At 65.4% G+C, this 112,166-nt stretch carries 109 protein-coding genes and 3 pseudogenes (2 of these 112 only partly in view); 50 read left to right on the top strand and 62 right to left on the bottom strand.

Features of this window, described 5'->3' with window-relative positions:
- Positions 1-846: pseudogene (locus ACSQ9A_RS38190) on the top strand (ABC transporter ATP-binding protein) (its annotated part extends 795 nt beyond the left edge of the window); the annotation flags it as partial.
- A 119-nt stretch (positions 847-965) separates the two neighbouring features.
- Here ACSQ9A_RS38190 and ACSQ9A_RS38185 read toward each other — a convergent pair.
- The 6 genes from ACSQ9A_RS38185 to ACSQ9A_RS38160 form a co-directional block, all read right to left on the bottom strand.
- Entirely contained in the window at positions 966-1,913 is a 948-nt protein-coding gene (locus ACSQ9A_RS38185; RefSeq protein WP_436307951.1) for a LysR family transcriptional regulator, read from the bottom strand.
- A gap of 154 nt (positions 1,914-2,067) precedes the next feature.
- Positions 2,068-2,910 carry an oxidoreductase gene (locus ACSQ9A_RS38180; protein ID WP_436307950.1) on the bottom strand — a complete coding sequence of 281 codons (843 nt, stop codon included), beginning with the start codon at positions 2,908-2,910 and terminating at the stop codon, positions 2,068-2,070.
- A 140-nt stretch (positions 2,911-3,050) separates the two neighbouring features.
- Positions 3,051-4,484, bottom strand: a complete 1,434-nt coding sequence (locus tag ACSQ9A_RS38175; RefSeq protein WP_436307949.1) for an aldehyde dehydrogenase family protein — start codon at positions 4,482-4,484, stop codon at positions 3,051-3,053.
- Positions 4,485-4,495: 11 nt separating this feature from the next.
- Complete coding sequence (locus tag ACSQ9A_RS38170; RefSeq protein WP_436307948.1) at positions 4,496-5,800, bottom strand: MFS transporter; 1,305 nt, start codon at positions 5,798-5,800, stop codon at positions 4,496-4,498.
- Positions 5,801-5,821: 21 nt separating this feature from the next.
- Positions 5,822-6,673 (bottom strand): oxidoreductase, encoded by an 852-nt coding sequence (locus tag ACSQ9A_RS38165; protein WP_436308243.1) that lies wholly within the window; start codon positions 6,671-6,673, stop codon positions 5,822-5,824.
- A 285-nt stretch (positions 6,674-6,958) separates the two neighbouring features.
- Complete coding sequence (locus tag ACSQ9A_RS38160) at positions 6,959-7,888, bottom strand: helix-turn-helix domain-containing protein (RefSeq protein ID WP_436307947.1); 930 nt, start codon at positions 7,886-7,888, stop codon at positions 6,959-6,961.
- A 242-nt stretch (positions 7,889-8,130) separates the two neighbouring features.
- Here ACSQ9A_RS38160 and ACSQ9A_RS38155 point away from each other — a divergent pair, with 242 nt between their 5' ends.
- A complete protein-coding gene (locus ACSQ9A_RS38155; RefSeq protein WP_436307946.1) occupies positions 8,131-9,309 on the top strand; it encodes an alkene reductase in 1,179 nt (392 codons plus the stop codon).
- Positions 9,310-9,320: 11 nt separating this feature from the next.
- Here ACSQ9A_RS38155 and ACSQ9A_RS38150 read toward each other — a convergent pair whose 3' ends face one another.
- The 4 genes from ACSQ9A_RS38150 to ACSQ9A_RS38135 form a co-directional block, all read right to left on the bottom strand.
- Positions 9,321-12,161 carry an ATP-binding protein gene (locus tag ACSQ9A_RS38150; RefSeq protein WP_436307945.1) on the bottom strand — a complete coding sequence of 947 codons (2,841 nt, stop codon included), beginning with the start codon at positions 12,159-12,161 and terminating at the stop codon, positions 9,321-9,323.
- Between the two features lie 165 nt (positions 12,162-12,326).
- Positions 12,327-12,677, bottom strand: coding sequence for a helicase SNF2 (locus ACSQ9A_RS38145; protein WP_436307944.1), 351 nt, complete (start codon positions 12,675-12,677; stop codon positions 12,327-12,329).
- Between the two features lie 187 nt (positions 12,678-12,864).
- Positions 12,865-13,176 carry a putative quinol monooxygenase gene (locus ACSQ9A_RS38140; RefSeq protein ID WP_436307943.1) on the bottom strand — a complete coding sequence of 104 codons (312 nt, stop codon included), beginning with the start codon at positions 13,174-13,176 and terminating at the stop codon, positions 12,865-12,867.
- Positions 13,177-13,234: 58 nt separating this feature from the next.
- Positions 13,235-14,224 carry a zinc-dependent alcohol dehydrogenase family protein gene (locus ACSQ9A_RS38135; RefSeq protein WP_436308242.1) on the bottom strand — a complete coding sequence of 330 codons (990 nt, stop codon included), beginning with the start codon at positions 14,222-14,224 and terminating at the stop codon, positions 13,235-13,237.
- A gap of 440 nt (positions 14,225-14,664) precedes the next feature.
- Here ACSQ9A_RS38135 and ACSQ9A_RS38130 point away from each other — a divergent pair, with 440 nt between their 5' ends.
- The 5 genes from ACSQ9A_RS38130 to ACSQ9A_RS38110 are packed head-to-tail and all read left to right on the top strand — an operon-like array spanning position 14,665 to position 19,301.
- Entirely contained in the window at positions 14,665-15,459 is a 795-nt protein-coding gene (locus ACSQ9A_RS38130; protein WP_436307942.1) for an ABC transporter ATP-binding protein, read from the top strand.
- Entirely contained in the window at positions 15,452-16,162 is a 711-nt protein-coding gene (locus ACSQ9A_RS38125) for an ABC transporter ATP-binding protein (protein WP_436307941.1), read from the top strand. Before ACSQ9A_RS38130 ends, ACSQ9A_RS38125 begins: the two co-directional genes overlap by 8 nt.
- A 50-nt stretch (positions 16,163-16,212) precedes the next feature.
- Positions 16,213-17,436 carry an ABC transporter substrate-binding protein gene (locus ACSQ9A_RS38120; protein ID WP_436307940.1) on the top strand — a complete coding sequence of 408 codons (1,224 nt, stop codon included), beginning with the start codon at positions 16,213-16,215 and terminating at the stop codon, positions 17,434-17,436.
- A gap of 24 nt (positions 17,437-17,460) precedes the next feature.
- Positions 17,461-18,348, top strand: coding sequence for a branched-chain amino acid ABC transporter permease (locus tag ACSQ9A_RS38115; RefSeq protein WP_436307939.1), 888 nt, complete (start codon positions 17,461-17,463; stop codon positions 18,346-18,348).
- Positions 18,345-19,301: a branched-chain amino acid ABC transporter permease gene (locus tag ACSQ9A_RS38110; RefSeq protein ID WP_436307938.1), complete on the top strand. Its 957-nt coding sequence runs from the start codon at positions 18,345-18,347 to the stop codon at positions 19,299-19,301. The genes ACSQ9A_RS38115 and ACSQ9A_RS38110 overlap by 4 nt, the downstream gene beginning before the upstream one ends.
- A 228-nt stretch (positions 19,302-19,529) precedes the next feature.
- Here the strand turns inward: ACSQ9A_RS38110 and ACSQ9A_RS38105 are convergent, their stop codons facing one another.
- The 3 genes from ACSQ9A_RS38105 to gcvA form a co-directional block, all read right to left on the bottom strand.
- Positions 19,530-20,969, bottom strand: a complete 1,440-nt coding sequence (locus ACSQ9A_RS38105) for an aldehyde dehydrogenase family protein (RefSeq protein WP_436307937.1) — start codon at positions 20,967-20,969, stop codon at positions 19,530-19,532.
- A 26-nt stretch (positions 20,970-20,995) separates the two neighbouring features.
- The gene (locus ACSQ9A_RS38100) at positions 20,996-21,892 is read right to left on the bottom strand and encodes an NAD(P)-dependent oxidoreductase (RefSeq protein WP_436307936.1); all 897 of its coding nucleotides are present in this window, start codon (positions 21,890-21,892) and stop codon (positions 20,996-20,998) included.
- Between the two features lie 155 nt (positions 21,893-22,047).
- Positions 22,048-23,055: a transcriptional regulator GcvA gene (gene gcvA / locus ACSQ9A_RS38095; RefSeq protein WP_436307935.1), complete on the bottom strand. Its 1,008-nt coding sequence runs from the start codon at positions 23,053-23,055 to the stop codon at positions 22,048-22,050.
- Between gcvA and ACSQ9A_RS38090 the strand changes: the two genes are divergently transcribed.
- Complete coding sequence (locus ACSQ9A_RS38090; protein ID WP_436307934.1) at positions 22,990-23,679, top strand: NAD(P)H-dependent oxidoreductase; 690 nt, start codon at positions 22,990-22,992, stop codon at positions 23,677-23,679. The two genes, gcvA and ACSQ9A_RS38090, sit on opposite strands and share 66 nt — an antisense overlap.
- Positions 23,680-23,702: 23 nt before the next feature.
- Here the strand turns inward: ACSQ9A_RS38090 and ACSQ9A_RS38085 are convergent, their stop codons facing one another.
- From ACSQ9A_RS38085 to ACSQ9A_RS38075, 3 genes are all read right to left on the bottom strand, one after another.
- Positions 23,703-24,575 (bottom strand): Bug family tripartite tricarboxylate transporter substrate binding protein, encoded by an 873-nt coding sequence (locus tag ACSQ9A_RS38085; RefSeq protein ID WP_436307933.1) that lies wholly within the window; start codon positions 24,573-24,575, stop codon positions 23,703-23,705.
- Positions 24,576-24,703: 128 nt separating this feature from the next.
- Positions 24,704-25,267, bottom strand: coding sequence for a hypothetical protein (locus ACSQ9A_RS38080; protein ID WP_436307932.1), 564 nt, complete (start codon positions 25,265-25,267; stop codon positions 24,704-24,706).
- A 127-nt stretch (positions 25,268-25,394) separates the two neighbouring features.
- Positions 25,395-26,318, bottom strand: a complete 924-nt coding sequence (locus tag ACSQ9A_RS38075) for a LysR family transcriptional regulator (protein WP_436307931.1) — start codon at positions 26,316-26,318, stop codon at positions 25,395-25,397.
- Between the two features lie 159 nt (positions 26,319-26,477).
- On the opposite strand from ACSQ9A_RS38075, the gene ACSQ9A_RS38070 reads away from it, so the two are divergent.
- From ACSQ9A_RS38070 to ACSQ9A_RS38040, 7 genes are read left to right on the top strand one after another with little or no spacing between them, the layout of a single operon-like run.
- Positions 26,478-26,828, top strand: a complete 351-nt coding sequence (locus ACSQ9A_RS38070; protein WP_436307930.1) for a Zn-ribbon domain-containing OB-fold protein — start codon at positions 26,478-26,480, stop codon at positions 26,826-26,828.
- Between the two features lie 29 nt (positions 26,829-26,857).
- Positions 26,858-28,012 (top strand): thiolase family protein, encoded by a 1,155-nt coding sequence (locus tag ACSQ9A_RS38065; protein ID WP_436307929.1) that lies wholly within the window; start codon positions 26,858-26,860, stop codon positions 28,010-28,012.
- Position 28,013: 1 nt separating this feature from the next.
- Positions 28,014-28,775 (top strand): SDR family NAD(P)-dependent oxidoreductase, encoded by a 762-nt coding sequence (locus ACSQ9A_RS38060; protein ID WP_436307928.1) that lies wholly within the window; start codon positions 28,014-28,016, stop codon positions 28,773-28,775.
- Positions 28,776-28,805: 30 nt separating this feature from the next.
- Positions 28,806-29,597, top strand: a complete 792-nt coding sequence (locus tag ACSQ9A_RS38055) for an enoyl-CoA hydratase/isomerase family protein (protein WP_436308241.1) — start codon at positions 28,806-28,808, stop codon at positions 29,595-29,597.
- Between the two features lie 31 nt (positions 29,598-29,628).
- Positions 29,629-30,624, top strand: coding sequence for a tripartite tricarboxylate transporter substrate binding protein (locus tag ACSQ9A_RS38050; protein WP_436307927.1), 996 nt, complete (start codon positions 29,629-29,631; stop codon positions 30,622-30,624).
- A complete protein-coding gene (locus tag ACSQ9A_RS38045) occupies positions 30,621-31,046 on the top strand; it encodes a PaaI family thioesterase (RefSeq protein WP_436307926.1) in 426 nt (141 codons plus the stop codon). Before ACSQ9A_RS38050 ends, ACSQ9A_RS38045 begins: the two co-directional genes overlap by 4 nt.
- Positions 31,047-31,048: 2 nt before the next feature.
- Complete coding sequence (locus ACSQ9A_RS38040; RefSeq protein ID WP_436307925.1) at positions 31,049-32,275, top strand: CaiB/BaiF CoA transferase family protein; 1,227 nt, start codon at positions 31,049-31,051, stop codon at positions 32,273-32,275.
- 51 nt (positions 32,276-32,326) lie between these two features.
- Here ACSQ9A_RS38040 and ACSQ9A_RS38035 read toward each other — a convergent pair whose 3' ends face one another.
- The 3 genes from ACSQ9A_RS38035 to ACSQ9A_RS38025 form a co-directional block, all read right to left on the bottom strand.
- A complete protein-coding gene (locus ACSQ9A_RS38035) occupies positions 32,327-32,707 on the bottom strand; it encodes a hypothetical protein (protein ID WP_436307924.1) in 381 nt (126 codons plus the stop codon).
- Positions 32,704-32,907, bottom strand: coding sequence for a hypothetical protein (locus tag ACSQ9A_RS38030; protein ID WP_436307923.1), 204 nt, complete (start codon positions 32,905-32,907; stop codon positions 32,704-32,706). The genes ACSQ9A_RS38035 and ACSQ9A_RS38030 overlap by 4 nt, the downstream gene beginning before the upstream one ends.
- 187 nt (positions 32,908-33,094) lie before the next feature.
- Positions 33,095-33,604, bottom strand: coding sequence for a hypothetical protein (locus tag ACSQ9A_RS38025; RefSeq protein WP_436307922.1), 510 nt, complete (start codon positions 33,602-33,604; stop codon positions 33,095-33,097).
- On the opposite strand from ACSQ9A_RS38025, the gene ACSQ9A_RS38020 reads away from it, so the two are divergent.
- The 20 genes and pseudogenes from ACSQ9A_RS38020 to ACSQ9A_RS37925 all read left to right on the top strand — a co-directional run bounded on the left by ACSQ9A_RS38020 (position 33,603) and on the right by ACSQ9A_RS37925 (position 53,827).
- On the top strand, positions 33,603-33,833 hold the full coding sequence (locus tag ACSQ9A_RS38020; RefSeq protein WP_436307921.1) for a hypothetical protein: 231 nt from the start codon (positions 33,603-33,605) through the stop codon (positions 33,831-33,833). The genes ACSQ9A_RS38025 and ACSQ9A_RS38020 overlap by 2 nt on opposite strands.
- A 158-nt stretch (positions 33,834-33,991) precedes the next feature.
- Positions 33,992-34,360, top strand: a complete 369-nt coding sequence (locus ACSQ9A_RS38015) for a hypothetical protein (RefSeq protein ID WP_436307920.1) — start codon at positions 33,992-33,994, stop codon at positions 34,358-34,360.
- A complete protein-coding gene (locus ACSQ9A_RS38010) occupies positions 34,264-35,010 on the top strand; it encodes an ABC transporter permease (protein ID WP_436308240.1) in 747 nt (248 codons plus the stop codon). Before ACSQ9A_RS38015 ends, ACSQ9A_RS38010 begins: the two co-directional genes overlap by 97 nt.
- A gap of 49 nt (positions 35,011-35,059) precedes the next feature.
- Positions 35,060-36,058, top strand: coding sequence for a sugar ABC transporter substrate-binding protein (locus tag ACSQ9A_RS38005; RefSeq protein ID WP_436307919.1), 999 nt, complete (start codon positions 35,060-35,062; stop codon positions 36,056-36,058).
- Positions 36,059-36,085: 27 nt separating this feature from the next.
- Positions 36,086-38,203 (top strand): ABC transporter permease, encoded by a 2,118-nt coding sequence (locus ACSQ9A_RS38000; RefSeq protein ID WP_436307918.1) that lies wholly within the window; start codon positions 36,086-36,088, stop codon positions 38,201-38,203.
- On the top strand, positions 38,200-39,309 hold the full coding sequence (locus ACSQ9A_RS37995) for a strictosidine synthase (RefSeq protein WP_436307917.1): 1,110 nt from the start codon (positions 38,200-38,202) through the stop codon (positions 39,307-39,309). The genes ACSQ9A_RS38000 and ACSQ9A_RS37995 overlap by 4 nt, the downstream gene beginning before the upstream one ends.
- Positions 39,306-40,802: a sugar ABC transporter ATP-binding protein gene (locus ACSQ9A_RS37990; protein WP_436307916.1), complete on the top strand. Its 1,497-nt coding sequence runs from the start codon at positions 39,306-39,308 to the stop codon at positions 40,800-40,802. The genes ACSQ9A_RS37995 and ACSQ9A_RS37990 overlap by 4 nt, the downstream gene beginning before the upstream one ends.
- A 175-nt stretch (positions 40,803-40,977) precedes the next feature.
- Positions 40,978-42,459, top strand: coding sequence for an aldehyde dehydrogenase (locus ACSQ9A_RS37985; protein ID WP_436307915.1), 1,482 nt, complete (start codon positions 40,978-40,980; stop codon positions 42,457-42,459).
- A gap of 21 nt (positions 42,460-42,480) precedes the next feature.
- Positions 42,481-43,275, top strand: a complete 795-nt coding sequence (locus ACSQ9A_RS37980) for an SDR family NAD(P)-dependent oxidoreductase (protein ID WP_436307914.1) — start codon at positions 42,481-42,483, stop codon at positions 43,273-43,275.
- Positions 43,272-43,589: a DUF1330 domain-containing protein gene (locus tag ACSQ9A_RS37975; RefSeq protein ID WP_436307913.1), complete on the top strand. Its 318-nt coding sequence runs from the start codon at positions 43,272-43,274 to the stop codon at positions 43,587-43,589. Before ACSQ9A_RS37980 ends, ACSQ9A_RS37975 begins: the two co-directional genes overlap by 4 nt.
- Positions 43,590-43,591: 2 nt before the next feature.
- On the top strand, positions 43,592-45,259 hold the full coding sequence (locus ACSQ9A_RS37970) for a GMC family oxidoreductase (protein ID WP_436307912.1): 1,668 nt from the start codon (positions 43,592-43,594) through the stop codon (positions 45,257-45,259).
- Positions 45,256-46,248: a quinone oxidoreductase family protein gene (locus ACSQ9A_RS37965; protein ID WP_436307911.1), complete on the top strand. Its 993-nt coding sequence runs from the start codon at positions 45,256-45,258 to the stop codon at positions 46,246-46,248. The genes ACSQ9A_RS37970 and ACSQ9A_RS37965 overlap by 4 nt, the downstream gene beginning before the upstream one ends.
- Positions 46,245-47,570, top strand: coding sequence for an MFS transporter (locus ACSQ9A_RS37960; protein ID WP_436307910.1), 1,326 nt, complete (start codon positions 46,245-46,247; stop codon positions 47,568-47,570). The genes ACSQ9A_RS37965 and ACSQ9A_RS37960 overlap by 4 nt, the downstream gene beginning before the upstream one ends.
- Before the next feature lie 8 nt (positions 47,571-47,578).
- Positions 47,579-48,502: a LysR substrate-binding domain-containing protein gene (locus ACSQ9A_RS37955; RefSeq protein ID WP_436307909.1), complete on the top strand. Its 924-nt coding sequence runs from the start codon at positions 47,579-47,581 to the stop codon at positions 48,500-48,502.
- A 6-nt stretch (positions 48,503-48,508) separates the two neighbouring features.
- Positions 48,509-49,132 carry a CoA transferase gene (locus ACSQ9A_RS37950; protein ID WP_436308239.1) on the top strand — a complete coding sequence of 208 codons (624 nt, stop codon included), beginning with the start codon at positions 48,509-48,511 and terminating at the stop codon, positions 49,130-49,132.
- Positions 49,133-49,186: 54 nt separating this feature from the next.
- Positions 49,187-49,393: pseudogene (locus ACSQ9A_RS37945) on the top strand (branched-chain amino acid ABC transporter permease); the annotation flags it as partial.
- 1 nt (position 49,394) lies between these two features.
- The gene (locus ACSQ9A_RS37940) at positions 49,395-51,383 is read left to right on the top strand and encodes a branched-chain amino acid ABC transporter ATP-binding protein/permease (protein ID WP_436307908.1); all 1,989 of its coding nucleotides are present in this window, start codon (positions 49,395-49,397) and stop codon (positions 51,381-51,383) included.
- Positions 51,377-52,105 (top strand): ABC transporter ATP-binding protein, encoded by a 729-nt coding sequence (locus ACSQ9A_RS37935; protein ID WP_436307907.1) that lies wholly within the window; start codon positions 51,377-51,379, stop codon positions 52,103-52,105. Before ACSQ9A_RS37940 ends, ACSQ9A_RS37935 begins: the two co-directional genes overlap by 7 nt.
- 7 nt (positions 52,106-52,112) lie before the next feature.
- Complete coding sequence (locus ACSQ9A_RS37930; protein WP_436307906.1) at positions 52,113-52,865, top strand: SDR family oxidoreductase; 753 nt, start codon at positions 52,113-52,115, stop codon at positions 52,863-52,865.
- An 8-nt stretch (positions 52,866-52,873) separates the two neighbouring features.
- Entirely contained in the window at positions 52,874-53,827 is a 954-nt protein-coding gene (locus tag ACSQ9A_RS37925) for an SMP-30/gluconolactonase/LRE family protein (protein ID WP_436307905.1), read from the top strand.
- 19 nt (positions 53,828-53,846) lie between these two features.
- On the opposite strand, the gene ACSQ9A_RS37920 is transcribed toward ACSQ9A_RS37925, so the two are convergent.
- The 12 genes from ACSQ9A_RS37920 to ACSQ9A_RS37865 form a co-directional block, all read right to left on the bottom strand.
- Positions 53,847-54,410 carry an L-threonylcarbamoyladenylate synthase gene (locus ACSQ9A_RS37920; protein WP_436307904.1) on the bottom strand — a complete coding sequence of 188 codons (564 nt, stop codon included), beginning with the start codon at positions 54,408-54,410 and terminating at the stop codon, positions 53,847-53,849.
- Entirely contained in the window at positions 54,389-55,102 is a 714-nt protein-coding gene (locus tag ACSQ9A_RS37915) for a 4-carboxy-4-hydroxy-2-oxoadipate aldolase/oxaloacetate decarboxylase (RefSeq protein WP_436307903.1), read from the bottom strand. The genes ACSQ9A_RS37920 and ACSQ9A_RS37915 overlap by 22 nt, the downstream gene beginning before the upstream one ends.
- A 10-nt stretch (positions 55,103-55,112) precedes the next feature.
- A complete protein-coding gene (locus ACSQ9A_RS37910; RefSeq protein WP_436307902.1) occupies positions 55,113-55,925 on the bottom strand; it encodes an SDR family NAD(P)-dependent oxidoreductase in 813 nt (270 codons plus the stop codon).
- Positions 55,926-55,992: 67 nt separating this feature from the next.
- Positions 55,993-56,970, bottom strand: a complete 978-nt coding sequence (locus ACSQ9A_RS37905) for a tripartite tricarboxylate transporter substrate binding protein (RefSeq protein WP_436307901.1) — start codon at positions 56,968-56,970, stop codon at positions 55,993-55,995.
- 72 nt (positions 56,971-57,042) lie between these two features.
- Positions 57,043-57,984 carry a LysR family transcriptional regulator gene (locus tag ACSQ9A_RS37900; RefSeq protein ID WP_436307900.1) on the bottom strand — a complete coding sequence of 314 codons (942 nt, stop codon included), beginning with the start codon at positions 57,982-57,984 and terminating at the stop codon, positions 57,043-57,045.
- Between the two features lie 45 nt (positions 57,985-58,029).
- Positions 58,030-59,031: a Bug family tripartite tricarboxylate transporter substrate binding protein gene (locus ACSQ9A_RS37895; protein WP_436307899.1), complete on the bottom strand. Its 1,002-nt coding sequence runs from the start codon at positions 59,029-59,031 to the stop codon at positions 58,030-58,032.
- A 26-nt stretch (positions 59,032-59,057) separates the two neighbouring features.
- Positions 59,058-60,083, bottom strand: a complete 1,026-nt coding sequence (locus ACSQ9A_RS37890; protein ID WP_436307898.1) for an HpcH/HpaI aldolase/citrate lyase family protein — start codon at positions 60,081-60,083, stop codon at positions 59,058-59,060.
- Positions 60,084-60,114: 31 nt separating this feature from the next.
- Positions 60,115-60,915 (bottom strand): enoyl-CoA hydratase/isomerase family protein, encoded by an 801-nt coding sequence (locus tag ACSQ9A_RS37885; protein WP_436307897.1) that lies wholly within the window; start codon positions 60,913-60,915, stop codon positions 60,115-60,117.
- A gap of 20 nt (positions 60,916-60,935) precedes the next feature.
- On the bottom strand, positions 60,936-61,700 hold the full coding sequence (locus ACSQ9A_RS37880; protein ID WP_436307896.1) for an SDR family NAD(P)-dependent oxidoreductase: 765 nt from the start codon (positions 61,698-61,700) through the stop codon (positions 60,936-60,938).
- Positions 61,697-62,872, bottom strand: a complete 1,176-nt coding sequence (locus ACSQ9A_RS37875) for a CaiB/BaiF CoA transferase family protein (protein WP_436307895.1) — start codon at positions 62,870-62,872, stop codon at positions 61,697-61,699. Before ACSQ9A_RS37875 ends, ACSQ9A_RS37880 begins: the two co-directional genes overlap by 4 nt.
- A 167-nt stretch (positions 62,873-63,039) precedes the next feature.
- Positions 63,040-63,963 carry a LysR substrate-binding domain-containing protein gene (locus ACSQ9A_RS37870; RefSeq protein ID WP_436307894.1) on the bottom strand — a complete coding sequence of 308 codons (924 nt, stop codon included), beginning with the start codon at positions 63,961-63,963 and terminating at the stop codon, positions 63,040-63,042.
- Positions 63,964-63,990: 27 nt separating this feature from the next.
- Positions 63,991-64,929, bottom strand: a complete 939-nt coding sequence (locus ACSQ9A_RS37865; RefSeq protein WP_436307893.1) for a LysR family transcriptional regulator — start codon at positions 64,927-64,929, stop codon at positions 63,991-63,993.
- A 149-nt stretch (positions 64,930-65,078) separates the two neighbouring features.
- On the opposite strand from ACSQ9A_RS37865, the gene ACSQ9A_RS37860 reads away from it, so the two are divergent.
- The 6 genes from ACSQ9A_RS37860 to ACSQ9A_RS37835 all read left to right on the top strand — a co-directional run bounded on the left by ACSQ9A_RS37860 (position 65,079) and on the right by ACSQ9A_RS37835 (position 70,631).
- Complete coding sequence (locus ACSQ9A_RS37860; protein ID WP_436307892.1) at positions 65,079-65,540, top strand: VOC family protein; 462 nt, start codon at positions 65,079-65,081, stop codon at positions 65,538-65,540.
- Between the two features lie 36 nt (positions 65,541-65,576).
- Positions 65,577-66,248 (top strand): SDR family NAD(P)-dependent oxidoreductase, encoded by a 672-nt coding sequence (locus ACSQ9A_RS37855; protein WP_436307891.1) that lies wholly within the window; start codon positions 65,577-65,579, stop codon positions 66,246-66,248.
- Positions 66,249-66,263: 15 nt separating this feature from the next.
- Complete coding sequence (locus tag ACSQ9A_RS37850) at positions 66,264-67,094, top strand: oxidoreductase (protein ID WP_436307890.1); 831 nt, start codon at positions 66,264-66,266, stop codon at positions 67,092-67,094.
- Between the two features lie 153 nt (positions 67,095-67,247).
- Positions 67,248-68,699 (top strand): aldehyde dehydrogenase, encoded by a 1,452-nt coding sequence (locus ACSQ9A_RS37845; RefSeq protein ID WP_436307889.1) that lies wholly within the window; start codon positions 67,248-67,250, stop codon positions 68,697-68,699.
- 1 nt (position 68,700) lies between these two features.
- The gene (locus tag ACSQ9A_RS37840) at positions 68,701-69,594 is read left to right on the top strand and encodes an NAD(P)-dependent oxidoreductase (protein ID WP_436307888.1); all 894 of its coding nucleotides are present in this window, start codon (positions 68,701-68,703) and stop codon (positions 69,592-69,594) included.
- A 74-nt stretch (positions 69,595-69,668) separates the two neighbouring features.
- Positions 69,669-70,631 (top strand): Bug family tripartite tricarboxylate transporter substrate binding protein, encoded by a 963-nt coding sequence (locus ACSQ9A_RS37835; RefSeq protein ID WP_436307887.1) that lies wholly within the window; start codon positions 69,669-69,671, stop codon positions 70,629-70,631.
- Positions 70,632-70,676: 45 nt separating this feature from the next.
- On the opposite strand, the pseudogene ACSQ9A_RS37830 reads toward ACSQ9A_RS37835, so the two are convergent.
- Positions 70,677-71,078, bottom strand: a pseudogene (locus tag ACSQ9A_RS37830) (molybdopterin cofactor-binding domain-containing protein); the annotation flags it as partial.
- 11 nt (positions 71,079-71,089) lie between these two features.
- Between ACSQ9A_RS37830 and ACSQ9A_RS37825 the strand changes: the two are divergent.
- Positions 71,090-71,527: a LysR substrate-binding domain-containing protein gene (locus ACSQ9A_RS37825; RefSeq protein ID WP_436308238.1), complete on the top strand. Its 438-nt coding sequence runs from the start codon at positions 71,090-71,092 to the stop codon at positions 71,525-71,527.
- Positions 71,528-71,579: 52 nt separating this feature from the next.
- On the opposite strand, the gene ACSQ9A_RS37820 is transcribed toward ACSQ9A_RS37825, so the two are convergent.
- The 10 genes from ACSQ9A_RS37820 to ACSQ9A_RS37775 all read right to left on the bottom strand — a co-directional run bounded on the left by ACSQ9A_RS37820 (position 71,580) and on the right by ACSQ9A_RS37775 (position 82,010).
- Positions 71,580-71,975, bottom strand: coding sequence for a c-type cytochrome (locus ACSQ9A_RS37820; RefSeq protein WP_436307886.1), 396 nt, complete (start codon positions 71,973-71,975; stop codon positions 71,580-71,582).
- Positions 71,976-72,006: 31 nt separating this feature from the next.
- Positions 72,007-74,205 carry a molybdopterin cofactor-binding domain-containing protein gene (locus tag ACSQ9A_RS37815; protein ID WP_436307885.1) on the bottom strand — a complete coding sequence of 733 codons (2,199 nt, stop codon included), beginning with the start codon at positions 74,203-74,205 and terminating at the stop codon, positions 72,007-72,009.
- 1 nt (position 74,206) lies between these two features.
- Positions 74,207-74,680: a (2Fe-2S)-binding protein gene (locus ACSQ9A_RS37810; RefSeq protein ID WP_436307884.1), complete on the bottom strand. Its 474-nt coding sequence runs from the start codon at positions 74,678-74,680 to the stop codon at positions 74,207-74,209.
- A 255-nt stretch (positions 74,681-74,935) separates the two neighbouring features.
- Positions 74,936-77,152: a molybdopterin cofactor-binding domain-containing protein gene (locus ACSQ9A_RS37805; RefSeq protein WP_436307883.1), complete on the bottom strand. Its 2,217-nt coding sequence runs from the start codon at positions 77,150-77,152 to the stop codon at positions 74,936-74,938.
- A 14-nt stretch (positions 77,153-77,166) separates the two neighbouring features.
- Positions 77,167-77,628 (bottom strand): (2Fe-2S)-binding protein, encoded by a 462-nt coding sequence (locus ACSQ9A_RS37800; RefSeq protein WP_436307882.1) that lies wholly within the window; start codon positions 77,626-77,628, stop codon positions 77,167-77,169.
- Between the two features lie 216 nt (positions 77,629-77,844).
- Positions 77,845-79,062 carry an MFS transporter gene (locus tag ACSQ9A_RS37795; RefSeq protein WP_436307881.1) on the bottom strand — a complete coding sequence of 406 codons (1,218 nt, stop codon included), beginning with the start codon at positions 79,060-79,062 and terminating at the stop codon, positions 77,845-77,847.
- A 181-nt stretch (positions 79,063-79,243) separates the two neighbouring features.
- On the bottom strand, positions 79,244-80,203 hold the full coding sequence (locus ACSQ9A_RS37790; protein ID WP_436307880.1) for an oxidoreductase: 960 nt from the start codon (positions 80,201-80,203) through the stop codon (positions 79,244-79,246).
- Complete coding sequence (locus tag ACSQ9A_RS37785) at positions 80,122-80,955, bottom strand: oxidoreductase (RefSeq protein ID WP_436307879.1); 834 nt, start codon at positions 80,953-80,955, stop codon at positions 80,122-80,124. The genes ACSQ9A_RS37790 and ACSQ9A_RS37785 overlap by 82 nt, the downstream gene beginning before the upstream one ends.
- A gap of 2 nt (positions 80,956-80,957) precedes the next feature.
- A complete protein-coding gene (locus tag ACSQ9A_RS37780) occupies positions 80,958-81,263 on the bottom strand; it encodes a putative quinol monooxygenase (protein WP_436307878.1) in 306 nt (101 codons plus the stop codon).
- Positions 81,264-81,287: 24 nt separating this feature from the next.
- On the bottom strand, positions 81,288-82,010 hold the full coding sequence (locus ACSQ9A_RS37775; protein WP_436308237.1) for an SDR family NAD(P)-dependent oxidoreductase: 723 nt from the start codon (positions 82,008-82,010) through the stop codon (positions 81,288-81,290).
- On the opposite strand from ACSQ9A_RS37775, the gene ACSQ9A_RS37770 reads away from it, so the two are divergent.
- Positions 82,009-82,455, top strand: a complete 447-nt coding sequence (locus ACSQ9A_RS37770; RefSeq protein WP_436307877.1) for a hypothetical protein — start codon at positions 82,009-82,011, stop codon at positions 82,453-82,455. The genes ACSQ9A_RS37775 and ACSQ9A_RS37770 overlap by 2 nt on opposite strands.
- 84 nt (positions 82,456-82,539) lie before the next feature.
- On the opposite strand, the gene ACSQ9A_RS37765 is transcribed toward ACSQ9A_RS37770, so the two are convergent.
- The 4 genes from ACSQ9A_RS37765 to ACSQ9A_RS37750 all read right to left on the bottom strand — a co-directional run bounded on the left by ACSQ9A_RS37765 (position 82,540) and on the right by ACSQ9A_RS37750 (position 84,064).
- On the bottom strand, positions 82,540-82,767 hold the full coding sequence (locus ACSQ9A_RS37765) for a hypothetical protein (RefSeq protein WP_436307876.1): 228 nt from the start codon (positions 82,765-82,767) through the stop codon (positions 82,540-82,542).
- Between the two features lie 62 nt (positions 82,768-82,829).
- Positions 82,830-83,180 carry a hypothetical protein gene (locus tag ACSQ9A_RS37760; RefSeq protein ID WP_436307875.1) on the bottom strand — a complete coding sequence of 117 codons (351 nt, stop codon included), beginning with the start codon at positions 83,178-83,180 and terminating at the stop codon, positions 82,830-82,832.
- A gap of 280 nt (positions 83,181-83,460) precedes the next feature.
- Positions 83,461-83,643 carry a hypothetical protein gene (locus ACSQ9A_RS37755; RefSeq protein WP_436307873.1) on the bottom strand — a complete coding sequence of 61 codons (183 nt, stop codon included), beginning with the start codon at positions 83,641-83,643 and terminating at the stop codon, positions 83,461-83,463.
- A gap of 151 nt (positions 83,644-83,794) precedes the next feature.
- Entirely contained in the window at positions 83,795-84,064 is a 270-nt protein-coding gene (locus ACSQ9A_RS37750) for a hypothetical protein (RefSeq protein WP_436307872.1), read from the bottom strand.
- 76 nt (positions 84,065-84,140) lie between these two features.
- Here ACSQ9A_RS37750 and ACSQ9A_RS37745 point away from each other — a divergent pair, with 76 nt between their 5' ends.
- A complete protein-coding gene (locus ACSQ9A_RS37745; RefSeq protein ID WP_436307871.1) occupies positions 84,141-84,467 on the top strand; it encodes a hypothetical protein in 327 nt (108 codons plus the stop codon).
- Positions 84,468-84,807: 340 nt separating this feature from the next.
- Here the strand turns inward: ACSQ9A_RS37745 and ACSQ9A_RS37740 are convergent, their stop codons facing one another.
- The 3 genes from ACSQ9A_RS37740 to ACSQ9A_RS37730 form a co-directional block, all read right to left on the bottom strand.
- Positions 84,808-85,767 carry a nucleotidyl transferase AbiEii/AbiGii toxin family protein gene (locus tag ACSQ9A_RS37740; protein WP_436307870.1) on the bottom strand — a complete coding sequence of 320 codons (960 nt, stop codon included), beginning with the start codon at positions 85,765-85,767 and terminating at the stop codon, positions 84,808-84,810.
- Complete coding sequence (locus ACSQ9A_RS37735) at positions 85,764-86,501, bottom strand: type IV toxin-antitoxin system AbiEi family antitoxin domain-containing protein (protein ID WP_436307869.1); 738 nt, start codon at positions 86,499-86,501, stop codon at positions 85,764-85,766. Before ACSQ9A_RS37735 ends, ACSQ9A_RS37740 begins: the two co-directional genes overlap by 4 nt.
- Before the next feature lie 189 nt (positions 86,502-86,690).
- Positions 86,691-87,818: a site-specific integrase gene (locus ACSQ9A_RS37730; protein ID WP_436307868.1), complete on the bottom strand. Its 1,128-nt coding sequence runs from the start codon at positions 87,816-87,818 to the stop codon at positions 86,691-86,693.
- Positions 87,819-87,973: 155 nt separating this feature from the next.
- Between ACSQ9A_RS37730 and ACSQ9A_RS37725 the strand changes: the two genes are divergently transcribed.
- Positions 87,974-89,062, top strand: a complete 1,089-nt coding sequence (locus ACSQ9A_RS37725; RefSeq protein WP_436307867.1) for a DNA-binding protein — start codon at positions 87,974-87,976, stop codon at positions 89,060-89,062.
- An 82-nt stretch (positions 89,063-89,144) separates the two neighbouring features.
- Here ACSQ9A_RS37725 and brxL read toward each other — a convergent pair whose 3' ends face one another.
- The 8 genes from brxL to ACSQ9A_RS37685 all read right to left on the bottom strand — a co-directional run bounded on the left by brxL (position 89,145) and on the right by ACSQ9A_RS37685 (position 103,391).
- Positions 89,145-91,214, bottom strand: coding sequence for a protease Lon-related BREX system protein BrxL (gene brxL, locus ACSQ9A_RS37720; RefSeq protein ID WP_436307866.1), 2,070 nt, complete (start codon positions 91,212-91,214; stop codon positions 89,145-89,147).
- Between the two features lie 8 nt (positions 91,215-91,222).
- Positions 91,223-93,841 carry a BREX-1 system phosphatase PglZ type A gene (gene pglZ / locus ACSQ9A_RS37715; RefSeq protein WP_436307865.1) on the bottom strand — a complete coding sequence of 873 codons (2,619 nt, stop codon included), beginning with the start codon at positions 93,839-93,841 and terminating at the stop codon, positions 91,223-91,225.
- Positions 93,834-97,385: a BREX-1 system adenine-specific DNA-methyltransferase PglX gene (gene pglX, locus ACSQ9A_RS37710; RefSeq protein WP_436307864.1), complete on the bottom strand. Its 3,552-nt coding sequence runs from the start codon at positions 97,383-97,385 to the stop codon at positions 93,834-93,836. The genes pglZ and pglX overlap by 8 nt, the downstream gene beginning before the upstream one ends.
- Positions 97,386-97,404: 19 nt before the next feature.
- Complete coding sequence (gene brxC / locus ACSQ9A_RS37705) at positions 97,405-101,028, bottom strand: BREX system P-loop protein BrxC (protein WP_436307863.1); 3,624 nt, start codon at positions 101,026-101,028, stop codon at positions 97,405-97,407.
- A gap of 13 nt (positions 101,029-101,041) precedes the next feature.
- Entirely contained in the window at positions 101,042-101,620 is a 579-nt protein-coding gene (locus tag ACSQ9A_RS37700) for a DUF1788 domain-containing protein (RefSeq protein ID WP_436307862.1), read from the bottom strand.
- Positions 101,617-102,207: a DUF1819 family protein gene (locus tag ACSQ9A_RS37695; RefSeq protein ID WP_436307861.1), complete on the bottom strand. Its 591-nt coding sequence runs from the start codon at positions 102,205-102,207 to the stop codon at positions 101,617-101,619. Before ACSQ9A_RS37695 ends, ACSQ9A_RS37700 begins: the two co-directional genes overlap by 4 nt.
- A 192-nt stretch (positions 102,208-102,399) precedes the next feature.
- Positions 102,400-102,666, bottom strand: a complete 267-nt coding sequence (locus ACSQ9A_RS37690) for a hypothetical protein (RefSeq protein ID WP_436307860.1) — start codon at positions 102,664-102,666, stop codon at positions 102,400-102,402.
- Positions 102,663-103,391: a hypothetical protein gene (locus tag ACSQ9A_RS37685; RefSeq protein ID WP_436307859.1), complete on the bottom strand. Its 729-nt coding sequence runs from the start codon at positions 103,389-103,391 to the stop codon at positions 102,663-102,665. Before ACSQ9A_RS37685 ends, ACSQ9A_RS37690 begins: the two co-directional genes overlap by 4 nt.
- A 289-nt stretch (positions 103,392-103,680) precedes the next feature.
- Between ACSQ9A_RS37685 and ACSQ9A_RS37680 the strand changes: the two genes are divergently transcribed.
- The 5 genes from ACSQ9A_RS37680 (at position 103,681) to ACSQ9A_RS37660 (ending at position 108,290) form a co-directional block, all read left to right on the top strand.
- Complete coding sequence (locus ACSQ9A_RS37680) at positions 103,681-104,031, top strand: hypothetical protein (protein WP_436307858.1); 351 nt, start codon at positions 103,681-103,683, stop codon at positions 104,029-104,031.
- A 76-nt stretch (positions 104,032-104,107) separates the two neighbouring features.
- Positions 104,108-104,470, top strand: a complete 363-nt coding sequence (locus ACSQ9A_RS37675) for a hypothetical protein (RefSeq protein ID WP_436307857.1) — start codon at positions 104,108-104,110, stop codon at positions 104,468-104,470.
- Between the two features lie 171 nt (positions 104,471-104,641).
- Positions 104,642-106,366: an ATP-dependent nuclease gene (locus ACSQ9A_RS37670; protein ID WP_436307856.1), complete on the top strand. Its 1,725-nt coding sequence runs from the start codon at positions 104,642-104,644 to the stop codon at positions 106,364-106,366.
- The gene (locus ACSQ9A_RS37665; protein ID WP_436307855.1) at positions 106,359-107,753 is read left to right on the top strand and encodes a UvrD-helicase domain-containing protein; all 1,395 of its coding nucleotides are present in this window, start codon (positions 106,359-106,361) and stop codon (positions 107,751-107,753) included. Before ACSQ9A_RS37670 ends, ACSQ9A_RS37665 begins: the two co-directional genes overlap by 8 nt.
- 258 nt (positions 107,754-108,011) lie before the next feature.
- The gene (locus ACSQ9A_RS37660; protein ID WP_436307854.1) at positions 108,012-108,290 is read left to right on the top strand and encodes a hypothetical protein; all 279 of its coding nucleotides are present in this window, start codon (positions 108,012-108,014) and stop codon (positions 108,288-108,290) included.
- A 21-nt stretch (positions 108,291-108,311) separates the two neighbouring features.
- Here ACSQ9A_RS37660 and ACSQ9A_RS37655 read toward each other — a convergent pair whose 3' ends face one another.
- From ACSQ9A_RS37655 to ACSQ9A_RS37635, 5 genes are all read right to left on the bottom strand, one after another.
- Positions 108,312-109,190, bottom strand: a complete 879-nt coding sequence (locus ACSQ9A_RS37655) for a restriction endonuclease (RefSeq protein WP_436307853.1) — start codon at positions 109,188-109,190, stop codon at positions 108,312-108,314.
- Positions 109,191-109,302: 112 nt separating this feature from the next.
- Positions 109,303-109,665, bottom strand: a complete 363-nt coding sequence (locus ACSQ9A_RS37650; RefSeq protein ID WP_436307852.1) for a hypothetical protein — start codon at positions 109,663-109,665, stop codon at positions 109,303-109,305.
- Positions 109,666-110,272: 607 nt separating this feature from the next.
- Positions 110,273-111,016: a DUF1780 domain-containing protein gene (locus ACSQ9A_RS37645; RefSeq protein ID WP_436307851.1), complete on the bottom strand. Its 744-nt coding sequence runs from the start codon at positions 111,014-111,016 to the stop codon at positions 110,273-110,275.
- A gap of 260 nt (positions 111,017-111,276) precedes the next feature.
- Complete coding sequence (locus tag ACSQ9A_RS37640) at positions 111,277-112,041, bottom strand: PIN domain-containing protein (protein WP_436307850.1); 765 nt, start codon at positions 112,039-112,041, stop codon at positions 111,277-111,279.
- Positions 112,038-112,166, bottom strand: the 3' end of a protein-coding gene (locus ACSQ9A_RS37635; protein ID WP_436307849.1) for a hypothetical protein. It continues 261 nt past the right edge of the window; 129 of the gene's 390 nt are visible here — the last part of the coding sequence; its start codon lies off the right edge, out of view; the stop codon is at positions 112,038-112,040. The genes ACSQ9A_RS37640 and ACSQ9A_RS37635 overlap by 4 nt, the downstream gene beginning before the upstream one ends.

The following is a 112,166-nucleotide window of genomic DNA, read 5'->3' as shown; positions in this document are numbered from 1 at the left end:
CTGGCCCAGAACGCCTTGCTTTGGCTGCTGCTCGTCGGCGTCACGGGCGCTGCCATCCGGGCGTGGTCGCACGGGCAGGCGCATGCCGGCGATGTCGCGTTCGCGATCACGGCCTTCTTGCAGATGGCCGCCTACCTTCGCAACGTCGGCGACGACGTGCGGAGCATGCAGAAGGGTCTGGACCAGGTTGCCGCCGTCGCAGAAATCATCCATGCACCGCCTGCGCCGACGGACGCCCGGACTTTGCTCGCCAAGGCTCCGGTGCCGATGTCGGTCGATCACATAACGTCCGGCGAGATCGCGTTCGAAGACGTGAGCTTCAGCTACGGCCGCGGCAGGGGAGCGCTATACACCTCGCTCGACCTGCGCGTGCGTGCGGGCGAGACCATCCTCATCGTTGGGCCGAGCGGATCGGGCAAGTCGAGCCTGGTCAAGCTGCTGCAGCGCCAATACACGCCGCAGCAGGGCCGCATCCTCGTGGGCGGCATCGACGTGGCAAGCCTGCCGCAGGACCAGTTGCGGCGGTCGATCGCCGCGGCATCCCAGGACACGGGACTGCTCCACCGCTCCATCCATGACAACATCGCCTATGCCCGGCCCGATGCATCGCGGGACGAGGTCATTGATGCCGCGCAGATGGCTGGTGCTCACGACTTCATCGTGGCGCTGCCGGACGGCTACGAGACGCTCGTCGGCGAGCCGGCGAAGTGCCTGTCCGGCGGGCAGGTCCAGCGCATCGCGCTGGCGCGTGCCCTGCTGTCGCGGGCGCCTATCCTGGTCCTGGACGAGGCGACCTCGGCGCTCGACGACGCGACCGAGCGCGGCATCCTCGCCCGCCTGGCCGGCCGCGCGGGTACGCAGACGCGCATCGTCATTTCTCACCGGCCCTCCCCGCTCCTGGGCGCAGATCGCGTGTTCGAGTTGGCGGGCGGGAGGCTGCGGCAGATCAAGCCGCCCCCGCCAATTCAGGCCGTGCCGGGCAGACGCAGATCGGGAGGCAGCGAGCTCGATGCGAACAGGTCCGCCTCGGTCCTCAGGAAGTCGATCAGCGCGCGCAGTTTCGCCGGCACCCGCCGGCGGTCGGGATAGTAGAGCGTGAGGCCCGGCAGCGGTGGGCTCCAGTCCGTGAGCAGGCGCACGAGGCGCCCCTGCTCGATCAGGCCGTCGATGTAGCCGTTGATCATGTAGGCGATGCCCAGGCCGTCGAGCGCTGCCTGTACCAGGGCGGACGAGTCATTGATCGTGAGGCGGCCGCTGATGGCCATGTTGAAGGTCTCGCCGCCACGCGCAAGGTGCCAGCGCTCCACTTGTCCGGAACTGACGTGCCGGAAGCCGATGCAGTTGTGGGCCAGCAGGTCGCGCGGATGCTCGGGCACGCCGTGCTGCCGCAGGTAGTCGGGCGCAGCAATGACATTGGCCTCGATGGGCGGACCGATCTTCATCGCGATCATGTCCTTTTCGACAAGGTCGCCAAAGCGGACGCCAGCATCGAATCCCTGGCCCACGATGTCGACGAGCTGGTTTTCGATGCGCACTTCGAGCCTCACGTCGGGAAAGCGATCGAGAAAGCGGCGCAGCACTGGCTGGAGTCCGATGGTGTAGCCGGCGCGCGGCACGTTCAGGCGCAGCAGCCCGCTCGGGTGCTCGGCTTCACGTCCAAGTTCTTCTGAAGCGGTGGTCAGTTCCACGACGGCGGGTCGTACCCGCTCCAGGTAACTCTCCCCGATTTCGGTCAGGCTCACGCTGCGCGTGGTGCGGTTGAAAAGCGTGATGCCCAGGCGCTTCTCCAACGCCCGGATCGACTGGCTGACCGCCGAGGGCGTCACGCCCAGCCGGACGCCGGCAGCCGAGAAGCCGCGCTCCTCTGCGACGGCGATGAATGCGATCAATCCTTCGAGTTGGTCCTGTCTCAAGTTCGTCCTTCATTGGCGGCGGCGCGTAACGGAGGAGGGCGCCGAACGGGCCCGATGATCGGGCGGTTGGCGCGCCAGGGCAAGCAAAAGCCCGCGGGTCGCAGGCCCCGGCCCGGGCCCGGACGCCACAGGAGGTGCCGGGCCGGACCGTGAATCAGGCGAAGTCGGTCGACAGCGTCACTTCTTGCCACGTGTCGATGTCGCGCGTCATGTGGGCGATCTTCTCGCGAACCTTGCCGATCGCGTCGCGGCCCAGCAGCAGATGCGCGGGCGGGTTGGCCGAGGCCACCAGCTGCAGGATCGCCTGTCCCGCCCTGGCCGGGTCGCCCGCCTGGTTGCCGCTGCGCTTTGCGCGCGCCTCGCGCTCGGGGTTGAAGATCGCGTCGTACTCTGGGATCGCGCGTCCGGCGCGAACCATCGATCGGCCCGCCCAATCGGTGCGGAAGGCGCCGGGCTCGACCGCGGTCACATGCACGCCGAAGGGGGCCAGTTCCTTGCCGAGCGCCTCGGAGATGCCTTCCAGTGCGAACTTGCTGCCGTGGTAGATGCCCAGGCCGGGGTAGGTCACGATGCCACCCACCGAGGTGATGTTGACGATGTGCCCGGCGCGGCGGCCGCGCATGTGCGGCGCCACGGCCTTCAGCACTGCGACCGCACCAAACACGTTGACTTCGAACTGCCGCCGCAGATCGTCGAAGCTCGACTCTTCGATCAGGCCCTCGTGGCCGTAGCCGGCATTATTGATTGCCACCGAGATGGGGCCGATCTCGCGTTCGATCGCATCCACCGTCGGCGCAACCTCGTCGAGGCGGGTCACGTCGAGGAGCCGGCCGAAGGCGCGACCCGGGGCAAGCGCTTCGAAAGCGGCGAGCGCCTTCTCGTCGCGCAGCGTGCCGACGACGCGGTGGCCGGCGTCCAGCGCCGCCTGCGCGATGGCGCGTCCGAGACCGGTGGAGACGCCGGTGATGAAGAAGATCTGGTCGGATGATGAAGCCATGGTGCGGGCCCTTTTTGCGTGTGGTTGGTGCCTTGAAGGTATTCGGATGGAGCGGCGAGAGCAACGCCTCGGCGGCCGAAAGGGTTTGTAGAGTCCCTTACAGGTGGCGCGTCGACCCTGAGGCGCTGCCGCTCATCGGCTCACAGCTTCACGATGACCGACTTGGTCTGCGAGTAATGGGCCAGCGCGTCGCGGCCTTGCTCGCGGCCATAGCCGCTGTTCTTGAAGCCACCGCAGGGCGTCTGCACGAAGCCGCCGTTGTACTCATTCACGACGATGCGGCCGGCGTCCAATTGCGCGGCGACCCGGTGCACGCGGCCGATGTCGCGCGACCAGATGCCCGCGCCGAGGCCATACTCGCTGTCGTTGGCGATGCGGATCGCTTCCGCCTCGTCGTCGAAGGGAATGACGCACAGCACCGGGCCGAATATTTCTTCTTGCGCGATCAGCGTGTCGTTGGTCACGCCGGCGTAGACCGTGGGCTCGATGAACCAGCCCTTCTGCAACCGTGGATCGGTTGGCAGGTGACCGCCGATCGCCGGGGTCAGGCCGCTTTGCCTGGCGATGTCGAAGTAGGTCTGGATCTTCTCGTACTGCGCCTTCGTGGTGATGGGACCGGCGACGGCGTCGTGCTCCGGCCCGATCTTCAGCGCCTTGACCGAGGCGACGAGCTTCTCGACGAAGGCGTCGTGCACGCTGCGTTGCACGAGGCAGCGTGTTCCGGCGCAGCACCACTGGCCGCTGTTCCAGGTAAAGGCCCGCACCGAGCCCGGCGCGGCCGCATCGAGGTCGGCATCGGCGAACACGATGTTGGCCGACTTGCCGCCGAGCTCCAGCGTGAGCGGCAGCACGCGCTCGGCCGCGATCTGGCCGATTTCGCGCCCCGCGCGCAGGCTGCCCGTGAAGGAGATCTTCATCACCGCTGGGTTCTTGACCATCGCCGGCCCGATGACCGAGCCCTGGCCCACGATAACGTTGAACACCCCTTGCGGCAGCCCTGCCTCGACCGCCAGGCGCGCCAGTTCGACGAGCGACCCCGAGGTGTGCTCCGATGGCTTGGCGACCAGCGTGTTGCCGGCCGCCAGCGCCGGCGCGATGGCGCGTGCGGCCTGATGCAGCGGCGCGTTCCAAGGCAGGATCACACCGATCACACCGAAGGGGTCGCGCCGGGTGTACGCGTGGTAGCCCGGGCCTACGTTGACGATCTCGCCTTCGTCGATCGAGGCGATGCCGCCGTAGTACTCGAAGAACTGCGCCAGCAGGTCGATCAGCACCGGCATCTCCTGGCCCGGCTTGCCGGTTTCGAGCGATTCGATCTCACCGAGCGCGCCGCCGTTGGCGCGCACCGCCCGGGCCACGTCGACCAGGATGCGGCCGCGCTCCGATGGGCGCAGGTTGCGCCACGCGGGCAGGGCGTTCGAGGCCGCCGACACCGCGAGGTCGAGGTCTTCGGGCGCGCTGCGCGCGACTTCCTGCATCTTGGTGGCCGTGCGCGGATCGTACTTGTCGCTGTACCGGCCGCCGCTGGGTGGGACGAACCGGCCGTCGATGAAGCTGTGGAGTCTGGGAAGCATGATGGATCCTTTCAGGGTGTCGGCGTGGACGAGGGGGAAGCCGAGGAACTGGGTGCGGATGCGGGATCGAGCGCGCGAGCGCGCCGGAACAGGGTAAGCGTCGAAATCAGCGGCGCGATGGCGATCACCACGAAGGCCAGGCTGTAGTTGCCGGTGGCGGACGCGAGGCTGCCGAAGAACGGCGGGCCGATCACGACGCCTGCGAACAGGCACGACAGGATCGCGCCGGTTGCGCGGCTGGCCATTCCGGGCGGGGCCTGGCGCGCGACTTCCGCGAGGAAAAAGCCGTTCCAGCCCAACGCGCAGGCACTTACCAGCACCACCACACACAGCAGCGCGCCTTGGGACCAGTCGCGCGGCAGTGCGGCCATGGCGAGGCAGCCGACGGTCATCACGGCGCCGAGCACCAGCAGCAGGCGTGGACCGCGCAGCAAGTGATCCGCTACGTAGCCCCAGACCAGGCGGCCGACGATGCCCGCGCCCTGGGCCATCGACATCATGAAACCCGCCATCACCAGCGAGTAGCCGAAGCCCTGGTGCATGTAAGTCACCAGATAGGTGCTGAGCGACAGCTGGAACATCGAGAAGAAGAACGCCGCGATCGCGAGCGTGCGCAGCGGCGTCGACGTCTTCAGCAGCAGCGCCATCTCGGAGAACACGCACAAGCCCATTGGATGTGACGGTTGGCGGTCATCGTCATTGGGGCTGCGCCACCATTGCGCGAGCATCGCGCAGACGACGCAGAAGATGGCGCCGACCACGAGTGCCATGGACCAGCCCGAGGGCTCCGCGACCCGCGGGCCGACGAAGCCCGCCAGCGCGCCGCCCAACGGAACGCCTGTCTGCTTGATGGAGAACACGAGGCCGCGATGGCCGCTGGGGGCGGCGAGTGCGAGCATGTGGCTGCTTGCCGGCGTGACTGGCCCGTAGCCTAGTCCGATCAGCAATGCGCCGATGCACCCGAGCCACCAGATGCCACTGGCGACCAGCAGCAGGCCGCCCGCGCACAGCACCAGGCTGGCCTGGCTCACGCGCACGGGTCCATAACGCAGCACGGCGTCGCCCCCGAGCACCGACCCCGGCACGGCCGCCAGGTAGACCAATGCCACGTAGTAGCCGAGCACGGCGCCGGGCAGCTGAAGGTCACCCACGATGCGCGGGCCTAGCACTGGCACCATCAACGCCGCCATCGAAACGAGCGCCTGAACCGCGGTCGTGAGCAGCAGCACGGACGGCGCAGAGGAACGCCGCCCGGGCGTAGCCGATCCCGTTGCGGCCGCCGGCACGACGACCGATGAGCTGGATGAGAAAGTCATGATGGGCGACCTCCGAAAGACCTACTGCCTCACGTCGTCGTGGTCGGTCGAGGTGGCAAGCTCTTCGTACTTCGCGAGCTCTTCTTCGACGAACGCGTTCTTGCCGCGCAGCTTGGCGATCGTGTCGGTACCCAGCGGCAGGCGCTGTGGCGGCGTCGGGTTGTCGGCCAGAACCAGAATCGCCTTCGACAGCTTCTTCGGATCACCGGGCTGCTTGTGATTGGCGCCGGCCATCAGCACGCGCATCTCGCCCACGGTTGCCGCGTATTCCTTGATCTCCTTCTCGGTCTTGACGAGCGAACTGGCGTCGAGGAAATCGGTGCGGAAGAATCCGGGTTCGACCACCGTGCTGTGAATACCGAGCGGCGCCAGTTCGATCGACAGCGATTCGCTGAGCGCTTCCACCGCGAACTTTGTCGCGCAGTACACACCCCAGCCGGCATAGGATGCATACCCGCCGATGGACGAGATGTTCATCAGATGGCCACTGCGCTGGCGCCGCATGTGGGGCAGTACCGAGCGTGTGACGCTCAGCAGGCCGAACACGTTGGTGGCGAACAGGCGTTCGACTTCGACACCGCTCGATTCCTCGACCGCACCTAGCAGGCCGTAGCCGGCGTTGTTCACGAGGATGTCGATGCGGCCGAACCGGCCGATGGCGGCCGCCGTCGCGGCAGCGACCTGCTCCTCGTTGTTCACGTCGAGCGCGACCGGCAGGAGGTTGTCGTGAATGCCGATGGCGGCCTCGATCGTTTCCGGGCGTCGCGCGGTGGCGACCACGCGATCGCCGCGCGCCAGCGCATCTCGGGCGATCTCCATGCCGAAGCCGCGCGATGCGCCTGTGATAAACCAGACCTTGGATGAGTTGGACATATCAGTTCCTTGTCGAGTGTTGAGGGAGATCGCAGTCTCCGTCCGTGGCCCAAGACGCGCCTTGCGCGTTTGGTGATCGGTCGGCGTTTCTTGCTCTTTCATCGAGGGCCCGGCGGAGCAGGCCGAATCCATGCCCTCGCATAAGCGAGCACGCGCGCGCGTCGTGGCCGCTGCGGCCACGCGCAGGCGCAGTGAGTCCGTGATTCGAGCGTGGCTGCCAACAGCTTCGTGTCGGCGGCCGGTCGCCCACCGGCATTGCGGTGGGTGCCGGCGACGAGATCGCCTTCAGGCCTGCGCCGCGCGGCGGTACAGCTGCGGCGTGGTGCCGCGCCGCGCGCGGAACACGCGGGCGAGCTGCGTTGGATCGTCGTAGCCCACGGCGGCAGAGATGTCGCTGATCGAATCGGTGGTAGTGCGCAGCAGCTCGCACGCGCGTTTGACTCGCGCTTCGATCAGCCATTGATGTGGCGGCACGCCGGTCGATGCCTTGAAGGCATGGCAGAAGTGGTGGTACGACAAGCCGACCATCCTGGCCAGGTTCGCAAGCGACACCTCGGACGACAGATCGGCATTCATGGCATCGAACACGCGGCGCAGGTGACTCGGGGATAGCCCGCCCGCTGCGGCGCGACGGCTGCGATCGTCCAGCGTCGAATGCTTGCGTACGAGCTGCAGCATCAGCAGGCTCGCGCGGCAGTCCATCTCCAGCCGGGTCGGCTTGTCTTCCTCGTCGAGCGCGCGCCGCAGGTACAGGTCAAGCATCGGGATCACCTCGGCATCGAGTCGCATTACGTGGTTCTCCGCCAGCAGCTCCGACCGGTCTCCACGTTCGCCAGCCCATTCAGTGGCAACGCGCCGCATGAACTCCTCGCTGGCGCAGAAATGCGCGAACTGGATCCGGCCGTCGGCCAGCATGCGCAGGTCGTGCTGCGCGGGCTGGATCGAGAACCCGTGCGGAGACAGTTCCTCGACGGGCTGCCGGTTTGACAGCACGCGCTGTACCAGTGCACCGGAAAGCCGCCAGGCCACCACGTGATAGGGCCGGTTGTCGGGCTCCTGCGAACTGTCGAAGCCATCGGGACCTTCCCAGAGGGCCACCGGCATCACCCAGCCGCTTTCGGCGCCGGCCGTGCGAGCAGCGAAAGTCCCCTTGCGGGGGATCAGCTGCTCGACTCTTTCGGAGGAGTCGATCAGGGAGTATGACGAAGACGACATGGCGCGCTCGAGCCGCTTTGGCGGTGTTGGGGTTGACATGGGGATGGCGCACGACGGCGCCACCGCTGGCGAGAGCCGCCACTATCTGCCCAAAGATGCGCGATGACGAGTTAATGCGCGCTAGAACGCGTTATGCCCGCGCGCAGCCGTGGCGCGCCCGCCGCCCGCGCAGAATTTACGCGTCTTAACTTGCCGTGACGGACGCCGTGCTTCAACCTAAGGCGATCAGGTAAGGGCGTTTGTTGGCCAATCTCTACACAGTCAAGAACCCGGCTCAACCCGGTTCTCTCATCAAGGTGCCGTCCTCCGCGTCGTTAACGCCTCGTTTGAACACGCCGCTGCAAATCGGGCCGTGGGCGCTGTCACATCGCGTCGTCATGGCGCCTTTCAGTCGCTTGCTGGCATCTGCGCCTGAAGGTGTGCCGTCCCCGGCGTTGCAGCGGCACTACGCCATGCGGGCGTCCAAGGGCGGGTTGATCGTGTCGGAGTCGATCGCCGTGGCGCCCGCTGCCGTGGCGCAGCACGGCACTGCCGGCATCTTTGCCACGGATCAGGTCAACGCCTGGAAGTCGGTCACCGACGAAGTCCATCGGCAAGGCGGCTACATGGTGGCGCAGCTGTGGCACGGGGGACGGCTTGCGTCTCCGCGCCTCACCGGCTTGCCCGCCATCGGCGCATCGGCAATCGCGCTGCCGGCTACCATTCATGCGCCCGGCGCGCAGCGTCGATCTGCCGAACCGCCGCTCGTGCTCGACGACGATGGTATCGAGGAGGTGATCGATCAGTACCGGCGCGCGGCCGAGAATGCCGCCGATGCGGGCTTTGACGGCGTCGAGATGTGCTGCGCCAACGGTTGCCTGGCGGACCAGTTCCTCCACAGCGGCAGCAACGTGCGGACCGACCGCTACGGCGGCCCCACCGAGAACCGCGTGCGCTTCTTGATCGACGCGGTGCAGTCCTTGGCGTCTGTCTGGGGTTCGTCGCGCGTGGGCGTCCGCCTGTCGCCGCTCGGCGCGATCAATGGCACTTTCGATGCAGCGCCTGAACTGTTGTTTCCGCACCTGCTGCGGCGTCTGCACGAAGAGAGCCTGGCCTATGTGCATGTGGCGGAGCCGCGCGCGCTCGGCGGCTTCGACCACGGAGCAGCGGCGCACGAGGCGCTGGTCGTCGACTGGCTTCGCCCGAGCTATCCGGGCGTTATCGTTGCATCGGGTGGCTTCGATGGCGCGAGCGCCAGCGCGGTGATCGAGCGCGGCGCCGCCGACGCGGTGGGATTCGGCCGGTCCTTCGCCGCGAACCCCGATCTTCCCGAGCGGCTGCTCACAGGCGGTCCTCTCAAGGTCGCCGATCCTACGCGCTACTTCATCGCGGACGAGGCCGATGACAGCGATGACGCCGACGATGTCGATGAAGAGGCTTGACACTGCGCCGCTCAAGGCGGCAGATCGGCAAGCGCGCGCGCACGGGCGTGCAGCATCGTCGCGGCCTTGAAGTCGGGTGTGGACAAGCCTTCGGTCACGCGCGACAGCAGCGCATCGAGCAGTTCGGATACCGCCCGCGCATGCCCATGCTCAAGCCAGTGCGCGCCCAGCGTTGTAGCGCAGCGGATCTCCCAGGCCAGCGCGCCGTTGCTGCGCGCCATGTCGAGCGCGTTGGTCAGCAGCGCCTCGGCGACCGAGGGGTCGCTCGATCGCAGTCGGTCGCCGCGTACGCGCAGGATCTCCGCCGCGCACCAGCCGGCGAGTCCGGCATCGCCGCGTGCGATTGCCTGGGTGCTGACGTAAGCCGGGTGCAGCGGCACCATCAGGTCGACCAACTGAGGCGCGGTTTGGGCGTGATGCGAGGGGAGCGGCGGCGGTTGTCCCGAGCCGCCTCGCTCGCTCCAATTGATGAACGCTTCATACGCCAGGCCGAAGTGGAGCCAGCCCGCCAGCGAATGTTCCCGCGCCTGCCGCAACAGTATCTGGTTGCGTGCGCGTGCGAGGTTCAGGTCGCCTCCGTGCATCGCCATCGCGCATCCGCAAAAACCGGCTGCGAAGGCCAGCGCCACGCTTTCGCCCTCGCGTGCAGCGATCTCCATGGCCTCGTCATACACCGCATTGGCGGATTCGGGCCGCCCCTGGACCCACAGAATGCGCGCGTGAATGATCCCGAGCGACACGCGGCGGTCGATCTGCGAGCCCGACAGGAACGGTGGCCGAGCTACGCTCTCGACGGCGATGCCGCGCTCGACGCACGCCAGTGCCTCCTGCTGGTCGCCGAGGAAGTGCAATGCGGGCGCCTTCATCCGGTCGTACATGAGGGTGATCGATGGATCGTCGTCACGCGCGGTGACTTCCTCGAACTTCCGGGCGAAGTGCAGCATGCGTGTGGGCTCGCCGCTGTTGTACGCACCCATCCAGTTGGAGCTATAGGCCAGCGCGAGCATCTTGCGGTCGTTCATCTCGCGTGCGATTGCGAGCGCCTTGGTGAAGCCCTCGGCGCTTTCCGGGTGCAATCCGCGCGTGTGGAACAGCACGTGCCCGTAGGCGATGCGGAGTTCGAACTCGAGGCGCGGATCGATGGACTCCACGCCTTCGATGGCCCGCAACGCGCGCGCCGCATGCTGGCGGTGTTCTTCGGCGAACGAGAGCTGGAACAGCAGCGGTGCCGATCCGGCCGTCAGCGCCACGCCCAGAGCCACGTCGCCACGATCGGAGAACGCCCACTGCAAGGCTGCGCGCACGTCGTCGAGCCTGAAGCCGTAGGCCCGCAGCCATTCGCCGGCGCTCAGCGATTTCCATGCCTCGCTGGCTTTCGCCAGCAACTCGACGAAATGTTCGGCATGGCGCCTGCGCAGGGCATCCGCGTCGGGCGCGCTCGCGAGCGTCTCGCGGGCGTAAGCCCGCGTGGCGTCCAGCAGCCGGAAATGGACCTCGTCGCCGCCGACGTCGGCCGTGACGAGCGATTTCGCGACCAGGTCCGACAGGCCGTCGAGCACATCGGTCGGGCTCAGCCCGTCGTCACCCGCCACCGTGGCCGCAGACTCCATCGTGAAGATGCCTGCGAACACTGAAAGACGGTTGATGATGGTTCGATCGCGTGGCGAGAGCAGGCCGAAGCTCCACTCCGTCGTCGCGCGCAGGGTCTGGTGCCGGGCCAGCGCGGTGCGCCGGCCCTTGCTCAGCAAGGCGAAGCAATCGTCCAGCGCGCTCGCGATGCCGCGCAAGCCCAGCGGATCGATGCGCGCCGCCGCCAGTTCGATGGCCAGCGGAATACCGTCGAGCCGTCGGCAAATGTCGGCTGCGACGATCGCGTCGGCGTCGGTGAGCGCAAAGCTGTCGAGCGTTGCCGAGGCGCGCTCCACGAACAGTTCAACGGCCGAGAACGAGATCGCCTGCCTAGCCGTCAGCGCCGCCGAGCGCGGCGGGATGTCCAGGGGCTGGAGGCGCTGTACCCATTCGCCCTCGGCACGAAGCGGCTCGCGGCTGGTCGCCAGAATGTGGATGCCATGCGATCCGCGAAGGATGTCCTCTGCCAGCGACGCGACGGCCTCGATCAGGTGTTCGCAGTTGTCGAAGATCAACAGCAGCGACTTGTCGTGCAGGTAGGACAGCAGGCCCTTCGTCGAGCGGTCGACCGGCGCTGCAAGCCCCAGCGATGCGGCCAGTGCGCTGGGGACGAGGCTCGGCGAGGCCAGCGAAGCGAGGTCCACGAAATGCACGCCGCTCCAGCCCGCGTCCGAGCGCAGCGCCGCGGCGGCTGCCGTCAGCGCGACTGTGGTCTTGCCGATGCCGCCCGCGCCAACCAGCGTGACCAGCCGGCGCTGCCGGATCTGGTCGCCCAGGTTGCGAAGCATGCTCGCTTGGCCGATCACACGGTTGAGCGGCGACGGCAGCCGCTCGGCTGCAATGTGCGCTGGCGGCGGGGCCGGCGGCTTGGACGCTCCTTCGATGCGCACGGGCTCGATGAAGCTGTAGCCCCGGTTCGGCACGTTGACGATGTAACGCTGGCTGTCGCGGCCGTCGCCCAGCGCCTTGCGCAGCCCGGCGACGTGCACGCGCAAGTTGCCCTGCACGACCACTGTCTTCGGCCATACGCGCTGGAAGATCTCGTCGTTGTGGACGAATTGGCCCGCCTTTTCGATGAGCAGGATAAGGATGTCGAGCGAGCGACTGCCGAGCCGCACGGGTGTTTTGTCGTCGAGCAGGATCCGTTCGACGGGGAAGAGGCTGAATGCACCGAACCGGAAAATCGCGCCAGCGCTGAGCGCGGACAGCTCGGAGTCGTTCATTGATGACGAATGGGTGTGTGGGAAGGGCTTCGTTGCGCAGCGACACGCCGACATGCAAGCCAGCGCCATATTGCCACACAAGACATCAATTCCGGTGGGATTACGGCGCACCCGTGCTTGAGTAAATCTCAAGTGAGAGGCGAGCCGTGGCTCGCCTCGGCGCGGTCAAAGCGCGCGTTCGCGATCCTTGGCTCGCGCGAGAAGCGGCGGTGCCATAACGCCCGCCGACGCAGCCTCGCCGAAGGGGTTGCCAGCGCGCGCGGCGGCATAGGCCTGCGTACGCACCGACGTGCGGTCTACCACGCTGGCCACGGCTTCGGCCGGGCCAGACTCGGCGCCTTCGGCATAGGGGTTCGGCATACGCGCGGCGACGGCGGCGTCGGCTCGGACCTCGCTGCGCACGGCGGTGGAGTCGAACTTGAGTACGCCCTCGTACTCCTCGGCGCGGACACCGATGGCGGAGAGCACCGCCAGGGTGGCGATCGCTGCGATGCGGATGTTCTTCGAGACTTGCATGATGTTTCCTTTCGAGAGTGGCTGAGTTGAGGGTGGATCGGCGTCGCCAGCCGTTCGACGGATCCGGGCGCTGGTGGAATGCGGCGCCTGAATCCAGTGTCGGCCCGAGCGCGATGCGGCGCGCGGCCATGTTGGTGATGGGTCGGCCTGTTTTGCGAAGTCTCGAGACGACCCGTCGCGCACACGGTCAGGCCGGATTGCTGACCATGGTCAGGCGGTGGATCTGCAGGGGCTCCGCCGTCATGTCGTCGACGTCGGCGAGCAGCTTCACGAGCGGCGGGGTCGCGAAATGCAGGTCGAGCGCCTCCGGCGACACCCAGTTCTCGTACAGGATCCACACCGCCGGGTCGGTGTTGGAACGATGCAGGTCGTAATTGATGCATCCGGCTTCGGCGCGTGTGGGCGCGACGAGTTCGCCGAGGCGTCGGCCGAGTTCGTCCTCGATGCCCGGACGGGCGCGCAGGATGGCAACGATGGTGAGTTGTTGGTTGGCGTTCATGGTGAATGTCCTGGTCGAGTGATGGAGGTAGGGAGAAGCGAGAACAAGGGATGGCGGGTCAGGTCGTGACCACGACCTTGCCGAACTGCTGGTTCGACTCGAGATACCGGTGCGCCTCGACGAAGTCGCCGAACTTGAAGGTCCGCGCGACGATCGGCTTGAGCGATCCGTCGGTCAGCCCGGCAGAGATCGACTCGATGGCTTGTGCGAAGCGTCGTGGGTCGCCCGCGATCTCGAACAGGTCGTAGCCGCGGATCGTGAGGTGCTTGCTGAGCACCGGCAGGATCGGCAGCGGCGTGATGCCCTCCGCAAGGGCGCCGTAGATGAACAGCAGGCCTTGTGGCGCGGTGGCTTCAGCCAGGCGCGTGAAGTTGTCGCCTCCCACCGGGTCGAACACGACGCGCGCGCCCTTGTCTTCCGTGAGCGCCATGATGCGCTCGCGCAGGTCTTCCTGATCGGTCACCACGACATGCGACGCGCCCGCCGCTCGCAAGGGCGCCACCTTTGCCAGGCCGCGTGTGAGTGCGATGGAGGTGGCACCTGCGCGGCGTGCGAGCTGGATGGCTGCCAGTCCCACGCTGCTCGACGCGGCCGGGATCACGACTACATCGCCCGGGCCGATGCGCGCAATGTCGATCAACGCGCCGTAGGCGGTGATGTACTGCATCCACGCGGCTGCGGCATCTTCCCACGACAGGTTCGATGGGTGGCGCACCACCTTGCTGGCCGATGCGACGACGAGCTCGCCGTGGAGCGCGTATTCGGTCAATGGCAGCACCGGCAGGACACTCACCGCGTCGCCGACCGCCAGCCCCGTCACTCCGGGACCGACGGACTCGATCTGGCCGGAGGCCTCGTAGCCGATCGTCGCCGGATAGCGAGGCTCGACCACGTAGGCGCCGGACCGGTACATCGACTCGGCGCGATTGAGTCCGAGCGCGCGTGTCCGGATGCGCACTTCGCCGGCCTTGGGTTCGGGAATGTCGACGTCCTCGATCCGCAGCACCTCGGGCCCGCCGGTTCGATGGAAGCGGATGGTTCTTGCGATGGTCACGGTGAAGTCCTTTCTTCGAGGGTGATGGAGTAGCGCTTGTGCGGTCTTGAGCGGGTGAGCAAATGCTAGGGACCGATCACTCGCGGAACAATTCGTCGTGTCGCAGAAGACCTTTGAAGCGGCGCTGTCGAATCGATGAGAGCGCGCGGCGATCTTCCGCGGACGTGCGAATGCCGGCATGGCGAAAGTTGCGGTGCACAGGCGTCGCTTGCGATGAGCGCGAGGCGCGGAACACAGATTTCGGTTGACGAAAAATCAACCGAGTGAGGCCATTTTTTCGATTGTCCGGGCCCGGCCTCACTGATTAGCATCGCGTCCCGACAACGTACATGAATGCGTTGCAGCACCCACCGTGCGACACCCATAAGGACATTTCGAATGTGCCGACGAGACAACCAACCTGCGGGCCCGGCGAACAGCCACCGCCATGCACGATGAGCGACCGCTACATCCTCGAAGCCTCCGGCCTCTGCAAGTCCTTCCTGGGCTTCGTCGCGGTCGACGGCGTGGACCTGAAGGTGCGCCGCGGCTCCATCCATGCGTTGATCGGGCCGAACGGCGCGGGCAAGTCGACCTGCTTCAACCTGTTGACCAAGTTCATGCAGCCGAGCGCAGGGACGATCCGATTCAATGGCATCGACATCACGCGCACGGCGGCGGCGGCTGTCGCACGCATGGGAATGGTCCGGTCGTTCCAGATCTCTGCAACGTTCCCGGCGCTCTCGGTGCTGCAGAACGTTCGCGTTGCACTGCAGCGGCGGCTGGGCACGAGCTACTTCTTCTGGCGTTCGCGCCGAAGCCTGACGGACCTCGATGCCGAGGCGCTTCGCCTGCTCGCATCGGTGGGGCTCGAGCATTCGGCCGCACTGCCGGCCGGCGAGCTGCCCTACGGCCGCCGTCGCGCATTGGAGTTCGCGACAACGCTGGCGCTCGAGCCCGAGTTGTTGCTCCTCGACGAACCCACACAGGGGATGGGCCATGAAGACGTCGACCGGGTGACGGAGCTGATCCGGACCGCGGCTGTGGGCCGCACCGTGTTGCTGGTCGAGCACAACATGGGTGTGGTGTCGCGCATCGCGGACACCATCAGCGTGCTGCAGCGCGGCGCAGTGATCGCGGAAGGCGACTACGCCACCGTGTCTTCCGACCCGCGTGTCGTCGAAGCCTATCTCGGCACACCGGCAGAAAGCGGCGTCGACGCGCTGGCGGCAGAGGCCGGCCATGGTTGAGCGCCGCATCGCTCTGTCGGCGAAAAACCTCAATGCCTTCTATGGCGATTCTCACGTCCTGCACGGCATCGACTTCGAGATCCGCGAGGGGGAGGTGGTGACGCTGCTCGGCCGCAACGGCGCGGGGCGCAGCACCACGCTCAAGGCCATCCTTGGACTCACGGGACGCCGCACCGGATCGATCGTGTGTCGCGGCAGGGAACTGGTGGGCATGCCTTCGCACGAAGTGGCGCGCCTGGGCATCGGCTATTGCCCCGAAGAACGCGGCATCTTCTCCAGCCTCAGCTGCGAGGAGAACCTGATGCTGCTGCCCACCGTGGCCCCTGGCGGCATGTCGCTCGACGACATCTACAAGATGTTCCCCAATTTGCACGAGCGGCGCCGCAGCCCGGGTACGCGCTTGTCGGGCGGTGAGCAGCAGATGCTGGCGCTCGCCCGCATCCTGCGCACCGGCGCGACGCTGCTACTGCTCGATGAGATCTCGGAAGGGCTCGCCCCGGTGATCGTCCAGGCGCTCGGTCGCGCAATTTCTGCGTTGCGCACGCGGGGCTACACGATCGTGCTCGTCGAGCAGAACCTGCAGTTCGTCTCGTCGCTGGCCGATCGTCACCTGCTTGTCGAGCATGGTCGCATCGTGGCCGACATCGCGGCGGCGGACCTCGATCGTCACGCAGACACCTTCCGGCAGGTCCTGGGCGTCTAGAAGCGCCGGCCTTTCGACGTAGACCCTCGCTTTCAACCACAGGAGACATCATGAAGCGCAAGCTGCTCAATTCCCTCTCGATCGCCGGTGCCATCGCCGCCAGCACCCTGCTACCCGCGCAGGCCCAGCAGGTGTCCGGCGACGTCGTGAAAGTCGGCGTGCTCACGGACATGGGCTCTCTTTACTCCGACTTCTCCGGCAAGGGCTCGGTAGAAGCGGTGAAGATGGCGGTCGAGGACTTCGGCGGCAAGGTGCTGGGAAAGTCGATCGAGGTCGTGTCCGCCGATCACCAGAACAAGCCCGACATCGCCGCCGCAAAGGCGCGCGAGTGGTACGACACCGGCAACGTGGACGTGATCGTGGACGTGGTGTCGTCGGGGGCGGCACTGGCCGTATCGGAGGTGGGCCGCCAGAAGAACAAGTTGGTGATCGTCTCGGCGGCCTACACGTCGCGGCTGACCAACGAGCAGTGCGCGCCGTACACGATCCACTACCAGATCGACACCACCGCGCTCACCAACACGCCGAAGACACTGGTCAAGATGGGCGCCGACAGCTGGTACTTCGTGACGGCCGACTACGCGTTCGGACAGAACATGGAGCGCGACGCCACCGCCGCCATCACCGCCGGCGGCGGCAAGGTCTTGGGGTCCGTGAAGCACCCGCTCAACAGCAGCGACTTCTCGTCCTTCATGCTGCAGGCGCAGGCTTCGGGCGCCAAATACGTGGGCCTGGCCAATGCAGGCGGCGATACCGTGGCTTCGATCAAGGCGGCCAACGACTTCGGCCTCACGCGCAACGGCAAGCAGAGCGTGGTCGCGATGGCGCTGTTCCTGAGCGACGTTCACGCGATCGGTCTGCCGGTGGCGAAGGACATCTACACCACGGCGAGCTTTTACTGGGACCGCGACGACGCCAGCCGCGCCTGGTCGGAGCGGTTCTTCAAGCGCATGGGCAAGATGCCGTCCGAGGTGCAGGCCGCTGACTACTCCGCCACCATGAGCTACCTGAAGGCCGTGGCTGCCGCGCGCACCGATGAATCCAAGGCGGTACTAGACAAGCTGCGCGAGCTGCCGGTGAACGACTTCTTCGCCACCAACGGACGTGTCCGCGAAGATGGCCGCTTTATCAAGGACATCTACCTGGTGCAAGTCAAGAAGCCCGCGGAGTCCAAGCGCACCTGGGACTATTTCACCGTGAAGGCGACCATCCCCGGCCAGGAAGCCTTCCTGCCGCTGGCCAGGAGCGCCTGCGCGCTCGTCAAGAAGAGCTGACCGAGCGCCGCCGGAGACTTCAAGATGTCCGATGTGTTTGGGGTGCCCTTGCCGGCCGTGGCCAGCCAGCTGCTTCTGGGCGTGGTGAATGGTTCGTTCTACGCATTGTTGAGCCTGGGGCTGACTGTCATCTTCGGCATGCTCAACGTGGTGAACTTCTGCCATGGCGCGCTCTACATGGCCGGCGCGCTGGCCGCCTGGATGGGCATGAACTATTTCGGCATTGGCTACTGGCCGGCGTTGCTGCTGTCGCCGCTGATCGTGGCGGCGCTCGGTGTGGTGATCGAGCGCACCACGCTGAGTCGGCTGCGGGGTCTCGATCCTCTCTACGGCCTGCTGGTGACGTTCGGCATCGCGCTCATCGTCGAAGGACTCGCGGTCAACGCCTACGGGTCGACGGGCATGCCCTATCCGCCGCCGGATGCGCTCGCGGGAGGCACCGAGATCGGCTCGCTCTTTCTGCCCAAGTACCGGCTCTGGGTGCTCGGCTGTTCGGCGGTGCTGTGCCTCGCCACCTGGCTGCTGATCGAACGTACCCGCCTGGGTGCCCGGCTGCGCGCGGGCACCGAGAACCCGCGCCTGTTGCAGGCTTTCGGCGTCAACGTGCCAGTGATGATCACCGCGACCTACGCCGTCGGCGTGGGCCTGGCGGCGCTCTCGGGCGTGCTCACCGCGCCGCTGACCGCAGTGAGTCCGCTGATGGGCTCGAACCTGCTGATCGTCGTGTTCGCTGTCGTCGTCATCGGTGGCATGGGGTCAGTGCTCGGCTCGGTGGTGACCGGCGTTGGGCTGGGCGTGCTGGAGGCGGTCGCGAAGGTCTACTACGCCCCCTTCGCCAACACTGTCGTGTTCATGGTCATGGTGCTGGTGCTGCTGGTTCGTCCGGCAGGCCTGTTCGGGAGGTCCGCATGAAGCAGTCCACATTCGCGCTCTTCTGGGTCATGGGGGTGACGGCATTGGTCGTCGCGCCGTTCGTGGTCTACCCGGTCTTCCTGATGCAGCTGCTGTGCTTCGCGCTCTTCGCCTGCGCGTTCAACCTGCTGCTCGGCTATGCGGGCCTGCTGTCGTTCGGGCATGCGGCCTTCTTCGCCTCTTCGGCTTACGTCACTGCGCACACGGTCAAGGTGCTCGGCTTCTCGCCGTTGGCCGGATTGGCGGCCGGAATCGTCGTGGCGATGCTGCTAGGCGCGCTGATGGGCCTCGTCGCCATCCGCCGCCAGGGGATCTACTTCGCCATGATCACGCTGGCGCTGGCACAACTGGTGTACTTCTATTTCATGCAGTCTCCGTGGACCGGCGCCGAGGACGGCATCCAGGGCGTGCCGCGCGGCACGCTCTTCGGCGTGATCGACCTCGAGAGCAACCTGGCGATGTACTACGTGGTCGCTGCGGCGTCGCTGGGCGGCTTCGCGCTGATCCATCGCACGGTCAATTCGCACTACGGCGAGGTCCTGAAGGCCATTCGCGACAACGAGCCGCGCGCCGTTTCGTTGGGCTACGACGTCGATCGCTACAAGCTGCTCGCCTTCGTGATGTCGGCCGCGCTCGCCGGGCTCGCGGGCTCGCTCAAGGTGCTGGCGCTCCAGCTTGCGTCGATCAACGACGCGCACTGGCACGCCAGTGGCCAGGTGATCCTGATGGCGCTGATGGGCGGCCTCGGTACTTCACTCGGCCCTGTCGTCGGTGCCGCGCTCATGACGGGCATGCACCACTACCTGGCGGGCATCGGCTCCTGGCTGATGGTGATCACGGGCGTCATCTTCGTCTTCGTGGTGATGGTGTTCCGGCGCGGGATCGTGGGGACGCTCATGGCGCTGCCGATGTTCAGGTCCCGTTCGGTGGTTCCGCCTGCGCCGGGCGTCTGAGCGGCAACGCCTTGCCGGCAGCAGAGGCACACGCGGATGCCGTTGCGAGGCAGGCCTCGGCTCATGCCGGCTGCGTTCGCACCGGCGAGTGTCTCGCTGATCGGGAATCGGATTGCATATGCCATCAACGGAGCGCGCCCCTCTGGACGGTCGGTACCAGAGGGGCGCGCTTCGATGCGGAATCGCCTGCCGCATGGATTTCCGGCGCCGCAGCGCCGGCTTCGGAGACTACAAGCGGATGATCACCGACTTCTGTTGCGTGTAGTGGGCGAGGGCGTCCATGCCCTGTTCCCGGCCGTAGCCGCTGAGCTTGTAGCCACCGCAGGGGTTCTGGACGAAACCTCCGCCATATTCATTGACCACGATGCGGCCGGCTTCGAGCCGTCCGGCGACGCGGTGCACGCGGCCGATGTCGCGGCTCCAAATACCGGCGGCCAGGCCGAAGGGCGAATCGTTGGCGATGCGGACGGCATCGGCCTCATCCTTGAACGGAATGACGCAGAGCACCGGTCCGAAGATCTCTTCGGTGGCGAGCGGCATGTCGTTGGTGACGCCGGTGTAGACCGTCGGCTCGATGAACCAGCCCCGCTCGAGCCGTGGGTCGACGGGAAGCCGCCCCCCGATGGCCGCTTTCACGCCGAGCGCGGCGGCGACCTCGAAGTAGCTTGCGATCTTGTCGTACTGCGCCCGCGTGGTGATGGGGCCGGCGGCCGCATCGTCTTCCGGGCCGATCCGCAGCCGGCCGACGGCTTCGACCAGCCGCTCGACAAAGACGTCGTGAATGTTTTCCTGCACCAGCAGGCGCGTGCCGGCAGCGCACCATTGGCCGCTGTTCCAGGTGAACGCGCGCACGGAGCCGGGCACGGCTGCGTCGAGGTCCGCATCGTCGAAAACGATGTTGGCTGATTTTCCGCCCAGCTCCAATGTGAGGGGCATGACGCGCTCGGCGGCGAGCCGCCCGAGCTCCTGGCCTGCGCGCAGGCTTCCTGTCAGAGAGATCTTCCGCACGTGCTGGTTCGCGACCATTGCGGGTCCGATCACTGTGCCCTGTCCGACGACGACGTTGAGTACGCCAGGCGGCAGTCCCGCGGCCTCGACGGCCAGGCGCGCCATTTCGACCAGCGAGCCCGATGTGTGCTCCGACGGTTTGGCCAGGACGGTGTTCCCGGCGGCCAGGGCGGGTGCGATGGCGCGAGCGGCCTGATGCAGGGGAGCGTTCCAGGGAAGGATGACGCCGATGACGCCGAGCGCTTCGCGCACAACATAGGAGTGGTAGGCGGGGCCGACGTTGACCAACTCGCCGTCCATGGCATTGGCGATGCCGCCGTAGTACTCGAAGAACTGGGCCACCAAGTCGATCAGGGCCGGCATCTCCTGTCGAGGCTTGCCGGTCTCGAGCGCTTCAATTTCGCCGAGCGCGGATCCATGCGCGCGCACGACGCGCGCCAGCTCGACCAGGAGACGCCCTCGTTGCGTTGGGCGCAGGTTCTTCCACGCGGCGAGGGCGTCGGCCGACGAGTCGGCGGCCCGGTCGAGGTCGGACGCTTCGCTCTGGGCGACGTCACACAGTTTCTCTCCCGTTCGCGGGTCCATCTTGTCCGCATAGCGGCCAGCATCAGGATCGACACTTTGTCCATGGACGTAGCTGAGCGTGCGCAGAAAAGTCATGTTGCCTGTCTCCTTTATCGGGCGATTCATGCCCGGCGTGCGATCTCGACGCCCGTCAGTGCTTCGAGTTCGAGCACCACCTTGGACATGTCCTCTCCACCATTGCCGGACGCCACGGCCCGGTCGAAGAACTGCTTTACGACGGAGGTCGCGAAGGTGGCCGCGCCGACGCGCTCCGCTTCGAGGAGAAACAGCCGAAGATCCTTTCGCATGAGGTCCATGCGGAAGCCGAGGTCGAAGCGGCGCTCGAGGATCGAGCCGGCCACGATGGTCTCGCTTGTGAAGCTGCGTGCGGTGCTCTTGTTGAGCATGTCGATGAGCACCTGGGGATCGAGGCCGTTCTTGATGCCGAAGAGTACGGCCTCGCAGGTGGCGACGAGCGTCGCGCCGACAATCATGTTGTTGACGAGCTTTAACGTCTGTCCGAGGCCAGGCTGGTCGCCCACGTGGACCACGTTGCGCCCGAAGGCCTGAAAGATCGGCTCGCACCGGCGATAAGCATCCGCGTTCCCGCCCACCATCACCGAGAGCGTTCCGGCCTCCGCGCCTGCGACGCCTCCGGCAAGCGGCGCGTCGAGCGCGAGAATGTTTCTTTCGGCCAGCTTGGCGGCGATGCGAGACGACACCGTGTGGCCGACGGTGGAGTGGTCCACGAAATACTTCACCGCGCTGCCGGAGCCGATGCCATATTCCGACAAGGCTACTTCCTCGACGATCTCGGGAGTCGGAAGGCAAGTCAGCACGATCTCGGCGTTGTCCGCCACATGCAGCGGGCTTTCGCATCGGAACGCGCCGTGCATGACCGCTGCGGCGACGGTGTCGCTGTTAAGGTCCGAGACGTAGACGTCATGCCCCGCCTTGAGAAGGTGGCGCGCCATGTGGCCGCCCATGGCGCCCAGGCCCACGAAGCCGATCTTTTCCATTCTGTGTCCCCACGAAGTGTTGTTCCAGGGGAATGCTAGAAAGGCCAGTGCCCGGCTTCAACCGAGATTTTGGCGTGGCCTGATTGACAATTTCTCAATCGACGAGTGTGTGGGTGCAGTGCGTTCCACCGGCCCCGATGCGACTTGCGCGCGCTTCACGCCTGCCGGAATTGGTCCAGCAGCCACAGGCGAAAGGTCGTCATGCTGGCGGACTCCGGCTTGTGATCCGGCGTGAGCAGGTAATAGGTGTATTCGCCCAGGTCCAGCGTGTGCTTGAACGGCAGCACGAGCCGGCCGTTGCGCAGATCGTTCTCGACCAGGAAGAGCTGGGCGATCGCGACCCCTTGGCCTTCGATGGCGGCGGCGTAGCTCATCGCGGAGCTCTCGTAAGTCATGCCGGCACGGGCGTCGAACCGGGCGTCCACCCCCGCCGACTCGAGCCAGAACATCCAGTCGTCAAGCCGTGCGATCGAGTGCAGCAAGGTGTGCTGCGCCAGGTCGGCAGGACGCTTGAGGCGCGGTCCGCTGGCGAGCAGATCAGGGCTCGCGACCGGGGCCAGCACGTTGGACACCAGGCGATAGCAGTTGGCATTCGCCCAATGCCCGTCGCCAAGGCGGATGGCGGCGTCGATGTCCTCCTTGCGGAAGTCGACAGGCTCGAGCGAGGCCTTCAACAGCACTTCGATCTCCGGATGCGCCTGATGAAAGCTCGAGAGGCGCGGGATCAGCCAGCGCATCGCGAAGGTCGTGTACGCGCGGATCTTCAGTTGCTTGCGGTGGCTGCGCCGTTTGAGCTTGCGGGTTGCATTGCGAAGTGCGTCGAGCGCCTGCGTGATGGCGCGGTAGTACTCGCTGCCGTACGAGGTCAGCGCAATCTGGCGATGGCTGCGCTTGAGCAACTGCAGGCCCAGGGTCGATTCGAGGCTCTTGATCTGACGGCTAACCGCGCCCGGGGTGACGCTGAGCTCGTCCGCGGCCAGCGTCACGCTCAGGTGGCGCGCAGCGGCCTCGAATGCTCGGATGGCGTTGAGTGGGGGAAGGCGATCCATACGTGACGTGGCGACGAAGTCGAGTGGGCCCGATAATCGCACGCACCAATGAGCAGCGTCCATCCAGATCGACCCTCCGCCGACCGCGCCGGCCCCTCCGCACTGATCGTGCATGCGCACCCCGAACCCCTCAGCATGAATGCGTCGCTCACGCGCGCTGCAGTCGATACTCTGAGCGGATTAGGCATGCACGTCGTCGTCAGCGACCTCTACGCGGAGAACTTTCAGCCCGTGGCAGGACGCGGCGACTTCCGGCATCGGCACAGCCTTGATCGATTGAGCATCGCGCACGAGCAGCGCCATGCGGCACCGACCCGGGCCTTTGCCGACGACATCCTGCGGGAGCAGGACCGCATCGTCGCAGCAGATGTGCTGCTCTTCCAGTTCCCGTTGTGGTGGTATGCCGTGCCGGCCATCCTGAAGGGATGGGCGGACCGCGTGCTGGCCGAGGGCTTCGCCTTCACGCAGGACGCGCTGTTCGAAGACGGGCTGCTGCGCGGCAAGCGCGCGATGATCGCCGTGACGACCGGCGGCACCCAGCAGGAGCTTTATGACGATCGCCGCCACACCGGCACGATCGAGGAGTTCCTCAAGCCCTTCACGGGAGGCGTGCTGAGCTTCGTCGGGCTCGAGGTCCTGCCTGCGTTCGTCGCGTACGCGCCTGCCAGCCTCTCGCCGGAGGGTCGGGAGGCGCAGCTCGGCGACTACCGCGCGCACCTGTTGACGCACATTGGCTAGCTCGAAAGGCGCGGCGCGCGCGCTCAATCGAGCCGTATGCCCTTGGCCTTGATCAGTTTGCCCCAGTAGGCGTGTTCGCGTTCGACGATGGCTGCCGTCTCGGCGGGCGTCGTGGCGGTGCCGGTCGCATCGAAGTCCCTGAGACGTTTCATGACCTCTGTCGTGCGATTCGCCTTCGCAAGTTCGACCTGGAGCCGATTCAGGATCTCGGGCGGTGTGCCTGCGGGCGCCCACATGCCCTGCCATCCCACCAGTTCGAGACCGGGTACCGATTCGGCAAGCGTCGGCACGTTGGGCAGTTGGCTGCTGCGAACGGGCGAGGTGACGGCGACGGCCTTGACCTTGCCCGATTGTGCAAAGCCGATGCCGGAGGGAAGGGGTTCGATGAACATGGACACCTGGCCGCCGATCACATCGGAGAGCGGCAATTGCTTATAAGGCACTTGCAGCATGCGCGTGCCGGTGCGATCCTGGATCAGTTCGAAGCCCAGGTGCGAGGCGGTGCCGGGCCCGTAGGACGCGTAGGCCAACTCGCCGGGGTGGGCTTTCGCATAGCGGGCGATGCCGGCCAGGTCATCCGCCGGGAAGTCCTTGTTGGCCAGGATGACGTAGGCGGTCGTCAGCGTCTGCGAGATGGGCGCAAGGTCCTTCAGCGGGTCGTATGCCAGCTTGCTGAACAGATGCGGGTTCATGGTCGGGATCTGGTTGAATGCATACAGCAGCGTGTACCCGTCCGGAGTCGCTTTGGCGACGGCCTCGGCGCCGAGATTGCCGGATGCGCCCGGCCTATTCTCCACGTAGAACGGCTGCCCCAGCGCGCGACCGAGTTGCTCAGAGTACATGCGCGCCAGGATGTCGGGCGCCGTTCCTGCCGGAAACGGAACGATCAGCCGCACCGGCTTGGACGGGTAGGCAGGCTGCGCGAAAGCGCCCGCCGCGCAAATGGCGAGCAGGCAGGACGCGATCCATCGAAGCGTTCTCATCTGTTGTCTCCTTGAATATCTGATGGCTGCTGCGCTGCGGGCTAGGCCGCACCGGGCCGCCGCGCGACGACGCCGGCAGCCGCCATGAGGGCGAGTTCCTGGGGGGCGTACTCGACGGCGGGCGCCTCGCCGGCAATGATCGCGAGCAGCAGGCCCTCGGTACGTCCGGCTTCTGCTGCTTCGCATTCAAAGCGGCGCTGCACGCCCACGGGGCAGGCGATGAAATCGAGAGGACCCAGGCTGTGCCTGAGGACATCGCCTTCTCCTTCCCACTCCACGCGCCAGCGTCCGTTCATGACCATGAAGGTCTCGACCGTGTCGTGCACGTGGAAGGCCACGCCCTTGCCTGGCAATGCCGAGACGAAGGCCACGCCGAAGCCGGCCTGGAGGTGCGAGACGGCTGCCGGGGCGAGGTCGCCGACCGGCGAAAACTGGGCCGGGTCCGCCGCAGCGGGTTGCCGGTAGCCCAGCACGTTGCGAAAGACGCGTTGGTATTGCGGCAGCTGCATGTCGGGGAGTCCGGCGGCGCAGGCCTGCAGATCGTCGAAGCGCGCGACGCAGCGCAGCATCTCCGATGAGGAGGGGCGGGTGACCATGATCGGCATGGCTTGTTTCCTGAGGATGTGGAAGGCAGTCATGCTAGGAGCCCCGGCCGCCGATGCCCAGAGTAAGCCCGCAATGTGCCCATCAGCCGGCAGTGATACTGGTGGGCGCGTCAGTTGTGCGCGCCTTTCACCGCAACGCCTGTGCAGCCACCGCGCGGATCGCGTCGCGCAGCCAGCGATGTGCGTCGCTGCGGTGGGTGCGCGCATGCCACACCATCGAGATGCGGAACTCGTAAGAGCGGAATGGGGTCTCGAAGACCTTGATCGGCAGGCGCATGGCCTGGGCCTGCGCGCCGCGCATCGGAAAAGTCGCGATCAGCTCGGACGCCGCGACTATGGCCGGTAACGCCAGGATGCTTGGCACCGACATGGAGATGCGGCGGACGACATCGTGCGGCTTCAGCGCGGCGTCGGTCTGCGCTTCGACCGTGCTTGCATAGTTCGCGCCCGCACCGAAGGTCACGTGTCGCTCCTGGGCATATTGCGCAAGGTCGATGCCCTCCCGTATGCGTGGATGGTTGCTGCTTGCGATGCATGCCATGCGATCGGTGAGCAGCGTGGTGGCGTGGAAGTCGTCCGGCAGGGTGGCGAAGAAGCCGATCGCGAGGTCGAAGCGCCCCTCCGTCAGTGCCTCTTGCACCAGGTGGGGGGACAGCGGGTAGAAAACCAGTTCCAGGCCCGGCGCCTCCCGGTCCAGGTGCTCGGCCAACGCCGGCAGCAGGCTGAGGCTGGTGTAGTCGCTGGTGGCGATGGAGGCGCCGAAGGAATCGCTGCACGGCAAAAATGGCTTGCCGCCAGACAGCGCCTCGTCGAGATGGCGCAGCGCTTCGCGGGCGTGCAGCGCCAGATTGAGGCCGCGCTGCGTGGGCGTCATGCCCTGTGCGGTGCGGATCAGCAGCGGGTCGCCGACGGTCTCGCGCAGTCTGGCCAGCACGTTGCTCATCCCCGGCTGCGTCATGTCCATGCGCTTGGCAGCGCGCGTCACCGAACGCTCCAGTATCAGCGCCTCGAAGCAGACGAGCATGTGCAGATCGATGTTGCGATACGACATGCCGGCATCGTAGTGCGCGCTTGCCGCTCGCGCCGTTCGATTGATAAAAGCTCAATCAAAAATCCACGAAATATCGGTTGTGTGGTGGGAGCGAAACGCGAAAACTACGCCCATACGCCAGGCAGTCGCCAGGGCGCACCAGCCAGGAGACACGGACAAATGGACACCTCTTATCCGCTCTGGAGCGACGCTCCGCAGCCCCGCCTCATCGCCTCCCGCCATCTCACGACGAAGGAATACGTCTTCCCGGTCGTGACGGACGATTCGCCGCTCGCCGCCGAACACGAGCGCGTCGAAGTCGAGCGCGTGGGCCAGGTGTACAGCTATACCGTCATCCATCCAAGCAAGAAGAGCGGCGAACAGCCCTATGTGCTCGGCTACGTCGACTTGCCGGGGCCGGTGCGCATCTTCGGCCGGCTCGTCGGCAAGCCGCGTCCCGTCATCGGCGAGGACTACGCCGTGCGAGTCGACGAGACCTACGGCTACGTGTTCGAGGCCGTCGAGGCCTGATCGACTTTCACGCAACAGGAGACACTCGAATGAGCGACATCTACATCACCGGCGGCGCCATGACGACTTTTGGACGTCATACGGGCGTCCAGGCACCCGAGTTGGCGCAGCAGGCCATCCTCAAGGCGCTCGACGACGCCGGTGTGACCAAGGACGACATCCAGGCCATCTACTGTGCGAACGTGCTCGGCGGCATGATTCTGGGCCAACTGATCGTGCGCGACCTGGGCTTCAAGGGCATCCCGGTCTACAACGTCGAGAATGCCTGCGCCAGCGGCGCCACCGGCGTGCACCTGGCCCGCCATGCGCTGATGGCCCGGCAGTACGACACGGTGCTCGTGTTCGGCATTGAGCAGCTCACCGCACTCGGCGGCGGCACGATCCCGCTGCAGCGCAACGACCACAAAACCGAGCTCTACGCGAAGTCGGGCATGGTGCTGCCGGCCGTCTATGCGATGCGCGGCACGCGCTTCCTGCACGAACGCGACGCCCAGCCCGCCGACCTCGCCGCGATCGCGGTGAAGAACCGCTACAACGGCTCGCTCAACGAGTACGCGCAGCAGCGCACTGAAGTCACGCTGGACGAGGTGCTCGGTTCGCGCATGATCGCCGACCCGCTGACGTTGCTGCAGTGCTGCCCCTCGCAGGTGGACGGCGCGGCGGCGGTGGTGGTCAGCACCAAGTCCGGCAGGCCCGGCGCCGCCGGCAAGCCGGTGAAGGTGCTGGCCTCTTCGGTCGTCTCCGGCCTTCGCGAAGACGCCCGCGACGACATCCTCGAAGCCGAGATCACCGCGCGCGCCGCGCGCCAGGCCTACGAGCAGGCTGGTCTGAGCCCGAAGGACGTCGACGTCGTCGAGCTTCATGACGCCTTCACCATCGCGGAACTCCTGTACTACGAAGCGCTGGGCCTCGCGCCGGCCGGCGAGGCCGTTCCCTTCCTGAAGTCCGGCGCCACCAAGATCGGCGGCCGCGTGCCGGTGAACCCGAGCGGCGGCCTGCTGGCCAAGGGCCATCCGTTGGGCGCGACCGGTGTCGCGCAGATGGTCGAAGTGATGTGGCACCTGCAGGACCGCGCCGGCGCGCGGCAGGCCAAAGGCGCACGCATCGGGCTGACGCAGTGCACCGGCGGCGGCATCGCGGGCGTCGACCACGCCGCCTCGTCCGTTCACCTGCTGGGAGTCTGAGATGCCAGGACGTTTCGATCCCGGACAAGTAGCCGCCGTCACCGGCGCGGCGCGTGGCATCGGCTTCGGCATTGCAAGGCGGCTCGCGCAAGAGGGCCTGACCGTCGCCCTGCTCGACCGTGATGTCGATGCGCTCCAGCAAGCCGTTGGCACGCTCGAGACCGAGGGCTTCAAGGCCGTTGGCGTGACCGTCGACCTCACCGATTCGGGAGCCGTCAACGCCGCCTTCGCCGACATCGTCGCCCGCACCGGGCGCCTGGACCACCTCGTCAACAACGCCGGCGCGGTGCGCGACATGCGTTTTCTCAAGATGACCGACGAGGACTGGGACCTCGTCATCGACACCAACCTGCGCTCGCAGTTCCTGTGCTGTCGCGCGGCGCTGCCGGGCATGGTCGAGCGCGGCTTCGGCCGCATCGTCAACATCTCTTCGCGGGCATGGCTCGGCGGCTTCGGGCAGGCCAACTACTCCGCCGCCAAGGGTGGCGTGGTGAGCCTGACGCGTTCGCTGGCGATCGAGTTCGCTGCCAAAGGCGTCACTGTCAATGCGATTGCACCCGGCATCGTCGACACGCCGCTGTTCCGCAACTTCACCGGCGACGTGCAAGCCAAGCTGCAGAACTCGGTGCCGGTCAAGCGCATCGGCACGGCAGACGACATCGCGAACGCGGTGGTGTTCTTCCTCGACCCTGCGGCTTCATACGTGACCGGCCAGACGCTCTACGTGTGCGGCGGCCGCAGCCTTTCATCGCCGAGCGTGTGAGGCGATGCCGTGACACGTCCCAACGTGAGCATGCGCACGGCCGGCGCCGTGGCCATCCTGACGATCGACCGCCCGGAGGCGCTCAACGCGCTGAACGTGGATGCGCTGCGCGAGCTGCGCTCCCATCTGTGCGAGGTGCGCGACTGCACCGACCTGCGTGTGGCCGTGATCACCGGCGGCGGCGATCGCGCCTTCTGCACCGGCGCCGATCTGAAAGGCACCCGCACCTCGCCAGCGAGCTACCCGGAGGCGTTGTTCCGCAGCACAGACCAATCCTCGGAGATGGGCCTGTACATCCGTCTGATGGATCTGACGGACCTTCAAGTCTGGAAGCCCATCGTTGCAGCGGTGAACGGCCACTGCCTCGGCGGCGGCCTCGAGCTGGCCTTGCAGTGCGACCTGCGGATCGCGTCCATGAACGCGAGCTTCGGGTTGCCGGAGGCCAAGGTGGGCTCCATTCCTGCCATCTCGGGCCTGCAGCGGTTGCTGAAGGCGGTGCCCTCGGCGCACGCGATGCAGATGGCGCTGACCGGTGCCCGCATCGACGCCGCCGAAGCGGCACGCATCGGCCTGGTGACCCAGGTGGTCGAGCAGAGCCGCTTGCTCGATGCCGCAATGACGCTGGCGGAAGCGATCGCCTCCAATGCCCCGCTTGCGGTGCAGGCGATCAAGAAACTGGCGAGGCAGACCGGGCACATGAGCGAGGTCGACGCCCAGCAGGTGACCGAGCTGTACTGGGGCGTTCTTCGCGATACCGAAGACCGCCTTGAAGGCCGCAAGGCTTTCTCCGAAAAGCGAAGCCCCAATTACCAAGGGCGTTGATTCAAGACAAGTCAGCCAGGAGACAGCAGAAATGACATTCGAAACCAACCGCCGCCAAGCCATCCTCCGCATGGCAGCCGCATCGTTCGCGGCGACCGCCGGCGCCGGCGCCCTCGCGCAGACCCCGTTTCCGAAGCAGAAGCCGATCACGCTCGTCGTGCCTTTCGCCACCGGCGGCGGCAACGACATCCTGGCGCGCGCCATCGCGCCGCGCATCGGCGAACTGCTGGGACAGACCGTGGTGGTCGACAACCGCCCCGGGGCCGGCGGCAACCTGGGCACCGACCTGGTCGCCCGCGCCGCGCCGGATGGCTACACCGTCGTCATCGCATCGAGCCAGGTGACGATGAACCCCTTCCTCGACATGAAGGTGCCCTTCAACATCGAAAAGGACTTCGAGCCAGTCGGCGTCGTCGGGTCAGTGCCGCTCGTGCTGGTGGCGAATCCTCAAGAGGGCTACAAGACACTGCCCGAGCTCATCGCCTACGCCAAAGCCAATCCCGGCAAGCTGAACTACAGCAGCCCGGGCAACGGAACGCCGCAACACCTGGCGGGCGAGGTGTTCGCCAAGCTGACGAAGACCGACCTCGTCCACGTTCCCTACAAGGGCACGGGTCCCTCGGTGACCGACCTCGTGGCCGGCCAGGTCCAGCTCTCGTTTGCCACCTTCGCCTCGGTGTCGCAGTTCATCAAGGCCGGCAAGCTGCGGGCGCTGGGCGTGGCCGGACAGAAGCGCACGCCGCTGATGCCCGAGCTGCAGACTTTCGGCGACGCCGGCATCAAAGGTTACGACGCAAGCCTCTGGTACAGCCTGCTGGCACCCGCGAAGACGCCGCAGCCGGTGGTCGCGCAGCTCAACAAGGCGCTCAACACCGCGCTGACCGACCCGACCGTGGCGAAGCAGCTGACGCAACAGGGCTTCGAAACGCGCACCTCGTCGCCCGCCGAGCTCAAGCAGTTCATTGCCGAAGAGCTCAAGCGCTGGCAACGCGTAATCACCGAAAACAACATCAAGGTCGTGCTGTGAGCGACGACGATGCCGGCCGCCCCGACGGCGATGTAGACAATCCCCTGCTGGATTACCTCGGCATTGAACGGGTCGGCGTGGCGCCGGGCGAGGCCACCTTCGAATTGCTGGTCGGCCCCCGGCACCTGAACCGGCAGGGCAAGCTCCAGGGCGGCGTCACCGCGACGCTGCTCGACGCGGCTTGCGGCTACGCGGGCCTGGTCAGCGACGACGGCGCGGCATTCGGCAACGCCGTGACCGTGATGCTCAACATCAGCTACGTGCGCGGCGTGAGCGCGGGCCGCCTGCGCGCGGTCGGCAAGGTGACCAAGACCGGACGCACCATGTACTTTTCCAGCGGCGAGCTGTTGGCAGAGGACGGCCGGCTGCTTGCCACCGCACAGGGCGCGTTCATGCGCGCCACGACGTCTCCGAAAGGCTAGTCATGCTGGGCAACGCATTGGACGGTCTGACCGTCGTCGATTTCACACAGATCGGTGCCGGGCCCACCTGCACCATGCTCATGGCCGACATGGGCGCACGGGTCATCAAGATCGAAGCCCCGGCGGGCGAGCTCGGCCGCGGGCTGGGGCCGGGCTGGGTCGGCGAGGACGCGGCGCTCTTCCACGGCTTCAACCGCAACAAGCTCGGCGTGTCGCTCGACCTCAAGTCGCCCGGCGGTGCGGCTGCCGCACGCCGCCTGATCGCGGGCGCGGACGTCGTCGTCGAAAGCATGCGCCCCGGCGTGATGAAGCGCCTGGGCCTGGGCCACGAGGAACTCCGTGCGAGCAAGCCTGCGCTGATCTACTGCTCGATTTCCGCTTATGGCCAGACGGGCCCCTACGCCGACCGCGCGGGGGTTGACGGCATCATGCAGGCCGACTCGGGCCTGATGAGCCTGATCGGCGTCGAAGGCGCCGAACCTTGCAAGGTACAGGCGCCCGTGGTGGACGTGATGACAGGCTACGTGGCGGCCATGGCGGTGCTCGCCAAGCTCAACCAGCGTGCGCGGGACGGGCAGGGTGGCTACCTTGACGTCAACCTGTTGAACTCGGCGCTCGTGCTGCAGCAGTCGTCGATCACGAGCTACCTCGCCGACGGCGAGGCACCGGTGCGTGTGGGCAGCGCCGCACCGTATTCAGCGCCCAACCAGGCCTTCGAGACCCGCGACGGCTGGGTCATGATCGCCGCCTACATGCCCGACCGCTGGACGCGCCTGTGCGTGGCGCTGGGCATTCCGGATGTAGCGACCGATCCGCGCTTCGCCACCTCGCCGCTGCGCGTGGCCAATCGACATGCGATGGTCGAGGTGCTGACGGCGGCCCTCAAGACGCGCACCACCGACGAATGGCTGGCGGTGCTGAGGGCTGCGGACATTCTGTGCTCCCGCGTTTCGACTTACGAGGACATGACGCGACATCCGCAGGTACAGTCCAACGGCATGCTGGCGCAGGCGGAGCATCCCGCGCATGGCATGGTGAGGATGCCCGGCTTTCCGGTCAACAGCGTGGAGATGAATGCACGGCCGCACCGTGCGGCGCCCGCCTGCGGCCAGGATACCTCGCGCGTACTGCGCGAGGCTGGTTTCTCCGAAGAAGACATCGCCGGGCTGATCCGCTCCAAGGCGGCGCACTGCACCAGCGCGGAACTGGCGCAATACCAGCCCGCCTGAGCGGGCTGGCGGCGACACGCCATCGGGGCCGCCAGTGGGTCGGTGTCGATCTCAGCGCACCGTCGTGCCGCCAGCGCCATTGCCGGCCTGGCGCTGCTGGCTCGTGCGGCTCGGCATGTCGTAGTAGGACGGTACGCGGCTGTTGGCGAAGGCTTCGACGCGCAGGTTCTGGTTCGGACGGTGCGCGCGCTCCACGGCTTCGGCGTAGACCGATGCGCGGTCACGCGGCGATGCCATCGCAGGCGCTACGCCGGCCAGCGCGGCTTCGGCGTAGGGGTTAGACCTATTCGCGGCCTGCACGGCCTGCGAGCGCACTGCGGTTCGGTCGACACTGCTCTGGAACTGCAGAACGCCGTGGTATTCCTCGGCCTGTGCGCCGGTGAAGGCGAATGCTGCGACGGCGGTAGTGGCAAGGAGGAGGGAGGTTTTCATTTCGGTTGCCTTTCAAGTGTGGAAGTGGAAAAAAACGAGGGAGCGAAATCGGTTGCCGATGCCACGTTCTGCGCGGGCAGGTTCAGCGTCGGCGCGGGAACGACCGGGAGCGCCATGACTGCCTGCACGAACGCGCCGGCGCCGGCCAGCGCGACGGTCGCGAAGAAACCGATGGGGGCGAGAAGCGTGGATGCGGACATGAGAGGCTCCGGGGTGGTCGATGGTTGGCTACGGGTTCGTATGTGCGGGTCGGATGCAGGTAATTTATGGTTTGGCGCGCTCCGGACCAAGGGGGCTGCAAGCACAGCCCCTTGAAGGTCCGCTAACAGATGGAGATGCGTGCACGCGCGCCTCGCGCGACCTCGCCTCCAGCGATGGCCGGGTGCGTCAGCGCATCGGGCTTCGGGCGCGAGCGCTCCGGCGTGCCGCGAGCACAACGCCCAGGTCGTCCTGCGCCAGACGGATGAGAGGCGAAGCGCCGCCCAGGCAGGCATGCGGCCGCGTGAACCAGGCCGCGATCGCGAAGGGGTCGTGCGTCGCCCTGAGTTCGGAAGCGATGGCGCGCACGTCTTCCCTGGGCAGCATCGTGGCCGAGGCCAGTTGGAACAGTGGCATCCATGCTTCGCCGGCCCATTCGAAAGCGAACACCTGCTCGTTGCGCACCCAGGCGTGCAGCATCTCCGGCGGTTCGTCGACGCGCAGCAGCAGGCTCGTCTCGAGTTCGCGCAGCCGCGCGAGCCCTCCGTGCGGCCGGTAGGCGTCGAGCATCAAGACGAACTGCGCATCGACGCCGAGCGCCGCATGCACGTCGACTTCACCCGCGGCCGGGTGCGGCGAGGGAGGGGCCCAGGAACGGGCCGACCGGGGCATGGAATCGAGGTACGAAGGCTGGTACATGCTGATCTCCAATCGGGGTGAATCGTCGGGGTCCATCGTCCCGCTTCTGCGCCGGCCGGGCGCGGCCGAAATTGCGGAGTCGCGGGAACGGTTGCGGCTGCATGGCGCCGCCACCGTCCGCACCATGCGCACTATCGGCGCGCCGGGCGCTGGTGGCGAGTTAATCCGCGCAGTTCTTCCCCTCCTTCGAAAAGCGCTCGGCCAGGCGATCCGGATTTGCACGCCTTAACGCGCGACGACGCCGGTCAGGGTTTTCCTCGACACACGGCGCACTTATCGCGCCAGTCGCAGTGAGTGTTACCCAGCGCGCTGTCGCGTTCGTACGATCCGCCCGCAGCCGCCGTGCCGTCCTGGACGGCGATGAAAAGCCGAACCAAGCAGGAAGCCATGGCCGCAGCCCAGACAGCGACGATTCAGGAACACGCAGACACGCCGCCCCGCGCCGCCAAGGGACTGCGCCTGTCCCAGGAAATCATCGTGGTTGCGCTGGCGGCGATGCTGTTCGCCGCCTTCAGCCTGCTGCTGCCGAACTTCGCCTCGCCTGAAAACCTGCTCTCGCTGCTGCGAAGCGTCTCGGTGCTTGGCATCGCGATGGCGTTGCTGGTCATCGGGCGCGGCATCGACCTCTCGTTGATCGCCACCATGGCAATTTCCGTCGGCTGGACGCTGTCGCTGATCGGAGCTGGTCACGCACCGGTATCGCGCTCGCCTGCGGCTTCGGGCTGGCGCTCCTGGTCGGCATCGCCAACGGGCTGATCGTCGCGTACGTCGAGATCCCCGCAATCTTCGCGACCCTGGCCGTCGGCATCTTCGTCTACGGCTTCGGGAGGCTGTTCCTGGTGGACATCGACGTGGTGCCGCTCGGCGAACGTGCGGGTTGGATCAGCCAGTTCGGCCGCGGCAGCGTCGCCTCGATGCCCGCCCCGGTGGTTGCCTTTGCCGACGTCGCGCTGCTCGCGATGCTGTTCCTGCGCTACGCGAAGGCTGGCCGATACATCTTCGCGATGGGCGACAACTACCTCGCTGCGCGCATCACCGGCCTGCCGGTCCGGCCGATGCTGGTGCTTCAGTACGTGCTTGCCTCGGTGATCGCGGTCGTCGCCGGCCTGATCACTGCCGCGTCGGTGGCGAGCATCAACACCCGCATCGTCAACTCGACGCTGATCTACGACGTGATCCTGGTGGTGGTGCTCGGCGGCATCGGCCTGAGCGGCGGCAAGGGCGGCGTGCGCAACGTGATCGTCGGCACGCTGCTGATCGGCATCCTGCTCAACGGCATGACGATCATGGACATCCAGTACACGGTGCAGAACCTCATCAAGAGCACGATCCTCCTTGGCGCGCTGGTCGCCGACAGCCTGCTCAACCCGCGCGACGAGCAGACGGCCCAGCAGGGCGACATCTGAGCGCGCCCCTGAGCCACTACCCCAACCCTCGAACGGAGACAAAACGACCATGAAACGCATCCTTCAGATCCTGCTGATCGGACTCGCCATGCTGGGCGGCGCCGCGCGCGCCGAGGTGGACGATCCCGCGCGCCCGGCCTACTACGGCAGCCTCAAGGGCAAGACGCTCGCCTTCATCCCCATGTCGATGGGCATGGACTGGACCGACGGCTGGGCCGCCATGCTGCGCGGCGAACTCGAGCCCCTTGGCGCAAAGATCGTGATCCGTGACGCCAACTGGAAGACCGATGTCGGCGCGCAGGCGATCACCTCGCTGATCTCCGAGAAGCCCGACGCGATCCTGATCCAGAACCCTGACATCCAGTCCTACGCGAGGCTGCTCAGGCGCGCGCAGGAAGCGGGCATCCATGTGATCCAGGTGAACATGCGCACCAGCACCGCCACCGACGTATTCGTCGGGCCCGACTGGGTCGGCGTCGGCGAGGCCAAGGCACGCGCCATCGTGGGCGCCTGCGGCAAGGGCTCCGGCAAGTCGGGCAAGGTCGCGATCGTGCAGGGGGTGCTCACCGCCGCGGCCAGCATGTACATGATGAACGGCATCAACACAGTGCTGTCGCAGAACCCGGATATCAAGGTCATCTCCAACCAGCCGGCCGACTGGGATGCGTCCAAGGCCCGTTCCATCACCGAGACCGTGCTCAAGCAGCACCCCGACCTGTGCGGTGTGATCGGCTTTTGGGACAGCATGGACCTGGGCACGTCTGCGGCGATCCGCGAAGCCAACATGCAGGGCAAGGTTCATCTCGTCACCGACGGCAGCCTTGCGCACACTGCCTGCGACAACGTCAACAACGGCGCCTTCAGCACCTACATCGGCACCGACGTGCGCCGCGAGTCCAGCGACATCGCCTCTGCGTTCAAGTGGCTGATGCAGGCCAAGCCGAAGGCGGGCGAGAAAAGCATCACGCTGTACACACCGGTGACCGTGCTTACCAAGGCGAGCATGCATCCGGCTTCGTGCTGGAACCTCGCCCACTATAAGAAGTAAGCACCGCCAACCGCCAAGAGCCCGCCCATGAAGGAGCTGCTGTCCCGGTGGCGATACAGGTACGTGCCCGATCACGTGGTCGGTGAGATCCTCTCCAAGAGCTGGATCGACAACACCGTCCCCGTCGGGGGCCTCGTGCTGGCCATCGCCATCTTCGGTTCGCTGATACCGAACTTCTATTCCACGTCGAACCTGCTGGACACCCTGCGCCAACTGGGCGAGTTCAGCTTCGTGGCCTTCGCGATGGTGCTGGTGATGATCGCGGGGGGCATCGACCTCAGCGTCGGCTCCAACTTCGCGCTGGGCAACCTGCTCGCCCTGCTGTTTCTCAACGTGGCCGGCCTGCCGGTCGGCGTGGCGATCGCGTTGGCGATCCTCGCGTGCAGCTTGGTAGGTTTATGCAATGGGCTGCTCATCGGCTACCTGCGGCTGCGCGCCTTCCTCACCACGCTGGTAATGCTGATCGTCGTGCGCTCGATCGTCGACATGCTGCTGCTGAAGTACGCGGTGCAGATCTCCGCCTCGACTCTCGAATCTCCCACCTGGGACTACGTCGGCACTGCGTCGGTGGGTGGCCTGCCGTTCAGCTTCCTGCTCGCGCTGCTCTTCGGCATCTCGGCGCACGTGTTCCTCAGCCGAACGCGCCCGGGCTGGCACATCATGGCGATCGGTGGTTCCCGCAAGTCGGCCTACAACGTGGGCATCTCAGTGCGCCGCACGATCTGCCTGACCTACGTGGGCTCGGGCGCCCTGTGCGGCGTGGCAGGTGCGCTCTATGCCGCACGTCTCAATGGCGCCGGCGCCGACACCGGGATCGGGCTCGAAGTCGTTGCGCTCACCGCAGCGGTGCTGGGCGGCAACAGCCTCCGCGGCGGGCGCGGCTCGGTCATGAAGGCGATCGTCGGTTCGATCATCGTGCTGCTGGTCACCAACGGCCTGGTGCGCCTCGGCCTGCCCACCGGCGCCTCGTCGCTCGCGCTCGGCCTCATCCTGCTTGCTGCCGTCGGCATCGATGTGCGCTGGCTCAAGAACAAGCACAAGCTGCTCGCCAAGGTCTACACCTCGCCTGCTTACCTGGCGCTGCCGCCAAGCCCGTCGATGGATCGCGGCTCCGGCTCGCCTTATGCGGTCAACGACAAGCTGCGCGACGTCTCGCTCATCGGCCTGGGGCAGATCGAGGGGCCAGAAGACGTGATCTTCGACCGCGAAGGACATCTCTACACCGTAACGCGGCAGGGCGATATCGTGCGCTTCCGCGCGCCCGACCACCAAGAGCCCGAACTGTTCGCGCACATCGGCGGGCTGCCGCTGGGCATGGCCTTCGACCGCGAGGACAATCTCGTCGTATGCGTGGGTGGCATGGGCCTGTACATGGTCCGGCCCGACGCAAGCGTGGTCAAACTGACCGACGAGACCAACCGCAGTCCGTTCTCGGTCATCGACGACTCCCGCCTGAGCCTAGCCGACGACTGCGACATAGCGCCCGACGGCCGCATCTTTTTCAGCGAAGCCACGTTGCGCTACTCGATCCACAACTGGCATTACGACGCGCTCGAGAGCCGGGGCAACGGCCGCATCATCTGCTTCGATCCGGCCACCGGCAGGACGCGGTCCGTGCTGCGCAATCTCGTGTTCCCCAACGGCATCTGCATGGCACGCGACGGCGATTCCTTCTTCTTTGCCGAGACCTGGGCCTGCCGCATCAGTCGCTACTGGTTTGCGGGTACCAAGGCCGGCACCGTCGAGCCGGTGATCGAGGATCTGCCGGGCTATCCGGACAACATCAACCGTGCCTCCGACGGTAACTACTGGCTCGCGCTGGTCGGGGTACGTTCACCCGCTTTCGACCTCGCGCAGCGGATGCCCGCTTTCCGCAAGCGCATGGCGCGGCGCATCTCGCCGCATGAGCTGATCTTTCCGAACATCAACACCGGCTGCGTGGTCAAGTTCGATGCCGAAGGGCGCATCCTTGACGCGCTGTGGGACATCGGCGGCGCCAACCACCCCATGATCACATCGATGCGTGAAGACCGGGGCTACCTGTATCTCGGCGGCATCTCCAACAACCGCATCGGCAAGTACCGGCTCGAAGGCGCAGACCCGACCTGGACCGGCCCGGCCAGCTACTGGGGAGAGGGGAAGTGAACGACATGATGCGATGGGTCTCCGGCAACATTGACGCCCTGCTTGGGCGCGGCGACCATGCCATCGCCGTGCCTCCACTTGACGGAGCGCTGCAACCGAATGTACGCCTCGACGAAGCGCAGGCGGTGCTGCCGACGGGGCAGGTCGACAACCTCGTCGCGGACGGCCAGGCCCGACTCGTTTTTAGCGACGGCCCACTGCTGATGGGCTGGACGCCGGGCGATGCCCAGGCGCGAATGCTCCACAGCTTTTCCAGCGACATCACGGCGATCGCCTCACTGGGCGATGGCGGGCTCGCGGTGGCGCTCTCGCGTGGCGGCATCGCCTTGCGCGATGCGTCAGGCCTGACACGCGTCGTCGAGCGGATCGGCGACTATCGCCCGTTCTGTCCTACGGCCATTATCGCGGCCGAGGCAACGACGCTGATCGTGGCCGAAGGCTCGGCAACGCATGCCGCGAACGATTGGCAACGCGACCTGATGTCGAAGGGCCGCAGCGGCAGCATCTGGCGGCTGGAGATGACGGCGCTGCGTGCGACCTGCCTGGCGCGTGCGCTGGCCTTCCCGTATGGCCTGGCGCTGGACGCCAGCGGCCAAGTGGTGGCGAGCGAAAGCTGGCGCCACCGTTTGATTCGCATCGTCCCGAAGGGAATCGAAACCGTCCTCGACGACCTTCCAGGCTACCCTGCGCGGCTGGCGCCATCGGGGCAGGGCGGCCATTGGCTGTCGGTCTTCGCGCCGCGCACCCAGCTCGTCGAGTTCGTGATGCGCGAGCGTGCTTTCCGCCAGCGGATGATGGCAGAGACCGCGCCTGCGCACTGGGTGGCGCCTGCCCTCGCGACCGGTCGGGATTTCCGTGAACCCATGCAGGGCGGCGCCATCAAGACCCTCGGCATCTTCAAGCCCTGGGCGCCTTCGCGCTCGTACGGGCTCGTGGTGCGGCTCGACGGCGACTTCGTGCCTGTTGAGAGTCTGCACAGCCGTGCCGACGGCAGGCGGCACGGCGTGACATCGGCCGCCGAGTTGGGAGGCTGGCTTTACGTCGGCAGCCGCGGCGCGGGAGAGATCGTGCGTGCCGACATCGACATCGTCTGGGGCAGCCCATGAGCGAGACACTGATCGAGCTGAGGCAGCTCACCAAGGCTTATCGCGGCACTCCGGTGGTGCGGGACATCTCGCTGGCCATCGGCGCCGGCGAGGTCCATGCGCTGCTTGGCGAAAACGGCGCCGGAAAATCCACGCTCACCAAGATGATCGCCGGGGCCGTGAAGCCCAGTTCGGGCGAGATCCTGTTCGACGGCGCTCCGGCTTCGTTCGAGAGTCCGCACGATGCGCTGCGCAAGGGCATTGCGATGGTGTACCAGGAAACCAGCCTGGTGCCCTCGCTGACCGTGGCGCAGAACATCTACCTGGGCAAGGAGCCCTTCTTCAACAGGCTGAGAGGCACCTACATCAGCGCTCAGCAGTTCCTGCAGTCGCTGAACTTCGCCGTCGAGCCGACGCGCCTGGTGTCGACGCTCGGTGCCGCCCAGAAGCAGATGGTGGAGATCGCGCGCGCGGTGCACCACCAGGCGCGACTCATCATCTTCGACGAGCCCACGGCGACGCTCACGCCGGAGGAGAAGCACCACTTCTTCGCGCTCGTCGAGCGGCTGCGACGCGATCGTGTGGCGGTGATCTTCATCTCGCACGCGTTGGAAGAGGCGATCTCGATCTCGGACCGTATCACGGTCATGCGCGACGGCAACCATGTGCTGACGGAGAGCACCCGCAGCCTCGACCGTGACAAGATCATCAAGGCGATGGTCGGGCGCTCCCTTTCCGGCGAGCTCTACGGCCAGCAGGCGCGCAAGCGCCGCCCACGCGGCGACAAGATCCTCAGCGTGCAGAACCTCTCAATGGGCACGATCGTCAAGAACAATGCCTTCTCGATCTACAAGGGCCAGGTGACCGGCTTCTTCGGCCTCGTCGGCTCCGGGCGGACCGAGACGGCCAAGATCATCTCGGGCGTCGTCAAGCGCGACTTCCTGCATGGTGGCGAGATCCGGCTCGGGGGGCGGCCCGTGCGATTCCGGGTGCCGCGCCCGGCGGTCAAGAACGGCATCGTCTATGTCACCGAAGACCGCAAGATCGAGGGCTTCTTCGAGACCATGTCGATCCGCGAGAACATCTATTTCGGCAAGCTGGCTTCACCGGGCGGCACGGCCTTGGCGGGGCGTCCGGGCGAGATGCGCGCGCTGGCCGAGCACTGGCACCGCCGGCTCGACATCAAGGCCACCGGTACCGACGCCGCCGTGATCGAGCTGTCGGGCGGCAACCAGCAGAAGGTGGTCATCGCCAAGGCGCTGGTGCAGAAGCCGCGCTTGATCATCTTCGACGAGCCCACGCGCGGCGTGGATGTCGGCGCCATCGTCGAGATCCATGCACTGATCCATCAGCTGGCCGACGAGGGCATGGCGGTGATGGTGATCTCGTCCTACCTGCCCGAGATCCTGAGCCTGTCCGACCGCATCCTGGTGACGCGCCAGGGCCGCGTGGTCGAGGAATTCGATCCACGCGACGCGGACGAGGAAAAGATCATGTACGCGGCGGTCCACTAGCGGGGTACCGCGCCGGCGCGAGCCCGTTGGCCACCACTCGTCCGCGCGCCGACTCAGGGTTTTCCTCGACACATTACCTGCTTATCGCGGCAGTCGCAATGACTGTTATGCGCCGCGCGGCGCGCTTCCTAAATTCGATCCCACCCACTCTCCAGCGTCGTTCGCCGGATTTCACATGCCACAACACTTCCCGATGTTCATCGACGGCCGTGACGCCGAAGCGGCCGATGGCGCGAGCTTCGAGTCGACCGATCCTTATACCGGGGAGGTCTGGGCCACATTTCCGCGCGGCCGTGCGGCCGATGCGGAACTCGCCGTTGCAGCGGCGCGTCGCGCCTTCGAGTCCGGACCTTGGTCGCGGCTCACGCCCAGCGCACGCGCCAAGCTGTTGTTCAAGCTGGCCGACCTTATCGAGCGCGACGCGGACCGGCTCGCGGAACTCGAGGTGCGAGACAACGGCAAGCTCATTGCGGAGATGCGCGCGCAGGTCGGCTACATCCCCGAGTACTTCCGCTATTTCGGCGGCCTCGCCGACAAGATCGAGGGTGCGGTGTTGCCCATCGACAAGGCGGACACCTTCAACTACACGCTGCACGAGCCGCTGGGCGTGTGCGTAGCGATCACGGCATGGAACTCGCCGCTGCTGCTGGCCGCCAACAAACTCGCGCCGGGTCTCGCGGCCGCCAACACCTTCGTGCTCAAGCCCTCGGAATTCACGAGCGCCTCCGCGGTCGCGCTGGCCCGGCTTGCGCACGAGGCCGGCTTCCCGCCCGGCGTGCTCAATGTGGTCACGGGCTACGGCGGCGAGGTCGGCGCGCCGTTGGTCAGCCATCCGGATGTCGCCAAGATCGGCTTCACCGGCAGCGAGTTGGGCGGCCAAAAGATCAACGAGAGCGCGGCGCGCGACTTCAAGCACGTCACGCTAGAGCTCGGCGGCAAGAGCGCGAACATCGTGTTCGACGACGCCAACCTCGACAACGCGCTGAAGGGCGCCGTCTCGGGCATCTTCGCCGCCACCGGCCAGACCTGCGTGGCGGGCTCCCGCCTGCTGGTGCAGGACGGCATCTACGACGAGTTCGTCGAGCGCCTGGTGGCCTTCGCGAAGCAGGCGCGCATCGGCGATCCGAAGCTGCGCACCACGCAGGTGGGGCCCGTCACCACCACAGCCCAGTACGAGAAGATCCTCGACTACATCCGCATTGCGAAGGACGAGGGCGCCATCTGCCGCCTGGGCGGCGCCCGGGCCACGGGCGAGGGCCTCGGGCAGGGCCAATTCGTGCAGCCGACCATCTTCGCCGAGGTGCGCAACGACATGCGCATCGCGCGCGAGGAGGTGTTCGGGCCGGTGCTCAGCTGCATCCGCTTCAAGGACGAGGACGACGCGGTGGCCATCGCCAACGACAGTCCCTACGGCCTTGCCGCCGGCGTCTGGACCGGAAACATCCGCCGCGCCATCGACATGCCCAAGCGCCTGCGCGTGGGCATCGTGTGGGTCAACATGTACCGCGCCGTCAGCTTCATGTCGCCCTTCGGCGGCACCAAGCGATCCGGCATGGGCCGCGAGAACGGCGCCGATGCGATCCGCGAATACATGCAGACCAAGAGCGTCTGGGTGAGCACCGCACGCGAGACGCCCGACCCTTTCGTCATTCGTTAACGCCTTCCAAGGAGACACCTCATGAGAACCGTCAAGGATCTGCAACCGATGGCACCGCGCTTTCGCGTCGACGGCAAGACGGCCCTGGTCACCGGCTCGGGCCGCGGTATCGGCTCGGGCATCGCGCTCGCTCTGGCCGAGGGTGGCGCCGAGGTTGTGCTGCTGTCGCGCACGCGCAGCGAGCTCGATGCCGTGGCCGCCGAGATCGAGCGGCGCGGCTTCAGCACGCCGCTCGTGCGCGTGTGTGACGTGACCGACAACGCCGCCGTCCGGGCCGCGATCGCCTCGCTGCCGTGCCTGGACATCCTCGTGAACAACGCGGCCACCAACATCCCGCGTGCCTTCCTCGACGTGAGCGACGAGGACTTCGCGATCATGAGCGACCTCAACGTGCGCGCCTATTTCGTCGTGGCGCAGGCGAGCGTGCGCAAGATGCTGGAGGACCCCGATCGAAAGGCCAAAGGCGGCGTGGTGATCAACATCACCTCGCAGATGGGCCACATCGGCTCGCCCAACCGCGTGCCCTACTGCATGACCAAGCATGCCGAGGAAGGCATGACCAAGGCCATGGCGATCGAGCTGGTCGACCAAGGCATCCGCGTGAACAGCATCGGCCCCACCTTCACCATGACGCCGCTGATCGAGAAGATCGTCAACACGGAGGAGATCCGTAACTTCCTCGTCTCGCGCATTCCGATGGGCCACATGGCCGCCATCGAGGACATGGCCGCCGCAGCGCTGTACCTGGCGTCGCCGGCCGCCGCGATGGTGACCGGCTCGTCGCTGCTCGTCGATGGCGGCTGGACCGCGCAATGAGCGGACGCAAGGGCTACATCTTCGGAGACCTCACGGTCACCGATGCGAAGTACTTCCACGAGGAGTACATGACGCGCGTGCGTCCGGTGCTGGACAAGTACGGCGCCGTGTTCCTCATCGGCCAGGACAACCCGACCACGCTCGAAGGCGACCGCCCCATGACGCGCGCGGTGCTGGTCGAGTTCGAAAGCCCCGAGCGGGCGCGCGAGTTCTACCAGTCGGCCGACTACCAGGAAGTCATCGGTTACCGGCTGCGTTCCTCGAGCACCTATCTCTACCTGATGGAAGGGGTGCCCGCGCCCCTGAGCTCTTGACCATGCGCATGCGCCCGGAATACGACTACGTCATCGTCGGCGCCGGCACGGCTGGCTGCGTGCTCGCCTCGCGCCTGTCCGCCGATCGGGGCAACCGCGTGCTGCTCATCGAGGCCGGACCGCGCGACACCAATCCCTGGATCGACATCCCTGCAGGCGTGTCGCGCCTGTTCTCCGACACCTCGGTCAACTGGGCCTACGACTCCGAGAGCGAGCCCGGCCTCAACGGCCGAAAGCTCTATTGGCCGCGTGGCAAGGTGCTCGGCGGCACCAGCGCGATCAACGGCCACGTCTACATGCGCGGCAACCCGGGTGACTACGACGCCTGGCGCGATGCCGGCAATCCGGGCTGGGGATGGACCGACGTGCTGCCCTACTTCCGCCGCAGCGAACGTTTTTACCGCGGCGAAGGACCTTTTCACGGTGCGCGCGGCGAGCTGCCGGTGACCGGCGTTGAGGAGCCGCACCCCACGTCGGAAGACTTCGTGCGATCTGCGGTCGCGCTGGGCCATGCACGCAACGACGACTTCAACGGTCCGACGCAGGAAGGCGTGGGCTACCTCCAGTACATGATCGGCGATGGGCGCCGTGCTTCCACTGCGCGCGTGTTCCTTCGGCCCGTGCTCGGCCGGTCCAACCTGAGCGTGGAGACCGGGGCGCTGGTCGAGCAGGTGCTGTTCGACGGCCGGGCCGCGCGCGGCGTGCGGCTGCGCGATGCGCAGGGCACGCGCGAGATCGCGGCCGCGAAGGAGGTCATCCTCTGCGGCGGCACGATCAACACGCCACAGTTGCTGATGCTCTCGGGCATCGGCGAAGCGGACCACCTGCGCACGTTCGGCATCGACGTGCTGGCCGACCTGCCAGGCGTGGGGCGCAACCTGCAGGACCACATCTACGTGCACAGCCTCACGGCGGTGGACGATGCCTCCTCGCTGAATCGGCGCATCCGCGGATGGCGCATCGCGCCGGAGGTGTTGCGCTACTTCTTCCAGCACAAGGGCCTGCTCACCTCGGCGGCGGCGCAGGTCGGCCTGTTCGCCAAGTCGAGCCAGCGGCTCGAATATCCCGACCTGCAGATCCAGATGCGGCCCTTCAGCATGCTGATCCGCGACGGCCGCTACACGAGCGAAGCCACGCCCGCGATCACCGCTTCCTGCACCCTGGTGCGGCCGAGCTCGCGCGGCCAGGTGCGGCTGCGCAGCGCACGGCCGAGCGACGCACCGTCGATGGTGGCCAACTACCTGACGAACCCGCGCGACATCCCGCCATTGGTCGAGGGCTTGCGGATCGTGCGCGAGATCCTGCGCACGCCGCCGTTCAGCCATCGCGTTCGCGGCGACCGCCTGCCCGGCCCGACCGTGAATTCGGACAGCGAAATGGTGGCCTACCTGCGGCAGTATGCGCAGTCGATGTACCACCCGGTAGGCACTTGCCGCATGGGCCCGAGCGAGGGCTGCGTGGTCGACCCCGCGCTCAGGGTGCACGGCCTTGAGCGGCTGCGCGTGGTCGACGCTTCGGTGATGCCACTCATTCCCTCGGGCAACACCAACGCGCCCACCATCATGGTGGCCGAGAAGGCCGCCGAAATGATTCTTCTCGGCGCACGCGCCGGCGCCCCCTCCGCGGGCGCGCCGCGCCGCGCCTCCACCCCAACGGAACTCGTGACATGAAAGCCATCGTGGTGACTGGGAAGGGAGGCTTCGCCTTCCAGGACTTGGACGTGCCGCAGCCGCGCGACAGCGAGGTGCTGGTACGCGTGAAGGCCTGCGCCCTGAACCGCGCGGACCTCAACATGCTGGACGGCGAGATGTACGGCAGCCGGGGCGGTCCCGGTACCGTAATCGGCATGGAATGGGCCGGCGACGTGGTTGCCGTGGGCAGGGAGGTTAAGCATGTGGCGCCGGGCCAGCGCGTCATGGGCTCGGGCGCGGCTGGCTTCGCCGAATATGCGGTGGCTGACCTTGGGCGCGTCAATCCGATCGCGAGCGATGCGATGGGCTACGAGGAAGCATCGACCTTGCCCATCGCGCTGCAGACCATGCACAACGCAGTAATCACGCAGGGCGGTGCCGGTCCGGGCAAGTCGGTGCTCGTGCAGGGCGCCTCCTCGGGGGTGGGCCTGATGGCGCTCCAGATCGCGAAGGCGTTCGGCGCAACGCTGGTCGCGGGCACCTCCACCAACACCGAGCGGCGCGGACGGCTCACGGAGTTCGGCGCCGACGTCGCGCTCAACCCGCTCGCGCGGGGCTGGAACGACAGCGTGCGCGACCTCACCGGCGGGCGCGGCTTCGACGTGATCATCGATTTGCTGTCCGGGCCCTACATGGCGCACAACCTCGAGGCGGCAGCCGTGTGCGCGCGCATCGTCAACGTGGGGCGGCTGGCAGGGCGCAGCGCGGACTTCGACTTCGAAACGCACGCGCTCAAGCGCGTGGAGTACATCGGCGTGACCTTCCGCACGCGCACTGTCGAGGAGGTGCGCGAGATCAACCGGCTGGTGCGCGAAGAGCTGGGCCCGCACCTGCAACGCGGTGCGCTTTCGTTGCCGATTGATCACCAGTACCGCTTCGAAGAAGCCGCGGAGGCCTTCGCCCGCATGCGTGCCAACCGGCACTTCGGAAAGATCGTCCTCACACTCAATCAGGAGACAAACCCATGAGCGCCACTTTGCCAACCGGGGCCGCCATCGGCACTGCCGGGACCTCGGCCACGTCCGCCGCCACGCCAGGTGAAACCAGGAAGGTCATCACCGCCGTCACGCTCGGCAACGTCGTCGAGTGGGTGGACTGGGTCATCTACGCGACCTTCGCGCCGATCTTCTCCGCGCACTTCTTTCCGCAGGCTGATCCGGTCGCGGGCCTGCTGGCCACTTTCGCCGTGTTCGCCGTCGGGTTCGTGATGCGGCCCCTGGGCGGCGCCATCCTCGGGCCCTACAGCGACAAGCACGGCCGCAAGAAGGGCCTGACGCTGTCCATCGGCCTGATGGCCGGCGCCTCGTTGGTGATCGCTCTGTGTCCGACCTACGCCAGCATCGGCGTCGCGGCGCCTGTGATCCTGGTGCTGTGCCGCATGGTGCAGGGCCTGTCGGCCGGCGGCGAATTCGGTGCTGCTTCGGCCTACCTGGTGGAAGCGGCGCCGCCTTCGAAGCGCGCTTTCATCGGCTCGTTCAAGGACGTGGGCGTGAACGGCGGCATCCTGGTCGCGGCACTGATCGGCGTCGCCTTAAGCAATATGCTGAGCCCGGAGGCGCTGAAGGATTGGGGCTGGCGCGCCGGCTTCGCCTTCGCGGCGGCGCTGGGCCTCGTGACCGTGTGGATCCGGCGCGGCGTGGGCGAGACCGCGGCCTTCTCGCATGCCGCCGCCACGGGCAAGACGCAGAGGAATCCCTTGCTGGCGATGTTCGCCGAGCATCCGATGGCCGCGTTGCGCGTGATGGGAATCGCTATCGCGGGCGTGATGCTCAACTACGTATGGATGGTGTACTTCCCCACCTTCGCCAATCTTAAGACCGGCATTCCGCTCAAGACCGCGCTGCTGGCCAACAGCATCGCGCTGGTGATCTTCATCGTGCTGCTGCCTTTCGCCGGCAGGGTCTCCGACCGCTTCGGCCGCCGGCCGACGCTGCTCTTCTTCTCGATCGGCTCCGCGCTCTACGCCTTCCCGGCGCTGCACTTCATGGAAGCCAGCTTCTGGAATATCTTCGTGATCGACCTGATCGGCATGCTGCTGATGCTGGGCTATTCCGCCAATGCCGCGGTGGTGATGGCCGAGCAGTTTCCTTCCGAGGTGCGCGTCACGGGCATCTCCGTGCCGTTCGCGATCTCGGTCGCCGCCTTCGGCGGCACGGCGCCCTACATCCTGACGGCCATGACGAAGGGCGGCATGGGCGACCTGATCTGGATCTACCTGTGCGTCGCGTCGCTGATCGGCACGCTGGTCTACGCGACGATGCGCGAGACAGCCGGCAAACCCTTGCTCTAGAAGCCGGCATGGAAACCCGCCGGCTTGAATACTTCATCCGGATCGTCGACTTCCGCAGCATCACCAAGGCGGCCGCGCAGATCGGCGTCGCGCAGCCGGCCTTGAGCCAGCAACTCGCGATCCTGGAGAACGAGTTCAAGACCAAGCTGCTGCACCGCAGTGCCCAGGGTGTCGAGCCGACGAGCGCGGGCCTGGACCTGTACCGGCACGCCCGCGTGATCTTGCGCCAGCTCGAGCAGGCGCACGATGTGGCGCAGTCGTCCGCGACGGCGCCGAACGGGCCGGTGTCGGTGGGCTTCCCGATCAGCACCGCGTTGCTGCTGTCGATGCCGTTCCTGGAGACCATGCGGGAACGTTTTCCCAGAGTGACGCTGCACATCACCGAAGGGCTCAGCGGCCACCTCAGCGAACTCGCGATCAACGCACGCCTCGACGTGGCCTTGCTATTCCAGGCCCATGCGTCGGCGGGCCTGGTGGTCGAGCCGATGTGGACCGAGGACCTGCTATTGATTGCGCCGGCCGATGCGGAGTTGCCCGATCCGATCGGCATCGAGGAAGCGGCGCAATTGCCGTTGATCATGCCGGCGCGTGGCCACGGCGCGCGGATGGTGCTCGACGCGGCCCTCGCGCGGCACGGCCTGAATCCAACCTTCGTGGCCGAGATCGACTCCAACGCCACGCTCAACCGTGCGGTGCAGAAGGGGCACGGCTTCAGCTTCCTGCCATGGACCGCCGTGTACCACGAACTCGCGGAGGGCCGCCTGCGCGCCGTGGCAGTCGACGTGCCCCACCTCTACCGCACCGTGTCGCTGTGCCGAGCCTCGTCGCTGCCGCTGACGCGGCCGATGGAGAGCGCGATGCGCGTGTTGCGCGAGCATATCGTCAACCTGCTGGGCTCAAAGGCCATTCGAGGCATGCGGCCCGCCGCCTGAGGCGAGCTGGTCGTCAGGCGTCGCCGCCGCCAGGTTCCGACACTGCGCCAATCCAAGTCATCAGGCATCGCGACCCGCGAAGGTGGTGCTCTGCAGCAGACAGCGCTGGCGGGCTACTTCGCGTCCGGCGACCTGCCCGAGAAGACCGGCAGCGCCGCACCGTACGCCGCCCCCAACGAGGCCTTCCCGACCGCCAACGGCTGGATCATGATCGCGGCGTACCAGCAGGACCGCTGGCGCAAGCTGTGCCAGACGTTGAAGCGGAACGAGTTGATTGACGATCCGCGGTTCGCCGCCCTGGCTTCGCGCGTCGCCAATCGCAAGGTGCTGGTCGAAGAGCTCGGCAATACGCTCAAGGGCCGCGACACCGAGGCATGGGTCGAGATACTCGAGGCGGCTGACGTCCTGTGCGCGCCGATCGCCGACTACCGCTCAGTCGTCTCGCTTGAACAGGCGCAGCACAACGGCATCTTTGTCGACGTGCCGCACCCCACGCTGGGGCGCATTCGCCAAGTGGGTTGCAATCTCGGGCGACGAGGAGCGGACGTCGCGGTGCGCTATGCCGCACCGACACTCGGTGAACACAACGCCACTATTTTCGCGGACGAGCGCCGCAAGGAGCCTGCATGACGCAATGGGTGCGATTCGTAGCCGACAGCAAAGAGGGATTCGGCACGCTGGAGGAAGGCGATCGCGGTGGCGGTGATCGGTGGACTCGAGTCCGGCTTCGGCATCGTCATCGGCGGCCTGCTGCTCGGCGTGGTCGAAACTGCCACGGGCTTTTACATCTCGACCGGCTACAAAGACGTCCCGGGCCTGCTGCTGCTGCTGCTGGTGCTGGCGATTCGGCCCGCGGGCATCTTCGGCCAAGTGCGCATCAAGAAAGTCTGAGATGAGAACGCAGACCTTCGCGCTCGGCGCGATCGGTGCGGCGGCCCTGTGTGCGCCGATCGTCATCGACAACCCCTACTACACGCACCTGCTGACGACCATCGGCATCTACTCGATCCTGCTGTTCGGGCTCGATGTCCTGGTGGGCTATGCCGGCGAGCTGTCGTTGGGGCATGCGGCCTTCTTCGGCGTCGGCGCGTATGCGGCGGGCATCGGTGCATCCACGCACGGGCTGCCGATCTACGCCACGATCCCTCTCGCGATCGGGGTCACCGCGCTGGCGGGCGCGGGGCTTGCCTTCGCGTCGCTGCGCGTGAGCGGTCCGTACCTCGCCATGGTCACGCTGGCATTCGGCACGGTGATGCAGATCCTGATCAACGAGATGGACTTCCTGACCGGCGGCCCGATCGGCGTGCAGCTGCCCGCCACGCAGCTGTTCGGCCGCGCCCTGGACGGGACCACCATGTTCTACCTGGTCGTGGCGGCGCTAGCGCTTTGCTTGGTGCTCGTCACGCGGCTGTTGAAGTCGCACGCGGGCCGGGCTTTCGAGGCCCTGCATGGCAGCGCGATCGCCTGCGACTGCATGGGGGTCAGCGTCTACCTGTTCAAGGTACTGGCATTCACGCTCAGCGCCGCCTTCGCCGGGCTCGCAGGCGCGCTGTATGCCTATTCGGAGCAGTACATCGCGCCGAACGCCTTCGGCATCGATCTCGCCATCCTGTTCCTGCTGGCCGTGTTCCTGGGCGGACGGCGTGGGCGAGCGGGGTCGATCACGGGCGCGGCGATCGTGGTGTTCCTGCCCAACATGCTGTCGGACCCCACGCAGGTGCGGATACTCGCGGTGCTCATCACGCTGGTCGCCGCCGTGCCGCTGCTGGAATCGGTGCGGCGCGGCACCTGGAGCCTGCGTAACGGCTGGCTGCCGATGCTTTTCCTGGGCGCGTTCGACGGGCTCGCGTTCTTCACGCGCGACATGAACGAGCATCGCCTGACCGTGTTCGGCCTGCTCATCCTGGGCACGGTCTACTTCATGCCCGAAGGCATCACGGGCTGGCTGCGGCAGGCGGTGGGCCGGGTACGCGCGCGCCGCGCCGCGCCAACGCTGCCGAAGGCTGCGCAGCAAGTGCCTGCGCTGTCACGCAGCATCGATGCCGGCGATGGCGGCACCATCCTGGACGCAAAGGGGATCGTCATGCGCTTCGGCGGACTGACGGCGCTCAGCGCGGTCGACCTCGTGGTCCGGCGCGGCACCGTTCACGGCGTGATCGGCCCGAACGGCTCGGGCAAGAGCACGCTCATGAACGTGCTCAGCGGCGTCTACACGCCCAACGAAGGCGACATGACGCTGGGCGGCACGCGGCTCAACGGCAGGTCGACGACAGCGATCGCGAAGCTCGGCATCGCGCGGACGTTCCAGAACGTGCAGCTCTTCGGCGAGATGCCGGCGATCGACAACGTCATGGTCGGCCTGCACCATACGTTTCGCACGAACGCGCTGCACGCGATGGCGTCGACCCGCGCGTACCGCGCCGAGGCGAGCCATGCGCGCGACCGGGCCCTGGCGATCCTGGACTTCATCGGCCTCGCCGAGTACGCCGAGATCGAGGCCCGGCATCTGCCTTACGGCCGCCAGCGCATGCTGGAGATCGGGCGCGCCCTGGCGCTCGACCCCTACGTGCTGATCCTCGACGAGCCGGCGGCCGGCCTGACTTCGGCGGACATCCGCATGTTGATCGGCATGATCCGGAAGATCCAGGCCAGCGGCATCACGGTGATCCTGATCGAGCACCACATGGACATCGTCATGAACCTGTGCGACACCGTGACCGTGCTGGACTTCGGCAAGAAGATCGCCGAAGGCATGCCGGCCGACGTGCGGTCCGATCCGAAGGTCATCGAGGCCTATCTCGGTGCCGGCGCCGCAAGCCATCCGGCTGCCGGGGCGCAGGTCTGCGATCCGTGTGAACCCCGGGAGGCCGTCGTATGTTGATGGTGCACGACTTGGTGGCCGGCTACGGCGAAGTGCAGGTGCTCAAGGGCGTGCACATCCACGTGCCGAAGGGGTCGGTGGTCAGCCTGATCGGCAGCAACGGCGCAGGAAAGACGACCACCATGCGCGCCGTCTCGGGCATGCTCAAGCCGAGGGCCGGCAAGGTCGTGCTCGACGGCAAGGACATCGCAGGGTTGGAGTCGCACGAGATTGCCGCGCGCGGGCTCGCACATTCGCCCGAAGGCCGACGCGTCTTCCCGACTCTGTCGGTCCGGGACAACCTGAAGCTCGGCGCCTACACGCGCTTCGCCCGCCGGCGTGCGCGCGGCGACATCGAAGCCGACCTCGATCGGGCGATGGAGCTGTTCCCGCGCCTGCGTGACCGCAGCGCGCAGGCGGCCGGCACGCTGAGCGGCGGCGAGCAGCAGATGCTGGCCATCGCCCGAGCGACGATGATGAATCCGCAGATGCTGCTGCTCGACGAGCCCTCGATGGGCCTGGCGCCGATCCTGGTGGACGAGGTGTTCGCGATCATCTCGCGCCTGCGCGCGCAACACGTGACCATGCTGCTGGTCGAACAGTTCGCCGCCGCAGCCCTGGCGGTGAGCGACTATGGCTACGTGCTCGAAAGCGGGCGCGTCGCCGTGGAGGGGCCTGCCTTCGAACTCGCCAACAACGACAAGGTCCGTGCCGCCTACCTGGGCGGCGGGGCCGCACATTGAGGTCGACATGAAACTGAGTGGAAAAATCTGCGTCATCACCGGTGGGGCGTCGGGCATTGGACGGGCGAGTGCGTTGCTGTTCGCGCACCATGGCGCCACGGTGGTGGTGGCCGACTTGTCGGAAAGCAGCGTCGGCGAAGTCGCGCGCAGTGCGGGCGGCGAAAGCATCGGCATCGCGGCGGACGTCTCGTATGCGGCGAGCATGGAAGCCTTGTTCGACACCGTGGCGTCGCGCTTCGGCCGCCTGGATGTCATGGTGAACAACGCCGGCTTCGGCCTGCGTGCGGACATCACGCAGACCACTGCGCAGGACTGGGACCGGCTGCTGGCCGTGAACGTCACCGGCGTCTACCACGGCTGCCGCCTCGCCATTCCGTTGCTCAGGCGTTCGGGTGGCGGCGTCATCGTGAACACCGCCTCCGTGGCGGGGCTGGTCGGCGTGAAGGACCGCGCCGCGTACTGCGCTACCAAGGGCGCCGTGGTGGCCATGACGCGCGCGATGGCTCTCGACCACGTGAAGGATGGCATTCGCGTCAACGCGGTCGCGCCCGGCACCATCGATTCGCCGTACTTCGAGAACATCTTCGCCGGTGCACCCGATCCGGCCGCGCTGCGGCGAACCTACGAGGCGCGCCAGCCGATGGACCGCATGGGCACGCCCGAGGAGGTCGCCGAGGGCATCCTCTGGCTGGCGAGCGCCGAGTCGGCGTTCGTCACCGGCACGATCCTGACCATCGACGGGGGCATGACGGCGCAATGAAGACCACGATGCGGGCGCCGGTCAACATCGAGGACCTGAGCTGGTTGGGCGAAGGCCTGTCCCGCCCGGAATGCGTGCTCGCCACTGCCAAGGGGGAACTGTTTTGCGCAGACCACGCCCACGGTGTCGTGCAGGTTGGCCGCGAGAAGCAGCCGTTGAAGGGCGTGCCCGAAGGCTTCCTGCCGAACGGCGTCGCCATGCTGCGCGACCGCAGCTTCCTGATCGCCAACATGGCGCCCGAGGCGGGCGGCGGGGTGTGGTCGGTCGGGCCGGACCGGGTGTTGAAGCCCTGGCTCATGGGGGCCGAAGGCCAGGCATTGCCGCATGCCAACTTCGTGCTGCTCGACGGCAGCGAGCGCATCTGGATCACCGTCAGCACGCGTCGGCAGCCCCGTCAGGTGGCTTACGCGCGCGACGGCGGCGACGGGTTTCTGGTGATGGTCAACGGCAAGGGCGCTCGCATCGTCGCCGATGGTCTGGGGTTCACGAACGAATGCCGCCTCGACCCTGCCGGCCGATGGCTCTACGTCGTCGAGACTTTCGCGCGCTGTCTTTCGCGCTTCCCGGTCCGTGACACCGGGCTCGGTCCGCGGGAGGTGGTGCACGAGTTCTCGAACGGCGACTTCCCGGACGGTCTGGCCTTCGACGAGGAAGGCGCGGCATGGGTTGCCTGCGTGGTCTCCAACCGCCTGATCCGCGTGACGCCGGAAGGCCGCGCGAGCAAGGTGCTCGACGGCTCCGATGCGGGCATCGTCGAGACGGTCGAGCGCAGCTTCTTCCACGACCGGCTCGGCCGGCATGAGCTGGAACTGGGCATGCGCAGCGTGCTGGGCAATCTGTCGAGCATCACCTTCGCGGGGCCTGACCTACGCGACGTGGTGCTGGGCAGCCTGGGCAACGCGCGGCTCGCCTGCTTTCGGGCCAGCGTGCCGGGGGCGGCGCCGGCGCACTGGCATTTCTAGCGCTCCGCGGCGGCTTGCCTCAGGCCCGCACGGTGCGCCCGCTGAGCGCATCGCGGATCGGTGTCGGCTGCGCAAGATCGCCGGTCGGGCCGTCGAGGACCAGATCCACCCGATCGCCGAACAGCGCGCGCACGCCCTCCGCGCTGCGCGCCGGCGGTTCGCCATGCGGGTTGGCGCTGGTCGAGACCAGCGCATCGCCGAACGCCGCGCACAGCGCGGCAGCGCAGGGTACGGCCGTCACGCGCAGGCCGACGGTGTCGTGGCGGCCGTGAATCCAGGCGGGGCAGGCTGCCGATGCCGGTAGCAGCCAGGTCTGCGGGCCAGGCCAGCCGGCACGGATGCGCTCCAGCAGCGGCTCTGGCGTGCGCGCGAGGTCGATGTAAGGGGCGATGCGCTCGAAGGCGTCGCCGATGAGGAGCAGTCCTTGCCCGGCATCGCGCTGCTTGAGCGCGACCAGGCGTGCGACCGCCGCCTCGTTGTGCGGATCGCACCCGAGGCCGAAGACCGACTCGGTCGGGTAGGCGACCAGCCCTCCGCCCCGCAGTACCGAGGCCGCTTGCGTCAAGTCGATGTGTGGAGCCACGTTCCGTCGACCTCCTGCACGCCTTTGCTCGCGAGCGCGGCACCGAAGCCCTTGATGTCGACGATGGACTCGCCGGCAGCGATGCGCGCCCGCACCGCGACGTCGCTCTCGCGCCGTGCGTGCGCGAGCGTGGCGATCTCGAGTGCGCGAGCGCGCGGCAGCACGATCACGCCGTCGTCGTCGGCCGCAACGACGTCGCCGGGGTAGACCAGCACGCCGCCGATCACGATCGGCACGTTCACGCTGCCGGGCACGCTCTTCTCGGGATGCGAGGCGCTGACATGGCGCGCCCACAGCGGATAGCGGTGATCGAGGATGTCGGCGAGGTCGCGAACCGAGCCGTCTGCCACCGTGCCCGCCAAGCCGCGCGTGCGGCACTCGAGCGCGGTCGTGTCGCCGAACACGGGGCCGAAGACCGACCCCTGGCTCGAGATCATCAGCATGTCACCGGGCTGCGCGGTCGCGATGGCCGGGTAGATCATGCAGTTGTCGCCCGGGTGGTTCAGCGAGGTGATGGCGGGTCCGGCGGCGTGTTGCCGCTGCTGCACGGGCCGGATCCCTGCATCGACGAGCGCCACCTGCCCGACCAGGGCATGCATCGCTTCGACCAGGTCCGCCACCGGCAACGCGCGGGCCAGCTCGACCGCGCGCGCCGCGGGCCTGGGAATCCGCTTGTAGATCACGCCGCTCATGGCCGGCCGCTCACCAAGGCAGGCCGGTGGTCGACGCGGACAGGCCGCCGTCTATCACGAGCGAGGTGGCGTTGATGTACTTGGCATCGTCGGACGCCAGGAAAGCCACCGCGTTGGCCACGTCCCACGCCTCGCCGAAGCGGCCGCTGGGCACCTGGGTCGCGCGCTCGGCCATCTTGCGTTCGTACAGCGCCTTGTCGTCGCCGGCCTCGTGCGCGATACGCCAGCTGACGCGCGGCGTCGCGATGTAGCCGGGCAGGATCACGTTGCAGCGGATGCCCCTGGATGCATAGGTCACTCCGACATTCTGCGAAAGCTGGATCACCGCGCCCTTGGAGGCGGAGTAGCCGGCGGTCGGCAGCATGGAGCGGATGCCCGCCACCGAGGAGTTGTTGACGATCGCGCCGCGCCCCTGTTCCAGCATGTGCGGCAGCACCGCCCGCATCGTGAGGAAGAACGAATTGAGGTTGACGCGCATGACGCGATCGAAATCGGCTGGCTCTTCCGACAGGCAGCCGCGGATGTGGATGCCGACGTTGTTGAAGAGCACGTCGACGCGGCCATGGCGCGAGACGCAGGCGCCGACCATCTCGTCGACCTGCGCCTGGTCCGTGACGTCGCATTGGTGCAGCGTGCATTCGCCGCCCTCGGCGTCGATCATGCGCTGGGTCTCACGGGCGCGGTCGAGATCGCGATCGACCGCGAAGACCTTGGCGCCCTCGCGGGCGAGCGTCACGGCGGTGGCAATACCGTTGCTCAGGCCGTCCTCGACGGCACCTGCGCCGGCCACGATCGCGACCTTGCCTTGGAATCTCTTCTTCATGTGTTCTCTCTTGGTCAGTGTGATTCGGAATGGATCGAAATGGATCGGCAGGCGTGGACGACGCGTTTCACTCGAGCCGGATCTGCGAGCGCTGTACGGTCTGCTGCACGCTCTTGATCTCCGCCTCGACGAAGCGTGGCCAGGCGGCCGCGCCGCGCGCATCGACCACGCCCCCCAGGTCGGAGATGCGCTGCGAGACCTCGGGCTTGGCGAGGACCCCCTGGACGCTGGCGCTGACGCGCTCGACAATGGCCTCGGGCGTGGCGCGAGGCGCGATGAGGCCGCCCCAACCGACGCGTTCGTAGCCGGCGTATCCGAGTTCGGCCACCGTGGGCACGTCGGGCAACTGCTTGACGCGCTGCGCCGAGGTCACTGCCAGCGGCCGCAGCTTGGCGCTGCGCACGCCCGACAACGACGAGGAGACGCTGTCCACCGCGTAGGGAATGTGGCCCGCCATCAGGTCGGTGATCATGGGGCCGCTGCCTTTGTAGGCAACGGTGTTGACCTTCATGTCGGCGCGCGAAGCGAGCTCTTCTCCCGCGAGGTGATAGGTGCTGGCGTGCCCGGCCACGCCCCAACTGAGGCCGCCGGCCGCGTGCTTTGACGCCGTGATGAGATCGCCCAGCGTCCTGGCCTCTGACTGCGCGTTGGCGACGATGACCGCGGGCATGGTGAAGACGCCGCTGATCAGCCGGTAATCGGTGACCGCGTAGGGCAGCTTGGCGTGGACGGCGGGGTTGACGGCGATCGTGGCCACCGTCCCCATCGTCAGCGTGTAGCCGTCCGCGGCCGCGTCGCGCCCTGCGACCATGCCGGGAATGCTGGCGCCGCCAGCGCGGTTGTCGACGAACACGGACTGGCCCCAGGCCTTGGTCAATTCTTCGGCGAGGATGCGCGCGACCACGTCCGTGGCTTGTCCGGGCGGGAACGGCACGATGATGCGCACGGGCTTGCTGGGGTAGTCGGCTCGCGCCTGTACCTGTGCCTGTGCGGCAAAGGCGACTACCGCGCACATGGCGAGCGCCGCGCTGATGGGTCGAAGCATCTGTCTTGTCTCCTTCACGGGCGCGGGGTGCGCCCATGCTTTCAATGTAGGTGCGCGCCGCAGCGTTGCCGATTAGAGAATCGGCAAGCGACGCTTCGCATCGTGCGAAAGGCTGCACGGGTCTTCGCCGTCGGACGGGCACGCGAGAAAATCGGCGATCGCGCGCAGCGATGCATCGGTGGCGCCGGGTCGCAGGCACACGAGCATGCGGCGACGCGCCCAGGCATCTTCGATGTCCACCGCCCGGATGGCCAGTGCGTCGAGGTAGGGCCATGCGGCGCCGCGCGGCAGCACGCCGATGCCGCGTCCCGACTCGACCATGCGGCACACCGCTTCATAGCTTTGCACCTGCACGGTCAGCTTCAGCGGTTTGCCGGCTTCCTGTGCTGCGCGTTCGAGCAGCCGCGTCAGGGCGGCGCCTCGGCCCAGGCCGATGATCTCGTCGTCCAGCAAAGCCGCGAACGCCGTGCGCCTGGCCTGCAGCGGATGATCCGGCGGCAACAGTGCGCACAGCGTGTCGGTACCGTACGGCCGCGTCTCGAGGCCTGCGGTCGACAGGCCTTCCATGATCACGCCGACGTCCGCCGTGCCGTCACGCAGCGCCTTGATGATGCTCGCGGTCTGCGCTTCGCGGATCTCGATGCGGACGCGGGGCTGGCGCTGCCCGAAGGCCTGCAGCTGCTGCGGCAGCTTCTGGCTCATGGCCGAGGGCGTGCCGACGACGCGCACGTTGCCCTTCACGCCGGCTGCGAACTCTGCCAGCGTCTGCGTCAGGCGCTCGACTTCGGCCGACAGCTCGCCCGCATGGAAGGCCGCCGCGGTGCCGGCAGCCGTGGGCTCGAGCCCGCCGCCGGGCAGCCGATGGAAAAGCGCGATGCCGAACTGGTGTTCCAGCAGCGAGATGCGCCGGCTTGCGGCCGAGAGCGCCAGGTGCATCTGCGCGGCGGCCTTCGACAGGCTCCCATGCTGGACGGCCAGGCGCAGCAGCGTCAGCGAGAGGAGGTCGGGAACCATCGGCAGGGTCGGTGCGGCCGCGCCGGGTGTGGCGCGGCGTTGCGATCAATCGCCTTCCGGCTTGACGGCGCCCTGCACGATCAGCTGGTGGTTGCGCTCGAAGTCGGCGTCGAGCATCGCCTTGAACTTGGCGGTGGATTCCTCCACGACCGAGCCGCCTTGGGCGTCCATCTTCTGCTTGACCTCGGGCATGGCGAGCACTGCGGCGATGTCGACGTGCAACTGCTCGACGGTTGCCTTCGGCGTGCCGCGCGGCGCGAGGATGCCGATCCAGCCGTTGTAGTCGTAGCCTTTGAGACCCGCTTCGGCCATGGTCGGGATGTCGGGCGCCGACGGTGAGCGCGAGCGGCCGGTGACCGCGATCGGCTTCACTTGGCCCGACTTGATGAAAGGCAGCGCCGAGCCGAGCGATCCGATGGCCAGCTGCACCTGTCCGCCGATGGCACCCGTCATCGCCTGGCCCGCGCCCTTGTAGGGCACGTGTTGGAATTTGGCACCGGACTGGCTTTTCACCAGTTCGGTCGCGATGTGCCCCGGATGGCCATTGCCGCCGGAGCCGTAGCTCAGGAGCTCGGGCTTGGCCTTCGAGAGTGCGACCAGCTCGTTCAGCGACTTGGCCGGCACCGAAGGATGGGCGACCAGCACCATCGAAAAGTCACCGACCTGGATCACCGGCTCGAAGTCCTTGCGCGGGTCGAAGGACAGCTTGCGGTACAGGTACGCATTGGTGGTGAAGTTGTTCGAGGTGTAGAGCAGAGTGCTGCCGTCGGCCGGGGCCTTGGAGACGACCTCGGCGGCAATGTTGCCGCCGGCGCCGGTGCGGTTCTCGACCACGACCGGCCGCCCGGTGCGTTGCGCGAGCCGCTCGGCGATCCAGCGCGCCGAGGAGTCGACGATACCGCCCGGCGGTGTGATGACGATCAGGCGCGTGGTGCGCTGCGCAGGGCCCGACTGGGCGTGGAGCCCGCCGGCGGCCAGCGTGAGTGCGGCCACGGCGCACCAGCGTGCGACGCGGAACGAAGGGGTTGCTTGGGTTGCTTGTTTCATGTCTGGGCTTTCTGCTGTCTGTCGATTCATGCGCTCACCGCTTCTCGCGCTGCCACTGCGTCGGCGAGCGTGACGAGCACCATCGCCTGCTTCAGTGTCGCGTCGTCCTGCATCTTGCCGTCGACCATCGCAGCGCCGGCGCCGCTGCTCATGGCGTCGATGATGCGCCGAGCGAAGGCGACTTCGGCGGCGTCGGGCGTGAACACCTTGCGCGCGATGTCGATCTGGCTCGGGTGCAAGGTCCAGGCCCCGGCGCAGCCCATCAGGAAGGCGTTGCGGAACTGGGCCTCGCAGGCCTCGGGATCGCTGAAGTCGGCGAACGGCCCGTAGAAGGACTTGAGTCCGTTGGCCGAACAGGCGTCAACGATGCGCGCGATGGTGTAGTGCCACAGGTCCTGCTGGTAGAACGGCCGCTCCGTACCGTGGCGTGCATCGGCGAGCACCCGGTAGTCGGGGTGGCCGCCGCCGACGCGCGTGAGCTTCATGCCCCTGGAGGCTGCGAGGTCGGCCGGGCCGATGCTCATGCCGTGCATGCGCGGCGAAGCGGCGGCTATCGCCTCGACGTTGTTCACGCCCTCGGCCGTCTCGATGATCGCGTGAACGAGGATCGGCCGCGCGATGCCGTTGCGCGCCTCGAGCTGCGCCAGCAGCTGGTCGATGTAGTGGATGTCCCATGGGCCGTCGACCTTCGGCAGCATGATCACGTCGAGCTTGTCGCCGATCTCGCCCACCAATTCGACGAGGTCCTCGAGGCCCCAGGGGCTGGCGAGCGTGTTCACGCGGGTCCACAGTCCGGTGGCACCGAAGTCGTGCCGCTTCGCGACCTCGATCAGGCCCAGGCGCGCGGCGACTTTCTCGTCGGAAGGAACCGCGTCTTCGAGGTTGCCGAGCAGCACGTCGACCTTGCCGATCAGCTCGGGCACGCGGTCGCGCATCTTCGCGATGTGTGGGGGAAAAAAGTGGATCAGGCGCTCCAGGCGCGCGGGCAGTTCGCGCAGCGGCTGCGGTGCGCCGAAGGCCAGGGGTTCGTAGAAGCGGCGTGGGGATTTCATGGAAAAAACCGGATGGGTTGGGGTATCGCGGTCAGCGGCCGGTGTAGAGCGGCGGGCGCTTGGCCGCGAAGGCGGCGCGCCCCTCGAGCCGATCCTGCGTGTCGCGCAGTGCGCCCCAGTACAGCTCGGTGACCTGCTGCGCGTCGGCGTCGCTCAGGTGTGCCGTCTGGCGCGACAGCTTCTTGACGGCCTGCACCGCCAGCGGCCCGTTCTCGCAGATCAGGGCCGCGAGTTCGATGGCATGGCCCAGCAGTGCCTCGGGTTCGTAGACGTCGGACACCAGGCCCATCGCCAGCGCACCGCCGGCATCGACGGGCTTGCCCGTGAGCGCAAGCTTCATCGCGTGAGCGGTGGGCACGGCGCGCATCAGGCGATGCACACCGGACACGCCCGGTATCGAGGCCACGCGAGGCTCCGGCAGGCCGAAGCGCGCCTGGCTGCACGCGACGCGGAGGTCGCACTGCAGCGCCAGCTCCAGACCGCCGCCAAGGCAGTGGCCGTTGATCGCGGCGACGATGGGCTTCCAAAGGCCAAGGTCGGTCAAGTCGATCATGCGGGCATACATGCCCGTCTCGCTGGCGATGTCCAGCGACTTGAACATCGCCTCGGGATAGGTGGCGGCAGAGCTCTGTGTTTTCTTGAGGTCGGCGCCGGCGCAAAAGGCCTTGCCTTCGCCGGTGAGCACTGCGGCGCGCAGGTCGTCGCGGTCACGGAACTCGCTGAGGTGCTTCCGCAGCAGCTTCAGCGAGTCGAGGTCCAGCGCGTTGAGCGACTCGGGTCGCGCCAGCGTGATGATGGCAACGGGGCCTTGGATTTCGAATCGAACGGTCATTTGTGTCTCCTCCGTGTGGCTCAGACGCTGTGGCCCGCGAGGCTTCGGCCACCGCAGACGTAGAGCGTCTGCCCGGTGACGTACGACGCGGCAGGATCGAGGAAGAACTCGACCGCCAGCGCCACGTCGTCCGTGGTGCCGATGCGCTTGACGGGAACCGTGGTTTTCAGGCGCTCCTGGACCTCCGGCTTGAAGTTGCGGAACAGCGGCGTGTCGACGATGCCGGGCGCGATGCTGTTGACCGTGACGCCCTTGGATGCGAACTCGAGTGCGAGGCTGCGGGTCAGGCTGACGATCGCGCCCTTAGCGGCCGAATAGTTGGCCTGCCCGGCGCTGCCGAGCCAGGCGCGCGCCGACATGTTGACGATGCGGCCGAAGCCGCGCTCCACCATGCCGGGCAAGACCGCCTTGCAGCAGAGGAACTGCGAGCGCAGGTTGGTGTTGATGACCAGGTCCCAGTCTTCGGGCTCCATTTTGAGGAAGCGCATGTCTCGCACTGCGCCGGCGTTGTTGACGAGGAAGTCGATGCGACCGCCCCAGGCCTCGACTTGGCGCATCGCGTGGTCGACCGACGTCGCGTCCGCGAGGTCGGCGACCTCGCCGCGCACGCGCCACCCCTGCCCACCGAGTTCGGTGACGGCCTTGTCGAGCGCTTCGGCATCGCGGTCGAGCAGCGCGACACCGATGCCTTGCTGTGCGAGCCGCCGTGCGATGCCGAAGCCGATGCCACGCGCGGCACCGGTGACGACCGCGACGTGGCCGCTGTCGAATCGCGATGCCGTCATGCCACGACTCCTGCGCTGCGCAGGTGGGCGATGGCCTCTGCGTCGAAGCCGGCGTCCGTGAGGATCTGGTCCGAATGCTCGCCGAGCGATGGGGCGCCGGTAGGCGGCGCAACCGGCGTGGCGCCGAACGCGATCGGCGAGCTGAGGCCCCGGTAGCCCGTGCCGTCGCCGAGCGTCATGTGCGCGGTGAGGCCGTTGGCCGCAACCTGCGGATGGTCGAACATGTCTTCGATCGAGCGTGCGGCGGACGAGGGCACGCGGCCGGCCATGAGGGCCTCCCACTCGAGTGCCGTCTTGGCGCTCAGGGCCTCGCGCAGCTGCGGCACCAGCTCGGCGGCATGCTCGGTGCGCTTGCGCATCGAGTCGTAGCGCGGATCGCGGGCGAGATGTCCCATGTTGGTGATCTCGCACAACGCCTGCCAGAAGTGCTCGGCATGCGCCGAGACGAAGAGGTGGCCCTCCTTCGTCGGGTGGATGCCCGAAATCTTGCCGAGGTTGAGGTCGCGGTTGACCTCGCGCGGCTCATCGTCGACCCAGACGAATCGGCCGGCCTGCAGCGTGAGCGAGGTCGCCAGCAGCGACGTCTCCGCATACTGTCCCTGGCCAGTGCGCGCACGATGGTGCAGCGCGGCGACCACGCCGAGCGCGCCCATGCTCGCGGCGTAGTAGTCGAGGATCGAGCCAGAGACGTTGTGCGGGGGTGTGTCGGTGGCGGCGCCCTGGAAGGCGGCGATGCCGGTGAAAGTCTGCAACACGGTGTCGAAGCCCGGGCTACTGCGCAGCGGCCCCCGGCTGCCATAGCCGCTGATCGCGAAGTAGATGAGGCTGGGGTTCTCCGCGCGCAGCGATTCGTAGTCGAGTCCGAGCCGCGCCATCACGCCGGGGCGGAAGTTCTCGACCAGCACGTCGGCGGTGGCGACCAGCTTGCGAAGCACCGTCTTGCCTTCGTCGGACTTGAGGTTGAGCGCCAAGCCCTTCTTGCGGCGGTTCAGGCCGAGAAAGGCGCGCGCATGGCGCGGCGCCGTGGAGGGCAGGCGGCGTTGCATGTCGCCGTCGGGCGCCTCGATCTTGATCACCTCGGCGCCCAGGTCCGCCAGCAGCCCGCAGGCGAACGGGCCGGCGATGTAGGACGTCAGGTCCAGTACTTTGATTCCGTCCAGCGGACCGCTCATTCCAGATCTCCTTCCATGCCCGTGTTCCGGGCAGTCATTGACGATGAAGGAATGGTAGAAATTGCACGCCGCTGCGCCCAACAGTCGTTTTGACTGCGGTGATAAGTGGATCCTTTGTGCAGGTAAACCCTAGGGCCGCCGGTCCGTGCCGCCCAGTGCGGTTGCGGTCAGGACGGCGCGCGAATGCCTGGCACGTTGCGCCGGGTCAGCAGTTCCTCGACCTGCTGCCGGATGATCGCGGTGAGGCAGTCGGAAGCCGCGGTCACGGGCATGGCCGAGGGCGAGCAGAGCGACACGGTACGAACCATCGCGGGCTCGTCGACCGCGGTCACGCTGAGCCGGTCGCTGCCCACTTCCTCATGCACCGCCGCCCACGGCAGGAAGGTGTAGCCCAGGCCCTTCTCGACTGCGCGCTTGAGGCTCAACGTGGAATCGATGTCGGCCACCACGTTCGGCGTGAGGTCGTGGCGCGCCAGCAGTGCGTTAAGCACGTTGCGCGAGCCGTTGCCCTGGGCGGGCATCAGAAGCGGCAGGCGGGCGGCCTCGGCAATCGACATCTTCTTCGGCAGCTCGGCCTCGGCCGGCGCGATGAGCAACAGGTCCTCGATCCACAGTGGCTCCACCTGCAGCCCGGTCATCGGCCCCGCGAGGAACAGCAGCGACATGTCGAGCCGGGCATTGAGCACGAGTTCGGTCAGCATGCCGCTGACGCCTTCGGAGATCTTCAGGTGCACGTCCGGGAAGCGCGTGCGAACCGCTTCGAGGATCGGAATGGTCAGCAGGTTCGCCGAGGTGGTCGGCAGCCCGAGCGAGACCGGGCCGGCCGGCTTCTGGCTGGCGTCGCTAACCAGTTGATGCGCCTGCTCGAGTTGCCTCAGGATGATGCGGGCGTGCCGGTACAGGTCGGCGCCGGCAGCGGTGGTCACGATGCCCTGCGAAGTGCGGTGCAGCAGCCGCGCCTTGAACTCCGCTTCGAGGATGCCGAGCTGCTGGCTCAGCGCTGGCTGCGCGATGCCGATCTGCGCGGCGGCCTTGGTGATGCTGCCCGCATCCACGATGCGAACGAAGTACTCGAGCCTGCGTGTCTCCATGTTCTTCTCTTTCGGCGCGGTGCGCCATCAGTCGGGCGCCTGCCAGTTGGCTTCGCGGACGAAGTCCACGAACAGCCGGAGCTTGGCCGGCATCTGCGCGCGATGAGGATAGTAGAGGTGAAAGGCCTCGCGCGACGGGCTGTAGCGGTCGAGCAGCACGACCACGCGGCCCTCGTCGATATCGCGCTGCGCGAATTGCCGGAACACGTAGGCGAGGCCCGCGCCGTGACAGGCCGCGCTGAGCGCGGGACGCATCTCGCTGAAGCTGAGCCGGCCCTGCACGTCGATGTGGGTGGGCTTCGAAGCAACGAGAAATTCCCAGTCGAGGAAGCGCCCGCGCGCGCCGAGTCGCTGGCGGATGCAGTCGTGCGCGAGCAGGTCGCGCGGCGTCTTCGGCGCGCCGTGCGCCTTCAGGTAGGCGGGCGCGCCCACGACCACGCGCTGCTGCAGCGGCCCGAGCGGCACGGCGACCATGTCGCGCTGTAGCGCATGCCCGAGGCGGATGCCGGCGTCGTAGCCGCTGGAAACGATGTCGCTCAGGCCGTTGTCGACGTGCATCTCGACGCTGAGCTCGGGGTAGCGCGCGAGGAAGGCCGGCAGGTGCGGCTCGATGAGGGAGGCGTGGGCCACGAACGATGTGTTGATGCGCAGCGTGCCGGAAGGGCGGCTGGTCGACGCACGCACCTGATCGACCGCGCCGCGGATCTGCTCGAGCGCGGGCGCGAGGGCGTGCAGCAACTGCGCGCCGGCATCGGTGAGGGCAACGCTGCGCGTGGTGCGGTTGAACAGTCGCGCGCCGAGCGTCGATTCGAGCTGGCGGATAGTCTTGGACATTGCCGTGGGGGTGACGTCGAGCGCGTTTGCCGCTCGGGCGAAGCTCAGTTCCCGTGCGACCACGGCGAAGGCGGCGAGCTGCGGCAGGTGCAACCCGGACTCGGGGGTAGGCGGCTTGACGGTGGTGGCCATAGTGGTGGCGATTATGTACCTGAGGTTCGCGGCGAATAGCAGTTTGCGGAGATTCACAACCAGAGTCCGGCGCCCTAAATTTCGTTCTACCGGATCGGCCCACAGCCGCCTCGGCAGCCAAATCAATCAACGTCCACTGAGGTTCCATCATGTCGCTCAACCAAGTTCCCGCGCATAACAACGCATCGCCTTTCGCTTCGATGAAGGGCCATCATGTCGCGGTCCGCGTGCCCGACTTCGAAGCCGCCAAGCGCTGGTATGTCGAGAAGCTCGACTTCCGCGTAATCCACGAATGGCCTTATGCCGATCAGAAGCTCGCTTACGTCGGCCCCGCCACGGATGACGGCTTCTATGTCGAACTGTTGGGCGACGGCACGCCCGGCCCGATCCCGAAGCCGGTCTACACCGACCTCGGCGACAGCTTGCGGCTGGCCGGATACCACCACTTCTGCCTGAACGTGGCCGACATCGAGGCCACGGTCGCCGAGTTGCGCCGCCGTGGCGTGACGATCGTCACCGAGCCCTTCGAACTGCCGGTGATCCAGCGCCGCCTGGCCTTTCTGGCAGACCCGTTCGGCAACTTGATCGAACTGGCGCAGGTCCTTGCCTGAGCACCGCCATCCGTCCGATTTCCCTAGGAGAACATCTTGACCAAGACATTCCTGAGCATCGGCGCCGGCCCCGGCATCGGCCTGGCCACCGCGCAACGCTTCGCACGCGAGGGCTACCGGATCGTGCTGGCTGCGCGCAACGGGGAGCGCCTTGCCGCGAGCGCCGCGGCCCTTCGTGCCGCCACCGGCGCCGAGGTCGACTTCCGTACGGTGGACGCAAGCGACCCGGTGGCCGTGGCGGCGCTGACTTCCGGCATTGGCGATGCGCTGCACGTCGTGCACTACAACGCCGGCGTGCTGCACTACGACAAGGATGCCAAGCTCTTGACTCGCGGCATCGACGATGAGAGCACGGCTTCTTTGATCTCCGACATCAGCATCAACGTGACCAGCGCGCTATCGGCAATCCACGCGGCGCTGCCTGCGTTGCGCAAGCAAGCTTCGGGCAGCTTGCTGCTGACCGGCGGCGGGCTCGGCGTGCAGCCGTCCGGCAGCTTCTTGACGCTGAGCGTCGGCAAGGCCGCGGTCCGCGCCGCCGGGCTGGCGTTGTTTGAGCCGCTGAAGGCAGAGGGCATCCACGTCGCAACCGTGACCGTGGCGCGCCTGGTGTCGCCCGAGTCCCGGCATTCCGAGGAGATCGCCGAGGCGTTCTGGCAGCTGCATGCGCAGCCGCGCGACACCTGGACGTACGAAACGAGCTACAGCTGAGCACGCGAGTCGGCCATGCGAACCTGGTTCATCACCGGCGCCTCGCGCGGCTTCGGCCGGGCGATCGCTGCGCAAGCCGTGGCGGCCGGGGATTCCGTGGTCGCCACCGCTCGCGATCCGCAGGAGGCTGCAAGCAGCCTCGGCAACGATCCGCGGCTGATGGTGTTGCCGCTTGACGTGACGAACGAGCAGCAGGCGCGCGATGCCGTCGCCGCTGCTCTTGAACGATTCGGTCGCATCGACGTGCTCGTCAACAACGCCGGCTACGGTCTCGTCGGTGCGGTCGAGGAGGCCAGCGGGCTGGAGGTCGAGCGGCTGTTCGCGACCAACGTGTTCGGATTGCTCAACGTCACACGGGCCGTGCTGCCTGCGATGCGGTCCCGGCGCTCGGGCCACGTGATTCACATGTCGTCCGTTGGCGGCTATTCGGCCTCGTCGGGCTTCGGCATCTATTGCGCGTCGAAGTTCGCGGTGGAAGGCATCGCCGAGAGCATGCGCCTGGAGCTGGCACCTCTGGGGGTCAGGGTGACGCTGGTGGAGCCCGGCTACTTCCGCACCGATTTCCTGCATCGCCAATCGCTCGCGCTCGCCGCACGCACGATCGACGACTATGCGCCGCTGCTCGACGACGTGCGTGCCTTCGCGGTCGGCGCGGACGGGCAGCAGCCCGGCGACCCCGAGCGGCTCGCGGCCGCGCTGCGCGAAGTGATCGAGAGCGACGACCCGCCGCTGCGTCTCGCGCTCGGGCCCGATGCGGTGCGCCGCATCGAGGACAAGCACCGCGCGGTGGCGGCCGAAGTGGCGGCATGGCGGCACCTGGCCATGGGGACGGGATTTCTTCGCTGACGATCCGCCGCGGCCCGCCGCGCGCCGCGTGCCGGGCCCGGCAATTCCACTCTTTGGAATTGGATGGTAGGTCGCAGCGACCATTGTTCGTACGATGCGCTGCACTGGCACGGCGTGGCCGCAGCCCTTGCCTCAACATCAAACGGAGCACTCATGCACGGAGACAACGCAGTCCGGCCCTTCCTGATCGGTTCGACCTGGACCACCGGCGAAGGCCAGCCTTTCGAATCCATCAACCCCGCGACCGGCCAGCGCAACGCGCTCATCGGGTCGGCCAGCAAGGCCGACGTCGATCGGGCGGTCCGTACCGCCAAGGCTGCGCAGGCAAGCCCCGAGTGGCGGCAAATGCTGCCGCACAAGCGCGCTGCGATCCTGCACCGCATCGCCGATCTGATCGAAGCCCACGCCGAAGAGCTCGCAGACGCGCAGATGCGGCAGAACGGCAAGCTGCGCCACGAGTGCGTGGCCCAGGCTGCGGGCGGTGCCGCCGCCTATCGCTATTTCGCGTCGATCTGCGAAACCATGCCCTCGGAAGTCGCGCCCTCGCGCGGCGACCACCTCGCGATGGTGATGTACGAGCCTTATGGCGTGGTTGCCGCCATCACGCCCTGGAATTCGCCGCTGACGCTCGAGTCGCAGAAGGTCGCCGCCGCGCTAGCCGCCGGCAACGCGGTGGTGCTCAAGCCCTCCGAGTTCACGCCGACGATTTCTTTGTCCGTGGCTGCGCTCGCGCTCGAAGCCGGCCTGCCGCCGGGCATCCTCAATGTCGTCACCGGCCTGGGCCTGGAGACGGGTTCCGCGTTGGTCGCGCATCCTGATGTGCGACTGATCTCGTTCACCGGCGGCACGGCGACCGGCAAGGCGATTGCGCGCGAAGCCGCCGGCCGCATGGCGGCGGTTGCGCTCGAGCTGGGCGGCAAGTCGCCGCACATCGTGTTCGCCGACGCCGACCTCGACAAGGCGCTACAGGGCGTGCTGCACGGCGTGTTCTCGTCCTCGGGGCAGTCATGCATCGCAGGCACGCGGCTGTTCGTCGAACGCGGCATCTACGACGACTTTGTCGGCCGCCTGGCGGACGCCACGAAGGCGCTGCGTGTCGGGCCGCCCGACGAGCCGGCTTCGCAGGTGGCGCCGCTGTCGTCCTTCGTCCACCGCGACAAGGTCGAATCGATGGTGGGCATGGCACGCGAAGACGGCGCCACCGTGCTGGCGGGCGGCTGCCGCCCCGACGATGCACGGCTGTCGAATGGTGCGTATTTCCTTCCCACGATCCTGGGCAACGTGGCCAACAGCGCGCGCATCTGTCAGCAAGAGGTGTTCGGCCCGGTGCTGTGCGTCATGCCTTTCGATGACGAGGACGATCTGGTCGCGCAGGCCAACGACACGCTCTTCGGCCTGGCGGCCGGCGTGTGGACGCGCGACTTTCCCAAAGCCTGGCGCGTCGCGCGCGCGGTCGAGGCCGGCACGGTTTGGATCAACACCTACAAGACGCTCAGCGTCTCGGTGCCCTTCGGCGGCTTCAAGGAAAGCGGCACGGGCCGCGAGAAGGGCTTCCACGGCATCCGTACCTACCAGGAAGCCAAGACGGTGATGGTGGGTCTTTAAGATGACGGTCGGATTCATCGGGCTGGGCGTGATGGGCGAGCCCATGTGCGCCAACCTCGCCGCAAAGAGCGGCGTGCGCGTGTTGTGCCATGACCTCGACGGCGCGCCGATGCAGCGCCTCGCGGCGCACGGCGCCGCGTCTGCCACGACGGCCGACGCGCTGGCGCGCGAGGCGGAGCTTGTGTTCATGTGCCTGGCCAGTGCACAGGCCACCCAGGCCGTGGCAGACGCAGTGCTCTTGGCCTGGCAGGGCCTTGCGGGCCCGCGCTTGCTGGTGGACATGGGGACCACCTCGCTGGCCGTGACACGCCGTCTCGCAGACCAGACGGCGGCCGCGGGCCATCGCTACGTCGACGCGCCGGTGGCACGCATGCCGGCCGCCGCGATCGACGGCAGGCTCAGCATCATGGCCGGGGGCGAAGCGAGCGACATCGAGGCGCTCATGCCCTTCCTGCGTTGCATGGGCACCGACATCACGCGTTGCGGCTGCGTCGGCAGCGGTCAGGTCGTGAAGATCCTGCACAACACTGTCCTGTTCGAGGCTGTGCATGCGCTGGCCGAAGCCGCTTCGGTCGCGCGCGCGCACGGCGTCGAGGCATCGGTGCTGCTCGACGCGATAGAACTCGGCTCGGCCGACAGCCACGCCGCGCGCGTGCAAGGGCGCCAGGCGCTGCTGCCGCGCCATTACCCCGAAGGCCGTTTTCCGACGCGCTACGCGCTCAAGGACGTGAGCCTGGCCGTCGAACTCGCGCGCTCGGCGGGCGTGGACGCTCAGATGGCGAACGGAACGGCCGCGCTGCTGCAGCGAACCATGGACGCCGGCTGGGGAGACCGCTATTACCCGGCGATGTACGAACTCGTCGCCGCCGACGGGCGAGACGGGCCGCGCGACTGAGTAGCTAAGCGCCCTCGCGCTTCTTCAATCCATCAACCCTCGACGATGCCGAAGCGACCGGCAGGAGACAAGGCATGACAAGCATTCACACATTGGCCCTCGGGCTGTTCTTCGCGGCAGGCAGCGCGGCCGCCGCGTTTCCGGAAAAGCCGGTGACGCTGATCGTGCCGTTCCCGGCAGGCGGCGCCACCGATGCCATGGCACGCTTCACGGCGAACCGGCTCTCCAAGGAGATCGGTCAGCCCGTGGTGGTCGACAACCGCGGCGGCGCGGGCGGTACGATCGCCGCCGAGGCGGTGCTCGCGGCGCCGAAGGACGGGTACACCATCTTCTTCACGACCACGGGAACGATGGCGATCAATCCCTACATCTACAAGAAGCTCCGGTACAACCCGACCAGCGATTTCGAGCCCGTGGGCAACGTGGCGTCGGCCTCGAACGTGCTGGTGGTGCATCCCTCGGTGAAGGCCAACACGGTGCAGGAGCTGATTGCGTTGGTCAAGGCGAACCCGGGCAGGCTGACTTACGCGTCGGCGGGGGTGGGCGCGTCGAGTCACCTGTCGGGCGCGCTGTTCGAAAGAATGACCGGCACGCAGATGCTGCATGTGCCCTACAAGGGCTCTGCGCCCGCACTCACCGATTTCCTCGCGGGGCGTGTCGACATGATGTTTGACACCGCGTCGACGCATGCACCGCACGTGAAGGCCGACAAGATCCGTGCGCTGGCGGTGACCAGCACCCGCAAGTCGCCTGCGTTCCCCGGCGTGCCGTCGATCGCCGAAGCCGGCGTGCCCAACTACGACGTGACCATCTGGTTCGGCGTGGCGGCGCCGGCCGGCGTGCCCAAGGCGGCGCTGGATCGCCTCTCCGGTGCGCTGGAGAAGGCGCTGCAGGCGCCCGACACCAAGGCCTCGCTCGCCGAAGTTGGCGCCGAGCCGCTCTACATGGGTCCGGCCGAGTACAAGCGATTCATCGCCAGCGAGAACCAGAAGTGGGGCCGCATCGTAAAGGCGGCCGGCGCGGAGGGCCAGGAATGACACAGGGGCCCCACCGGGCCCCCGTCTTTTCATCCGGGCTCGCGCTCAGGCGCTGCGCGGGCGGGCCGAGGCCGTGGCGGCCATGCCGGCCTTGACACGCTCCGGCGTGAACGGCACCTGCCGCAGCCGCGCTCCGGTCGCATCGAAGATCGCGTTGGCGATCGCGGCCGGTATGACGGTCGGGCTCGCCTCGCCGGCGCCCCATGGCGCTGCCGCGGGCTGTTCGATCAGGTCGATATCGACGCGCGGCATGTCGGTGGTGCGCAGGATGGGATAGGTCGCCCAGTCCACGCTGGTGACCTTGGTACGGTCCCAGGTGACTTCCTCCATCAGCGCGCGGCTCACGGTCTGCAGCGCGCCGCCTTCGACCTGGTTGGCCACGCCATCCGGGTTGATGATCTGGCCGCAATCCTGCGCAACGCAGATGCGCTTGACCGACACCTCGCCCGACGTGCGGTCTGACCTTTCGCTTCGCGAGCTATGAGCTGGTCACGGTGGTTCCCAAAGGCCACCCACTGGCCTCGCGCAAGTCGCTGGCTTATGCCGAGGTCCTGCCGTACGAGCAGGTGGAGCAGGCGGTGAGCAGTGAGCTCACCCAGTTGCTCGACTATTCGGCCAGCCAGGCCGGTGTGGTCAAGCGCACGCGCATCCGCGTGCGCGGCTTCGAGAGCATGTGCAACATGATCGCCGCGCACATGGGCGTGGGCGTGCTGCCGTCATTCCTGAAGCCGTCGCAGATCCGGCTGAACGGGCTGCGATTCATCCCGCTGACCGACGCGTGGGCACACCAGCACCTGTGCATCCTGGTGCGCGACGTCGCGACGCTGCTATCGGCCGCGCGCGCTTTCATCGAACACCTCCGGCCCGGCATCACGAAGTCGCCGGACTGGGAGTAGCCGCAAAGTCGCCGCGGCGACGGACGCCGCGCGTGCGGCGCCCGCGCGAAGCTCAAGGTGCCGACAGCGTGCGCAGATACGCGCCGAGGTCTGCGCGGTCCTGGGCGCTGGGCACGTTCAGGGGCATGGAACTGCCCGGGAAGGCACGCGTCGGAGCCGCCAGGAACGCCTCGAGCGACGCGGCGTCCCATGGCGCCGTCGATGCCGCCATGCTCGACGAGTAGCGGAAACCCGGGGCCTTGCCCGCCACGCGGCCGAAGACGCCGTTGAGCGCAGGGCCGATGCCGGTCTTGCCCTCCACCGAATGGCACGCTGCGCAGCGTGCGAAAACGGTCTTGCCGCGCGTCGCGTCACCCGCGGGCGGGGTCTGCGCGTGCAGGGCGCCCGCCCAGCCGAGCGCGGCCAGCGCGGCGATGGCCGCACGTGCCGAGGTTTCGGTTCTTGTCATCGTGTACTCCTGTTGATGTGCGAAAAGGAATTCATGCCCGTTTGAGTTCTTCAGGGGCGATGGGCAGCTTGCGGATGCGCTTGCCGGTGGCGGCGAAGATGGCGTTCAGGACGGAAGGCGCCGTGACCACCGTTCCGACCTCGCCCACGCCGCCCGGCGCTTCGGTGCTCTCGACGATGTGTGTCTCGATGACCGGCACTTCGTTCATGCGCAGCACGGGATAGGTGTCGAAGTTGCCCTGCTCGACGCGCCCGTCCTTGATGGTGATGTTGCCGTGCAGAACCGCCGACAGGCCGAAGACCGCGCCGCCCTGCATCTGCGCCACGACGGTATCGGGCGTGATGGCGCGTCCGCAGTCGATCACGATGACCATGCGGTCCACCTTGACCTCGCCTTCGGCACCCACGGTGACTTCGGAGACCTGCGCCGCGTAGCTGCCGAAGCAGAAGGTGAGTGCGACGCCGCGGCCCTTGCCCGCCGGCAGGGGCGTGCCCCAGCCGGACTTCTGGACCACGAGATCCAGCACGTGCCGGGCGCGTGGATGCTTTTCGAGCAGCGACTTTCGCAGCGCGATCGGGTCGGTGCTGGCCTGCTGCGCCACCTCGTCGAGAAAGCATTCGACGGGAAACGCGTTCTGCATGTGACCGACCCCGCGCCAGAAGCCGGTGGTGATGCCCGGTGGCGGCTCTTCCCGCACGTATTCGACGAGCACGTTGGGGAAGGCGTAGGGGCCGGCCGCATCGCGGATCGCGTCGCCGTCGATGTCGTTCTGGAAGCGCGCCGGCGCCCAGCGCGCAAGGATCGATGACGCGGTCACGCGGTGGTGCCAGGCGATCGGCTTGCCGCTCGCGTCGAGCGACGCGCTCAGGCGGTTGTAGTGGTAGGGGCGGAAGGTGCTGTGCTGCGTGTCTTCCTCGCGCGTCCACACCACCTTGACGGGGCTGCCCACCTGCTGGCCGATCCGCACGGCCTGGACCACGAAGTCGATGTCCAGCCGCCGACCGAAGCCACCGCCGAGCAGGTGGTTGTGCACCTGGACCCGGTCGGCCGGCAGGCCCGTCACCTGCGCCGCGGCGGCCTGTGCGCGCGCCGGCACCTGCGTGCCGAGCCACAGGTCGCAGGCGTCGCGTCGCACGTGCACGGTGCAGTTCACCGGCTCCATGCAGGCGTGCGCCAGGAAGGGCTGCTCGAAGACCGCACTCAGCGTCTTGGCCGCGCCGCGCGCGGCCGCCACGGTGTCGCCTTCCTCGCGGGCGGTCGCGCCCGGGCGGGCGGAGGCCTTGGCGAGACTCTCTACCAGCTGCTGCGTCGAATAACTGGCGTTTAGGCCCTCGTCCCAGCGTACGACGAGCGCCGCCATGCCCTTGCGCGCCGCGCCCACGTGATCGGCGACGACGGCCACCGCGTTGTCGATGCGCACGATCTGCCGCACACCTTTGACGGCCTTGGCCTGCGCATCGTCGACCGCGGCGACGCGGCCGCCGAGCACGGGCGAGTTGGCGATCAGGGCGACCTTCATGCCGGGCACGTTGGCGTCGAGGCCGAACCTGGCGCGGCCGTTCACCTTGTCGGGCCCGTCGAGACGCTGCATGGGCTTGCCGAACAGCTTGGACGCATTGGCATCCTTGAGTGCGACTTCGGCCGGCACCGGCAGCGCGGCGGCGGCGCTCGCGAGTCGGCCGTAGGCGATCCTGCGCCGCGTCGGGATGTGCTCGACGACGCCGTTGCTGGCGCGGCATGTGGCGGGGTCGACCTTCCACTGGCGCGCGGCGGCCCCGATGAGCATCACGCGACCGGTCGCGCCGGCACGGCGCATCGGCTCCCAGGTGCTGCGCACCGAGGTCGAGCCGCCGGTGATCTGAGCGCCGTTGAGCGGGTTGGTGTATTGCTTCTCGTCGGCCGGCGCATGCGCCAGCCGCACGCTGGCGGGATCGACCTCCAGCTCGTCGGCAATCAGCGTCGCCACGGTCGTGTAGATGCCCTGGCCCATCTCGACGCGCGGCATCACCAGCGTGACCACGCCGCGCGTGTCGATGCGCACGACGGCGTTGGGTGAAAACGCCTCAGGCTGCGCGGCGACGGCCTTGCCCTCGTTTCCGGGCAGGCCGACGCTCAGCATGAGTCCGCCGCCGGCGGCGAGCGCGGCTCGCACGAAAGACCGGCGCGTCAGCGCCGCATCGGTCAACCCGCCGGTGGCCGCATCGGCCATGGGGAGATCATCGTGCTTCATGTCAGGCCGCCTTGATCGGGATCAGGGTCGCGGCGCGCTGCACGGCGGCATGGATGCGCACGTACGTGCCGCAACGGCAGATGTTTCCCGACATGCCGTTCACGATGTCCTCGGAAGTCGGGCGCGGCGTCGACGACAGCAGCGCAGCCGCCGACATGATCTGACCCGACTGGCAATAGCCGCACTGCACGACGTTGAGTTCCTGCCAGCTCTGTTGCACGGCCTTGCCGACCGCAGTCGCCGAGATGGCTTCGATCGTCGTGATGCGCTGTGCGCCCACCGCTTCCACCGGCGTGATGCAGGAGCGGATCGCCACGCCGTCCTGGTGGACCGTACAGGCGCCGCAGAGGCCGGCGCCGCAGCCGAACTTGGTGCCGGACATTCCGAGCACGTCGCGAAGTACCCATAGCAGGGGTGTGTCGCCATCGACGTCGACGCTGTGCGACTTGCCGTTGATGTTGAGTTGGTAGGCCATTGCAGTGTTCGATGACGAAGAGTTGAGGGGCGGTCCGAGCTTAGGGAACCGCGCCTCGAAGACATAGACCCGGTTTCCTCAAGACCCTTGAAGTGCGGCTGCACAATCGCCAGGGCGACTGCGGACGCGGACGTGCGCCGCACGCACCGACGCCATGAGCGGATCGCGCCGCTCGCGTGTTCCGTGGGGTGGTGCGATGCGGGTACTGCGCGGCCGCGCACCTTTCGAACGGTGCGCGCCCACGTCCGGCTTGCCTCAGGCCGACTTCAGCGCATCCTGCGGCACCGGGTAGGTTCGGAATCGCTTGCCTGTCGCCGAGTGAATGGCGTTGAGCACCGATGGCGCGACCACCGCCGTACCGATCTCGCCCACGCCGCCCGGCGCTTCGGTGTTGCTGATGCGGTGGATCTCGACCTTCGGCATCTCGTCGATGCGCAGCGGCCTGTAGTCGTGGAAGTTGCTCTGCACCACGCGCCCGCCCTCGAAGGTCAGCGTGCCGTAGAGGACGGCCGACAGGCCGTAGACGATACCGCCCTGCATCTGCGCTTCGATGCCGTTCGGGTTGATCGCCACGCCGCAGTCGACCGCGCACACCATGCGGTTGAGCTTGATCGTGCCATCGGGCGCCACCGAGAGATCGGTCACCAGCGCTGCGAGGCTGTCCCACGCGTCGACCACGCAAATGCCGATACCGCGCCCCGGCTCGGAGGGCTTGGCGCCGTTCCAGTTCGCCTTCTGGGCAGCGAGCTTGAGCACCGCCAGTGCCCGTGGCTTCTTGTCGAGCATGCGCGCGCGATAGGCTATCGGATCGACCTTCGCGATGGCTGCGACCTCGTCGACGAAGCACTCGTTGACGAAGGAATGGTGCGTTGGGCCGACGCCGCGCCAGTTGCCCGTCATGATGCCGGCGGGCGGCTCGTGAGGGACGAACTCGACTCGCTTATTTGGAATGCCGTAGGGGGACTCGGCGGTGTGGACGGCATCGCCGTCGATGCCCTTGCTGAGCCAGACCGGCGCATAGCGCGCGATGACCGACGAGCCGGCGAACTTGTGGTGGAAGGCGACCATGCGCCCTTCCGCATCCAGGCCCGCGGACAGTTCGTCGCGGAAGTACGGCCGGTATGCGTCGTGCTGCATGTCCTCCTCGCGACTGAAGACGACCTTGAGCGGGTAGTTGACCTGGCGCGCGAACTTGACCGCAGTCTCCACGAAGTCCACATCGAGCTTTCGTCCGAAGCCGCCGCCGATCAGGTGGTTGTGGATGACGACCTTGTCCTGCGGGATGCGCAGCAGGGCGGCCACGGCCTTCTGTGCACGCGAAGGTGCCTGGATGCCGACCCACACATCGCACTGGCCCTTTCGAACGTGCACCGTGCAGTTGAGCGTTTCCATCGTCGCGTGGGCCAAGGGGGGCGCCTCGTACACGGCTTCGACGCGACGTGCGGCACTCGCCAGGGCGGCGGCGGTGTCGCCTTCCTTCATGGCTTCGACGCCATTCCCCTTGATGGCGGCGGCCAGCTGTTCGCCCCATGCGCTGCTCGAGAACGCGCGATTGGGCCCTTCGCGCCAGATGATCGAAAGCGCTGCGAGGCCCTTCTTTGCTGCGCCGTAGTGGTCGGCGACCACGGCGACGCCATCGTCCGAAGACAGAATGGCGCGAACGCCGGCAACGTCGCGCGCCTGCTGGGTGTTCATCGAGATGAAGCCGCCGCCGGCATACGGGCAGACCGCAATGGCGGCGACCTTCATGCCGGGAAGTTGCGTGTCGATGCCGAATTTCGCGGTGCCGTTGACCTTCGCCGGCGTGTCGAGCCGAGGCGCCGCCGTACCGACCAGCTTGTAGTCGGCAATTTTCTTGAGCGGCGGGTCCTTGGGAACGGGCTGCCTGGCCGCCTGGTCGACCAGTTCGCCATATGGCTTGGACCGACCCGATGCAGCGTGCTTGACGACGCCGCTTTCCACGGTGCATTCGGCCGCGGGGACGTTCCAGCCCTTTGCGGCCGCGTCGACGAGCATGACCTTCGCCATGGCGCCGGTCTGCCGAAGCCCCTTCCAGGCGGCCTGGATCGATGCGGAACCCCCTGTCACCTGAAGGCCGTAGAGCGGATGACCGTAGCGCTTTTCGTCGGCGGGGGCGTGCTCGATCCTGACCTGCGAAAGATCGACGTCCATCTCTTCCGCGATCATCATCGGGATGGAGGTGTACGTGCCCTGGCCCATCTCGACCAAGCCGACCACGATCGTGACGATGCCGTCCTTTCCTACGCGGACATAGGCGTTGGGCGAGAAGCTGTCGCGCGCTTGCGCGGCGTCCGCGCCACCGATTCGCGCGAGGCCAGGCACATAGGCTGCGACGACGAAAGCGCCGCCCAATGCAGCGGCACTGGCGAGAAGTGTTCTGCGGCGCAAAACGTTCTTTGCGCCGGCTTCGCCCTCGGCTCCGGCGCCCGTGGGCTCTTTGAGGTCGTGCATGGCTTTGACTCCGTTCAAGCGGACGCGCGTGCCGCTTCGTGGATGGCGGCGCGAATGCGGACATAGGTGCCGCAGCGGCATACGTTGCCGGCCATGGCGGCGTCGATGTCGGCGTCGGTCGGGTTGGCGTTGTCGCGCAGCAGAGCGGTGGCCGACATGATCTGGCCGGACTGGCAATAGCCGCACTGCGCCACTTCCAGTTTCGTCCAGGCGGCCTGAATCTTCTGTCCGGCGGGCGTACTGCCGATGGCTTCGATGGTGGTGATGGCGCCGCCCTTGACGTTCTCGACCGCGGTCTGGCACGAGCGGACCGGCTGACCGTCGAGATGAACGGTGCAGGCGCCGCACAGCGCCATGCCGCAGCCGAACTTGGTGCCAGTCATTCCGAGCACGTCGCGGATGACCCAAAGCAACGGAGTGTCGCCGTCGACATCGACAGTCCGTCGCTGATTGTTGAGATTAAGTTCATATTTCAACGCGGCACCTCGCTCGATTCATGATGTGTGGGGGCTGTACTCGGCCAAGCTGGCGAGTGGCCAGATGTTGGCCTCGCGGTTGCCGTGCAGCAAGTTAAGCAGTGTTAATTTGCGCTGGAAAGGCGGGGCGGCGCTTAACTCGCGGGGCGGATTGCGCAATAAAGGCCGAGATCCGCAAGAAAAGCTCCCGGGATCAACGGCCTTGCCTTGACCGTCTCATTGGGTTGGCGCCAGTTGGAGCGTCGCGCGGCAGGCGCGGTCGGCCATCAGCTGGCGAACGTTGAAGACAACCATCAGCGTCGTCGGCGCACCAGCAAGCAGGCAAATCCCGGTCCATCCCCAATGCTGCCAGACGAACATCGTCGCAGGCGAGAAGACCGCCGCACCGGTGAAGAGGCCGAGGACGTAGATCGTGCCGATTCGGCTACGCAGATGCGGACTGCCGGTGAATGCCTTGGCCTGGTTTGCGATGTGAGACGAGGTGGTGCCGAGGTCCAGCAAGACCACGCCGATCGCCAGCACCGGAAGATGCTGCCCGAAGGCACCCATCACCAGCCAGGCGATCGCGACGGCCGAGGTGGCGCCGACGATCACCGGCTGGGCGCCGTAGCGGTCCGTCAACCGGCCGACCATCGGTGCGATGACAATCGCTGCCAATCCGACCAGCGCGAATCCGGCCACCGCGCTGCTGCCCAAGCGATGGTCCGGGGATGCGAGCTGCAACGGCAGCGCCAGCCAGAACACATTGAATGCGGCAAACATGCTGCCTTGCGTGAGTGCCGCCTGCCGCAGTCTCGGATGGCTGCGTAGCACCTGCCAGAGCGAGCCAATCAGTTCTCGGTACGAAACTGTGCTCTGTGCCGGGAGAGCAGGAAGCCAGAAGCGAAGACCGAGGGCCATCAGGACGCAGGCAACAGCTGCGCCCCAGAACGTCCAGCGCCAATCGGCATGCTCGCCGACGATGCCGCTGATGCCACGCGCAACGAGCATGCCCGCGAAGACGCCGGCTGCCAGGCGACCGATCATCCGGCCGCGGGCTTCGGGCTCGACGAGACGCGAGGTCATCGGCGGAATCAGATAGGGCACGACCGCCGTGAAGCCGACCATGGCGCTGGCCGCGTAAAGATGGACCGGGCTGCTGGCCGAGCCAAGCGCGGCCAAGCTTGCAGCGTTACCGAGCAGGATGGTGGAAATGAGTTTTCGGCCGTCAATGATGTCGCCGGTGGAGAGCATCAACAGCACGCCGAGCCACACGCCCAGTTGCGTCGCCATCGACGCAAAGCCGATCTCGGTAACGCTCATGTCAAAGGACGCCGCGATCTGCATCATGACCGGCTGCATGTAGTAGAGGCTGCCAATGCCGACGGAGCCCGCGGTCACGAGGATGACCTGAGCCCCGGTTCCGAGCCGGGGGGGAAGGGACTGGTCGTTCATGATGAGCTGGCCCCAACGTAGGTCGCGCCAGCATCGAGGATCTGCAAGCTCCTTGCGCCAGTGCGGGTCAGGGAATGGTTGTCGCGCCATCGGCTCGGACCGGGTGGCGGGACCTCGATGATTTCGACCTCCTGGACTTCTGGAGCCCAGGAGCCGTGGAAACGGACTACCCTTGCCTTTGTCATTTTGCGGACTCGGTGGTGTCGAAGTTGGTCAAGGTACTGCGATCTGCCCACGCGGCCATGTCGGTGGCGACGGAATCGAGCTTGGCCTGGATGTTGCGATGGGCGTCAGGCCCCAGTGGGAGGCGCAACGGCGCGTTGTCGGCATCCACGGCGGCAAGGATGACTTGCACACCCTTGGCGGGGTCGCCAGGCTGGTGGCCTGACATGGTTTCGCTGACGCGGCGCATGCCGCCGGCGGTCTCGTCGTAGATGGGCAATTGGTTGGCGGCCAGCGTCATCGATCGGCCGAGGAAGTCGGTGCGGAAGGCCCCCGGCTCGACGATCAACACGCCGATGCCGAAAGGCTTCACCTCCTGCGCGAGCGCCTCGGAGACGGCTTCGACGGCGAACTTGCTCGCGCTATACAGCCCGAAGCCGGCACGCGTGGCAATGCCCGAGCCCGACGACAGGTTGACGAAGCGGCCACGACTGCGGCGCAGCGCCGGCAGCGCCGCGCGCGTCGCCTCGATCAGTCCGAAGACGTTCGTCTCGAACATGTGGCGGTATTCGTCGGGCGAAACCTCCTCGACAGCGCCGATGACACCGAAGCCGGCGTTTTTGACGAAAACGTCGAGCTGGCCGAACAACTGCTCGGTCGCGCTGACAGCGGCTGCGACGCTTTGGGGTTCGGTGACGTCGAGCCGCGCGCTGTGTGCCGTCTTCGGATAGCGGGCCACGATGTCCGCGAGCTTTCGCGTGTCACGAGCCGTCAGCATCACGCGGTCGCCGCGGGCCAGCGCGGCCTCTGCGAGGGCCGCGCCCAGGCCCGACGAACATCCGGTGATCAACCAACTCTTGCCTGATGTGGTCATTCGAATTCTCCGTGAGGTGTGAATTACTTGAAATCGGTCGATGCGCTGAGCGATGCCCAGGCTTCGATCTCCGCCAGACGGCGCTCGTAATGCGCGCGCGCCCATTGCACCGCGTCGGCGCCAAGCAGCAGGTGCATCGGCGGATCGGGGTGGTCGATCAGCGCCAGCATCGCCCGGCCGGCCGCGTGCGGGTCACCGCGCTGGCCGCCGTTCTCCTTCGTCTCGCGCGCCTCGCGCATCGGATCGAAAAAGCTGTCGTAGTCGGCGATGCTGCGGGGCTGCCTTGCCATCGAGCGGCCGGCCCAGTCTGTGCGAAACGCGCCTGGCTCGACCGCGGTCACGAAGATGCCGAAGCCGCGCACTTCCTGAGCCAGCGATTCGGAGATGCCTTCGAGCGCGAACTTGCTGCCGTGGTAGTAAGCCAGTCCGGGGAACGCAAGCAGGCCGCCGATCGAGGTGATGTTCAGGATGCGGCCCGCTCGCCGTTGGCGCATGAAAGGGAGCACCGCCTTGACGACGGCGATCGCGCCGAACAGATTGACCTCGAACTGGCGGCGCAGTTCTTGCAGGGGAGACTCCTCCACCAACCCCTCATAGCCGTAGCCGGCGTTGTTGACGACCACGTCGATGGGGGCGATTTCATGTTCGATCGACGCGATGGTCGGATCGATCGCCTGGAGATCCGTCACGTCGAGTCGACGCGCGAATGCCCGTCCAGGTGCAAGCCGTTCGAAGGCATCGCGCTGTTCATTGCTGCGCACGGTGCCGACGACGCGGTGGCCAGCAGCCAGTGCCTCCTTGGCCATCGCCAGGCCCAGGCCGGAGCTGACGCCGGTGATCAGGATGAGCTTCGTCATGCTCAGGCCCTCGGCGACACGGTTGTGAACGGCGCGATCGCGATTTCGCCCTCAAGCCGTTCGGGCAACTGCGCAAGAAAGGCCTGCGTGTAAGGCTGCTGCAGGTGTGCGTCGAAGTCGGCCTGCGAGCGCCACGTCTCGTAGACCATCCAGGTCGACGATCGATCGTTCGATCGATGGATGTTGTATTCGATGGCACCGGGCTCGGCGCGGGTGTCGGCGAGCAGCGCCATCAGGTCGCTGCCAACGGCTTCTGAATGCGCGGGCTTGGCCGGCAGCGTGACGACGAAAGTGATTTGCTTGGACATGGTTCTCTCCTTCGATGCGATGGCTCACAGCCCGGCAACGGACATCTTGATGTTCTGGCCGCCGTCCACCGTGATGGTTTGACCGGTGACATAGCTCGCGCGGTCCGATGCAAGCCACAGCATCGCGTCCGCGATTTCGTCGGACCTGCCGATGCGCTGCAGGGGCACGTTGGCGTCCCAGTAAGCCTGCATGTCCCGGCCCTCGGTAAAGCGGTCCGACATCTCGGTCTTGATGAACCCCGGGGCGATGCAGTTGACGCGGATGCCTTGGCTGCCGAGTTCGACGGCCAGCGCGCGCGCGAGCGATTCGGATCCGCCCTTCGTCGCGGAATAGACCGGCAGCAGTGCGCCGCCCTGGCGGCCCCAGAGCGAGGACACCGTGATGATCGAGCCGCCCGGTCGGCGCAGGTGCGGAATCGCGTACTTGGCCGTGAGCAGCGTGCCGCGAAGGTTGGTGTCGAGGACGGCGTCGATGTCCTCCTCGTTCAGCTCGGCCAGTGGCAGGACGTGCGGCGGTTCGATGCCGGCGTTGGCAATGACCGTGTCGAGCGCGCCGAAGTGCTGCGCAGCGCCTTCGACGAACCTGCGTACCTGCGCTGCATCCTGCACGTCGGTTTCGAGAAACCAGGCCTTGCCGCCGAGCCGCTCGATCTCGGCCGACGCTTCAGCGCCGCGCTGGGCCCGGCGGCCGGAAATTGCGACATTGGCGCCGGTCTTCGCGAAAGCAAGCGCGGCGGCGTAGCCGATGCCGGACGTGGCACCGGTGATGACGACTCACGCCGCGCAACTAGCCATCGGACAATCCACGAGCGTGTGTGTGCCGAGCGCCTCCCGGTATGTCTCGACCGGGGTGGTGCTCAAGCGCGGCGCGAAGTACGTCATCACCGCGGATAAGAGCCACTGGCAGGACTGGAGGCTCGACTCTGATGCCGATGGCCGCGGCAAGCCCACCTTCGCACAGTCAGCGGTGCAATGGGCCTTGCGCTGCAAGTCAGGGAGGTGGTTCCAGCTGATCGGTGCCGTGGGATGCAACAACAAACATTTCTTCCCGGTTGGAAAGCATCTTCAGTGGACCTATGAAGGGCAGGGCGGCAGCCGAGATCAAGAGCTGCACCTTTTCGCCAACGATGCCTGGTTTGCGTACTGGAACAATCAGGGCGAGATACACGTCACCATTACGCGCGTCGCATAGAGGGGTCACTAAGCAAGACCGCCTCGCCTCGCAGCCCTGAACGCGCGAGGATGATCAGCGGTCATCGGGTGCGGCCACAGCCCGTCACCCGGTACCGAACACTGCGCGGATCTCTTCTCCGCCGCGGCATCCCGTATCCGGGTCTTTGTAATGGTCGCCGATGCTGGCGCACAGCTCGACGACGGCATGAGCGAAATCCACGACGTTCTGGTCAAGCGGGTCGCCCGGGCGAATGAGCCCCGCGGCAACAGCGGCCTTGACGAACTCCGCGCGCTGGTCGATGCCAACCGGGTCTGCGTCATCGTTTCTCATTCGCACATCCTACTTCGCAGCGACAGGTAGTGCATTGGATCGACCACCTTGAATGGCCCAAGTCAAGTCAAACGGGGGACATCCGGAATGGGATGTGGGAAGTCGCCCGACTGGAAAACCCCGCTCCACCTGGTCGAGAGAGGCTGGCCCGTCAGGCTATCGACGACTTGCAGGGTTCCCTGGTCGAAACCAACTCGATCAATCAGCCCCAGGGAAAGTAGAAGGTCCGCCAGCTCGCTGGCCTCGATGGGACCGTCGGACAAGATGGTCCGGTAGAGCTGCCCTTCTTCATTGAGCACGGCGGTGCCGCGCGTTGGCCCCGGGAAGGGGTTCTCGCTCTGCGCCCGCACGAAGGCTTCGATCTTGGGATCGACAGCGAGGCAAACAACTCCGCCAGACAGGATGCTTCTCATAGCGATTGCGGCTCAGGAACAGTGGCGGCCGATTATCCCTACCGGGGCCTGTCGGTCGGTGAGTTTTCCTCGCAGCCATCGCCCGCGTCGTCACGGAACTCGGCCCACTTCGCAAAAGCCTCGACCGTACTCGTCCCACTTCCTGGTCTTCGGCCCGGCGCGGACCAAGCGACGCGGGTGACGGCCCCGTACGTGGGGTAGATCTTCTCGACTACGCGCAAACCTTGGTCCCTTCCCGAGGTGCGGCGATACCTGCCGCCGAGATGGATCTCCGCGATCTTCATCCGGCCGCTCCTGGCAGTGTTCCAGCGTCGCTGGCGGCGATGTACTCATCGATGCCTTGGGGAAGGATGCCCTCGTTGAGCTCGATCACGGCGCGAAGGAGGGATTCACGAATGGCTGATCGCGGCACGCGGTCGACGGAACGGTCGACGGCCTCTTGAATGTGCTGTAGGGCGTCCACGAACAGCCTATGCCGCCGCGTTGCTCCGGCTTTTCGAATGACAAACTCATCGATAACCGAATGGTTTCCTGTTCCCGCGCTCGGCGTACAGGGGCATTTCGACATCCGCGGTCCTTGATACAGCTGAGCGTGGACCCACTCGAAGGCCTCGTCACCATACACGTACTTCGCCTCCCGCGGACTCGATGAGGTAGTCGGTGTGTCCAACGAGTCCGCACGGAAGGTGCCGGGTGACGACGTGGATCCCGAAGCGGCGGGCCGCCTCAATGTGCCTCGCCAGCACCACGTCGATGCGATGTCGCGTGCTGCTGTTTGGTCTGGTGCGATCCCATCCGAGAACTGAACTGCTGGCGTCCTCAGTTTCGTTGAGTAGCTGTAGAACCTCGCTGCGTGCGGCAATGAACAGATCGACAATTTTCATGGTGCTGGAGAGTACCCAAGTTCCGCTGCGACCTGATAGGCTTCGCCGCCATGGGAGCAGATGCGATGGAAAGAACATGGACAAGCGAGCGGAGCTGATCGGCCTCGTCGTCGCCGAGATCGACCGCATTTTCGGATCCGGCGGCTTCGACGGCGAGCCCGGGCAATATGAATGGTTGCTCTCGAACTACGGTGTGTCCGAGTTTGACGACGTCCAATGGCAGATGATTTGCGAGTGGGAGCGCGGCGAGTTTGGTGAAGGCATGGACTACACGGAGGAAGAACTCGCTGAACGTGAAGGTTTCCTCGCGGATGAACCCGCCGTCATCGCCTTCCTCGAGGAAATCTTGATTCGGTACCGTAGCAGCGCTGCGACCTTTCCCGTTCCAAGGACGTCGACGTGAAAGCCTGAGAAGCGCGTGCCATTGCGCGCGTCAAGGCCGACAATAGCGACCAGATGCGTTCGCATCGCAATCAACAGAAGCGAAGCCCCTCAGAAAATCGCAGGGAGGCGGCTTGACAACGACTCAACTGGCACATGCCGAGTCCCGGTGGGCAGAGTAAGCGGCGATTGCGCAGGAGGCTCAGCGAGCGCGCGCTTGTCGTCCCATGCCAGCCTGTTTCTCCAGACTGGCCATCTCTCCCTCGACCCGTCGCATCGCCTTTTGCGCCTCTTCCAGTTCCAAGCGAAGTTCATCGCTCAGGTCGACCTTGCACTGGGGCGGGCGTCGCTTGAGAATAGCTCTAGCCTTTGGGAGCCGCCGGCGGATTTGCGTCGCCCTGCACGAGCGCCGCGATCTTTGCGGACAGCTCCTGCGATTGTTCCTTGAATTTTCCCGGGTTGGCCTTCCTCAGCTTCGTCAGGTTCTGCAGCTTCCATTGAATCGCGGGCAAAGCGCTGAGATGGTCGATCCCCATCCGGTCCCAGTTGGGCTCTCCGTCTGCGAGAGAGATGAGAAAAGCTCGTTCGTCCACGTTCAGGTCTTCGTGCAACCTGGAAATCATATGTTCCCGAGCGGCGAGTAGTGCCTCCATTTCAACCGGCTCCGTGGTCATGCCCTTGAAATTGGCCTCGAATTCGTAGGTCAGATCGTGCAGCGGAGGAAACAACACCTCGTGTATCGGCCTGTTGTGACACGCCAGGTACACCACGAACGCGCGTCGAATTCCATCGGTGATGCCGCCGTTGGCCAGAAGATGCATCACGTCAAACAGATCCCGCGGATGCTGCCGATCCATCGCGGCGACGAGCTTCCCGCCGTAGACATCATCCACCGACACCACGGGGATCTCCAGGTCGGCCTGGAGGACCTCCTGCGCCTTTGGCGTGAGCCCCGCCATCGCCACGGGCCTGACGGTGCCGCGCATCACATAGTTCACCTCAACCTTGACCTCGATGCCGTCCCGCTTCACAAGGAGCTTTGCCTCGCCCGCTTCCGGCGCTCCGGAGAGATGCGACTGGAATCCTTTCGATTTGAGCTGGTCGGCTGCTCTTCCGAGCGACGCCCCTATCTGCTCGAGCGCCGCCGCGCGAGACAAGGTGTGGTCGGGTAGGACCAGGTCGAGATCGACCGACAGACGTGGCATGTCGCGAACGAACAGATTGATGGCCGTGCCGCCCTTGAGAGCGAACGTGTCGTCGGTAAAGACGAAGGGGGCGACCTGGGTCAACAGGCGCGCGGTCTTGAGGTAGATGTCGTTCACTTCTTGAGGACCAGCAGTCCTTCGTTCGTTTGAGAGACCCAGCGCCGAGCACCGCCGGCCGGCAGGCGTGCCGGATCCAGCTTCTTCGCCCAGGGCAGGGATAGGTCACGCCCGAGTTGTAGGCACAGGCGGACCGTCTTGACGCTCGTGCACTCCAGGAGCAGCTCGCCAAGAACAGATGCGCGAAGGCTGTAGGTACTTTCGGCAAGCTCGCGCGCTTCGGACAGCGGCTGCCGCACGCCCACTTCGCTCAGCAGTTCCAGGAACGCGCGCTCGGGGGCTGAGACATTCGGCCCGTGCGCGCGGCCTTCGAATGGACGAGCATGCTTCAAGCCGGTCGAGTCGCTGCTGAAGAGCTGCTTGCGGTGGTATTCAGCCGGAAAGGAGGCCGTGAACCACTCCGGCAGCTTGGCCGACTTGAGCCCGTACAGGTGCAGCTTTGGATCCTGAGAGACATAGTGACGTACGCCATGCCAATCCAGCGCTGTCTTGCCGCCAACGTGGAGGCCGGGTATCTGTCGTTGAAGCAGCCAAAGACAGGGGTCTCGCTGCAGCGAGGCATCGGGGCGGGCGTACACGCCACGCGCGAGGCGCTTGAGCCATCCCGCGCGGACGTAGTGGACTGCCAGGTCTGCGGAGATTCCTTCGAGGGCGAGGTCGTCACTGGTCACAGGCGTGCCGCTGGGAACTTGCCTCAGCAGGTTGTTTAGTTTGGACCGGGTTATCGTAGTCACACTACGATTATCCAGATACTTTCAAACACGCGCAATGTTTCGTTTTGCGGGCCCTGTCGTAGTCCGACTACGATGAGTCGCTCAATTTCTAACGTTTGTGCGCGAGGTCCGCTGTTCGCAGCAAACCCTAGCCGCGGGTTGGCAGAAAAACCTAGCGTTCAAGATTGGCAGGTTCACTGCGCGCGCGCCTCACTCAGCGGTTGCGTCGTCATCGTCGAGCATGCGGCTGGCTTTGCGGTCGAGCGGGTCTTCGGCTCGGTAGTAGCCCATGAAGGTCTCATAGTGACGATGCCCGGTCATGGCCATGGCGTCTGCCGGGTCCATCTTGCGCCGGCCCGCCTCGGTCACGAAGCCCGATCGCAGCGAGTGTGCCGAGAAGTCGCCTGGGAGCCCGGCCTGGATGCATCGGCGCTTCACGATCTTGCGCACAGCGGTCGGGTCTAGCGGCTCATCGAGCACCTTTCCGCCCTTGAGGATGCGCCGGAAGATAGGGCCCTCGGTAATACCGCTTGCCTCGAGCCAGGCGTCCATTGCCGCGGCGGCCTTTCCAGAAACCGGCTTGGCGTCGTCGGGATTCTCCTTGCCGTCCTGGTTCGTCTTGGAGTGGCCCAACGTGTAGAGATAGCCGCGCGAATCGACCTTGCGGAGCCTCTCCATCGTCGCATCAGCGACCTCGGAGCGCCGGCGGCCGCCGCTGGCCCAGGCGAAGAGGAGGAGGGCGCGATCGCGCTTGCCGCGGGGGGAATCGTCACAGGTGGCCAGGAGCGCATCCATCGGCTCCTTCGTGAGCGCCGCCTGCTTGCGGGGCTTCACGCCGCGCTTGGCATTGCCGCTGCGCACGTTCTTGATCAGCTCGCGAACCTGGGTGTGATTGCACGGGTTGTCCAAGTTAACGTTCTGATGGGCCTTGGACAGGACGGCGAGCCGGTGCACGAGGGTGTTTTGCGCATATGCGCCCAACTTTTTCTTGTAGCCGTGGGCCACGAGGACCTGGTCGACCTCCGGCGGCAGATCGAACACCAGCGGCGCCTTCTTCTTGACCACCTTCCTACGGACTTTCTTGCCGGCAGGGACTTCGGCTTCTTCGGCGGCGTCCTCGACGATCTGCTCGCGCTCCGCGTGATCCACGATGAACTGCACCACCACGGGCACTGGCACGGGCAACCTGAGCTCCTGTCCATAGCGCGCGGCAAACCAAGCAGCCCAGTAACGCATGGCGCCCTGGTATGACGCGCGCGTATTGGCCGATTGGCCCTGGCGGATCAGCTCGCGCGCGGACTCCTCGGTCAGCCGCGACAGGCGGGCCGGGTCGAGCACCGGGTGAACCGAAAGCACAGCGGGCAGAGATTGTGGCTGCATAACGACGTTTTGATGTTTTCTTATCTTCTTACGTATGATGTAGTAAGGATACACCAAATTAAGGTCTCATAAATTTACTTATGAGACCTAAACATAGCCAGTAGGGCAGAGCCATGCAATCAGCAAGTACGAGCGTCTCGCGTCACCAATCCGGCACCGCATCGCGGCCGCGGCCGGGCCGACCGGGCATCCAGCTCGAGGACGTCCTGGGCGCTGCCGATGCGCTTGTGGCCGAGGGCATCAAGCCCACGATCGAGCGCGTTCGCATGCGGCTGGGGGGCGGCTCGCCGAACACGGTGAGCGCCCATCTGGACGAATGGTTCGCTCGACTGCCGGCGCGCCTGGTCGGGATGCAAGCGCCAGCTGCGGCTCCCCGCGACGATGAGGCCCCGCTCTCGGTCGTCCAGGCGGCCCACCAGTTCTGGGACGTTGCCCGCCGCGAAGCGGACCAGGTACAGGTCCAAAAGACCGAAGCCACCCGCCGCGAACTCGAACTGGAGCGCGACGCCCTCGCACTGAAGGAAGCGGAACTGAAGCGGCGCGAGGACTCATTCGAGCAAGCTCGCGTGAAGCTCGACGACGCCCTCGCCTCATCCAAGCAAGCTGTCGAAGCGATGCAAGCACAGATGCACGTGCAACAACAGGAGTCTGCCCGGATGCTCAGCGACTCGGAAGCGGAGGTGCGCCGCCTGCGCAAGGCACTCGACGGAGCTGTGGCCAGCAAGGAAGCACTGCGCGAGAAGGCCGCGATGGAACTCGATGCGAAGCAGCGCGCCGCCGACGAAGCCGAGGAACGCCATCTCGGGCAGGAGCGGCGTCTCCTCTCGGAGATCGACCGCGAGCGCATGGCCACGCGCCAAGCAACTGCCGAGCTCGCCAGGGAGCAAAAGGCGCGCGCGGCCGACCTGGAAATCGCGCGCAGTGCCCAGGAGGCAGCCAAGCATGCAGCCGCCGCCTGGTCGCAGCAGCACCAGGAGTTACAGCTCGAACTTGCAACGCTGCGCGAGCGCGCCGCCGGCGCCGATCAGCGGGCAACTGACCTCGTCTCCCAGCTTCAGCGCCAGCAGGAGCAGTCTGACCGCGAGATTGCACAGCTCCGAGAGAGCCATGCAGCGACGGCGGCCGCGCTGCGCCAGCTCGAAGCGCGCGGGAAGGGGCAGGAAGCGCCGAAACCAGCGCGCCCCAGGAAACCGTCCAAGTGAGCGATGCGCTCGCCGCGCGATTGGTTGTGCGTTGAGCGACGATCCAGTTATTCAGTGGTCCATTGCGCCAAATGCCGGCCCGTTACTCAACGCCAAGGGCTTTGAACACCGCGTCGACAGGATCCGAGTAGAAGCTAGTCTGAAATTTCGCGAACAACTCCCCCGGCACTGTCGCGATATCAGTCACGCTCGACATAGGCAACAAAATCCTCTTGGCACCTGCGTCGAAGGCTACCTGAAGGCTTTCAGCCAAGTTTCGAGCTGGAGTGATCGTCCCGCCAAGGGACATGTCGCCCATCACCACCATCTGACTCTGCACCGGCTTGCCTAACGCCGCCGAGCACAGCACGATGAAGCTAGCCAGGGTCAACGCATCGGGTGTCCCGGCGCTCTGCAGTTCGACCAAGTGGAGATGGAAGTCACGTTCAGCTGGATGGATTGACGCACTGACGCGGCCAGCGTTCGCTTTGAAAAAATCGAATGCCACGCGCACTGGTTCGCGTGACACGGGGCCTGAGACCGAGAGCTTGCCACCGCCGGCCATAGCCTGAATCTCCATGCGGTAGACGCCCGGCATACCCCCGTCACCCATTGTGATCGTGTGCAGCACGCCGGGGCTGAGCCGGCCCTCGGGGATCAGCCCACTACCGCCCTGCTCGGGCACGGCGATGAAGCGCTCCTGCAGGTCCTCCAGATCGATGTAGGAGAAATGAACGTCGTAGAACTCCATCCCACCGATCTTTTTGAGCTGCTCTTTCACCCGACGCCGGGTCTCCAGCGCGTATTCGAGGCACTTGCGCACCGTGTCCTTGGTGTAGGCTCCGTCCGGGCAGATCAGCTTCAGGAGCCCAGAGACCGTGCGCCGCACGGCGATGGTGTCGCGCTGGTTTAGGTTGTTGCCCAGTCTGAAGAATTTGTCGATCGCGTCGGCAAAGCTGCGCTTGCGCATTTCGCGCGCCCACTCGGCCAGGTAGTCCACGATCAAGCCGTACTGGTCGGTGAAGAACTCCGGCCGCATCTTCGGGATCTCCCAGCCCGGCACGTAGGCGTGGAAGCGGTCGAAGAAGGCCGAGTCGATCATCACGTCAGGGAACGGCGCGAACAGGTGGCTGGTCTTCACCAGCGACTCGACCGACTGCCCTTGCGGAAGGTTGCCGACGAAGACCATCGCAGCGCTGGCATTGATCGACTCACGCCCCCGGCTGAACGAGCCGGAGGCCATGAAGTCCTTCATGATCTGAACGCCGTCCTGATCCTTGAAGTTGATGCCGGCCACCTCGTCGAAGGCCACCACGTCCCACAAACCAACCAGGCCCACCTTGCGGGCGCTCATGTTGTAGAACAGGTTGGCCACCGTGGTCTGGCCGCCGGACACGAGGATGGAGTTGGGGCTGATCTCCTTATAGATGTGGCTCTTGCCTGTGCCCCGCGGCCCCAATTCACACAGGTTGTAGTTGTTCTCCACCAGCGGAATCATCCGCGCCAGCAGATGCCACTTCACGCGTTCCTTAAAACAGGTGGGCTCCATGCCGGTCGAGCGCAACAGCGCATCGATCCACTGCTCCTCGGTGAACCCCTTGCGGCCAGCGAACAGCTCCTCCATGTCCAGGTTGGGCATCTGGATGGGCTTGAGGTCCGACACCACGAAAGGCGATGTGCGCTGGTTCTCCTCAAAGCGGTACTGCAGCGTCACGATGCACCAGATGCCACCGACCAGCAGCTTCTCGAACTGCCGAACGTACGAATCGGGCACCTCAGCGTTCTTGATGCCCAGGTTGGACAGCAGCGCCTCGTAGGCATCACGGTTCTCGTTCAGCTTCACAGTGACCTTGTCAATCACCTTGAACGAGCCACGCTCACGGATCTTGCTCTTGACCTTCTCGGCCTCGTCAGGCCGAACGTAGTTCTCGGCCAGCACGTTCTTCACGGTGGCCAGGCCGGCACGGATGGTCTCGGCGTCGTCTGAGGCGCAGTACATGCCTAGCAGGTACTCAAGCACGTAGACCGGAACGTTGGCGCCTTCCTTGATGAGCTTGGTCAGGTCCTTGCGCACCACGCGCCCAGCGAAGCGCTCGTTCAACAGCCTGTCCAAGCCAGGGTCGATGGTGGCGGAAACTGTTGTTCCGGCCGCCGGTGCGATGTCGTCAACCATAGTCATTCTCAAAAGTCATTGCTAAATGCCAGGTCGATGCGCAGCGGCGCACGCCAGGCCTCCGCCTTGGTCTTCGCATCTCGGGCCACCAGGAAGTAGTCCTTGGCTCGATCGTAGCTGCCAGCAGCAAGCGTCAACATCATCGATCGCTTGCGCTCATCGAGCATCTGCGAAGTGCTGTCGAAGGTCAGGATCTGTTCATCACTGATTGACTGGTCACCGTCGCGGATCGACAGTAACAGTGTCACCGGCAGTACACGTTCTGACACCGCCTCGGTCTGGATGAACTCGAAGCGCTGCTTATTCGTGACCACCTTGTTGCTGGATCCGAGCAGGCTCACCTCTACCTGCCGGATCTTGGTCTTCTCGGTGTCGCTCTCCTTCACGACGATCACCGGCACCACAACCTCTTGCAGCATCGCACTGCCGTGTACGAAGCGGGCGCCGCCGACAAAGTGGAAGCGCCCCGCGCCCTTGGGCACCAGGAAGTCTAGGCTGCCTTCGCCTTCATCCGTGCCCGCAGTGGTGGCTGTGTTGCCGGCCCAGGCGTTCTGAAGCGGCCACATGCCGCGGCCAAGGATGTAGCGCTTCTTCGATTTCAGCACGCCCGGCATGCGTTCCTCCACCGTGTGGCGGTCGGCCTCTCCAAGTGCCGACTCCTGGTACATGAAGCCGTGGTCGGCCGTCACAAAGACAGTCGAGCCGTTGAGGTTATTGACGATGAAGCCCACCAACTCGGACAGTTCTTGGATCGCTTGTGCGGTGGCCTCGAAGGTCTTGGTCTCGGAACCGCGCTTATCGCCAATCATGTCGATCAGGTCGTGATAGATGTAAACCACCTTGTGCGGCTTGACGAACTCGCGCCCCTTTTCCTTGCCCTTCTCCATCAGAGCATCACGGCCGATGGCCACGCCACCGTGCGCAGCAAGAATCGCCGAACGTTGTTCCAGCGTCGATGAGGGCTGCCCATCTACCGTCACATCCAGCGACGCATTTCCCTTGAAGGCAAGTTGCTTGTGCGGCAGCAAGCTCGCCATGCCCAGGGCGGTGTAGCTGGGCAGCACGCCCAGCATTGCGTCCAGACGCGCCCTGAGGCGACTGCGGCCGTTTAGCTCGTCTACCAGCTCAGCCGCAGCCTCGAAGCGAAAGGCGTCGGAGATGACCACGAACACGCGCTTGGCGCCGCCGTCGAAGGCCGGCGCCACATGGCGGGCGTAGAAGTGCTGTTGGTTGACGACTTCGTCGATCTTCCATTTAGAAAGCAGTCCGTCCGGCCCTTCAACGACCGCGTCCCAGGCGGAGGCCAACTGGCCCATGAACCAGCCTGAGTAGGCGTCCTCCATCCGGTCGCGCAGTTCGTGCAGCAGCGACCAGCCCATTGGTTCCACCGTCTCGGAAGCCCTCATGAACCAGCGGTACAGCTGGTCGAACCTGTAAAGCTCGGTGCGGTACACACTGAATGCTGTGGCGGCGTCAGAGAAGCTGAAGCCCTTCCCGTGCTTGGCCTGCAGTTCTAAGAACCCGGCCGCTGCCTCCAGAGCGTCATAACTGGCGGCCAGGGCGCGCGCTGCATCGTTGGCGCCGACCAAAAGCGGGTTGGCCCAGTGGCCGTCTCGGCGCCGGGCAATGAGCTCCCGCACCGAATCCATATTGGCGCCCGCCGCTGCGATGATGCGGGCTTTGAGATCACCGATGACGCGCTTCTCGATGGCCTCGAAGGTCATGGCGTCCGAAAGCTCTTCGGCCTGCATCGAACTCAGGATGTTGACGATCTTCAGCTCGTCGGCCGCCCAACCCGAGACCACGTCGTAGCTTCCGTAGTTGGCCATGTCGGTGCGCCACCGGCTGGCAAACACCGACGCGTGTGCCGCCTTGGCCCGCGCGTCGATTACAAAGTGCGACAGTGCAGCGGGCGTGCTGTGGGCACTGTTGCAAAAATCGGTGGCGAACAGGCGGTAGAGCAAGCCACGTAGCGTGGGCGCTTCACCGTCTAACTCGCTATAGCCGAACTCGCGTTCAACCAGGCTCCAGAAGGGAAGCTCTAGGTCAAAGCTGGTCAAGTCGTCCAGCAGCTTGGGCCGAGCACCCAGGTCGCTGCCCTCGGCCACAAGGGCGGCGAAGAGCTTCAGCAGGATGGCCGAAGTTTCTGCAGTCTCGGCACGCGTCACTGCCGCTATCATCTTGCGGTCCAGGTCGTCCGCAATGTCGGTGGGCTGCACCCAACGCTTGATGCGCTCGAAGCGGTCGCGGGCGCGCAGGTACTTGGTCCGCGCTTTGAGGTGGCCGCGCAGCGACTTGGTGCTCAGACCCAGCTCTTCCAATTGGATCGAGGCCGTGTCGGCGCTGAAGGGTTTGCTGCGCAGGCGCGCGTCGAGCAACCAGTCATGCGCCGGCTCGGGCTCATCGAATGGGGCATACACCAGCCAGCGCACACCAGTCTCGCGCTCAATCGCGATCTTGGCCTGCAGTGCGGGCGTACGGTCCAGCCGCAGCACCTTGACGCCATCAATGTCGATGCCGTCCACCTGCGAAGCGAACTCGCCGCCCGCGTCGTTCCAGAAGACCAGCGCATGACCCTCCTGGAACAGTCGGGTCAGGGCCGAGAAGAAGACGGGCGCACTACTCATCGCAGCCGCCGGTGATGGCCCTGGACTCGGCGACCAGATCGCCGAACTTGGCGTAGCTCACCTTCACGCCGTCGTCCAGGTCCAGCGTGATGCGCATGTCGGCGTATTGACGCAACTTTTCATCGTAGGCCAGCAATTCGATCTGCTTCTTGCGCAGCGACTCGATCTGCTTCTGCAGCTTGGTGCGGGCTGCCGCAGAGGTGGCTGCAGTCACGTCCTTGTCCAGCATGTCCAAGCGCGAAACCACCTTGGCGATCAATGGCACCACATACTCGGCGCGCATGCGGGCCAGAGTGCCCTCGTTGTAGCGATGTAGATAGACCAGGGCCTGGAAGGCGCCTTGCTTACCGCTGGAGAAGAGCCAGTAGATCGGGCGCTTCTTGTAGGTCTGCAGGTGGTCCTTGAAGAACTTGTCGGCCAGGTAACGGCGCACGGTTTCGTCCGGTGTCTCGCTGCCCTTGCTGCCCAGGCTCTCGGCCAGCCAGGCCATGTTCTCTTCCAGCGTCTCAGAACCCCAGACTGCGCGAAGAAACTCGCGCACGCAACTGGCAGCGTCATCTTCGAACCAACGCTCGTCAGTGAGCGGCACGATGCCGTCGACGTCGGCCGGGAGCTTTACGTACAGGTTCGCATCGAAACCGACGTTGCCACCGTCCGCATAGATCAGCCCCGGCTCATCGAGGCTGTAGCGACCCATCATGCAGCCCATGGCGTACGAAATCAGGCTCTTACAGTCTTTCTCACGGTCCGCGCGGGCAAGAGTGATTTCGTCTTCGGAAACTTCTGGGGATAGTTCGTCTTGGAGGCCGTAAGAATGGATGAGGATTCGATTATTTTCCTCTTCAATCGTCTTCAAGCGTTGCAGAAGATCCTTGCTGGAGGTTGACCATACCCTCCAAGAGGTCCCCAGCCGACCAGACTCCAACGCCAAAGCAACCCAAGGGAGGCCGCGAAATTCCCATGAAGCCTCAAATGAATCCCAATCCATTTTAGCCAACTGAACTGCTTGTTCGACATTCCCCTTCAGTCTAGTCATGTCGTCATTTTTCTTAGATCCGTTGAAGAACGGCAGCCGAGCGATATCCCCGGGGTTGGCAGAGATGGTGGGCGCAATGATCCCTAAGAATCGTTCTGCGACCCGACTATTAAGGAAACCCGCGACAACAAACGCATCATTCTCAGTTGGGAAGCAAGCCAATCCTGTTGATGCGAATAACTCCCCCCCAGGGGACACCCTGAAGGACAGCCTAGAAGAAGTAATGCTATTCCAATTTATGTTTCTTTGAAAGATGAACTCCAGATTGAAGTTCGTCGCCCAGACTCGATCCTCCGACGGATGCCGCTTGCTTCGAATTTCTTGCCCGTCATCGCTCCAATCGACAACTTCGAATCGATTGCCGTACCATTTTCTATAATCACCGCCCATTATGTAAGGGAACCACTTCTTTCCACTTGCTAGCGCATCCTCTCGATTCTTTGCGTCAAAGAACGTTTTTTTGATGCTTACCTCGTGCCAAAAACGAACAAAGCGTTCGTTGTTTGCGGTGACCATTCCCTTTCGAGTGGGCGCCACAGACCCGATAAACTCGGATCTTGAAAAACAATCAATGATTGACTTCGACGCCCAGTAAGCCAGTGGGCTCCCAGGTATGCTAGTTAGATCTGCCTCTTGAACATCGTGAACTATTGCTTCATTCCTATTGAGGAAAACTTCATTCTTGTCGGCCGACTGGGAGGCTGAGTTTAGATTAACGTACCGCCCAAAAAACCCCTGCACTAGCGGCGAAAAAATACTGAATGCACAGGCTTGCGCTATTTTTGAATTGATCTCGGGAAAACTGTTGTAGCCAATTTGAACAAAAGTGAAGATCGTCCGTGTGGACAAGATATTTCTCCTCAACCCATCATATGAGGAAAGAAACATCCAGCCTTGCATGGTGACCATGCTGTTAAATCCTGTCGACTTGCACCATTTAAAGCCTCGCTCCATAAACATCGAAAACAAGTCCGATTTGCTATCCGGAAAAATCGCCTTCGCGTAATTCTTAACCGTCGGATTCATTCCCTTGTTGCCCATATACGGCGGATTCGCCACCACGGCATCAAAATGCATCTCCAATGCGAGCGCCTGCCATACAAGCGGCAAGACATCCTTAGCCGCCTGCTGGGTATATAAATCGCCGTCGCGTAGTGCTTGCTGCAATCGGTTCGCCATTGAAGCCAGTTGGCCGTTCAAGGCCGGCGGAACTTGGATAAGTGATCCCAAGGTCTTCGCGTGCTCGAAGGTGTCGAGAAGCGCCTTGAGCGGCGCGCGCTGCAAGCCAAAAGCCGCCAGGTGGGTGGCCGCCTCATCCGCGTCCAGGCTCTTGCTTTCCTGCAGGCTCAGCACATTGAGCTTGGGGGGCTCATTGAAGAGGCGGCGATCGTCGGCACGGGCCTTCATCAACAGGGCGAACGCGGCAAGCTGGGCGGCGCGGTCGTCGATGTCCAGGCCGTAGAGGTTCTTCTCCAAGATCAGTCGGGGGATCGACCGGGGCTGGTAGCCACGCTCGAGGTAGATGGCCTTGAGCGCGTCATACGCCACCACCAGGATGTGGCCGCTGCCGCAGGCCGGGTCGAGCACGGTAATGGTCTCAGGGTTGAGCGTTTCGCCGTCTTCGCGGATCCGGGTTTGGATCAGCGCATCCAGTTGCGCCTGCACCTCGGGCGTCTGCTCGGCAGGCTGAATGAAGTACGGCCACTGGCTGGCCAGCGTGCTGCTCGGGTTGGCCATCAACCACAACCGGCCGACGCTGTTCTGCACCAGGTACTGCACGATCCAATTGGGGGTGAATAGCTGGGTGGCCGCGGGGATGTCCTCGCTCTTGACCACCGTCCCGATGACTTGGTCCTTCTTCTCGCTGATGTAGAACTGGTACAGCCAGCCGATCACCTCGATCTCTTGCCAGTCTTCTTCGGGGACCGACTCGACCAGCTTGGCCGCGATGGAGTCAGTGCGCAGCAGGTTTTCGGGCAGCAGCAGCTCGCTCTTGTCGTCGATGTACTCGAACAGGAAGGGCATCACCCGAGAGAGCTCGTTGCACTGGGCCACCAGCAACAGTTTGTAGAGCTCGTTGTCCTGGTTTCCGGCCAACTGCATTTCGCGCGCGCGGTCGGTGTTCAGGCCCGGCAGGGCCACCTCGCTGGCGTGGCGCAGGATCTCCGGCAAGCCGCCGTCGCGGCTGGACAGCACGCGCCAGCCGTGGCCCAGGTAGTCGTGGAGTTCCATATATCGCAGCGCGGCGAAGCGGTTGAACCAGGTGTAGGCCACCTCGTCCATGGTCTGATCGAAACCATTCCTCTTGATGCGGACGATAAGTTCGTCCCGCTGACGGGCTACCTTGGCTGACCACTCACGACCATCAATGATGGCGACGTCGCCACGCACTTCAGCCTGCGAAGCGCCTGCTGCCGAGATGCCCAGCACGTTTGCGCGTTCGGTCACCGCCTTTATGAAGTCCAGCCGCGCCTTCGGGGCGTAGCTCTTGAGGTTGGCCTTGTTCATGTCTACCTTTTTCTTGTGCTCACTGAATGCGGGCGCGGTGGCCTGAGGCTATGGCAGCCATCAGCTCGGTGCGCAGCTTGGCCACGTATGTGTCGACGTCCTGCTCGGTTTCCAGGTAGGTCTTGGCATTCAGGTCAGCCGTACGCACCACGCGAATGGGCTTGGCGGCCGGGGGGGCAGGCTGCGGCGGCGGGGTTGGTGTGCCTCCTGGGGTGGCCGGGTGCGGCGGCTTGAGGGAGGCCTTGGCTTCGGCGGCTGCAGCCACTGCGGCGGCGATCATGTCCATCGCCTCGTCCAGCAACTCACCGGCCCGCTGCTGCAGGAACATGATGCGAGGGATGCTCACCAGGGCCGCGAGTTGCGCTTTCAGCTCTTGCAATGGCCGCAGGACAGCGTTGCGCACAATGGGCTCGGCCTGCCCTGCGTCCAGGGCCTGAGTGGCTTCCAGGATCTTGGCATCAACGGACAGCAGCGCCTTCTCGCGTCGCGCGCTGGCCAGTGACTCGTTGACCTTCTCTACCGCCTGCAGTAAGGCCTCGATGCGGTTGACCTGCGCATAAGGCGTGAGGTTGGCGCGGATGGCCTCCAGTTCGGCCAGGGGCTGCGCAGATGCAGCATCTTTGACCAGGGCCTCACGGTTGTCGGCAAAGCTGGCCAGGCCGTCGAGCATGCGCGCCCACACCGGCGCCTGCGTCTCGTAAAAGCTGAGCACGTCGTGGGTGTCGTCAGCGAGGTCCAGCCAGTCGTCACGCGCCGACAGCATGGAATTCAAGAACTCGAAGGGGTCACGAATGGCCAATTGCCGGTCAATCGCCTGCAAGGCCTTGGCGATCTCCGTGGCGCCCGGGTAGTGCTTCTGCTCGGCTTTGGGCTTGGCGCGCTCCAGCTTGTTTTTGCGCTGGCTCAGGTTCTCGCGATAGGCGGTCACCAAGCCATCTTCGTCATCCGGGGGCTGCAGCGAGAAGATTTCGCGGTGCAGATCGCGTGCTTTGGTGCGGGTGCCAGCGTCGGCGGTCTTGCGCTTTAGGATGGACACCTGCTTGAATCGGACGGCCTTAGTCAGCGGCTCGGCGGCAGACTTGGGGTCGAGGTCAGACCCCGCCATCACCATCTTGATTTCGCCGGCCATGAACAGGCGGGCGATCAGCAGCACGGTTTCCAACTCAGGTCGCCAGCCCCACGGAGCGCCAGAAAAACGGTTGACCACATCCGACAAGAGCACGCGGCCGCCACTGGCGGCCACTGTGAGGTACTGGCGCATCTCGCCAATGGCCAAGGCGTTGCCGTCCTCACCATCGAGCGCCATCCTTTGCTGGCCGTTCGTATCGGCGGACAGCACGGCGCGGATCTCGGCAGCCGGGTCAGCCTGGCGCACCTTGATGTAGCCGAGCTTGGAGTACGTGTTGGATACGAGGTAGTTCAGGACCTCGTCCAGGATCACTGTTGGGCCCTGGGGTTTGAGCGCAAGCTTCTGGCCCAGGGCGTAGAAGTCACCCTGGCTCAGTAGCTCAGAAAGTTGCGCCAGGATGCGGGTCTTGCGCTCGCGGTTTTCGTCCTTTCGGTCCAGCAGGATCTTCTTGAGCGAGCGGGTGGCTGCATCGTTCTTGGGACTGGCGATGTATTTCTCGATCTGCACGTAGGTGCGAAGTTCAACGTCTACCCTGGTGTCGTTGGCCATACGCAGGATGGCGCGTCCTGCGCCTTCGATGCTTCGGCCAATGCACCTAGCTTCCGTCAACAGCTCGTAGTCGGCGCCCACAGGCGACATCACCTCCAACGTGAGTTGCTGGTTGGCCTGGCGCCAGGGTGCGCCATCGAGCAGGCGGTTGAATTCGTAGTCGGTCTTGGTGTCGCGGTGGCGAATCTTGGAATTGCCCCCCAGCACTTCGTCGAAGACCATCTCGGACACCAGACGCGAGACTTCGGCTGACGAAATCTCAACCGACTTGATCTCCTGCGAGACGTCGCGCTCTTCATTGGTGAGGAAGAACCACAAGTCGCCATTGCGGCTGACCAGGTTCTGCCGTTCCAGACGGGCCAAACTCTCCTGGATCTGGCGCTTCAGGCCCAGCTTGTCGGCGTCCAACCGGTCCAGGCACAGCGTGGCAAGATTGTCCACGGTGGCCTTCACGGCATCCGCATAGCGGATGAGGAACAGCGCGCGCAGCAGCTTGATGTCCCAGGGCTCCAGGGCCGGGTTTTCGTTGGCCTGGTCAATCGCCCGCTTGACGGACGAATCGAGAAAGCTCTCGATAGACGGATAGAAGTCGTAAAGGGGGACAAAGGCGTCGATGTTCTTGTCGCCATTACCAACTGCCGCCGTCTGGAAGGCGTCAAGCATAGAACGCTCACCGCGAGCCAGATGTCGGCCCGTGGCGCCCACCTTGCGAATGGACTCAAAGACCTTCTGCAGCAGCTGGAACTGGTAGGGAGCAAAGGGGTAGTGCGCCGCGAAGTCGTCAGCATCCTTGAAACGCCGGAACGCGACGGCATGGTCGGCGAAGGAGAGCTGGTTGTTGATGATGTCGCCCTTGGTCTTCCACACAGCGATCAGCGCTTCTCTGGCGGCAGGCGTTTTCTCTAGCAGGCGCTGCGAGATCACTTCATCGGTGTTTGAACTGGACAGAGACAAGCGGGTGTGGAAGCGCCCGGTGATCTTGGAGAAGTCGTTGGTGCGTGCCTGGTTGGCTTCGCCCAGCGTGGCGTCGATGTCTTCCTGGCTGGTGACGATGACCCAAGCGCGGCCCTTGCAGCGCACCCCGAGTTCCTCGGTGATGGTCTGCAGGTTCAGCATCAGCTGCGCGTTCTTTCCGATGAACTGGCCCACCTCGTCGACGAGGAAAATGACGCGGTGGCCCGGCCCCCTGGCGTCCAGGTAGGCGCGCACCAGTTCGGCGAAGCCTTCGATGTTGATGCGGTAGGCATCCCGAGCATCGTCGAACCACTTCCCGGCGGATTCGGCCGACATCTTCAAAGCAGCGCTCAGGCCCGCGATCACGTCATCGCGCAAGAAGTCCACGGCGTCGCGCTCGGCGTCCCAATCGTTGCCGTTGGAAGCTTTGAAGGCTTCCTTGAAGACATCAAAGCTACCCTTGGAAATGAGGTGACGCTCCATGTGCGCGACGTGTGGAGCGTCACCCGACAGACCCTGCATCTCGTTGAACACGCGCAGGAAGACCTGCAGGATAGCGTCGCGATCGCTCTTGGCATCAGCCTTGGAGTCGATGTTGAAGAGGATCACGTCGGTCTTGCCCGCCACAGCACGGTGGACATCGCCCAGCAGCATCGGATCCTTGATCTTCGACTCGAAGAACTGCGCTGCACGCCGATGGCCACCGGTAAGCGGGTTGGTCGCCTCCATGTTTGAGAGCAAGTACGACAGGATCTTGATGAAGTGCGACTTGCCTGAGCCGAAGAAGCCCGACACCCACACGCCCATGCGCGCGGCGATGGCGGGGTCGTTCGGGTGGTCGACCGTGGCTAGATAGGCGTCGAAGAAGCGCCGCAGGTACTCAGTCACCTGCTTGGTGGTGACGTACTCGTCCAGCTCCTGCCAGACGCTCTCGTCGTCGCGTTGGTCGGCCTTGATGACGCCATTGATGGGGCGGTCGATCTGCTTGACGAACAATTCTTTGATTTTCATGTGGCTCCCTCGATCACGAGACTAGGCTGAAGGCTCGGTAGTAGTTGTCGTCCGTGAGCTTGCTGAACAGGCGCAGGGACTGTCCGTCGTAGCGGCCTGGGTACAGCATCAACAGCGGCGTGTCCCGCATGTGGGGATGCAGCGCGGACAACAGCGTGTGGGTGCGCAGCATCGGGTACACCGCCCCGACCCCTTTGACGATCAGCAAATCAAGGTCCTTTGCGCCAGCCAGTTCTACGATTCGCGCTGCCAGGCGGTCTTCCTTCAGCACTGATCGCAATGACTTCAGCACTGCTTCGTCGCCCTGCTTCATCTGCATATCCAGGGCCTTGGTTAGCAGGCCCCGCTCCTCCAACAGGTCAATCACGCAGTCGAACAGATCAATCGTTGCGAAACGGAGGTCAGGCTTCAGCTTGCGCAGGCCGGGCTCGATCACCTCGGCGACCCATGAGCGCATCTGCAATTCATATTCCGGGGGATAGTCGAAGATCCAGAAACCGATCTCGCCGCCCGCACCGCGGTTGTCGAGAACGTCAGACGACGCTAGTCGCGGCAATATCTGGTTCAGTCGCTCTTCGAAGATCGTCTTCATGCTTGGGTTTCCATGCGGGCGAGCGTTGTGGTGTCGCCCAGGCTGTTCAGGTAGGTCCGTGCCTTTGGGTGCAGCATCGGCGGCGTCAGGCCCATGTGGCGCGTGGAGTCGAGGAACTTGGCTTCGACGAGCATGCGTACGATTACCTGGAAGAGCTTCTTCCGGGTGGTAGCAGCCCACAACCCCACCGTTGAGTCTCGGTGCTCGCACTCCACAAGGAATGCCTCCCACTGACGGTAGCTGAGCGTTCGCTCAAGACGCCGCAGGTCAGCGCCATACACGTCGCGCATGAAGTCGCTCAATAGCTGGCTATGTCGCGCTGCCGCGGCAAGCAGCACCTGACTGCACAGTTCTCCGTCGCCCTCGGCCACCAGTTGGAGGCCGTATTCGTCCAGTGTCTTCAGTCGATTGCGAATGAGCCGCGCCTGGCGGCGTGCGGTGGCTGGCTTTTTTTGCAGCAGGTTGTCGTTATTTAACGCTCCGTTCCACTGATTGGGGGTTGGGTGCGTTAGAAGTAGCCTGGCAATACGTCGGCTCTCGGGCAGCAGAAGGGATCCAGCTGAGATCTCTGCGTTATAGAGGCCCAAACCTGCCCCCTTCCTTTGCGCCTGGCGCGAAGACGGCGCTCTCGATGTCGTAGTCACGAGTGGCAGCCGCAGGCTCCACTTCTTGATCGGCAGCGCTAAGGATTTTGAGCATCTTGTTCCTGATCATAATGATGACGATTTCGTACTACCTGGACGATGCCTGACCAGCCGCACCTAAGGGCACCCTGCGAATCAGTGGAGCCATTCGACCGTGATGACGCGGTCGGTGTCACGGTCAACCACCAATGCAGCGTTCAGGTATTTGGACATCAAGGACACGGCTCGCTCACCAACCTCGCGCGCCAGCTCCCTGCGACCGCGTCGGTCGAACCGCACCTTGACGGCTCCGGACGATGGGTCTCGCCTTCCGTACGACAGGAGCCAGTCGACGACCAACGGCGGGATGCAGCGCTGCTGCTGGCGAACGGCGGCATGTCGGGTAAGGTCGTGGCGGCTCATTTCGTGGATCCCGCGTGGGTATCGGCGACGTCGCTGAGCAGACTGAGCAGCTCGGCACTCTCCTTGTGCCACTGCTCGTTCTCTTGCGTTCCAGGCACGTACATGTCCTCAAGATAGACCGTGAAGCCAGCCAGACCCCGACCCTTGGCGGTTTCCGAAATAGGGTACCCGAGCTGCAAGTCATGGAGGCGGCCTTCACTGTCTGGGTACGCGCAGCGAAGTGCGGCTCGAATCGCGAGGAAAGGGTCATCGCTCATGAAACTGCGTATGGCCACGAGACGCGGCCCAAGCAGCAGGGACTTGATCTCCCAACCCTCGTCGAAGATGGCGTTGGTGTGATCCTGAAACTTGAAGTCGAACTGTTTCTCGATGGCCGACGACTTGGCCACCAGGAAGTAGATCACCCGGTTCGCGAAGGCGTCACGCCAGACATTGACCTGATCGCACGCCTGCGACAGTGCGTCAGCCGTCTCGCTGGTGAGCGTGAAGCTGACCTGCTGGAAGTCCTTCAACTCGGCGAAGCACTGTTTGATGAACGCCCTTGCGCGGTCGCTGTTCTGCTTGCCGCCGAGCTCACCCACCAGCATCGCCGCTTCGTGGGCGAACACCACATCGAGGTACGCGTCCCGGTTCAGGCAGGCTGCAGCGGCAAGCTCGTTGAGCTTCTTGAGCAACGGGGTCCACAACTGTACCGTGATCTTTCGCTTTTCGGCTTTGGTCTTCATGGTCATCTCGCTTCGATGGACCAATTATCAGACACTCGCCGTACCGATTGCACTCCACACGCCGCACTTGTTTCAAGGCTTTTCCTTTATTTTTCGCACAATGCGCGGGTCGACCAATCTCGGCCAGTCCGCCAGCGATTGATGCGCCAGGCCAAGCCCCATGGAACAACACCAGCCGCGCGCTCGCGGCAATCGGCCAAATGAGCGACTCGCGGCATACTCATCAACCCCGCGCATCGATCACGCCTCAGGTCCCTCGGACCACCAACCCCCTATTGGAAGCAAGCCCATGAGCGAAATGAAGAACGCCGCATCGCGGCGCACAATCACGGTTCGCCCCAGCACCCCGGCCGAAATTGCCTCGCGGGATCAAGTGTTCGCCCTCAAGGCGCGCGCTCGCGTCTATCTCTTCGGAGCCATGACGGGCATGCCAACCTCCCGGCGCCCAGCCGAAAACACAGGCGACCCCCTCGAGACGATCTACTCTCAGGCCTGCTCGCTCATTGACGACATCCATGCGACCCGCGCAACGAGCTCTTACGAAGCTCGCAAGGCAACAATACTGGCGGTCGATCGGCGCTACTACAAACCGGGCACTGAAGACGATACCTGGGCGGCCGTGGACGCCGCCTTTGCGTAGCCAACCCCGAGCCTGCCTCGCTGCGTGGCGGCGACGGGGAGCGGGCATACGACGGAACATCACCAAAAGGAAACCTGTGAGGACTTGGGAATACCGTCTTGTCTTCGTCAACTTGTATGTCGAAGGCGACCCGCCGTTGGGGTTGCACAAGGTCTTCTACAACGACGACGGCTCGCTCCATAGCCATTTTCCCCTCGTCACGGTCGGTGGCGACGATCCAGCCACCATCTTGGCAGAAGTGCAGCGCATGGTTGAAGCGTGCAGCAAGCCGGTGATCGACGCCAACGATTTCCCCGAGCTGGAGCCGCTGCCGCACTCGCCGCCTGGGGGATTCACTTTCACGTTGGAAACGCGACGCCGTCCGAAACCGCCGCCCGAGCGGAAGACGCCGGAGTTGCGCGTGGTCCCGAGGGGCGACGGGGATATGTCGTCGAAGTGACCCTGCCCAAATCAGGCGCGCGGCGCAGCGACGAGTTTTAGGACGATTGCCACGCACGCTCCGACGTGATCTTCTCCTCGGAACGGGAGGTATCCCGCGCCGCCTGAGCCGTCGCTTCGCATTCGACCTGTATCCTCACCAACCATCTTAGAACGCTGGAAAAGGCGGGTAATGCAGGTAAGACAACTAAAGGTCACAAATTTCCGAGGCATTGCTTCCCTGGACTGGTCCCCCGCTCTTCCATTTTGCTGCCTGATCGGCCCGGGCGACTCGAGCAAGTCGACCATTCTCGACGCGATCGAGGCAGCTCTCTCATCTCGCTGGTTCGCGTTTACGGAAGCTGACTTCATCGGCGGCGACACGACGAAGCCGATCCAGATCGAAGTCACTGTTGGCGAGTTGTCCAACGCCCTGAAGTCAGACGAGCGCTTTGGTCTCCACATTCGCGGCTGGACCGCTCGGGGCGAGATCCGCGACGAACCGGACGACGGGGACGAGCCCGTGTTGACGGTCCGCCTCACTGTGGATGCCACCCTTGAGCCGGCGTGGGAGGTCTACTGCGAGCGGATCGAGGACACGCGCACCCTCTCAAATCGGGATCGGGCGCTCTTTGGGGTGGTGCGTCTTGCCGGAGAGGACGCCCGTCATCTGGCATGGGGCCAGGGTTCGGTGCTATCGCGCCTAACGGGCGACAACGAAGAAGCATCGGCCAGATTGGCTGTGGCCTACAAGTCTGCCCGCGATAGCGCAAAGCTTGGTGAGATCGAGGCGCTCATGACTGCTGCAAATGCGGCGCAGGGCTACGCCTTGGGTATGGGTGCGTATGTCGAAGGAGACTACACCCCAGGCTTGGAGCTGGGTCGCGGTGGGCTGTCCTCGGGATCGATCGCGTTGCACGATGCAGGCGTGCCTCTGCGCCTTGCTGGCCTGGGAACTAGGCGACTGGCAACTTTGGCGATTCAGAAGTCCGCCATCTCCGAAGGTGCAATCGTTCTCGTTGATGAGATTGAGCACGGCCTCGAGCCGCATCGCATCATGGGGGCAATCTCCCAGTTGAGGCGCGACCAGACTGCCGCATCCCAAGCACGACGCCCACTTGGCCAAATCATTCTGACGACCCATTCGGAAGTCGCCCTGGGCGAAGCCGGCGCTGGTGCGCTTTTCGTTTGTCGCACCTCTCGCCCTGCTCGAATGGTCGAAGTGGTGAAACCAGCTGCTCCCGACCCGATCCATGCGCTAATGCGATTCAACCCTCGCGCCCTCTTCGCCAGGCGTATCCTCGTCAGCGAAGGCATGACCGAAGTTGGGATGCTGAACGGCATTCGCGAGTTCTGGCCGCCCCGCCACAATGGCATGCCGTGTGAGCACAAGGGCGCCTCGGTCGCAGATGGCAATGGAGGGCAGACCGTGCCCATGGCTTTGGGCCTCGCTGGTTTGGGGTATACCGTGGCAGTTTTTCGAGACTCGGACGTCCCTTTGCCTCCGGAAAGCATCGCGTCACTCGCCGCCGCGGCGATTCCTATCTTCGAGTACGGGAACATGCTCGACGTCGAGCACGCCCTCTTCTCAGCTGCAAACGACGCACAGGTCCAACGCTTGCTTGACTATGCTCGCCAGGAGCGCGGCGAGGGAAGAGTCAACGACAACTTACTGCCCGCGCTGGACCTGAGCCGGGAAACCCTTGCTGTCACCTTTGATGCGTGGCAACTTTTCACTGCGCATGATGGCGCCGAACTGCGCAACCGTCTCGCCGGGGTATTTGTCGCCAGGAAGTGGTTCAAGGATCAACGCATCGGGCGTGGTCTTGGTCCCATTGCCTGGGACATCTCGGTCTCCAATCCGACGTCTCCTTTTGCCGTGACGCTAGCGGCTGCCGAAGCCTGGCTCTATGCCTGACGCGGCGGACCTTGCAAGCCTGGGCAACGGCGCCATCGTTGCACCCGCTGGCCACGGGAAAACGGAGCTGATTGCCAATGTGGCGGCCCTAGGTCGCCGCGCTCTCATATTGACTCACACGCACGCAGGCGTGCATGCGATTCGATCGAGGCTCAAGCGCCTGAAGGTGCCACACGCCGCCGTCGCCGTAGACACGATCGCCGGGTGGTCGATGCGCTATTCGCATGCGTTCCCACGAGTCGCTCAACCTTGCGAGGGCATGCCCCAAGGCCGGCAATGGGACGACCTGTACGCAGGAACGATTCACGCTCTTGGCGTGAGCGCGGTACGCAAGGTCGTGGAAGCTTCCTACGACCGCATCCTGATCGATGAGTACCAGGACTGTCACTTGCTCCAGCACGAGCTCGCCCAAACTCTTTCTGGGATCGTTCCGACGTTGATCTTCGGCGATCCGATGCAGGGCATCTTTGAGTTCGCAGGAGCGACCTTGAGCTGGGAAAACACGATCTACCCGCATTTTCCATTGATTGGCACCCTCGAAGTTCCCTTTCGTTGGCGTGACAAGAACCCGGAGTTGGGGGATTGGATTGCTGATGTTCGCGAGAGGCTGATGCGCGGTGACGCGATCGACCTATCCGCTGGACCGGCGCGTTTTCGCGAAGCCGACAACGAATTCGACATGGGGCCATTGTTCGAAGGGTTCGAAGGCCTGGAGGGCAGCTTCGCTGCGATTCATTGCAACAAGGGGCTCTGCTACCGCGTCGCTCGTGCGGCTGGAGGGGGATACCAAGCTATCGAAGAGATAGCGGCAAGGCGCCTGCAGGATTTCTGCATCGCCTGGGATGCAAGCGAATCGATTCAGGATCGGGCCGCCGCCATCAAGGGTCTGGTCAACGACTGCTTCAACATCAAGGAATTGCCACAAGGCGAGGAAGAGAGCCCCGCCGACACGGCGATCAACACTGAAGTCCGCGCTGCGGGAGCACATATCTTTGGCGAGCAAGGGGCCTCGGCGGGTGCAACTGTACTTGCCCTCATTCGAAAGCGATCGCGATATCGGCTGTACCGAAACGAGCTATGGCGCGACGTGGAGCGAGCCATGGGCGATGTAGCCTCAGGCCGAAGCATGTCAATGACCGAAGCAGCCAACCGGGTGCGCCATCGCATCAGCATGGCGGGCCGCAGGTTGCCGCGCCGAACGGTCTCGACGCCGCTGCTGCTGAAAGGTCTTGAGTTCGATCACGTGGTGGTGCCCAACGCTAGCCATTTCGCGGGCGAGCGGCAAGCCCAGGCCAAACTATTCTATGTTGCAATATCTAGGGCGACCCGTTCGTTGACGATCACCTCCCAGGAAAGCCGGATGCTCCTTCCCCGTCCAGACCTATAGACACGGGCGGCACACGCCACCTCGATTGCGGGCAGCGCAGCGGGTTCAGCCCTTCAACTCTTATGAGTCGCGGTAGAGAACCATGGAGGGACGTCGCTTCTGCTTCTTGCGGCCATGTTTCTTCGTGGGTGCTGGGAGCGAAGCCTCCGTCCCGGCTTCAGGCCGAACATCCGACAGTTTTGCGGCAAGCTACCGATCGAATGACGCTTTCGGACAGCGACGGCCAGGTCACCCCTGCCCTATCATGTACACGTGGAAATGAGCAGCTTCCCTGAAGAAAGCTTCACGCTCAAAGTTCGCGTCGAAGCGGAAATCTACGCTCGCTTTGAGAAGTTCTGCCACGGACGTTCGCTGGAGGTACCCCACGTTGTACGCATGATGCTCGAGGATTTCGTTCGGGACGGCACGATGGTACGGGTCCTGGACACAGTCGACAGCGACGGCGGATACATGCCGTACGGCTTGATCAAGGACATGGTGCTAGGCATGGAATGGCAACCGCGCAAGAGGGGCCGGCCACCGAAGGTGCCAGCCTAATACGGCTATGAGGAGAAAAATCTAGCTCGCGGTACTGCGACAACGCGGGTAGTCGGAACAACCCCAGAACGAGTTGCCCGCGTTCGCACCGCGCCTCGCGATTCGACGGACCATTGCAGACGAGCAATTTGGGCATATCGGAGCAGCCTCTGTTGGGCCGGCGGCGTGCACAACGGCGGTGCTCAGTTCAGCCGAAAGCTGCGGAGCCTGGCCTTGCGCGGGCCGCGCATCAGTTTCACCGACCGAAGCAGCTCTCGCCTCCTTGATCATCTGAAAGAGCGCTTCGCCCTCGATGAGCTCGATGTGGAATCCCTTCGCGAACACCCTCGCCTCAGCGGTGAACCGTCCTGATGTGACCACGATACCACCGTCGGCCTTCTCCGCGGTCATCACGCCGAAGTGCTCTCGAATGACTCCGACGCCGACCTTGTAGGAGCGCCACTGTTTGCATTGCACCAGGAACTTCTTGCCGCTCTTGCGCAGCACCAGGTCAATGCCGCCGTCGGCCCCGCGGCCACCCGACTCCTCAATTCGGTATCCCTTGAGACGGAACGCCTCGCCCACCAGCATCTCGAACTCGCGCCAGGTCATCGCCTCGAGAACATCAGCGCCGGTGCCGGCCGCCACCTGGTCGGCCAGGCCCTTCCGTTGCCATCGCCGCAGAGCCGAAAGCGCCGCGCCGGCCAGGCAGAGGCCCGGGACCAAGTACTGGCCAGCGGTGGCCAGCCCCTTCATCACGGCCGCGCTGGCCATCGCTCGCGGATCCGCGCCAATTGGCGAGACCGCGTACCTGTGCAGGAGCCAGTAGGAAACGACAGCCAGCACGACGCCAACCCACCATGGCAGCATCGCGAGCACATCGACGACGTTCTCGGCGCCGCCTGACCTCTTTCGTCCCACATGAGTCCTTTCGCGCGCCGTGGCGGCGCGGCTTGCATCATCGCAGTGACGCGCATTGCGAGGTGTCGTCTACCCGACGGTGGCGTGACATTTGCCACTCAGCGCGCCCCTTTTAGGCCTCTTCCCGCTTACCGTCACGTTCGATCCGCCTAAGGCGCCCGACGACCTCCCCGACCTTGAGGGTCGGAAGCTCGATCGTGGGCACGTCGGCAGCCGACAGTGGACGGACCACCCGGAAGGTCCAGACGAGCGCCTCGGTGTTGCCTTCCGCTGGGGAGCCGTAGGCGCGGCCCTCGTCGTCGACCAGGATCACCATTTCCTGGATCTCGAGCGTCGTGTCGTCGTCGAGATCCACGTAAGGCTTGAGCAGCGCTTCCGGGCTCGCATCGAGCAGCTTGCTTACGACCCGTTGGCCGTTGCAAAAGCTGGTGTCGGCGGCCTCCAGCGCCCGAAACAGAGTGGTCTTAAAACTCATGGAAGCATTGTCTCTCGCCACCCAATTGGGCCTTTTAATCGCGACGTCTATGCGATAGGCGTTGCGACCGATCTCACCTACCATGCAATCCTCTTCCTCAATGAGCGGGCGGGCATGAGGCGTAGATTCCCGAATCTGTTTCGGTCTGGCGACGATCCGCTCGTTCACGAGGGCGGGCCCATGGTGTTCGGAGTCTTGGGCTTTGCCGCCCTCGCCTACTTCAGCATCACCTTTCAGTTCACCGCGATTGGCGTCCTCTGTATCCCGATACTCATCGCTCAAATGGCCTGGACGAACCTGCTCTACAGTCGCGTTCGAGCCTTCTCGTCAGGCTGGCCGCGGCTCCGTACCCTTCTCGCGGCCGATACAGTTTGACGGGCGTTCTCTTTTCTCTGTACGGCTTACTCCAGGGTCGGCCGTGATTCCTGAAAAATTTGCAGGATCGTACTTAACTCTTTGAGTTTAAAGAGATTTTCATTTCCACCGTCACCTTTCCATACCCTGCGTCCAGCTCCACGCAGATTCGACGTGGCAGTGGCGTAGGTCGGCCGTTTGGTGGATTTCGCTCAGCATCTCGTGCATCGTCTTGTCGAGATCCTCGTCGACCTCAAACCTCAAACAGCGTATCTATGTTTTCCCACTGCATGAGTACCCGTCCTGCTGCAGCACAAAAAAAGTCCGGGGCACGGTTGTTGGAGAAAAGAACCACGCCGTATGGCCCGAAGAGCAACGAGACAGACCGCCAACCTTGACGTTGCAACTCTGCGGTGTCCGGGATAGGAGAGTTGGCCTCGAGAAAGGCGTCGGGCAAGTCGACATACACCAACGCGTCGAGGTCCTTGCAGTTGGCACCGTACTTTGCCGCCTTGTCAGCGAGAGCCGTAGCGACCTCGGGTACAAGATCCTTCAAGCTCGTCGGGACCGATGGCGAATACGGTTCGACGAGGTCTGCGGGGGACTGTGCCTCGGCGTATCGCGTTTCGCGGTTCTTCCAGTCGTCGCCCCGCTTACGATCTCGGAGTAAGTCCCGTACCTGAAACCGGGCGTCACGAAACTCGACGTCTACGGGTTCGACAGTCGGGGCGTGAAGTTCGCTATCAATGAACGAAACGCCGATCGCACGGAGGAACGCGCGACAAACCGTGCGTTCCCGCTCTGGCTTCATCTTATTGCCAAGGAACGTCCTCGTATCCGCAACATGAACCCTCCGCTTTTCCAGGTACTCGCGATCAGTCATGGTGAGATCGATCCTACGCGCAACACGCTCGACTTGAAATGCATTCAGCCAGTCTGACGGCATGAACGCCACTATCGAAGAGGCGCTGTGGTTGATCCGAAGCGTGTCCTCCACCGAAAGCTCGGTGCGCTCCAGATGGTAACCGCCAGGTCCTTAAGTCGGTTTACTGTTCCATTGCTCCCCGGACCCCGGGTACGCCAGCTGGCTCGACTACGCAGTCGAAGGGTTCAGCACCCGGCAAGTCTGGCTCGAAAGCATCTGGGAAACCTGGGTCGACGACACCGCAGTCGAACTGGACCGGGAAGAAATCCGCGAGTCTGCGCGCCTAGAGCTACGCGCCCTGCACAAGGCTGCGGGATTTCCTCGTTCTTGATTTACTTCTTGCTGGGTAGGTACGTCACTTTGTCGCCATCGATCTGAACGATGCCGCCCTTCGTCAGATACGCAACGGCTTGCGCGAGTGTTGCTGCGGACGCACCGTTCCCCAACATGGCCTCAAGGTGGCGAAGAAACGAGGCCTTCTTCTGAGGCCGCTCTGCCCCCATTTTCCTGAACGCTTTGGCGATCCGTTGCAGCTTTGGCGACGCGCTGCCGTCCTTCGGCGGAACTGGCTTCCTTGATGGCGCAACGATCGAGGCTGCCGCGGGCTTCTCGGGCTTCTTCTTGGGCGTTGCTGCCTTCTTTGGGGCGGACTTCTTTGCCGGCACCGCCGCCTTCTTCACAGCCGCCTTTTTGGTCGCTACAGCCTTCTTGGGCGCGGACTTTTTCGTGGCGTCATAGCCTTCGCGGCGAACCTCAAAACCAAGCGACACCGCGTGCTCGATCATTGGCTCGTAGCCTTTGTCGTTGGCGATCACGACAAGCCGAGCGTCGGGGTGCTTGGCCGCAACATATCCGAGATAGAACGACAAATGAAAGTCGAGCGCGTTGTTGCCCGTTCGAGTGATAGGCACCAGCGTGGCCCGATCACCGATCATCGTCTTGAAGGTCTGACTTAGCTTCTGCTGATGGGGACCATGGAAGATCCAGGCATCCGCGAAACCGGGTGCTAGCTCATCCAGAAGTGCTGCCGGTGGCTGCACATTTTCGAGGTCAACCAGCACGTGGACCTGGCTCGCCATCGCGCTGCCGCCGGTCATTCGTCGTAGGTGATTTCTTTGCCGTCAATCATGCCGTGGGACGACAGCGAGATGCTGAAGCGCTTGAACAGGCCAAAGAAGACGTCAGGAGGCATCTCGAGCTTGACGCGACGCACTGGCAAAGG

This window comes from Variovorax sp. LjRoot290 (genome assembly GCF_964253985.1).
In the GTDB taxonomy this organism is placed as follows: domain Bacteria; phylum Pseudomonadota; class Gammaproteobacteria; order Burkholderiales; family Burkholderiaceae_C; genus Variovorax.
The sequence above is the reverse complement of the archived record's forward strand: the minus strand, read 5'-3'. Positions and strand labels throughout refer to the sequence as shown.

Bases quoted from the DNA above. Each gene is read 5' to 3' on its own strand.
- ACSQ9A_RS38180 (WP_436307950.1), bottom strand. From the start codon at position 2,910: ATGGCTTCATCATCCGACCAGATCTTCTTCATCACCGGCGTCTCCACC.
- ACSQ9A_RS38175 (WP_436307949.1), bottom strand. From the start codon at position 4,484: ATGCTTCCCAGACTCCACAGCTTCATCGACGGCCGGTTCGTCCCACCC.
- ACSQ9A_RS38170 (WP_436307948.1), bottom strand. From the start codon at position 5,800: ATGACTTTCTCATCCAGCTCATCGGTCGTCGTGCCGGCGGCCGCAACG.
- ACSQ9A_RS38165 (WP_436308243.1), bottom strand. From the start codon at position 6,673: ATGTCCAACTCATCCAAGGTCTGGTTTATCACAGGCGCATCGCGCGGC.
- ACSQ9A_RS38160 (WP_436307947.1), bottom strand. From the start codon at position 7,888: ATGTCGTCTTCGTCATACTCCCTGATCGACTCCTCCGAAAGAGTCGAG.
- ACSQ9A_RS38150 (WP_436307945.1), bottom strand. From the start codon at position 12,161: ATGAACGACTCCGAGCTGTCCGCGCTCAGCGCTGGCGCGATTTTCCGG.
- ACSQ9A_RS38145 (WP_436307944.1), bottom strand. From the start codon at position 12,677: ATGCAAGTCTCGAAGAACATCCGCATCGCAGCGATCGCCACCCTGGCG.
- ACSQ9A_RS38140 (WP_436307943.1), bottom strand. From the start codon at position 13,176: ATGAACGCCAACCAACAACTCACCATCGTTGCCATCCTGCGCGCCCGT.
- ACSQ9A_RS38130 (WP_436307942.1), top strand. From the start codon at position 14,665: ATGAGCGACCGCTACATCCTCGAAGCCTCCGGCCTCTGCAAGTCCTTC.
- ACSQ9A_RS38125 (WP_436307941.1), top strand. From the start codon at position 15,452: ATGGTTGAGCGCCGCATCGCTCTGTCGGCGAAAAACCTCAATGCCTTC.
- ACSQ9A_RS38120 (WP_436307940.1), top strand. From the start codon at position 16,213: ATGAAGCGCAAGCTGCTCAATTCCCTCTCGATCGCCGGTGCCATCGCC.
- ACSQ9A_RS38115 (WP_436307939.1), top strand. From the start codon at position 17,461: ATGTCCGATGTGTTTGGGGTGCCCTTGCCGGCCGTGGCCAGCCAGCTG.
- ACSQ9A_RS38110 (WP_436307938.1), top strand. From the start codon at position 18,345: ATGAAGCAGTCCACATTCGCGCTCTTCTGGGTCATGGGGGTGACGGCA.
- ACSQ9A_RS38105 (WP_436307937.1), bottom strand. From the start codon at position 20,969: ATGACTTTTCTGCGCACGCTCAGCTACGTCCATGGACAAAGTGTCGAT.
- ACSQ9A_RS38100 (WP_436307936.1), bottom strand. From the start codon at position 21,892: ATGGAAAAGATCGGCTTCGTGGGCCTGGGCGCCATGGGCGGCCACATG.
- ACSQ9A_RS38090 (WP_436307934.1), top strand. From the start codon at position 22,990: ATGAGCAGCGTCCATCCAGATCGACCCTCCGCCGACCGCGCCGGCCCC.
- gcvA (WP_436307935.1), bottom strand. From the start codon at position 23,055: ATGCACGATCAGTGCGGAGGGGCCGGCGCGGTCGGCGGAGGGTCGATC.
- ACSQ9A_RS38080 (WP_436307932.1), bottom strand. From the start codon at position 25,267: ATGCCGATCATGGTCACCCGCCCCTCCTCATCGGAGATGCTGCGCTGC.
- ACSQ9A_RS38075 (WP_436307931.1), bottom strand. From the start codon at position 26,318: ATGTCGTATCGCAACATCGATCTGCACATGCTCGTCTGCTTCGAGGCG.
- ACSQ9A_RS38070 (WP_436307930.1), top strand. From the start codon at position 26,478: ATGGACACCTCTTATCCGCTCTGGAGCGACGCTCCGCAGCCCCGCCTC.
- ACSQ9A_RS38065 (WP_436307929.1), top strand. From the start codon at position 26,858: ATGAGCGACATCTACATCACCGGCGGCGCCATGACGACTTTTGGACGT.
- ACSQ9A_RS38060 (WP_436307928.1), top strand. From the start codon at position 28,014: ATGCCAGGACGTTTCGATCCCGGACAAGTAGCCGCCGTCACCGGCGCG.
- ACSQ9A_RS38055 (WP_436308241.1), top strand. From the start codon at position 28,806: ATGCGCACGGCCGGCGCCGTGGCCATCCTGACGATCGACCGCCCGGAG.
- ACSQ9A_RS38050 (WP_436307927.1), top strand. From the start codon at position 29,629: ATGACATTCGAAACCAACCGCCGCCAAGCCATCCTCCGCATGGCAGCC.
- ACSQ9A_RS38040 (WP_436307925.1), top strand. From the start codon at position 31,049: ATGCTGGGCAACGCATTGGACGGTCTGACCGTCGTCGATTTCACACAG.
- ACSQ9A_RS38035 (WP_436307924.1), bottom strand. From the start codon at position 32,707: ATGAAAACCTCCCTCCTCCTTGCCACTACCGCCGTCGCAGCATTCGCC.
- ACSQ9A_RS38030 (WP_436307923.1), bottom strand. From the start codon at position 32,907: ATGTCCGCATCCACGCTTCTCGCCCCCATCGGTTTCTTCGCGACCGTC.
- ACSQ9A_RS38020 (WP_436307921.1), top strand. From the start codon at position 33,603: ATGCTGATCTCCAATCGGGGTGAATCGTCGGGGTCCATCGTCCCGCTT.
- ACSQ9A_RS38025 (WP_436307922.1), bottom strand. From the start codon at position 33,604: ATGTACCAGCCTTCGTACCTCGATTCCATGCCCCGGTCGGCCCGTTCC.
- ACSQ9A_RS38015 (WP_436307920.1), top strand. From the start codon at position 33,992: ATGGCCGCAGCCCAGACAGCGACGATTCAGGAACACGCAGACACGCCG.
- ACSQ9A_RS38005 (WP_436307919.1), top strand. From the start codon at position 35,060: ATGAAACGCATCCTTCAGATCCTGCTGATCGGACTCGCCATGCTGGGC.
- ACSQ9A_RS38000 (WP_436307918.1), top strand. From the start codon at position 36,086: ATGAAGGAGCTGCTGTCCCGGTGGCGATACAGGTACGTGCCCGATCAC.
- ACSQ9A_RS37990 (WP_436307916.1), top strand. From the start codon at position 39,306: ATGAGCGAGACACTGATCGAGCTGAGGCAGCTCACCAAGGCTTATCGC.
- ACSQ9A_RS37985 (WP_436307915.1), top strand. From the start codon at position 40,978: ATGCCACAACACTTCCCGATGTTCATCGACGGCCGTGACGCCGAAGCG.
- ACSQ9A_RS37980 (WP_436307914.1), top strand. From the start codon at position 42,481: ATGAGAACCGTCAAGGATCTGCAACCGATGGCACCGCGCTTTCGCGTC.
- ACSQ9A_RS37975 (WP_436307913.1), top strand. From the start codon at position 43,272: ATGAGCGGACGCAAGGGCTACATCTTCGGAGACCTCACGGTCACCGAT.
- ACSQ9A_RS37970 (WP_436307912.1), top strand. From the start codon at position 43,592: ATGCGCATGCGCCCGGAATACGACTACGTCATCGTCGGCGCCGGCACG.
- ACSQ9A_RS37965 (WP_436307911.1), top strand. From the start codon at position 45,256: ATGAAAGCCATCGTGGTGACTGGGAAGGGAGGCTTCGCCTTCCAGGAC.
- ACSQ9A_RS37960 (WP_436307910.1), top strand. From the start codon at position 46,245: ATGAGCGCCACTTTGCCAACCGGGGCCGCCATCGGCACTGCCGGGACC.
- ACSQ9A_RS37955 (WP_436307909.1), top strand. From the start codon at position 47,579: ATGGAAACCCGCCGGCTTGAATACTTCATCCGGATCGTCGACTTCCGC.
- ACSQ9A_RS37940 (WP_436307908.1), top strand. From the start codon at position 49,395: ATGAGAACGCAGACCTTCGCGCTCGGCGCGATCGGTGCGGCGGCCCTG.
- ACSQ9A_RS37935 (WP_436307907.1), top strand. From the start codon at position 51,377: ATGTTGATGGTGCACGACTTGGTGGCCGGCTACGGCGAAGTGCAGGTG.
- ACSQ9A_RS37930 (WP_436307906.1), top strand. From the start codon at position 52,113: ATGAAACTGAGTGGAAAAATCTGCGTCATCACCGGTGGGGCGTCGGGC.
- ACSQ9A_RS37925 (WP_436307905.1), top strand. From the start codon at position 52,874: ATGCGGGCGCCGGTCAACATCGAGGACCTGAGCTGGTTGGGCGAAGGC.
- ACSQ9A_RS37915 (WP_436307903.1), bottom strand. From the start codon at position 55,102: ATGAGCGGCGTGATCTACAAGCGGATTCCCAGGCCCGCGGCGCGCGCG.
- ACSQ9A_RS37910 (WP_436307902.1), bottom strand. From the start codon at position 55,925: ATGAAGAAGAGATTCCAAGGCAAGGTCGCGATCGTGGCCGGCGCAGGT.
- ACSQ9A_RS37905 (WP_436307901.1), bottom strand. From the start codon at position 56,970: ATGCTTCGACCCATCAGCGCGGCGCTCGCCATGTGCGCGGTAGTCGCC.
- ACSQ9A_RS37900 (WP_436307900.1), bottom strand. From the start codon at position 57,984: ATGGTTCCCGACCTCCTCTCGCTGACGCTGCTGCGCCTGGCCGTCCAG.
- ACSQ9A_RS37895 (WP_436307899.1), bottom strand. From the start codon at position 59,031: ATGAAACAAGCAACCCAAGCAACCCCTTCGTTCCGCGTCGCACGCTGG.
- ACSQ9A_RS37890 (WP_436307898.1), bottom strand. From the start codon at position 60,083: ATGAAATCCCCACGCCGCTTCTACGAACCCCTGGCCTTCGGCGCACCG.
- ACSQ9A_RS37885 (WP_436307897.1), bottom strand. From the start codon at position 60,915: ATGACCGTTCGATTCGAAATCCAAGGCCCCGTTGCCATCATCACGCTG.
- ACSQ9A_RS37880 (WP_436307896.1), bottom strand. From the start codon at position 61,700: ATGACGGCATCGCGATTCGACAGCGGCCACGTCGCGGTCGTCACCGGT.
- ACSQ9A_RS37875 (WP_436307895.1), bottom strand. From the start codon at position 62,872: ATGAGCGGTCCGCTGGACGGAATCAAAGTACTGGACCTGACGTCCTAC.
- ACSQ9A_RS37870 (WP_436307894.1), bottom strand. From the start codon at position 63,963: ATGGAGACACGCAGGCTCGAGTACTTCGTTCGCATCGTGGATGCGGGC.
- ACSQ9A_RS37865 (WP_436307893.1), bottom strand. From the start codon at position 64,929: ATGGCCACCACCGTCAAGCCGCCTACCCCCGAGTCCGGGTTGCACCTG.
- ACSQ9A_RS37860 (WP_436307892.1), top strand. From the start codon at position 65,079: ATGTCGCTCAACCAAGTTCCCGCGCATAACAACGCATCGCCTTTCGCT.
- ACSQ9A_RS37850 (WP_436307890.1), top strand. From the start codon at position 66,264: ATGCGAACCTGGTTCATCACCGGCGCCTCGCGCGGCTTCGGCCGGGCG.
- ACSQ9A_RS37845 (WP_436307889.1), top strand. From the start codon at position 67,248: ATGCACGGAGACAACGCAGTCCGGCCCTTCCTGATCGGTTCGACCTGG.
- ACSQ9A_RS37840 (WP_436307888.1), top strand. From the start codon at position 68,701: ATGACGGTCGGATTCATCGGGCTGGGCGTGATGGGCGAGCCCATGTGC.
- ACSQ9A_RS37835 (WP_436307887.1), top strand. From the start codon at position 69,669: ATGACAAGCATTCACACATTGGCCCTCGGGCTGTTCTTCGCGGCAGGC.
- ACSQ9A_RS37820 (WP_436307886.1), bottom strand. From the start codon at position 71,975: ATGACAAGAACCGAAACCTCGGCACGTGCGGCCATCGCCGCGCTGGCC.
- ACSQ9A_RS37815 (WP_436307885.1), bottom strand. From the start codon at position 74,205: ATGAAGCACGATGATCTCCCCATGGCCGATGCGGCCACCGGCGGGTTG.
- ACSQ9A_RS37810 (WP_436307884.1), bottom strand. From the start codon at position 74,680: ATGGCCTACCAACTCAACATCAACGGCAAGTCGCACAGCGTCGACGTC.
- ACSQ9A_RS37805 (WP_436307883.1), bottom strand. From the start codon at position 77,152: ATGCACGACCTCAAAGAGCCCACGGGCGCCGGAGCCGAGGGCGAAGCC.
- ACSQ9A_RS37795 (WP_436307881.1), bottom strand. From the start codon at position 79,062: ATGAACGACCAGTCCCTTCCCCCCCGGCTCGGAACCGGGGCTCAGGTC.
- ACSQ9A_RS37790 (WP_436307880.1), bottom strand. From the start codon at position 80,203: ATGGGCGCGCGCGCATTACGAGCGCCGTCTGGCGGAGATCGAAGCCTG.
- ACSQ9A_RS37785 (WP_436307879.1), bottom strand. From the start codon at position 80,955: ATGACGAAGCTCATCCTGATCACCGGCGTCAGCTCCGGCCTGGGCCTG.
- ACSQ9A_RS37780 (WP_436307878.1), bottom strand. From the start codon at position 81,263: ATGTCCAAGCAAATCACTTTCGTCGTCACGCTGCCGGCCAAGCCCGCG.
- ACSQ9A_RS37770 (WP_436307877.1), top strand. From the start codon at position 82,009: ATGCCGGACGTGGCACCGGTGATGACGACTCACGCCGCGCAACTAGCC.
- ACSQ9A_RS37765 (WP_436307876.1), bottom strand. From the start codon at position 82,767: ATGAGAAACGATGACGCAGACCCGGTTGGCATCGACCAGCGCGCGGAG.
- ACSQ9A_RS37760 (WP_436307875.1), bottom strand. From the start codon at position 83,180: ATGAGAAGCATCCTGTCTGGCGGAGTTGTTTGCCTCGCTGTCGATCCC.
- ACSQ9A_RS37750 (WP_436307872.1), bottom strand. From the start codon at position 84,064: ATGAAAATTGTCGATCTGTTCATTGCCGCACGCAGCGAGGTTCTACAG.
- ACSQ9A_RS37745 (WP_436307871.1), top strand. From the start codon at position 84,141: ATGGACAAGCGAGCGGAGCTGATCGGCCTCGTCGTCGCCGAGATCGAC.
- ACSQ9A_RS37725 (WP_436307867.1), top strand. From the start codon at position 87,974: ATGCAATCAGCAAGTACGAGCGTCTCGCGTCACCAATCCGGCACCGCA.
- brxL (WP_436307866.1), bottom strand. From the start codon at position 91,214: ATGGTTGACGACATCGCACCGGCGGCCGGAACAACAGTTTCCGCCACC.
- pglZ (WP_436307865.1), bottom strand. From the start codon at position 93,841: ATGAGTAGTGCGCCCGTCTTCTTCTCGGCCCTGACCCGACTGTTCCAG.
- pglX (WP_436307864.1), bottom strand. From the start codon at position 97,385: ATGAACAAGGCCAACCTCAAGAGCTACGCCCCGAAGGCGCGGCTGGAC.
- brxC (WP_436307863.1), bottom strand. From the start codon at position 101,028: ATGAAAATCAAAGAATTGTTCGTCAAGCAGATCGACCGCCCCATCAAT.
- ACSQ9A_RS37700 (WP_436307862.1), bottom strand. From the start codon at position 101,620: ATGAAGACGATCTTCGAAGAGCGACTGAACCAGATATTGCCGCGACTA.
- ACSQ9A_RS37690 (WP_436307860.1), bottom strand. From the start codon at position 102,666: ATGAGCCGCCACGACCTTACCCGACATGCCGCCGTTCGCCAGCAGCAG.
- ACSQ9A_RS37685 (WP_436307859.1), bottom strand. From the start codon at position 103,391: ATGAAGACCAAAGCCGAAAAGCGAAAGATCACGGTACAGTTGTGGACC.
- ACSQ9A_RS37680 (WP_436307858.1), top strand. From the start codon at position 103,681: ATGAGCGAAATGAAGAACGCCGCATCGCGGCGCACAATCACGGTTCGC.
- ACSQ9A_RS37670 (WP_436307856.1), top strand. From the start codon at position 104,642: ATGCAGGTAAGACAACTAAAGGTCACAAATTTCCGAGGCATTGCTTCC.
- ACSQ9A_RS37665 (WP_436307855.1), top strand. From the start codon at position 106,359: ATGCCTGACGCGGCGGACCTTGCAAGCCTGGGCAACGGCGCCATCGTT.
- ACSQ9A_RS37660 (WP_436307854.1), top strand. From the start codon at position 108,012: ATGAGCAGCTTCCCTGAAGAAAGCTTCACGCTCAAAGTTCGCGTCGAA.
- ACSQ9A_RS37650 (WP_436307852.1), bottom strand. From the start codon at position 109,665: ATGAGTTTTAAGACCACTCTGTTTCGGGCGCTGGAGGCCGCCGACACC.
- ACSQ9A_RS37640 (WP_436307850.1), bottom strand. From the start codon at position 112,041: ATGACCGGCGGCAGCGCGATGGCGAGCCAGGTCCACGTGCTGGTTGAC.